Origin of the sequence: Uliginosibacterium sp. H1 (assembly GCF_036017065.1) — a bacterium.
Classification (GTDB): Bacteria; Pseudomonadota; Gammaproteobacteria; order Burkholderiales; family Rhodocyclaceae; genus Uliginosibacterium.
Genome location: NZ_JAYXHR010000002.1, coordinates 615,518 through 727,970 on the forward strand (window position 1 = coordinate 615,518; position 112,453 = coordinate 727,970).

Genomic DNA, 112,453 nt, shown 5'->3' on the forward strand with positions numbered 1-112,453 from the left:
TACAGCTCGCCGACGGTGCTGTAGTCGAAGGTGTTGGGCATGACACGGCCATGCACCGTGCCGCGGCTGTAGCTGTCGTGCGGGAACACGCTCCAGTCCGCGTCCGGCGTGTTCTCCGGCCGTTCCAGGAACACGAAGTGATCCATGGTGTATTCGCAGAACGGTGCCAGCACGGCCTGCACGCCGGCGGGAAAGTAGCCGACCGTCAGCGGCAGGTTGGCGCGCGCCAGTTGCGGGCCACCGCCCAGCGCGACCATCAGGTTGCCGACCAGGGTGAGGTGGCTCATCTCCTCGATGGCCACCGCGATCAGCACCTTGCGCCAGCGCTGCACGGCCTCGCGCTCGGTGTCGTCCAGGTCGGCGGCGTCCGCGCCTTTCAGCGAGAAGGCGGCGTAGAGGTAGGTGCACATCAGGCAGTGCTCCACCTCGGCCGCTTCGGCCAGCTGGAACAGCAACTGCTCGCGGTGTTCGATGACGACGTGGCTCATGCGTGGGGCCCGATCATGCAGACGAAGGAGGCAGCCACGATTCTTGCGCCCGTGGCGGGGTGCGCGCCTCTGCCATTCGGACGATGCGGGCTAGGCGCGGCTCCCTGATCAGCTTGGCCCAGCCACATGACGAAGCAAGTGCGGCGCCGATATGTGCGCCATGCGCCGCGCCCGCTTCGCCCGCGGTGCCACGCCGCTCACTTCGCCGGCGTCACCCGCCAGATGATGTTGCCGACGTCGTCGGCCATCAGCACCGCACCGGCCTTGTCCACCGCCACGCCGACCGGGCGGCCGAGCGCCTTGTCATCCACCACGAAGCCGCTGAGGATGTCCTGCGGCGGGCCGGAGGGCTTGCCGTCGGTGAAGGGCACGAAGACCAGCTTGTAGCCACTGCGTGGTTTGCGGTTCCAGGAGCCATGCTGGCCGACGAAGGCGCCGTTGCGGTACTGCGCCGGCAGCAGGCTGGCTTCGTAGAAGGCCAGGCCCAGCGATGCGGTGTGCGCGCCCAGCGCGTAGTCCGGCACGATGGCCTTCGCCACCAGGTCGGGCCGGGGCGGTTCGATGCGCTCGTCCACATGCTGGCCGAAGTAGCTGTAGGGCCAGCCGTAGAAGCCGCCGTCGCGCACCGAGGTCATGTAGTCCGGCACCAGGTCGTCGCCGATCTCGTCGCGCTCGTTCACCGTGGTCCACAGCGCACCGCTCTGCGGCTGCCAGGCCAGGCCGTTGGGGTTGCGCAGGCCGCTGGCGAAGAGGCGCATCTTGCCGCTGGCAAGGTCGATCTCGTGGATGGCGGCGCGGCCTTCCTCGATGTTCATGCCGTTCTCGCCCACGTTGCTGTTGGAGCCGACGGTGGCGTACAGCTTCTTGCCGTCGCGGCTGGCAATGATGTTCTTGGTCCAGTGGTGATTGAGCGGCTTCGCCGGCAGGTCCACCACCTTGGTGGGCGCGGCGGTGATGCTGGTCGCACCCTCGGTGTAGGGGAAGCGCACCACGGCGTCGGTGTTGGCGACATACAGCTGGTTGCCGACCAGCGCCATGCCGAAGGGCGAGTTGAGGTCCTTCAGGAACACCGTGCGCGTCTCCACCACTCCATCGCCATTCGCATCGCGCAGCAGGGTGATGCGGTTGGCGCTGGGCACGCCGGCACCGGCGGACTTCATGAAGAAGCCCATGATCTTGCGGCGCAGGCTGGGCTTCTCGTTCTCGTCGGGTGGCGGCTTGTTGCTCTCCGCCACCAGCACATCGCCGTTGGGCAGGACGTACACCCAGCGCGGATGATCCAGCTGGCTGGCGAAGGCCTGCACCTGCAGGCCGGGCGCCGCTACCGGCTTGCCACCCTGCGGCCAGCCGGTGGCCTCGGCGACGTTCACGGTGGGAATCCATTGCTTGTCGGGCCTGGGCAGGACCGGTGAAGCACCGAAGCCCGCGCTTTCCGGCAGGGCCTGGGCGGCGGCGTTGCCGGCTTCCAGCATGGCCAGCACGATGGCGGTGGAGGCCGTGACGCGGCAGGTCCACTTCAGTACGCCACCGACACCGGCGCGGCTGGCCGCCTTCGCCGTCGTGGCGCCGGACGCCCTGGGGGAGTGGTCGGCGGGGCGCTCCTGGTCGGGATACTCGTATTCGCTCTGCATGGGGTTCTCCTCTTTTCCTTGTGGGTAGTGGAACCCTCCCTGGCAGGCTGTCTTGGCAGCCCTTCGGACGTCCTGCCTGTACTGAGCGCCGGCGCGCTGAAGGGTTCCGTACATCGGCCCGCGACATGCCGCCCGGAGGGCCAGCCGGATGGCATGGGAGGCCCTGCTACCATGCGCCGACACAAGAAAACGGGGGAACGGCATGGAAGGTCTGGCGATGCTGGGCGTCTTGCTGGCTGTCGGTTACCTGATCGTATTGCCGGTGCTGACCATCCTCGCCTGGCGGCGTGGCGAGCGACTGGAAGAGGAGGTCCGCGCGCTGCGCGCCACCTTGAGCGGACTGGTGCAGCGACTCGGGCGTGTCGAATCGGGGCAGGGGGAAGCTGCCGCGCGTACGGCTCCTCCAGGTGCAACCACTGCAACCACTGCTGCCGCTCCTGCCCTCCCGGTGGTGACGGAGCCGGCGCCTGGCGCACCTGCCGCCATTCCACCAGCCAGCGCTGCGCGGCCCACTGTGACATCCCCGCCACCGCAGGACATCGCGGGCGTCGACGCGGCAAGCCTGCCCGTGCCCACCGGCGTGCCGGCACCCGCCATGTCATCCGCATCGCCGCAGGCGGCCGCACCGGTGGCCGTATCTGTGCCGGTGCCGCCTGCACGCCCTGCAGCGCATGCCGACGGCGTCGCGCAGGCCGGCAGGCAGGAAGACACGGGCGACAACCGGGACAGCCTGCCCAATCCCCTGTCCGGACTCATCCGCTGGTTCCTGCAGGGCAATCCGCTGGCCAAGCTGGGCGTGCTGCTGTTGTTCTTCGGCCTCGCCTACCTGATGAACTATGCGGCCGACCGCAACCTATTCCCCATCGAACTGCGCCTGGTCACCGCGGCCGGCATCGCCGGTGGCCTGCTGGCACTGGGCTGGCGTCTGCGCGCCAAGGCGCCGCTGTACGCGCTGATCCTGCAGGGTGGTGCCGTCGGTGCGCTGTACATCACCTGCTTCGCGGCGTTCAGGCTCTACACGCTGCTGCCGCACGGGCTGAGCTTCGCGCTGATGCTGGGCATCTGCGCGGCCAGCGTGGCGCTGGCGGTGTTGCAGCGTGCGCAGAGCCTCGCGGTGCTGGCCAGCATCGGCGGTTACCTTGCACCGGTGCTGCTGTCGACCGGCGGGGGTTCGCATGTCGCGCTGTTCTCGTACTACGCACTGCTGACGCTGGGCATCCTCGCGGTGAGCCTGTGGCAGAGCTGGCGGCCGCTCAACCTGGTCGGCTTCGTGTTCACCTTCGGCGTCGGCCTGTGGTGGGGCGCGGAAACGTATGACCCCGCGCTGCACTACGCCAGCAGCCAGTTCTTCCTGCTCTTCAACCTGGTGGTGTTCGGCCTGCTCGCGGTGCTGTTCGCGCTGCGCAGCGAGCGCGAGGGACGCGGGCTGGTCGACGCCACGCTGGTGTTCGGCGCCCCGCTGGTGGGCTTCGGCATGCAGGTGGGGCTGGTGCGTCACTGGGAGTACGGCCCGGCATTCTCCGCGCTGGGCTTCGCTGCCCTGTACCTGCCGCTGGCGCTGTTCCTGCTGCGTCGCTGGCCGCAGCAGACGCAGCGGCTCACCGTGAGCTTCCTCGCGCTGGGCGCCGGCTTCGCCACGCTGGCGATCCCGCTGGCGCTGTCGGCCCGCTACACCGCGATGGCCTGGGCGCTGGAAGGCCTCGGCCTGCTGTGGGCGGGACGCAGCCAGCGCGAGGCGCGCATGGCCTGGAGCGGCGTGCTGCTGCTGGTGCTGGCCGCCGTGGCTGCCGCGATGGCGCGCAAGGACGGCATGGACACGGCCAGCTTCCTGCTGGTCACCGCGACGCTGGCGCTCACCTGGCTGGCCGGTGCGGCGACGTGGCGTCGCCATCCGCCCGGCCATCTGCGCGGTGTGCTGTCGGATGTGGAAGACGTGCCGGGGTGGTTGCTGTGGGTCGGTGGCATCACCGCCTGGGTCCTGTGGCTGGGCGAAGGCGCGCAGCGCCTGTTCGATCGCGGTGACGCCTCCCTGTTCGCGCTGGCCGGCATGCTGGCGAGCGCGGTGGCCTGGCAGCAGGTCGGCACCCGCCTGCGCTGGCCGCAGCTGCGCCACGCCGCGTGGCTGCTCTGGCCCTTCGCCGCCGTCGTGCTGGTCTACCAGTGGCTGGCTTTCGGACGGCCCTTCGGCGCGGGCTGGCCAGCACTGGTGTGGCTGCCGGCGATCGCCACCGCGTTCTGGTTGTTGTGGCAGGAGGACAGCGATTCGCCGGTCGGTTTGTCGGCCCTGCTTCCGGTGCCGGCCGGTCCGGTGGTGCTCTCCGGCCTGCACGCCAGCCTCGGCTGGGGCATGCTGGCGGTGGGCGGCAGCGAGTTGCTGTGGCACCTGAGCAAGCTGGGCTGGGGCAGCGAGGAATGGCAGGCAGGCCTGTTGATGACGGCGCTGGCGGCAACGGTCCTCGCCTTGTGGCTGGCGGACAGGCGCGGCCTGTGGCCGCTGCAGGCCCAGGGCCGCGCATGGTGGCTGGGGGCGCTGGCACCCGCGGTCGCAGCGCTGGTGTTGCTGCTGCTTTCCACCAATGCGCTGGACGGCGCCATGCCGAAGCAGGCCTACCTGCCGCTGCTCAACCCGCTGGAGGAGGCGGCCGTCTTCGGCCTGCTGATGCTGTGGGTGTGGTGTGCGAACGTCGCGGCCTGGCTGCCTGCCGCCGCGGCGCGCGCCTGCGGCTACGCAGTCGTCGCGCTGGCGATGTGGTGGGCCAACGGCCTGCTGTTGCGCACGCTGGCGATGCTGGGCGGTATCGACTGGGACGCGGAGGCGCTGTGGGCGTCGCGCCTGGTGCAGACGAGTTTCGCGCTGGCATGGACGCTGGCCGCGCTCGCCTGCATGCTCGTCGGCACCCGGCGCGCCGAGCGGCGGGTGTGGATAGGCGGCGCCGCGGTGCTGGGCCTCGTCATCCTCAAGCTGTTCGCGGTGGACGCGGCACGCGGCGGCGGCCTCGCCCGCGCCGTGGCCTTCATCGGCGTGGCACTGCTGGTGCTGGCCATCGGCTACTTTGCGCCCCTGCCACCGAAACGCAGCACCGTCGAGGCCGATGCCGCGGCCGAACCCGCCTGAAAGCCCTCCCATGAGCTCAACATTCCGTCGTTTCCTGCTGCTGTGTGGCGCCCTGCTGTCGCCGCTGCCCGTGCTGGCCCAGGCCGGCGCGCTGCAACCGCAGGACTTCGCCAGCGGACGCGAGATCCGCCTCGGCACCGGCAACGCGCCTTTCTATCGCCTGGAACTGCCGGCCGATGTGTATGGCGGTACCGCCTGGCCGGACCTGCGCGACCTGCGCGTCTTCAACGCCGACGGCGAGGCCCTGCCGCACAGCCTGTTGGCCCCCTCCGCCAGCACCACGACGCCACCGCGGGTCAGCCTGCAGGTCTACCGGCTGGAAGTGCCGGCGGCGGGCGGTGCGCAGCAACTGGAGGTGCAGCACGAGGGCGAGCGCCTGTCCTTGCAGCTGAGCACCGCCGCCAGGGGCCACGCGCGAACCGAGTACCTGCTGGTGGCGCCGGCGCCGCAGGGCGAGCCACCGCGCCTGCGCAGCCTGCACCTGAGCTGGACGCCGCAGCCCGGCAACTGGCAGCAGCGGGTCAGCGTGTACGGCAGCACCGACCTGAAGAACTGGGTCGGCGTCGCCAGCGACATGCCCTTGCTGCAGCTCAACGATGGAGCCCAGTCCCTCGTGCAGGGCGACGTGCCGCTGGATGGCGAGCGGGGCCATGCCTTCCGCTACTGGCGCCTGCACTTCGGCGGCGAAACCGCGGTGCCGGCACTGAGCGCGGTGAACGCCAGTCCCCCGGCGAGCCGGGAAGAGAAGGCGCTGCTCGAAGTGTTCACCGCCGCCGGTACGCCGCAGGCCGACGGCAGCGCGGTATACCTGTTGCCGGCGACGCAACGGGCCAATGCCATCCGCATCGTTCCCGCCGTGCCCAACAGCGTGCTGCCTTTGCAGGTCGAGGCGCGCGGGACGGAGGGGCAGCCCTGGCAGACCCTGCATCGTGGCGTGGCCTACTGGCTGGCGGGGCCGGACAGCCGCCAGAGTTATTCGCCCGACCTGCGCCTGCCGCTGGCGACCGACGTCCAGGCGCTGCGCCTGCGCCCGCTGGGCCCGGGCTGGGGCGCCAATCCGCCGCAACTCACGGTGCTGCGCGAGACGCGCGAACTGGTCTTCAACGCACGCGGACGTGGCCCCTTCCTGCTGGCCTGGGGCACCCGCGCCGCCAGCGAAACGGCGCTGCCGCTGAAGACCCTGGTACCTGCCGCAAGCGCCGACAGCATCGCCGGATTGCCCACCGCCTGGGCGGGTGAAGCCGTGACCCTGGGCGGCCCCGAACGACTCACCGCCCTGGCGCCGGCCGAGCGCAGCGCGCTGCAGAAGAAGTGGCTGGTGTGGGCCGCGCTGATCGCCGGCGTGCTGGCGCTGGGCGCCCTCGCCTGGCGGGTGTGGAAGGAGAGCCGCGCCGCCTGAGCATCCACTCAGCGGTGTCTCCTCAGTGATGTCTCCTCAGTGGGGTCTCAATTGAGCCTCAGTTGAGTTCTTCCGCGCTCACGACGTGGATGCCCGGCCGCGGACGCAGCGCCGCGTCGATGAGTGCCTCGGCGATGCGCGCTGCCGGATTGATGCGCCAGCGACGCGGCAGCACCGGGCCGACGACGGTGAGCAGCTGTTTGGCCAGGAATTCCCCCGTACGCCATTCCTGGCGAGCACCGCCGATGAGGCCCGGGCGCACGTAGGTCAGCGACTCGAAACCGACCTGGGCGAGCGCCTGCTCCAGCTCGCCTTTCACGCGGCTGTAGAAGATGCGCGAGGAAGCGTCCGCACCGAGGGCGGAGTTCAGCGCGAAGGTCCGTACGCCGTGGCGATGTGCGAGGCGGGCGACGGCCAGCGGGTAGTCGTGGTCCACGCGGCGGAATGCCGCTTGCGAGCCCGCGCTGCGGATCGTCGTGCCCAGCGTGCAGATGACGGCATCGACCTTCCACCAGCCGGCGTCTTCGGGCAGGTGGTCGAAATCGATGGTGGGCGCGAGCAAGCCTGCCTGTGCGGGGAGCGGCCGCCGCACGGGGGCGACCACTTCATCGACGCGCGGGTCCTGCAGCGCTTGTTGCAACACATGGCTGCCGACAAGGCCGGTCGATCCGACGAGCAAGAGTTTCATGCCTTCACCTCCGGAGAAAAGCGACCGTCGCGGCTAACTAGCGGTTCGCGCGGATGCTTCCTTGAACGCTTCGATGGGCGCCGCCGGGTCCGCCTGCAGCGACCGGCCGCCAAGCCCCGGCGCGTACCTCCACCGTGGCGTGCACCACTTCCGGCAAGGCCAGCAATGCCGCACGCAGTGCGTCCGTGGACAACGAGGCCTTGCTCTCCACGCTGACGATGCAGGCATAGGCACCGCGGCCGATGCGCCACGCATGCAGGTCGACGATGGCGGCGTCACCGCTGTGTTGCTGCACGGTCTGGCGGATGCGCTCCACCACCGGGTCGTCCATCTCGGCGTCCAGCAGCACGCGGCCGGTGTCGCGCAGCAGGCCGACGGCCCAGATGGCGACCAGCACGCCGCCGGCGATGCCCATCACCGGGTCCAGCCAGTCCGCCCCCCAGAACTTGCCGGCCAGCAGGGCGACGATGGCCAGCACCGAGGTGGCCGCGTCGGTCACGACATGCACATAGGCGGCACGCAAGTTGAGATCCTCACCGTGGCTGTGGCCATGGTCATGTGAGTGGCTGTGACCGTGATGGTCGTGGTGGTCATGGCTGTCGCTGCCATGCAGCCACCAGGCGCACAGGAGATTCACGGCGAGGCCGACCAGCGCGATGGCGATGGCCTGGTCGTAGTGGATGGAAGTCGGCGCGATGAGCCGCGCCACCGATTCGACCACCATGGCCGCCGCCACCACCGCCAGCATCAGCGCGCTGGTGTAGCCGCCGAGGATCTCGATCTTCCAGGTGCCGAAGGCGAAGCGCGCGTCGCCGGCGAAGCGCCGCGCGAAGTGGTAGGCCAGCACGCTGATGCCCAGCGCCAGCGCGTGGGTGCCCATGTGCCAGCCGTCCGCCAGCAGGGCCATGGACCCGTAGTACCAGCCGCCGGCGATCTCGGCGACCATCATCACCGCGGTGAGCAGCACCGCGCGGCGCGTGTTGCGCTCGGCCAGCGGGTTGCCCTGGTCGAAGCCGGGGTTGCCGCAGTGGTGGTCGCCCCCCGTCATGGCCGCGGGTGGCACCGCATGCGCATGGCCGTGGCCGTGCGCATGACCGCAGGCGTCGTGGTGATGGTGATGTCCGTGCTCGCCCGCCATGTCCGCTGCTCTCTGTATATACTCCCCCCGAGTATAGAGACATTGCAGGGACGGAGCCATGCCACACACGGTGGGCAACAAGAAGCTGCTGACCCGGGTGCGGCGCATCCAGGGGCAGGTGCAGGCGCTGGAGAATGCGCTGAACGACGGCGCGGAATGCGGGGCGGTGCTGCAGCAGATCGCCGCCGTGCGCGGTGCCGTCACCGGCCTGATGAGCGAGGTGATCGACGGGCACGTGCGCGAGCACCTGGGCCGCGAGGACGTGCCGCAGGCGGAGCGCGAGGCGGACGTCGAGCAGCTGTTGTCGGTCCTGAAGTCCTACCTGCGATGAACACACCCACACCAGATATGCGCCCCCGCCGCTGGGTGCTGGACACCAACGTGGTGATGGCGCTCTGGCATTTCCGCGACCCCAAGCTCGCCGTCCTGAAAACCTGGCTGGACGAAGGCCGCGCGCTGGCACTGACGCGGGCGGATTGCCTGGACGAGTTCGGCCGGGTGCTGGCGTATTCCCAGTTCGGCATCGAGGCGACGGACCGCCAGTTGCTGCTGGCCGACTACACGGCACGCGCGCAATGCTGGCCGGATGCCACGCCGGAGGAACAGGCCTTCGCCGCCACCCTGCCACGCTGCCGCGACCGCGACGACCAGAAGTTCATCGCCCTGGCCTGGGACGCGGGGGCCGAGGTGCTGGTGACCCGCGACCGCCTGGTGCTGGGCATGGCGCGCAAGGCGCCGCTGCGCGACCGCTTCACCATCCTGACGCCGGAAAAGCTGGTCGCAGCCATCACGCCCGAAGATACATCGGCAAACTGACCCCGCCTGTCCGATAATGGAAATCGCCCATGCGTATCGCATGCGTTTTCCTGCAATCAGACAACCCCGGGGGAGATCCAGATGGACGCGTTCGACTTGAGTGCCGCCAGTATCAACACCATCATCGCCGCCACGGTGATTCCCTTCGCCTGGAGGATGGCCGGCGCCATCGTCCTGTGGATCGTCGGCGGCTGGGTCATCAAGTCCGTGAAGATGCTGTCGCGCCGGGGCATGGATGCCCGCGGCCTGGACTCGACCCTGATCGAGTACCTGGAGTCCGCCATCGGCATCATGCTGCGCGTGCTGCTGGTGATCGCCATCCTCAGCCTGTTCGGCGTGGAGACGGCCTCCTTCGCGGCGCTGATCGCGGCCGCTGGCGTGGCCATCGGCATGGCCTGGTCGGGCCTGCTGGCCAACTTCGCGGCCGGCATCTTCCTGATCCTGCTGCGGCCGATCAAGGTGGGCGACTTCATCACCGCTGCCGGCATCACCGGCACGGTGCGCGAGATCGGCATGTTCGCCAGCGTCATCGACCAGCCGGACAACGTGCGCACCGTGGTGGGCAACAACAAGCTGTTCGCCGACAACATCGTGAACTACAGCACCAACGCCTTCCGCCGCGTCGAGCTGACCGCGCAGTTGGCCCACAGCGTGGACCCGCTGGCCGCCATCGCCGCGCTGAAGGCACGCCTGGCGCAGATTCCCAACGTGATCGACAACCCGGCGCCGGATGTGGAAATCCTGGAGTTCAACGCTGCCGGCACCAAGCTGGCGGTGCGCCCCTACTGCCACAACGACGATTACTGGCAGGTGTTCTTCGACACCAACAAGGCGATTGCCGAGGTGGGCGGTGCCAACAGCTGGCCGATCCCGGCGCCGCACCAGGTGCTGCGCCAGCCGGCCTGAACGCGGGTGTTTACCAGCGCCGGTGCGCCGGGGCATTCAAGCCTTCGTCGCAACAGGCCGTAAACCGGCACTGAGCGGCGGCCAGCAGTTGGCGAAGGCGGCGATGCCCACGTGGCTGCCGGCGTAACGCCGCTCAACAATCACACCGGCAACGGGCCGCACGGAATTTCCGTACGGCCCGTTGCCGTTCACCGCCATGTTTTCCAGTCGGCCGTCACAAACCGGCGGTCCCGGTCGTCTTGCAGGTGTGAGCGCCACATTGGCACACACCCCTTCAACCGGACGACACGAGGACCACCATGAGCACGCACACCCACCAACCCCGCCTGCCCTTCTACAAGCTGGGCGGCAAACCCATCCAGGCACTGGTCGACTTCAGCGGCCGCATCAAGGAGAGCAGCATCGGCCCGGCGCTGGCCGAACTGATCTTCCTGCGCGTGTCGCAGCTCAACGGCTGCGCCTTCTGCCTGGACATGCACTGGAGCGCGCTGATCAAGAGCGGCGAGGACGCCCGCAAGCTGAACATGGTGGCCGCCTGGCAGGAGGCACCGTTCTTCTCGCCGCGCGAGCGCGCCGCCCTGGGCTGGGCCGAGGCGCTGACCCTGGCGCCGCACCCGCAACGCGAGGCCGACCAGGACGCCGCCTTCGCCACGCTGCGCGAGCACTTCTCCGATCAGGAAGCGGTGGAGGTGACGATGGCCATCGCCAACATGAACGCCTGGAACCGCATCAGCGTGGGCATGCGCAACCCGGTGCCGGCCTGACCTCCGCCGCGCTGAGGCGTGCAGGCCTCAGCCTTCGCCGCTGGCGATACGGTCGCGGCCGCCCTGCTTGGCGCGGTACAGCCACTGGTCGACGCGGGCCACGAAGTCCACCGCCCGCTCGGCCTGCTCCGGCACCACGGTGCCGACGCCCAGGCTGATGGTGAGGAAAGGGCCCACGGTCGACCTGGCGTGCACGATCTGCTGCTGCTGGACCAGCGTGCGACAGCGCTCGGCGATCATCCGCGCGCCGGTCTCGTCGGTCTCCGGCAGCACGAAGACGAACTCCTCGCCGCCGAAACGCGCCAGGAAGTCACGCGGCCGCACCGCTGCACCGGCCAGCGCCGTGGCGACCTGCTTGAGACATTCGTCGCCCTGCACATGGCCGTAGTGGTCGTTGTACTGCTTGAAGAAATCGATATCGAGCAGGATCAGCGACAGCGCCTGCTGGCTGCGCTGCGCCTGGCTCCATTCGCGCGCCAGCACGGTGTCGAACATGCGGCGGTTGGCCACGCCGGTGAGGCCATCCTTGAACGAGTATTCCTCCAGCCGGCGTTGCAGCGCGACCAGCGCTTCCTCGGTCTTCTTGCGTTCGCTGATGTCGAACATGAAGCCCACCAGCGCCTCGGTTTCGCCGGCCTCGTTGCGCAGCACATGCACCACGTCGCGGATCCACACGTAGCGGCCATCCGCCGTCAGCGCACGGTAATCGGCCTCGTGGTCCACGCCCTGCTTCGACTGGCCGATGCAGAAGTTCACCACCCGCTCGCGGTCTTCCTCGTGGATGCGCGCCGCCCAGTCCTGTGCGCTCACCCAGCTCTCGGCCGTCCAGCCCAGCAGCGGTTCGATCTGCGGGCCGATGTATGCGAACTGCATCGTCGCCCAGTCGATCTTCCAGGGGATGGCCTTGGTGGATTCGAGAAGCGTCTTGTAGTCGGGGTTCTGTTCGACGGACAGGGGAAGCGGGGAGGACGGTGAAACGGGCTGACGAGGCTGCGAAGTCATGCGGATACCGGCAAATGCGGCGGTTGAAGCGGACGTGCGGAAAACCTTTGAAGCAAACCGGTTTGCGGAATGTCTGGCAGGTGGCACACAGGCCACCGACTGTAACAGCCCCGACACGCGGGGCGTATGACGCCTGCCACCACAACGGTTAAAACCTGTGTAGCCGGATGTCATTACCGGGACGGGTGCAACGTGGCGTCGGGGTTCGACGACAGGCGCCCGAAGCAGCGCTAGGGCGCCAGCGGTGGTGCCGACAGGCGTGTGCAGCTGTCCGCGCGTTCCAGCAGCAGGTCACGCTCGCGCTGGTTGCGCGTCATCGCCGCGGCACGGCGGAACTCGGCTTCCGCTTCCACCAGGCGGCCGAGCTTGGCGAGGAAGTCGCCGCGCACGCTGGGCAGCAGGTGGTAGGCCTTCAGCGAGGGTTCGTCGAGCAGCGTGTCCACCACTTCGAGGCCCGCTGCCGGCCCGTAGGCCATGCTCACTGCCACTGCGCGATTGAGTTCGACCACCGGCGAGGGATTGAGCTGGGCCAGGGCGTCGTACAGCGCGGCGATGCGCACCCAATCCGTCTCCGGCGCCGTGGTGGCGCGCGCGTGGCAGGCAGCGATGGCGCCCTGCAGCCCGTAGGGACCGAGGGCGCCCAGCGCGGCCGCACGCTCCAGCGCAGCGAGACCGCGACGGATCAGCAACTGGTCCCAGCGCGCACGGTTCTGGTCCAGCAGCAGGATCGGCTCGCCGTGCGGGCCGACGCGGGCACGCGCTCGCGAGGCCTGGATTTCCATCAGCGCGACCAGGCCGTGCACCTCCGGCTCCTGCGGCGCCAGCTCGGCGAGGATGCGACCCAGGCGCAGGGCTTCCTCGCACAGCGCGGGACGCATCCAGTCGTCCCCCGCGGTGGCGGCGTAGCCTTCGTTGTAGATCAGGTACACCACCGCCAGCACCGAGGCCATGCGCTCGGCCAGTTCCGCACCGCGCGGCACCTCGAAGGGCACGCGGGCTTCGCTGAGGGTGCGCTTGGCGCGCACGATGCGTTGCGCAATCGTCGCCTCCGGTACCAGGAAGGCCCGCGCGATCTCGTCGGTAGACAGGCCGCCGAGCAGGCGCAGCGTCAACGCGACGCGCGCCTCGGACGACAGCACCGGGTGGCAGGCAGTGAAGATGAGGCGCAGCAGGTTGTCGGCCACTTCTTCCTCGCCACGCCGCGCCGCCCAGTCTGCGTCGATGGACGCATCCACCGCGTCGGACAGCTCCGCGCTCGCCACGTGGTGATGCAGATCGGTCTCGTGGCCCAGCGCTTCGTGGGTGCGGTCCAGCATCTCGCCACGGCGCAGCCAGTCCAGCGCGCGATGCTTCGCCGCCGTCATCAGCCAGGCCCCCGGATTGTCGGGCACGCCGGCTTCCGGCCACTTTTCCATGGCCGTCACCAGCGCGTCCTGCGCCATCTCTTCGGCCAGGCCGACGTCGCGCAGCATGCGCGCCAGCGCGCCGATGATCTTCGCCGACTCGATCCGCCACACCGCTTCGATGCTGCGGTGGATGGCGGCGGTGGCGGGGTTCATCGGCGTGTTCATCGCGGCGAGTTCATGGCGCGCAGCGCGTGCGGTCCATGGTGCTTACGAGCCGAGCGCCTGCTGCGCGCGCATGTTCGCTTCCTTCTCGCGCGCTTCCGGCGTGAAGGCGTCACCGAAGTCCTCGACGCTGTAGAACTCGCGCAGCTCCAGTTCCACCTCGCCGTCACCGTCCTCCACCGGCCAGCGCTTCAGCCAGGCCACCGCCTCGTCGCGCGAAGCGACGTCGATGATGGTGTAGCCGGCGATCAGCTCCTTGGTCTCGGCGAAGGGCCCGTCGATAACGGACGGCTTGCCCGCGTTGAACTTCACGCGCAGGCCTGTGGCGCTCGGCTTGAGGCCGTCGCCCCCGCGCAGCACGCCGGCATCGGTCATCGCCTGCATGTAGTCCATCATCGCCGTGGCGAGCGCCTGGGACGGCATCGCGCCGGCTTCGGTGTCCGCGTCGGCCTTGCGGATGATCATGAATTTCATGATGGGCTCCTCGGGCTCAGTGTTTCGTGGACGTGTGCTTCGCTTCCACGTGCTTCGCGAAGCTGGAGAGGATGGCCTGCCAGCCATCACGCTGCATCTCCACCGGGTTCTCGCTCTCCGGGTCGAAGCTGACCGTCACCTTCACGCTGCTGCCGACGGGCTCGAAGCGCACCTGTGCCTTGCGGTCGCCGAAGTCGTACTCGATCAGCTGGCCGGTGACGATCTTCGAGTACGTGCCTTCGAAGTCGAAGCCGAAGCTACCGTCCTTCGCTTCCATTCGCGAGCAGAAGCGACCGCCTTCGCGCAGGTCCACTTCGGCGCGGGTGGTGTGCCAGTCGTCCGACGCGGTGTTCCACTGCTTGATGTCGTCCGGGTTGGTGTAGGCCGCCCACACTTTTTCGATGGGCGCGGCGACGGTGGTCTCGACGATGATCTGTTCCATGGTGTGCTCCTTGCTCAGTGGGGGTAGTTTCAGCGGTGGCCGTTCTTCGACTGCATGTCGGCGAAACCTTCCGCCGCTTTCTGTACGTCGGGCGGAAAGTCCTCCATCTCCTGCACCTGGCGGACTTCGATCACTTCGTTGTCGCCGCCCGGGCAGCGCGAAGCCCACTCGATGGCTTCCTCGCGCGACTTCACCTGGATCATCCAGTAACCGCCCAGCACTTCCTTCGCTTCCGTGAAGGGCCCGTCGGTGACCTTCGGCTTGCCGCCCTGGAAGCTGACCCGCGCGCCCATGGAGGGCGGGTGCAGGCCGTCCAGCGCCAGCAGCACGCCGGCTTTCTGCAGGGATTCGTTGTACCGCATCATCGCTTCGACGGCCTTCTCGTCCGGCATCGTGCCCGGTGCGGCGGTCTCGTAGCCCTTGGGAATCATCAGCATCATGAAACGCATGGTGTAGCTCCTTGCAGTCTTTTCAGTCGGTGATGAACCGGTTGGATCCCGGCTCTACAGCTACGACGAACGGGGTTTGGGCAGATCGACAGGCCTGGACGAAAATTTTTCACCGGCCGCGGCGACTCTTCCCATCCGTTCAGGGCACGAAGACATCGCAGGGCCGCACATCCAGCCCCCAGCCCAGCGACTCGCCGATCTGCGCGGCCGGGTGCAGGGACGCGATGCGTACCGCCTCATCCATGCTGTCGGCGTCGATCAGGAAGAACGAGCCCACCAGCTCCTTGGCCTCGCTGAACGGGCCGTCGGACACCATCGACTTGCCGCCGCGCGGACGGATGGTCTTCCACTGGTCGGGCATGGACAGCGAAGCATGCGCGGACGCCTTGCCGCTGGCCCGCAGGGCCTCGTCGTGGGTCTTGCACTGCGCGCCCAGGGCTTCCATGTCGGCGGGGGTCAGGGCGTTGAACTTGTCGAGTTCGTAGTAAGCCAGGCACAGGTATTTCATGTCGCTTCTCCTTGATGGACGGAATCGAGCAGGAGGCCGGGGTCGCCATGGTGGCGCGCGTTTTCCAGTCTGCTCTGTCCTGACGACGATCGGACTGGTGGCGGATCGACATCCGCCCACATTTTTTTCACGCTCGGCAGAAGCGCTGCAACCCGACACCACGCCGCCAGCAAGGCTGAAACATCACTGTCACACAGTCCCGCCTTGAAGGGTGCATGCCTCTTCGGCCACCAGATTTCGACCGCGCGGCCTCCTATACCGCCAGTGCCCTCGCAGCATTTCGCCCGCATTGCAGCGCCTCCACGGCACCTCGCGGCCACCCGTCCCCGAAAGGAGCACAGCATGAACCTCAAGGAACTCAGCATCGCCACCTTCAACCTCTACAACCTGAACGAGGCTGGCCTGGCGCTGTACACCAACCCGGAAGGCTGGACGCCGCAGCAGTACGAACTGAAGATCAACTGGATCGCCCGCCAGTTGCACACGCTGAAGTCTACGGTCTTCGGCTTCCAGGAGTTGTGGCATGCCGAATCATTGAAGAAGGCCTTCGTGGCCGCCGGCCTGGACGACGAGTACGACCTGCTGACGCCGCCGGACGCCACCGGCAGGAAGATCGTCTGCGCTGCCGCCGTGCAGAAGGGTGTGCTGAGCGGTGCGCCGGAATGGATCGCCGCCTTTCCCGACAAGATGGTGCTGCGCTCCACCGGCGACGACCCGCAGACACCGGACATCTCGGTCAACATCCAGGGCTTCTCGCGGCCGGTGGTGCGCTTCCGCATCAAGCCGCGCGACACCAGCCCGGAGATCCACGTCTACGTGTGCCACTTCAAATCCAAGGGGCCCACCAAGGTGTTCACCGAGGCCTGGTTCAAGGCCGACAAGGCCACCTACACCAGGCAAGCCACCGCGCTGGGCGCCGCGCTGTCCACCATCCGCCGCACCGCGGAGGCCACCGCCCTGCGCTTCATCCTCACCGAGCAGATGAAGAACACCGACACGCCGGTGATCGTCATCGGCGACATCAACGACGGGCAGCACAGCAACACCGCCAACATCCTGACCGAGCAGCCGCGCTTCCTGGTCGGCGACTCGGTGGGCGGCGGCGACGTGGCGCTGTACACCGCGCAGACCCTGCAGGAATACCGCGACACCCGCGACGTCTACTACACCCACGTACACCAGGACGTACGCGAATCGCTGGACCACATCCTCGTCAGCCGCGAGCTCTACGACAACAGCGACAACCGCATCTGGCTGTTCGACGGCCTCGCCATCAACAACGACCACCTCAACTTCGAGGACCACAAGGTCGACGGCAGCACCGACCACGGCGTGGTGCGAGCACTGTTCAAGCACAAGCCGGCGAAGAAACCCGCCTGAACTTCCAGCCGTGCCTGTTTCAACGGTCGTCGCTTCGGGGCGCTTTCACTCCCCGAAGCGGCGTTGCCGCGACCACTTGGTCATGATCCACTTCTCGCCCGCCGTCACCGGCATGCCGGCGTGGCGCGACAGCAGGTCGACGTGGCCCGCGGCATTGCAGTACTGGAAGTACAGCGCGCCGCCCTTGCGCGGCGTGACGCGGATGCCCGCATCCGGAAAATCCGTCTCGCCGCCAGCCTCTACGTCGTTGAGATACAGGATCAGCGTCGAGAAACGCTGCCCGCCCAGCTCCATGCGCCAGTAGCTGCCGGGGTTCTGCAGCGGGAAGTAATCGAAGTGCGGCCGGTACTGGTCGCCCACGCCATAGCGCAGGATGGCGAAGCCCTCGCCGTTCTCCACCGGCCAGTTCATCAGCCGCGCGATGCGCGCCTCCAGCCGCGACACCAGCTCATCCTCACCGCGCTTGAACAGGCAACCCTCACTGACCCGGATCGGGTCCGCCACCGGCCGCCCCGTCACCGTGTCGATCACCGTCGACGGCGTCAGCCGCGGCCGCGCCCGCTCGATCACCGCCGCGCACTCCTCGTCCGACAGCACATTGGCGAAGCTGATCACGCAGGGTTTGTCGAAACGCTGCAACACCTCTGCCTCGCGGTCACCCACATCGATGCGATCCCCAGTTGGCACCGGGAAGATGTCGTTCACATAGTCCGCGCCATACCCATCGTGGAACGGCCATGCCGGCACCACCGGCCGGCTGGGCATCGGCACATCCGCCGCCCCACGCGACACCGCCTTCGCCACCAGGTAGCCCGCCGTCGCATCGTCGAAGCCCAAGCTGGTCATCGCCGTGTGCAGCAACTCCGGCGACGTGTTCTCGCGCACGTAGTGCTTCAGCCAGCCGATCCAGTGCTTGTCGATTTCGATCATGTGCGGGATGCCGGAAAAACTAGCCGTCGCTCCTGCGAAGGCAGGAGCCCAGTGAAGTTTTATTGCGGCTGCTCGCTACAGCGAGCAACGCGAACCGCGATTCTAGAAAACCCTCGCCAATCCGCCTCCCGCAGCGCACCACCCCTTGGCGCTTCAGGCCTGCCACACCGCATACCCCTCTTCGCGCAAACCGATGGCCAACTCCACTTCCATTTCGCACGCGGCGCCATACGGCATCGGGTTGAAGCACTCGTACAGCTCCGGCAACAACCGCAAGCCGTACTCCCGCACAAACCGATTCGCCTTCAACCCTGCCTTGTGCTTGTCGAAGCGCATATCCGGCGACTGCCCGGTCATGCCGACATACACGCAGGGCTTGTCACCCATGTACTGCGGATTGGCCTTCACGAACCGTGACTCCGCCAGCACCCGGCGCGAGAGTTCGACGACGTAAACGTGGTGGTGAGGGCGGGGCATTGCTCAGCGCGTCAGCAGTTCGATGTATGCCTTGTAGCTGTAGCTGCGGTTCGTCTTCTGACCCGTAGTCTCGACTACGATGCCCAACTCCTCCAGCGTCTTCACGGCGGCACTCGCTGTTGGGAAGGTCGTACCAAGAGCCTGCCTCACATGCTCGACCGTGAAACGCGGCATCACTGGCAGCATCTCGAACAGGCGGTAACTCAGCGCTCCGGCTTTGGCCGCGCCGAGCAAGCGTCGCCTGTCTTCAGAGACCAGACTGGCGATAGCGATGATGCCGCGCTCGGCTTCGGTTGCAGCGCTGACCACACCCTCCAGGAAGAATGACACCCATGACTCCCAGTTGCCCTCGGTCCGGATGATCGACAGCTGGCGGTAGTACTCCATCTGGTTCTGCTTGAGATAGCCGCTCAGATACACCAGGGGTTCGCTCAACAAGCCCCACTCTTCCAGCAAGGCCGCAATCAACAGGCGCCCGATGCGCCCATTGCCGTCTAAGAACGGATGGATCGTTTCAAACTGCGCGTGCACTAGCGCAATCCGCACCAGCGGCGGCAAGCTGGGGGAAGGCGCGTGGATGAACTTTTCCAGATCGGTCAGCAGATCGGCCACGCGATCTGGCGGCGGCGGCACAAACACTGCATTACCGGGACGCGTACCACCTACCCAGTTCTGCGAACGACGCAGTTCCCCCGGCTGCTTGCCAGTGCCGCGCGCGCCATTCAATAAGTGGCGGTGTGCGTCACAAAGCAAGCGCACGCTGATCGGCAAGCCATCCTGTGAACGCAGGTTGTGCTGTACCAGGTGAAAGGCATTCAGGTAGTTCGTTACCTCCTCAACGTCGTCCGTGTTGGTAACGCTGAAGCCCGCCTCTGCATCAAAGAGATCGGTGAGTGTTGCCTGCGTGCCTTCGATCTGCGAAGTGAGCAGCGCTTCTTTCCGTATCGCGCTGTACAGCAACCACTCTACGGACGGGACCAGTCCGGACACCCCTGCCAGCCGCGCCAGTGCCAGCTCGGCTTCCCGGTTCAGCACCTCGTAGCTGGCCAATGCCAGTTCGGGCGCAGCCGGTGGCAGTGGCGCGGGCACGAAAGCCCGAACCGGCTCACCCAATGTGGTGGTAACGACATACTCGCCCGCAGCGCGCGTCATTAAAGAATCCTTTAATAGCTCAGCGCTGATTAAAGCACTCTTTAATTGTTGTCGCCAGCATTCAAGCTGGCTTTAGTGGCTACAGATTTCTTGCAGCGCCGCCGCAGCTCTCCAGCCCGGCTTCGATGTTTCATCAGCCAGTCCGTCCGGCTCAGGCAAGTTATCGAGATCGGCCAGGCTAGGGCACCAAGGGCGCGCACCGGCAGGTAGTAAATCGTGCGGCGTGGCACGTCGACATAGCTGTGAAAGTTCTTTCACTGCACCGGATCCAACGCACGACTTGGGTCCGCGGCCATGAACTGTGCCCGAACAGTCTGTCGGTCATACATCTCTAACCCAGCATCCATGAAGCCCTGCTCATCGAGACGAAGCCAGAGGTCGATTGCAGATGAGATACCGAAGTTGTTCAGCTCCGGATCAATTCCTTCCAGAAACACGTTCGGCTTTAGCAACAGGTCCTCGGGATACCACTTCCTGCCACCGTATGTATCAATCCCCTCGCCATCTGAGCCAACCAGGCAGGTCCCTTGGGCAAGCTCCCGGATGGTCTTGCTATCGATATAGAGGCCACGGATGTAGACACCGTGCTTCCATGCGATGGCAACACATGCAGCGAGATAGCCACGAGCTTTCCAATAGCCAAAGGACCAGTTGTTGAGGAGGTGATAGCGATAGATCTCCTTTTCGCCAACAGCGCCGATCGTTTCCCTAAAAATGATCAGCGCCTCTCCCTCTTTCTGTTCAGGAGCAAACAGCACTCCATCCAGTTTGCCGTCTAGGGTTTTTGCTGTCAGGGACTGCAGAAAGCCTGCTGCCTCCCCCGGCTTCTTGTAGAAGTCCTGGCAGGAGTAGATCTGTGCCTCAGCGCCGTCCAACCATTCGCGACGCACTGCAAACAAATCGCATGCCGCTTGCAGAACAGTCTCATCCAGCTTGGGCAGAAGATCCGCATCGCTCTGCACATCTTTCAGCGCCAGGCCATGACCGAAGAAGCGCGGGATCTGGTTCCGGTGAACATCGTGGCTCTCGAACAACCGGACAAAGCGTGCTGCCACGGTTTCAGAAACTGGATTGCGCTTACCCTGTGCCCACTTCCAGAACCGAACGATCTTCTCGGCAATGTTGAGGGTTGAAAGAACCTCTCCCAGCATTTGAGCGCTCAGTTCTCTGCGTAGGCCCGTTCGATCAAGACACGCGCCTTGTCGAAGTCCGCGGTCGAACGCAACGTCAGTTCCAGATCGCCTGTGCCCCAATGCCCGATCTTGCTCACGTCACGCGAAAAGCCTTCTTCAAGTAGCACCGTTGCGGGGTCGAGCTTGAGAATCAAAAAGACATGCGGGTCGACTTTCGAGATCAGCGACATGCACACGAAGTTCTTCAGCCGGCGGAAGGCAACGTAGAGCTTCAGCGGCTTTTCGATGATGTCGTCGCCTTGCGCAAGGATGAAGCTGCGCGTCTGCTCGTAAAGTGACCGCAACTCGGGTGATGCAGTAGCGATCTGGTCACCATGCGTTTTCATTGCCAGTGTGGACGCTGCGGGCGCCTTGGTCGGCTTGTCGGCAGCGGGCTCATCTACGTCTGTAACGGATTGCGTGCTCGCCGCACTCGCGCCATTCACCAATTCCAGCAGCAGCAAGTCATCACCGAACAGCTTGTAGCGATCAGCTCGATGCTGCGGTTTATCTGCGCAATGGCGTGTTCGTCGTAGCGCGTGAAGTCCGCCGCAATACACAACAGGCGCGTGCCACTCCATTCGATCTTGCTGGCCTCGTCCTTACCAAGCTTGTCCATCACCAGCAAACGAAAGTCCGCTTTGTGATCCAGCAGCCAGTCCAGATAGAAAAGGCCCTGGTTGATCACGTTTTCGTTGCTATGGCGTTTGTACTCGATGATTACCGGGCAGCCGTTCTCGTCCAGTCCGAGCGAGTCAACACGCCCGCGGTGCTTGGCGCCCGTCTTGTACTCGGTGGCAAGAAAACGTACTCCGAGGAAGGTCTCCATCTGTGATTCGATCAGGCGCTGCAGGCCACGCTCCATGGCTGCCGATTTGCCGGCCAATTCGCTGGCGCTGTTATTCGCGTAGCGAAAGAGTCTGATGTCACTCATAGGTAAGAAGCCATCCTCGGTTGAACCACTCGGTAGTGTTCAGGGCAGCAGCGGCAAGCCCAGCTGCCTGAGAAAATCGTTGTGCGCTTTCTTTGCTTCGACAATGTTCTTCTCGATGTCGACCAGTTGGTCATGCACCGCCGCGAGGTCGACCTCTTCTTCCGCCACCGACGTGCTGACATAGCGCGAGATGTTCAAGTTGAAATCGTTCTTCTCGATTTCTTCCATGGTGACGCGCCGTGAATACCGGGGAACATCTTGCGGACGGTATTGGTAAGTGTCGACGATCTTGCTGATGTGCTCTTCCGTCAGCTGGTTCTGCCTCTTACCCTTAACGAAGTGCTCAGCAGCATTGATGAAAAGCACATCGTCTGGCTTCTTGCACTTCTTCAGTACGAGGATGCAGACCGGAATCCCCGTCGAGTAGAAAAGGTTCGCCGGCAGGCCGATCACCGTATCGATGTGGCCGTCCTTCAGCAGCTTGGTGCGGATGCGCTCTTCCGCGCCGCCGCGAAACAGCACGCCGTGCGGCAGGATGATGGCCATCACGCCATCGTCTTTCAGGTAGTGCAGCCCGTGCAGCAGGAAGGCGAAGTCCGCCGCGCTCTTTGGGGCGATGCCATGGTTCTTGAAGCGCATGTCCTCGCTGATGGCGTCGGTCGGTTCCCAGCGATAACTGAAAGGTGGGTTCGCCACGATTGCATCGAAAGCGGGTTTTTTCGCCGGGTTGGTCTCGCGCAGGTAGTCCCAGGCGTTGGTCAGCGTGTCGCCGTGGTAGATCTCGAACTCCGTGTCCTTCACCCCGTGCAGCAGCATGTTCATGCGCGCCAGGTTGTAGGTGGTGATGTTGTATTCCTGCCCGTAGATCTTGCCGATGCTACCGCCCGCGTCCTTCATGCGGTGACGGATGTTCAGCAGCAGCGAACCGGAGCCACAAGCGAAGTCGAACACGCTGTCCAGCTTCTTGCGTAGCCCTTCCTTTGGTTCCTGGCTGTCGAGTGTGACGATGGCGGACAGAATGTCGGAGACTCTTTGAGGTGTGTAGAACTCACCCGCCTTCTTGCCTGAGCCCGCCGCAAACTGACCGATCAGGTATTCATAGGCGTTGCCCAGCGTGTCGGTGTCGGTGGAGAACAGTGACATGCCGCGTGCCAATTCCGAGATGATCGAGCACAGTTTGTCATTGCGTTCCGAGTGCTTGCGGCCGAGTTTGTCAGAGGTAAGGTTGATCTCCGAAAACAGGCCCCGGAAACTGCTCTGGAAGGATTCTTCCTCGATGTACCTGAAACCCTTCTGCAGCGTACCAAGCAGCTTGTCGCTCTGAGTCTTCGCCAGATGAACGACGCTGCCCCAAAGAAAGTCTGGCTCGATCACGTAATGCACCTTGCGGCGCATCTGCTTTTCGAATTCGACGATATCGTCCGCGTTTGCCTCATACCACAGCGCCAAGGGCGGTCTCGTTTCGCCGTCCTGCGGTTTCGGGTAATCCAGCCCCAACTCCTTCTTCGCCGCCTGCTCGTAGTTGTCCGAGAGATAGCGCAGGAAGAGGAAGGACAGCATGTAATCGCGGAAGTCATCCGCGCCCATCGCACCACGCAGTTGATCTGCTATCGCCCAAAGCGTTTTGCCAAGTTGTTTTTGTTCGTTGTCAGTCATGGCTTGGGTCGTTTCTTGAGTGTGTTTTCCAGAGCCTTCAGTTCGGCTTCGTCCTGCGCATCGGCTTCGCGGGCCTCGTCCTGTTTGCGGCGCTGGTCGTAGTCGAGATAGAGCGCGGCGGTAGTCCGTTCCATCTGCGCATGGCTCACCTTGCCCGCATGCGTGAGCACCGGAAAGCCGTTGCTGCTGATGATCTGGTCCACGTTCTGGCGCCAGAAGCTCATACGGATCTCTTCCCGGCGCTTGGTGCGCAGCTCGGCGGTTTCCAGAAAGATCGTCACCAGGCGATTGAGCGTGTCGATCTCGTCGGCGTTCAGGTAATTCTTGGCGATCACGATGTCCTGCTTGCGCACCTTATCGCCTTGCCAGTGCAGCAGGCCGAAGTGGCGGTCGTCCGGGTTGGCGCAGGCCATGATCAGCTCGGCTGCCGTCTGCTGCGTCACGGCGTAGAGAAGCAGGTTCTGCACCGTGGCAAAGAAGGTCTGTGTCGTCTTGTCGGTCTTGTCGTAGTCGACGCTCAAGGCAAACAGGTCGCGCACTTTCTGGTAGAAGCGCTTCTCCGAGGCACGGATGTCGCGGATGCGCTCCAGCATCTCGTCGAAGTAGTCCGGGCGGCCATCCGGGTTCTTCAGGCGCTCATCGTCCAGCACGAAGCCCTTGAACAAGTACTCCTTGAGCACCGTGCTGGCCCAGCGGCGGAACTGCACGCCGCGCGGCGAGCGCACGCGGTAGCCCACGGCGAGGATGGCGTCGAGGTTGTAGAGCGTCAGCGGGCGCTGTACTTGTCGGGTGCCTTCGGTTTGAACTACCGAGGATTCCTCGGTAGTTGCCTCCCGGCTCAGCTCAGCGTCATCAAAAATGTTCTTCAGGTGCAGGCCGACATTGTCGGTGCTCACATCGAATAACTCGGCCATCTCGCGCTGCGTGAGCCAGACCGTCTGCTGCTCGGCCCGCAGCTTGATCTGGCTGCGCCCGTCTTCGGTGGTGTAGAGGATCAGCTCGCTCATGCGCCAGTCACCGGATCGGCCGCCTTCGGGAACAGCTCAGGATTGAAGGCGTAGCGCGTCAGGAAGTCGTTGAGGATCTGTTTGAAGTGGGCCTTGTTCTCGTCCAGCATCTGCTGTGGCTCGTACAGCGAATAGTTGCCGTGGCTCATGATGTTGATCAGCCGCGTGTGCAGGATGCCGTCGGGATCATCTTCAGCCTGCTTGATGCACGCTGAGAAACCATGGTGACCGTGGAAGCTCGCCGTCTTCTCCAGGATCGTGCGCAGCATGTTGAAGTGGTGGGTGAACAGCCGGTCTTCCTGGGCGGCATTGTGCAGCTCCACCAACACCGCAACGTGGTGGAAGAACGGCGTATCGGTCTTTTCCTCACGCAGCGTGTAGCCGACGCCGCCCACGCCTTTACTGAGAAAGAAGCACTTGGCCTTTTTCATCTCGTTGCTCAGCACGTTGAAGAACAGGGTGTGATGCGTCGAGATCACGGTCTTGAGCTTGTTGTCTTCCCGCTTGAGCAACTGCGCTAAGTGGTTGGCCATGGTGATCGCGTTGTGTTCGTCCAGCGATGAAATCGGGTCGTCGATATAGACGTACTTCACCCAGCGATAGGCCTCGATCTCCGGGTCCATCGCCAGCTCCACGATGGCGAGGAAGAAGCACCAGATGAAGATGTTCTCTTCGCCACGCGAGACCTTGATGTCTTCCACCACCGTCCGCACACCATCGACCTCCACTTCGCGCGAGAAACTCACCTCCCACTCGGTAGTGTCGATGCGGAAATCGAAATCGGCGTAGCGGCTCAGGAGCGGGCGGATGCGGTTATCCATTTCCAGCTCGCCCAGGCCCGCGAAGAAGCGTGAGTCGCGGTTGATCTTCAGCACCCGCTCGCGGTCGTTCGCTAGGTCGTTGTCCCAGTGGAACAGGTCTTCGGTGAAGGCGTTGAAGTAGAGCGTGTCGCTTTCCGTCTCGGTGATCGTCAGCGGATCATCGACCGTGTCGTCGACGGTCTTTGCACGATGCGTCGTCATCTTGCCCAGGTCCTTGAACGCCACCGATAGCCGCGTCTTGCCTGTGCCGTTGTAGGCGTAGAGCAGCACGAACTTCTTCTGCGCCAGCTCCGTGCGGAGTTGTTGCGCGAGTTCGGGCAGGCCGGGGAAGCTCATGGGCACCATGCGTTAGGCCTCCTCCAACGATGGGAAGAGCTGTTGCATCAAGCCCTGCTTGTGCGCTTTCAATGATTCAAGCCTGTCGGATTCGATAGTGATTTTGGTGTCAAGTGACGACAGGCAGTTGGCGATCCTCGTCTGCTCGTCGACCGAAACGGGCAAAGCAATTTCTAGGTTCTCAAATTCCTTCTGACCCAGGGTCTTGTTCCTACCCGCGCCACCTGGCGATGCCACCCCCAGCAAGCGCTTGCCTTCTTTGGTGAGGAAGAACCCCTTAACGTACTCAACATCGCACTTGCCGGGTTTCGCTACATACATTGGAAATCGGTGAGAGGCGATCATTCCGATTTCGTTTTCGGTGGTCGTCGCCACCGCTTGCTCCCAAGCAAACACAATATTTAGTACGAGAGCGTCTTGCACCACTTGAAACACTCGCTTTTCACCAATGACTTTGCCGAGAGTAGGTTCCTTGTGAAAGATGCCTTTTCCATGGGATCGAATACCGATCTCTCGATACGTTAGATCGGGTTCAACACTTACCGAGACGGAGGCTTTGCTCAGCAAACTTGCGATCTTCTGGGTGTGCCAAGAACCAGCGCTAGCGAACTCGGGGAAGCGGAGGCCGGGGAGGGTTTCGCCTTCGCGGGGGAAGAGTTGCTGCATCAGGCCGCGCTTGTAGGTCTTCAAGGCCTCGACTTTCCGCCCCTGCGCAGCAATCAGCTCGTCCAGCGAGCTCAGGCAGTCGGCGACTTTTTGCTGCTCGCGTTCATCGGGAAATGCAATCTCAAGTTGTGCAAGCTGACTGGGATATAGGTGCACAACGGTGTCACCTTGCGCAACTTTGGCAACGGCTCTTCGTTTTGGCCCATTCAGAAAGTAGCTGAGAAACACGCCGTTGTGCCTTGTCCGGATTACGTTCAGGTCACTTCCAAGCGCTACTTCGTCGAGTAGAACGCAAGAGGCTGTCGCTATGTCCTCTTTGGTCTCACCAGAGGCCGGAATGATCACGTCGTTTTTGCGACTCAGAAAGAGTTCCCATTCAGGCAAGTTGGTCCTAGACACAACTTCCAGAATGGTTTCGCCATATCGCGTGTACAGCTCACCGTAGCGAATACACAACCTGTTGCCATTCGGATCCACCTCGGCTTTTGAGATACCCCGACCTTTATGAAAAGTAGCTTCTGAGCCGAGAGTCATTTCCTTCCATTTAGCCGCCCCTTGAAACTCCGGAAACCGCAACTTCGGCACGAGCGCTTTCTTACTTTCCTTCTCCATCGCTCAATCCTCGTAAGCCTGAAGGCCCGAGATCTCGCGGCCTCCGGCGCGTTTCTTGAGCATCGGCACCAGCTCGCCCATCAAAGCCAGCTCCTTCTGCGTGCGGGCTTTCCAGCCCAACTCCAGCGGGGTGAGCAATTCGGTGAGTTGTTCGCCGTCGAAGATGCGGCGCTCCAGCACGCCATCCACAAAGCCTTGCAACGCAGCTGCGGGCAGGCCGTGGCGGGCGGCGAGTTCGTTCAGCTCGCGCGCGGCCTTCACGGCCTTGAATTGCTGATAGCCGGTGCGGATGGCGCGTTCGTCCAGCCCTTCTCCGGCCTTGAGGCCCATGACGTATTCGGTGATGAGGTCGCGCTCGTCGATGAATTTGGCGTCGCCTCCGATGAGGCTGATCAGTTGATCGCGGCTCATGCGGGCCGTGCCAGGCTTCTTGGTCGAGTAGTCGGCGATGAGGTGCATGATGTAGTCGTAATCAATCGTCGCGGAAGCGAAGAGCGAGAGTTCGAGATCAAGCTGGGCCAGTGCCTGGCGCGTGTCGTCCTCTGCCCGGTTGCCTGCGCTCGCGCGTTCGTCGCGCAGGCGCTTGGCGGTTTCGAGGTACTGGCCACGGAAGGCGTTCAGTTCATCCTTGGGCAAAATGGTCTGGATGGTGTCTGTCTGCTCCGGCGTGAGGTCGGTGTATTGATCGAGCTGGGTCTGCAGCTTTTGCACCTTCTTGAAAGCTTCGATAAAGCCGATGCGGGCTTCGTCGCCCTTTAGCTGCGCGATCTCTTCAGGTTTGCCGGACAGGCCATGGACCTGCAGGAAAGTCTGCAGGCCGATCTTGGCTTCCTGCAGTTTCTCGATCACGGCGGGGGCTTTTTCCACCAGCCAGATCTTGCGGGCGGCTTCGGCCTTGGCGCCGGAGAAAAGAACGATGGCGGTGTCGACCGCTTCTTGCTGGCCCCGGAAGTCGATGATCTGGCCGAAGGGTTTGGTGTCGTTCAGCACGCGGTTGGTGCGGCTAAAAGCCTGGATGAGGCTGTGGTATTTGAGGTTCTTGTCGACGTAAAGCGTATTGAGGTACTTGCTGTCGAAGCCGGTGAGCAGCATGTCGACAACGATGGTGACGTCGATCTTGTGCTGCGCGGCGCTCGGGTTGACCTTGCGCAGGTCGACATCGGGCCATTGCTGGTCTTTGATGCGTTGCTGCACGTCCTGGTAGTAAAGGTCGAACAGGTAGATGGAGTGATTGGTGCCGTAGCGGGCGTTGTAGTCCGCGATGATGGCTTCAAGCGCGGCTTTCTTGCCTTCGGGGTCTTGCTGGTTGTCCTGGTTTTCCTGCTGCAGGTCGTCCTGAAGCTGACGTACATCGGCCGCGCCATTGGGGTTGGGGTTTTGCGGATCGTCAGCCAGCGCTTTGGCCGGTGGTGAAAACACCGTCGCGATATTGAGCGGCAGGTATGCCGGATTGCTCGCAGCCTTCTCCGACTGAACGGTCTTGAACAGCTCAACGTACTCGATGGCGTCATTGATTGAGGCCGTGGCAAAGATGGCGTTGAACTTGCGCCCGCCCGTGGCGGCATCGTGCTTGGTGAGGATGGCCTCCACAATGGCCCGCTTGGTTGGTTTTATGAACTTCTTGGGCGGGCTGGGTGGATTGGTTTCCTCCGGCATTCCGTAGTAATCGACGTGAAAGCGCAGGACGTTGCGATCTTCAATCGCGTGGGTGATGGTGTATTCGTGCAGGCACTGCTGGAAGAGGTCTTCCGTGGTCTTCAGCGTCTGCTCTTCTCCGCTGATCTGCCTGACAGTGGCGTTGTCGTCGAAGATGGGCGTGCCGGTAAAGCCGAAGAGCTGGGCCTTGGGGAAGAACTCCTTGATGGTCCGGTGGTTCTCGCCGAACTGCGAGCGGTGGCATTCGTCGAAGATGAAGACGATGCGCTTGTCGCGCATGGCTTCGAGCTGGTCGGCATAGGTGGCGAGCCCGCGCTTTTCGCGGCTCCTGTTGCGTTTGCTGTTTTCGTTCAGCGCCAGGCCTAGCTTCTGGATGGTGCAGACGATGACCTTGTCGGCCGCGTCGTCCGAGAGCAGTCGACGGACCAGTTCACCGGTGTTGGTATTGCTCTCGACGCAGCCTTCCTGGAAGCGGTTGAATTCCTCGCGGGTCTGGCGGTCGAGGTCTTTGCGGTCGACGACGAACAGGCATTTCTCGATGTTCGGATTGGCCTTGAGCAGGGTGGAGGCCTTGAAGCTGGTGAGCGTTTTGCCGCTGCCGGTGGTGTGCCAGACGTAGCCGTTGCCGCTGTTATCTTCGATGCACTTGACGATATTCTTGACGGCGTAGATCTGGTAGGGCCGCATCATCAAAAGCTTCTGCTCGCTGGCGACCAGCACCATGTAGCGGCTGATCATCTGGCCAAGCGTGCACTTGGCGAGGAAGGCATCGGAAAACTCATCGAGACCGGTGATCTTGGTGTTGTCTGGCGCTGCGAATTGGTAGATGGGCAGAAAGCGCTCGTCGGCATTAAAGCTGAAATGCCGGGCATTGTTGTTGGCAAAGTAGTAAGTCGAGGTGCGATTACTGACCACGAACACCTGCATGAAACACATCAAGGTGCGCGTGAAGCCATTTCCCGGATCGTTCTTGTACTCGACGATCTGTTCGATAGCGCGGCGCGGGTTGATGCCCAACGTTTTCAGTTCGATCTGCACCGCCGGCACGCCGTTGATGAGCAGCACGACGTCGAAGCGGTGATGGCTGTAGTCCGAATTGATGCGCAGTTGGCTAGCAATTTCGAAGCTGTTCTTGCACCAGTCGTCGATGTTGACGAGGGTGTAGTTCAGTGGCGTGCCGTCCTCGCGGGTAAAGCTACTACGTGTGCGTAACGTTTGCGCGGCGGTGAAAACATCAGGAGTGACGATCTCTTCGAGCAGGCGCGCAAATTCTTCGTCGGTCAGCTTGACGCGGTTGAGCAGCTCGAATTTTTCACGGAAGTTGGCTTCGAGCGTAGCGCGGTCGCGAATATCGGGACGCGGCGTGTACTTGAGGTCGCCAAGCTTGGTGATGAGGGCTTGCTCGATCTGGGCTTCGTTTGTGCTCATGAGCGTTTCCGGTTCGACGCTGGATTGCTTCATATGGTGTCGATGCTGTACGTCTAGGTCTCGTCCCGCGTAAGGATGCAGTTCAGTGCGAGATTGATGTAGTAGTTCGAGCGGCCGATCTTGCGCTTTTCCAGGAAACTGCCAGCGCACAAGGCATCGAGGTACTTGGTGGCTGTGAGGCGCGAGACCTGGAGGTCGTGCTCGATGAATTCGATCTTGGTATAGGGATGCGCGAACAGACTGTTGATGAGGTCCTGGCTGTAGAACTTGTAGGTACTGCGGATGCGGTGCTTGATGTCCATCACCGCATCGCGGATCAGGACGACGGTGTCGATGGTGTGGGCAGCGGTGTCCTCGACGGCGTTGAGCATGTAAAGCGTCCATTCCTCCCAGTTGCCTTGATCGCGCACGCTCTGGAGCAGACGGTAATAGTCGGCCTTGTTGCGCACGATGTGGCGAGAGAGGTAAAGCAGGGGGATGTTGAGCAAGCCCTTCTGCATCAGGTACAGCACGTTAAGGATGCGTCCGGTACGGCCGTTGCCGTCGTAGAAAGGGTGAATGCTTTCGAACTGGTGATGGATGATGGCCATCTTGACCAGGGGATCAGCATCAAAACGCGCGTCGTCGTTGATGAAGCTTTCGAGATCGCGCATCAGGGTGGCGATGGTGTCGGGATCTTGCGGCGGGGTGTAGACCGTGGCGCCGAAACCGTCCTTGAGGGCGGTGCCGGGCAGCTTGCGAAAGCCAGCGTGGTTTTTCTCCAGCGCGGCCTGGATTTCGATGATGTGGTTGTTGGTGATGAGGCCCGTATCGATCACCCGCTCGTGGCCGATCCGCAGCGCCTGGATGTAGTGGCGTACTTCCTTCGCGGCAGGATTCACGAGGTCCGGGAAAGCATCGCCCTTGAAAAGCTCGTCGTGCGTGGTGACGATGTTTTCGATAGCCGAGCTGTCTTTCGCTTCCTGCATCGACAGGGTGTTGATGAGGATTCCGTCGTTCGGCATGGACGCCGCGAGACCTTTGAGCTCGGCAAGTTTGCGACTGGTGGTGGCTAGCTTCTTGAGGATTGCCGGGGTTTCGAAGCTGGCGGGTTTGAGCTGCTGGAGATCAGTCAGCGCTTCGCTATGGGTGCTTTCGGGAGGCATCCGGAAAGTCTCCGTTTTCTATACATGTTTTCTGGACGTGCATAGAAAATAGCCGATTTCTATACACTTGTCTGGTGACGTGTATAAAAATCGGCCAGATTCCTGATGTATTCTACGAGAGGTGAAAAATTCTCTTTCATCTCTAGCAGCTTGAAAATCAACCATTCAATGGCTGATTTTCAACCAGGCTCAGACATCAATATTCCGTGCATTCAAGGCGTTACGTTCGATGAATTCCCGACGCGGCTCAACTTGGTCGCCCATCAGCGTGGTGAAGATTTCATCCGCCGCGATGGCGTCGTCGATCTGTACCTTGAGCAGGCGGCGCACGGTGGGGTCCATGGTCGTTTCCCACAGCTGCTCGGGGTTCATTTCGCCGAGGCCTTTGTAGCGCTGCTTACCGAGGTTGCGTTCCACTTCGTTGAGCATCCAGCGGATGGCTTCGCTGAAGCTGGCTACCTTGGCGCTCTTCTCGCCGCGGCGCATTTCGGCGCCGTCGCCGATCAGGCCGGCGATGGTTTCGCTGCTCTTGCGGATCTGCTGATAGTCGCCGGAGACGAGGAAGTCCTGATCGATATGGGTGACGCGGGTGTTGCCGTGGAGCAGGCGGGCGATGCGGATGCGCCAGGTTTCCGACTGGGCGTCGTATTCCGGCGAGAGGCGCACGTCCTTGCCGAGCTTCGCCTGCAGGCGGTCGCTGGCGGACTGAGCGGCAGCTTCGTCGGTAAGTTCGACAGGGATGTCATTGGCAAGGAGGGCGTGCAGCACTTCGCTGTCCACCCAGCTTTCCAGGCGGTTGATGATGGCTTCGGACAGCAGGTAGCTGCGCGCCAGGTCGCCAAGGGCTTCGCCTTCGATGGGTGTAGCACCTTCACGCGGCAGGAAGCTGGAGCCGTCCAGCGCCATGCTGAGCAGGTGGGTGGCCAGCTCGTGGTCGTCCTTGATGTAGCGCTCGGTCTTGCCGTGCTTGATCTTGTACAGCGGCGGCTGGGCGATGTAGATGTTGCCGCCTTCCACCAGCTCGGGCATCTGGCGGTAGAAGAAGGTGAGCAGCAGGGTGCGGATGTGCGCGCCGTCCACGTCCGCGTCGGTCATGATGATGATGCGGTGGTAGCGCAGCTTCTCGGGCTTGTAGTCGTCCTTGCCGATGCTGGTGCCCAGCGCGGTGATCAGCGTGGCGATCTGCTCGGAGCTGATGAGCTTGTCGAAGCGCGCGCGTTCCACGTTGAGCACCTTGCCGCGCAGCGGGAGGATGGCCTGGAATTTACGGTCGCGGCCCTGCTTGGCGGAGCCGCCGGCGGAGTCACCCTCGACGAGGTAGAGCTCGCACTTGGAGGGGTCGCGTTCCTGGCAGTCGGCGAGCTTGCCGGGCAGGCCGACGCCGTCCAGCACGCTCTTGCGGCGGGTCATTTCGCGGGCCTTGCGGGCGGCCTCACGTGCTCTCGCAGCCTCGACGATTTTTCCACATATCGTCTTGGCGTCTATCGGTTTTTCCAGCAGGTATTCAGCAAGTTTTTCGGCGACGACTTCTTCCACCGCCGGGCGGGCTTCGCCGGACACCAGCTTCATCTTCGTCTGCGAGGCGAACTTGGGGTCGGGCATCTTCACCGACAACACGCAGGCCAGGCCTTCGCGCATGTCGTCACCGGTGATCTCCACCTTGGCCTTCTTGGCGATCTCGTTTTCTTCGATGTACTTGTTGATGACGCGGGTCATCGCGGCGCGCAGACCGGTCAAGTGGGTGCCGCCATCACTCTGCGGGATGTTGTTGGTGAAGCACAGCACCTGTTCCTGGTAGGAGTCGTTCCACTGCATGGCGACTTCGACCGACAGTTCCACGTCGTTGCCGCTGTTGTTCACGCGGGTGGTGCCGGACGAGTAGAAGACGTTGGGATGCAGGACGGTCTTGGCGCGATTGATGTAGTCGACGAAGCCCTTCACGCCACCGGAGAAGGCGAAATCCTCTTCCTTGCCGTTGCGCTGGTCGACCAGCTTGATGCGCACGCCGTTGTTCAGGAAGGACAGCTCGCGCAGGCGCTTGGCAAGGATGTCGTAGTGGTACTCGATGTTGCCGAAGATCTCTTCGTCGGCGAGGTAGTGCACCTCGGTACCGCGCTTCTCGGATTCACCCAGCACGCGCAGCGGCGAGACTTCCACACCGTTCTGTACTTCGATCAGGCGGTCCACCGGCTTGCCGCGCTGGAACTCCATGAAGTGCTTCTTGCCATCGCGACGAATGGTGAGGCGCAGGAACTTGGACAGCGCATTCACGCAGCTCACACCCACGCCGTGCAGGCCACCGGACACCTTGTAGCTGTTCTGGTTGAACTTGCCGCCGGCGTGCAGCACGCACATGACGATCTCGGCGGCGGAACGCCTGGGCTCGTGCTTGTCGTCGAACTTGATGCCGACCGGGATTCCGCGACCGTTGTCCGTCACCGAAATCGAGTTGTCGGTGTGGATGGTCACCACGATGTCGTCGCAATGGCCGGCCAGGGCTTCGTCGATGGCGTTGTCGACCACCTCGAACACCATGTGGTGCAGGCCGGTGCCGTCGGAGGTGTCGCCGATGTACATGCCGGGACGCTTGCGGACGGCTTCCAGACCTTCCAGTTGCTGGATGGAGGATTCGTCGTAATCGCTGGCGTTGCCGTTGGGCGGAGTGACTTGGTCGGACATGTGGGGATCAACCTCGGGGTGGACGGCCGCTGCCGACGTTGCGCGGAGCAACGTCGGCAGGGAGGCAGAAGGAGCGGATGGAAAGGCGCGCGGTGTTCAGAGCGTCGTTCTCAGATCCGCATCGGCATGACGACGGCCTTGAAGTTGGCGTCGCCAGGCAGCGTGAAGAGGGCGGAGGACATCGGCTCGTTGAGGTGGATTTCCACTTCGTCTTCGCTGACGTTGTTGAGCACGTCCAGCAGGTAGGACACGTTGAAGCCGATCTCCAGGCTGTCGCCGGAGTAGTCGACTTCCAGCTCTTCCTGGGCTTCTTCCTGCTCGGCGTTGGAGCTGATGATTTTCAGCAGGCCGGATTCGAGCTGGATGCGCAGGCCGCGGAATTTCTCGTTGGTCAGGATGGCGGCACGTTGCAGCGACAGCAGCAAGGCCTGGCGCGGTGCCTTGACCAGCTTCGGGTTGCCTTGCGGCACCACGCGGTCGTAGTCCGGGAACTTGCCGTCGATGAGCTTGGAGATCAGCTCGATGGGGCCGAAGCGGAAGGCAGCCTGGTTGCCCGTGATGACGATTTCCACCGGCTCGTCGGTGTCGGCCAGTTGGCGGGCGAGCTCCAGCACAGTTTTGCGCGGCAGGATGATCTCGGTGCGGGCGACGCCGGATTCCAGCTCGGTAGCAGCCAGGGCCAGGCGGTGGCCGTCGGTGGCGACCATGCGCAGGGTGGTGCCCTCGGCGACCAGCAACAGGCCGTTGAGGTAGTAGCGGATGTCCTGCGCCGCCATGGCGTAGGCCACCTGGGAAAGTTGATGGCGCAGGGCGCTCTGGGACAGCACCAGGCGCACGGAGTCGCCTTCGCCGCGCTGCATGCGGGGGTAGTCGGCCGCGGGCAGCGTCTGCAGCTGGAAACGGCTCTTGCCGGCGCGCAGGGTCAGCTTCTTGTCGTCCAGCACCAGTTGCACTTCGGCGTCGGCCGGCAGGGCACGCAGGATGTCCTGGAACTTGCGGGCGGCGACGGTGATCGAGGCGTTCTCGCCACCGGCAGCACCGGTGGTGCGCGTGGTGATCTGGATCTCGATGTCGGTAGCCAGCAGGGTCAGGTCAGTGCCCTGCTTCTCCAGCAGTACGTTGGAGAGGATGGGCAGGGTGTGACGCTTTTCGACAATGCCTGCGACGGACTGCAGCGGAGCGAGGAGGGCGTCGCGGGTAGCTGTTAACAGAAGCATTTATATAACTCTCCTAATACTTATATAGCGCGGCAGTTTGTGTGGATAAGTACTAAAAAACCAATGATTTCAGCGGGTTGACCCTGTTGAAGACCTTGTGGGAATGGGCAGGGACGGCGCTGTGGGCAAATGGGGACAAAAAACGGCTGTGGCTTCCACGTAAGGGATGTCCACATTAGGTCCCAAGACCTGAGGCCTGGTTGTCCACAGCTTGTTCATCTTGTTGTTTGTGTTCCGTTCAGCCTCTCAAAGTCTGGGACAACACGTGCAGATCGTGATTAAGCTGTTGATCTGCAAGGCGAAGATCAGCAATGGTGCGGCAGGCATGCAGCACCGTGGTGTGGTCACGCCCGCCGAAGGCGTCGCCAATGGCAGGCAGTGAATTCGGTGTCAGTTCCTTGGCCAGGTACATGGCGACCTGGCGCGGGCGGGCGATGTTACGGGTGCGTTTGGCGGACAGCATGTCGGCCAGCTTGATCTTGTAGTAGTCGGCCACCGTCTTCTGGATCAGCTCGAAGGTGATCTGGCGGTTGTGGGCGGCCAGCAGGTCGCGCAGGGCCTCGCGGGCGACTTCCACGCTGATGTCGCGGTCGTGGAAGCGGGCATAGGCCACCACGCGCTTCAGCGCGCCTTCCAGCTCGCGGACGTTGGAGCGCAGGTTCTTGGCGATCAGGAAGGCGACTTCGTCCGGTAGTTCGACACCGTCGAAGGCGGCTTTCTTCTGCAGGATGGCGACGCGCATTTCGAGTTCCGGTGGCTCGATCTGGACCGTGAGGCCCCAGTCGAAGCGGGAAATCAGGCGGTCTTCCAGGCCCTGGATGTCCTTGGGATAGGTATCGCAAGTGATGACGATCTGCTTCTTTGCCTCGGTCAAGGCATTGAATGCATGGAAGAATTCGTCGCGGGTGCGTTCCTTGTTGCCGACGCCGAGGAACTGGATGTCGTCGATCAGCAGCAGGTCCAGCGAGCGGTAGTAGCGCTGGAACTGGTCGAAACTCTTCTGTTGGTAAGCGCGCAGCACGTCGGCGAAGTAGTCCTCGACGTGTACATAGCGCACCACGGCTTTCGGGTTGGCCTGCAGGACGGCGTTGCCGATCGCGTGGATCAAGTGGGTCTTGCCGAGGCCGACGCCGCCATAGACGAAAAGCGGGTTGTACGAGATGCCGGGATTGTTGGCCACCTGCATGGCGGCAGCACGGGCCAGGTCGTTGGCGCGGCCCGTCACCAGGGTGTCGAAGGTGAAGGCCGGGTTCAGGCGCGTCTTGTCGTAGTGGCCGCTGGTGTTGGCGCCATGAGTGGCCATGATGGCCGGAGACGACGTGATTTCGGCTACCGGCGCTGTGTTGGCCTTGGTCGTCGTCGGCAACTTGACCGGGCCCTTCTGGGGGGCGGCAGCCGGTGCCGGGGCGGCATTGCCATCGCCACCGAGCGCCAGGGTGATCGGTACAGCGGAGCCGAAGAACTCCTCGCCAAGCTGTTCGATGCGGCGCAGGTAGCGCTCGCGCACCCACTGCAGCACGAAGCGGTTGGGCGCAGTCAGCACCAGCGCAGGCGAGTCCTCACCATCGCGCGCCTCCAGGGCGCGGATCCAGGTGTTGAACTGCTGGCTGGGCAGCTCCTGCTCCAGGCGAGCGAGACAGACGTTCCAGAAAGCGAGGCTCACGGTGTGGTGATGCAGTGTTTTGTATGGCCCGCCTTGAACTGCCGGCGGACTCGGGTTTGACCGGTCGCAACGCCGGGGGCCGGATGACATGCAGGCCCCTGACTCTCCTCCCTCGTCGAATTTTTCCTCGCGATACGGAAACCCGGCCAGATGCTGGCAAAGCGACCGTAAAAGCAGTGAAAAACCGGGAAATCCCGTGTTTCGGCAAGGGCTTGGACGATGCTCCGGCGACCTTGCGAGCGACATCGACAAGCGCTCGATTCTACTCCCCCGGAAGGTATTTATCCACAGGCTGCAAACCGTGACAGCAGGGCTGCAGGTTGACAGTCGGGCCTCACTCCGCTTTAATCGCGCGTTTCACGCGAATTGGAAGATCCATCATGAAGCGCACCTACCAACCCTCCGTCGTCCGTCGTAAGCGCACCCACGGTTTCCTGGTCCGCTCGCGCACCCGTGGCGGTCGTGCGGTGCTGGCTGCTCGCCGTGCCAAGGGCCGTCATCGCCTGGCAGTCTGAGTGTCCTGCGGGGCAAGGCGCTGCTGGCGGCGTGACGAGATTGCCGCCCAAGTTGTCGTATCGCTTTCGACCCCTGCACCGCTTACGCAAAACGGATGAGTATTCATCCGTTTTTGCTTTCCGGCGGGCACTCAGAGGGCGTTTCTTCATGCTTCACTACCGGCCGGCCGGCCTTTCCAGCGCTCGTCTGGGGGTGGTCGTGGCCAAGAAGCTGGCGCGTCGCGCTGTCTTGCGCAATCTCATCAAGCGCCTGGCGCGGGAGCATTTCCGCCATGTGCGTGACACCTTGCCTGCCTACGATCTGATCCTGCGCCTGTCCCAGCCAGCAGCGAAGGTGCCTCGCGCAGCGCTGAGGCTGGACTTTGCTGAACTGCTGCGAAAGCTGCCTGTCAGTGATGGCCGGAGCAGCCAATGAGTCACCTGCTGGTGTGGTTGCTGCGTGGCTATCGCTATTTCATCAGTCCCTGGCTGGGATCGGCCTGCCGTTTCCAGCCCAGTTGTTCCGCTTACGCCATCGAGGCCCTGCAGAAGCACGGCGGCGCAAAGGGTTCATGGCTGGCGGTGCGTCGCATCGCCCGTTGTCACCCCTGGTGCGACGGTGGCTATGATCCTGTTCCCTGATTTTCACCAATCCAACGGATAGACCCGAGAAATCATCATGCAGATGGATGCCCGACGAATGATCCTCGTGGTGGTGTTCACGTTCTCCCTGATCATGCTGTGGGAGAACTGGACCCGTCACAACCAGCCGAAGGAACCGGTGACCGCCGGTACCAGCGCCCAGGTTACGGCCGTGCCGACGCCGAGCGCCTCCGCGCCGGTCGCCCCGGGTGCTTCGGCGCCGGTGGCCAGTCCGACGGCAGCACCGAACACGGGCTATGCCAATCTGCCCAACGCAGTGGTGCGTACCGACATGCTGGTGGCGGAGGTGTCCGCCCTGGGCGGTGACATCAGCCGCCTGGAGTTGCTGAAACATCAGGCAACGGGTGATGCCAGCCAGAATTTCGTGCTGCTGGACGCAACGGGCGGTCATCGCTACGTCGCGAATGGCGGCTTGATCGGTGAAGGCCTGCCGAATCACAAGACGATCTTCGAACTGACGCCGGGCGAATTCTCGCTGGCGGATGGCCAGGACAAGCTGGAACTGCGCCTCAAGGCCCGTGCAGAGAACGGCGTCGAAGTCACCAAGGTGCTGAGCTTCCATCGTGGCAGCTACGAGATCGGTGTGGCCTACGAAGTGAACAACACCGGCACGGTGCCGCTGAACACCACGACCTATTTCCAGCTGGCGCGTGACGACAAACCTGCCGAGCAGGCGGGTGGTTTCTTCACCGGCGTGACCACCTACACCGGTCCGGCTTTCTACACGAACGAAACCAAGTTCCGTAAGGAGAGCTTCAGCGACATCGCCAAAGAGAAGACTTCGTTTCTTGAGCGTAAAGTCGATGGTAAGGGCAATGTTGTTTTGAACCGGCAGGCCAATGACGGATGGGTAGCGATGGTGCAGCACTACTTTGTTGGCGCTTATTTGCCGCAGGGTGATGTACCGCGCGAGTTCTATGGACGCAACGTTAATGGTGATTACAGCGTCGGCGTCATGCTGCCGATGACGGTGGTGCCGGGCCAGCAGGGCCGTATCGAAGTACCGCTGTATGTGGGTCCGCAGGAGCAGAAGAAGCTGGCCAACATCGCCCCGGGTTTCGATCTGGTGGTGGACTATGGTTGGCTGACCGTGATCGCCGCGCCGCTGTTCTGGCTGCTGGAGTTCATCCACCGCTTCGTCGGTAACTGGGGCTGGGCGATCATCATCGTGACCATCCTGCTCAAGGGCGCGTTCTTCCCGCTGTCCGCGGCCGGCTACAAGTCGATGGCGAAGATGAAGACGCTGATGCCGCGCATGAAGCAGCTGCAGGAGCGTTATGCCGGCGACCGGATGAAGCTCAATCAGGAAATGATGGAGCTGTACCGCAAGGAGAAGGTGAATCCGATGGGCGGCTGCCTGCCCATCCTCGTGCAGATTCCCGTCTTCATCGCGCTGTACTGGGTGTTGCTCGGCACCGTGGAAATGCGCCAGGCGCCTTGGATCGGCTGGATCCGCGACCTGTCGCAGATGGACCCGTACTACGTGCTGCCCGTCCTCAACGGCATCACGATGTTCATCCAGACCAAGCTGAACCCGACCCCGCCGGACCCCATCCAGGCCAAGGTCATGCTGTTCATGCCGCTGATGTTCACGGTGATGTTCCTGTGGTTCCCGTCCGGCCTGGTGCTGTACTGGGTCGTGAACAACCTGTTGTCGATTGCCCAGCAGTGGTACATCAACCGCATGATCGAGTCGGGCAGTGGCGCGGCCAAACCCGCGAAGTGATGTGATCGCAGCCATCGCGACCGCTCCCGGTCGCGGTGGCATCGGCGTCGTGCGGGTGTCCGGCCCGCATCTCGCCACGCTGGCGCAAACCCTCACCGGACGTCTTCCCAAACCTCGCCTGGCGACCCTGGCGGGTTTCTACGATGCAGACGGACAGGCCATCGACCAGGGCCTGTTGCTGTACTTCCAGGCACCACATTCCTATACCGGCGAGGATGTCCTCGAGTTGCAGGGACATGGCGGACCCGTCGTCATGCAGCTGCTGCTGGCGCGCTGCGTCGAGCTGGGTGCCCGCCTGGCCGAGCCCGGTGAGTTCACCCGCCGTGCCTTCCTGAACGACAAGCTGGATCTTGCGCAGGCGGAGGGGGTGGCCGATCTGATCGACGCGTCGACGAGCGCGGCCGCACGGTCCGCGATGCGATCGTTGTCGGGCCGCTTCTCGCAGGAGGTCCATGCCTGGCGTGATCGCCTGGTGGATCTGCGCATGCTGGTAGAGGCCACGCTGGACTTCCCCGAAGAGGAGGTGGACTTCCTTGAAGCCGCCCGCGCCGTCCCACGTCTGGACGCGCTGGTGTCGGACCTGCGGCATTTGCTGGCGAAGGCCCAGCAGGGCAGCTTGCTTCGTGCCGGTTTGCAGGTTGTGCTGGCCGGGCAGCCGAACGTCGGCAAGTCCAGCCTGCTGAACCAGCTCTCCGGCGAGGACCGGGCGATCGTCACCGAAGTGGCGGGTACCACGCGGGACGTGTTGCGCGAGCAGATCCAGATCGAAGGCATTCCGCTACACATCATCGACACCGCGGGTTTGCGCGAGACGGATGACCAGGTGGAGAAGATCGGCATCGCTCGTACCTGGGCGGAGATCGGGCGGGCGGATGTGATCCTCCGCCTGGTGGATGCAAGGCTCGGGATCACACCGGCGGATCACGACATCGATGCGCGCCTTCCGGCAGGCGTGCCGGTGGTGTGGATCTTCAACAAGATCGACTTGGCGGGCGAAGCCGCGCACGCGGGGATTGCAGAGCAGGACGACGCGCTTTGGCTGTCCGCCAGGGACGGGACGGGCATCGAGTTGCTTCGCGAACGGCTGCTGAAGGTTGCGGGTTGGCAGGCAGGCCAGGAGCAGGATGTATTCCTGGCACGCGAGCGGCACTTGCTGGCGCTGCGGGAGGCGTTGGCGCATGTCGCCACGGCGCGGGACTGCACGGCCCAGCTCGACCTGATGGCGGAGGAACTGCGTCTTGCGCAGGAATCGGTGAACACCATTACCGGCGAGTTCGGTGCGGATGACTTGCTCGGGGTCATCTTTTCGAGGTTCTGCATCGGCAAGTAGGGGCTATAGTGATCCGGTTGTGCACCGCAGGAGATGATGATGGCCGGATTCGAAGATTACGGCACTACAGCCAGCCAGATTGCAGCCGAGATCGAACGCAAGCTGATTGCGCTAGGAGTCGATTGGCGGGATGAAGGGAAGCTGAGGGAACTGGCGCGCGAGGCTTTCGCATACGACGCGAGCAAGGGGTTTCCCGGGGCAGGCTCACTCGATCCGCAGAGGCGTGCCAAGGTGGAGTTGTACGGCCTCGTCGTGTTGATGATGATGACGATGGAAGAGAGCGCGAATCACGGTTTGGAGGTGCGGGGCAATGATGCCTGGCGCGCGATAGGCAAGGCGCTGTGGACCGAGAAGGAAGGCAGCGCACGCAAGGGAGCGTAGTGTTTCACGTGGAACATCTGGATCTTTGGTGGTGGTTGTTACTCGGTGGCGGTGCATTCGTTGCCGGATTGGTTGATGCAGTGGTCGGTGGTGGCGGGCTCGTTCAGGTTCCGTTGCTGCTGGCGGTTTTCCCGACGGTTCCGGTCCCCATCCTCTTCGGAACCAACAAGCTGTCCTCGATAGCCGGTACGGCGTCGGCAGCCTGGCACTACGCCAAGGAAGTGCACATCCCGCGCTCCGTGGCCATTCCGGGCGCCATAGCGGCCCTGATCGGCGCATGGCTGGGCGCCGGCGCGGTAAGCCTGATCCCCACCGCGTGGCTGCGGCCGATGGTGTTGATCCTCCTTGTGGTGGTGGGGACCTATACCTGGCTGCGCCCGCAACTCGGGCAACAGAGAGGAGAAGCGCCGCCCCGTTATCGCGGGGCAATCATGGCTTCCGTGATCGGCGGCGGCATCGGTTTTTACGACGGTTTCTTCGGGCCAGGCACGGGGAGCTTCCTGATCCTCGCCTTCGTGAAGCTGTTCCGGATGGACATGCTGCAGGCGTCAGCCACGGCGAAGGTGCTGAACTTTGCGACCAACCTGGCGGCCATCGTTTTCTTTGCGCTCTTCCACGGGGTGCTATGGGCGGTGGGGCTGGTGATGGCGGTATGCAACGTCGCCGGTGCGCAGGTGGGTGCGCGACTGGCGGTCCGCCACGGCAATGCGTTTGTCCGTGTGCTGTTCCTGGTGGTGGTATCGGTCCTCGCCCTGAAGCTGGGTTACGACGTGATCAAGGCCTGATGTTCCACGTGGAACATCACCGGCTGCGTCGATCATCACCACAATCCATGGCAATCGTCGGCCGCTGATTGAATCCTTTCCGCCGTGAATGCAGTCTCACCGCATTATGGGCAGCGGAGTCCGGATCATGCGTCGATCATCGTGGGTGGGGCTGGGTGTCTCGGTGGCTGTGGTGTCCGCCTGCGGAGGGGGTGGCGGCGGCGGTGGGTCGTCCGGGAGCAGCAGTAGCTCCAGCAGCGGTGGCGCACTCAGTACGCGCTGCGATGTGGCGCCGGCCATCACGACGCCGGGGACGATCAGCGTCACCACCCTGGCGAGTGGCCTGCAAAACCCCTGGGGTCTGGCTTTTCTTCCGGATGGTAGCGGCCGGGCGCTGATCACCGAGCGCCCGGGGCGGATGCGCCTGATGCAGGCGAATGGCAGCCTCTCGTCACCGATCGCCAATCTGCCAGCCGTTCAGGCCCAGGGGCAGGGCGGCCTGCTGGATGTGGTGCTGGATCCCGCCTTCGCCAGCAACAACACTATCTACTGGAGCTACTCCGAAGCCGGAACCGGCGGAACCTCCGGGACGGCCGTCGCCCGTGGCGTCCTCAACCTCAATACGCTCAGCCTGTCCGCGGTCACCGTCATCTATCGGCAGCAGCCGAAGCTTGGCGGAAACAACCACTACGGTTCGCGTCTCGTATTCGCCAACGACGGCAGCCTGTTCGTCACCCTGGGGGACCGTCAGGTGGATCCCACCCAGGGCGCAGCCCATCCGGCCCAGAATCCCGACCAGCCGATGGGCAAGGTGGTGCGCATCACCAGCGCCGGCGGTGTGCCGCCGGACAACCCCTTCGCCGCGCAAAGCGGGGAGCGCCGCTATGTCTGGAGCCTCGGCCACCGCAACCCGCAAGGGGCGACCATCCACCCGCTTACCGGCCAGCTATGGATCGGCGACCACGGTGCCCAGGGCGGAGATGAGATCAACCTCGCACAGCCCGGCCGCAACTACGGCTGGCCCGTGATCAGCTACGGCCTGCACTACGGCGGCGCCGCGATCGGCGAGGGCGCCGCCAGGCAAGGCATGGAGCAACCGCTCTGCTACTGGGACCCATCGATTGCGCCCGCCAATATGGTCTTCTACACGGCCGGCAACGTTCCGGCCTGGCAGGGCAACCTGTTCGTGGCCGTCCTGAAGGATACGTCCCTGGTCCGCCTCAGCTTCAACGGCACACAGCCCAGCGGCTACCAGCGCATCGCCATGAACGCCCGCATACGGGATGTGCGTGTCGGGCCGGATGGCTGGCTGTACCTCCTCACCGACGAAAACCCCGGTGAGGTCCGCAAGCTGGTCGTGCAGTAGCCGATCCGGGAGAAGTCTCAGGAGCGCGTCTGGGCCTGCAGCCCGTCACGGCGACCCGCCGGCCGGACGAGGCCCAGCCGCTGCCAGACCAGTCCGTAAGCAACGAGGCCCACACCGCAGACGCTCATCGTACGGAAGGCGCCGAGCGCCAGCCATTCCTCGATGTCGCTTCCATGCGCCAGCAGACCCTGGACCAGCGGTCCGACCGACACCAGCAGCGTGCCCAGTGCGAACGCCAGCCATAACGAGCGGCGCTGGACATGCGTCAGCCGGCTCGCCGGCAGGAAGCCGCTCGCCTCGCGGCCCAATGCCTGCAGCCCGACATGCCCCACCCATACAAGGCCGGCGATGCCCAGTACATGCTGCAGCAGGTTGTACAGCGGCAGGTGGTAGCTGCCCGCCTGCAGTACTTCCATTTGCAGGAAGGGCATCAGTTGGACGAAGAACTGTTCCTGGTGCGTGAAGCCGTCCAGCAGCAGATGGCTGATCGACCCGACCAGCAGGCCGACCGACACGGCGCGCACCGATGCCGTCGGTAGCCCGGGCCGGGCAAAGCGCGCCAGCCTTGCCCGCAACGATGCCATCGGCATCAGGTCGCAGACGGCGGCCCGGATCACGTGGTGCCACAGCAGGTAACACAGCCAGCCCACCGGCAGGCAGAACCACAACAGGCCGTCCAGCGTGTGCGAGCTGCGCGGCAGGGCGGCTGGCAGCATGTAGGCGATGTCGGGCACCCAGCTGCCGATGACCAGCGTGGACACCGGCACGCGACGACCGCTGAGACGGCCCAGCGGACGCGCCAGCGGCACCGCGTAGGCGGCGTGTGAAAGCGTGAAAGGCATTCCGCGACTCTCCGGGAGGGTTCAGAAGCAGCGTTGCGGTGGAGCGCCAGACCGGGCGCCCCGCCGTGCTGCGAAGCAGCAAAATTATACGACTTCGTTTACAGGCTTTTGATTCCCTTCACCAATCGGACGTGCTGCATTGCCGCGATCGAGGAGCAAGCCATGCCAGTCCACCTTGCGGGTGGCGAGCATCACGGCGGCGAGCAGGCCGAACAACAACAGGCTGCCCATCAACAAGGCGTTCTGCTCGGACAGGAGGATTCCGTACAGCGCGCCGTACAACAGGGCCAGCCCGCCCGTGAAACCCGCCGCCAGCGCGCGGCTGCGCAGCAGGCTGGCCAAGTACACGCCGATCAGCGTCACGCAGGCGGTGGCCGCCACGCCGTACGCAGGGCCGAAGCCGATGTGCTCGGCCAGCGCCAGCAGCAGCACGAAGAACATCAGCAGGGCGGCCCCGGTCAGCAAATAGTGGAGGGCATGCAGCTGCAGGCGGCGCAGCAGCTCGAACAGCAGGCAGGCACCCAGCGTCAGCACCACGAACAGCACGGCGTACTTGCTGGCGCGGTCGGCCATGACATAGACATCCACAGGATCCACCAGCGCCACCGTGAAGGCGTCCAGCGACTTGCCGGCGTGAGCTTCCGCGGTGCCGCCGCTGGCCCGCTCCTGCCACAGGTTGCCGGCGTTGGTGGCCAGCGCGCTGACGCGCCACATGGCGTTGAAGCCGCGTTCGTTGGTCTCCCGCTGTACCGGCAGGAAACGCCCGCCGAAGGACGGGTGCGGCCAGGGCGAGTTGAGCGTGGCGGTGTTCTCGCGGGCCATCGGCACCATCGCGAAACTGTCGGTCCCCACCAGCTCCAGGTTCAGCTCGAAGGGCAGGCTGCGACCTGCCAGCGTGCCCAGCGCACCCGCCGCCGCCTGCGCGCCGCTGCGCAGCCCGTTCAGCCCGCTGCCGGCCTCGGCCACCAGCGTGCGGCCATCCACGCGCATGTCCAGCCGGCGCAGGCCACGTGGATCGCTGACCGCGAAGGCCAGCCGCGCGGTGCCTGGCTGCAGCGTCGATTCCTTGCGGCTGCGTGGCAATTGCTCCAGCGCCGGCACGGTGAAGGCGCCATGCAGGCGCCCGGCCAGCACATAGCCGTTCACGCGGAACAGGCCGCGATAGCGCGGCTCGGTGATCAGCTGCCCGCTCAGCGCCAGCGAGTCCGGCAGCACGACGTGGCGATGCTCGATGCGGCGCGTCTCGTGGCGCAGCACCCGGTCGGTGGCGTCGCGGACCGGCTCCTCGTACTGCTCGGTGTAGTCCAGCACCAGCCCGACGCCGTTCAGCGACTGCGCGCCGGCCAGGCTCTCGGCGACCGACTGCCGCGCCTGCTCGCGGAACACCAGCCGGTCTGTCACGACGCCGCGCACCATGGCCCCGGCGATGATCAATAGCAGCCCGACGAGGCTGACTGTCATCAGCTTGATGGCGAAACTCTTCATTCCTGACTCCCTGTGTGTTCGGAGCCAGCAGGATGGAGCGCGCGGGTGAGGCCGCGATGAGGCGCCACGGCGGCGTGGTGAGCGCCGTGTGAAGCCCGTGTGAAGTCAGCAGGGCAGGCGCAGTTCGGCGCTCACGCCGCCGTCCGGGCGATTGGCCAGGGACACGCCGCCGCCATGCAGGACGGCGATCTCCTGCACGATGGCCAGCCCCAGGCCGCTGCCCTTGCTGCCATCCGGCCGGGACAGCCCGTAGAAGCGCTCGAAAAGGCGTGGCAGGGCGTAGTCCGGGATCGCCGGACCGGTGTTGTGGATGCGCAGCACCGCCTGTCCGTCGCCCTGTTGCAGATCGATCTCGATGGCCGAGCCGGCGCTGGCGTGGTCCAGCGCGTTGTCGAGCAGGTTGCCGATGGCCAGCGCCAGACGGTCACGCTCGCCATGCAGCGCGATGGCCGGAAAGCCGCCGCGCTCGAAGCGCAACGAAGCGGCCTCGGCACGGCCGCGGCGGGTGGCGATCATCTCCGTGACCAGTGCGCCGAAATCCAGTGCCTGCGCGTGCTCCAGGCTACGCCGCGCCTCCAGTTGCGACAGCGCCAGCATGCGTTCGATGGTGGCCTGCATGCGCGCGCCCTGTTCCAGCACGTGGGCGGCGAAGCGGCTGCGCTCGGCTTCCGGCAAGCCCGGCTCGGCGAGGATCTCGCCGGCCCCGCGCAGGGCCGCCAGCGGGCTCTTCAGCTCGTGGGTCAGGGCCTGTACGTAGTGCTCGACGTACTGCTTGCCGTCCAGCTCGCTGCGCATGGTTTCCATGGCATTCGCCAGCTCGCTCAGCTCGCGGCCGCCGCCGGTGGGGGGCGTCACGCGCTTGCCGGCCGCCACGTCGCGCGCGTAGGCACGCAGGCGGCGGATCGAGGCGGTGAGCCACAGCGTCACGCCCAGGCCGATCAGCGCCGCGCCGCCCATCAACACGATGCCGTGGCGCAGGATGGTCTGCTCGCTGCGCTCGATGATCGGCTCCACCGTGGCGACCGGCTTGGCCACCGTCAGCACGCCGATGATGCGCGCGCCGTCGCGGATCGGCGCGGCGACGTGGAACACGTTGGACTTGTCGTCGGCCTCGTCCAGCCGCGTGGAGCGAGCGCCGTACTCGCCGAGCAGGGTCTTGTAGACGTCGTTCCAGCGTGAATGGTCCAGGCCTTCGGCCTGATGGTCCGAGTCCAGCAGCACGATGCCTTTGTCATCGGTGACCAGCACCCGGAAATCCAGCGACTGCTTGCGGAAGTGCCAGATCGGCGCGTCGATCTCGCGGCGGCGGTACTCGTCGAGCTGGCGCGCGAAAGCGCCATCCTTGATGCGCCCAGCCTTCAGCTCGTCCGTCGCCATCACCGCCAGCAGGTTGGCGGCGTCCACCATCGTCTCCTCGATGGTCTCGCGCACGCTGGGCCGCACCTCGTTCACGAAGATGCGCAGCACGAAGAAGGCGGCCAGCCCGACCACCAGGAAGTAGCCGAGCAGGATGCGCAGGGGCAGGTTCATGGACGTGCCGGCGGCCTACCCGAACCAGCTGGCAATCACGCTGCCCGCTTTCCAAAGTCCAAGTGCGGCGGCCAGCCCGGCCACGGCGATGACCAGAAACAGCAGGAAGCCGATCAGCCACTGCAGCACGAAGCGGGTGCCTGCCGACTGCTTCAGGCCGATGCGATCACTCAGCTTGTCCGAAGACCACTTGGCGCCGCCCAGCACGGCATCGAAGCAGGCTCCTGCGAGGACCTCCATCATGCTCATCATGCAGCTCCCGTCAGTGAGTAACCGAGCCCCCGGTGCGTCGCGATCAGGTCCGCCTCCGGGGCCGCCGCGCGCAGCTTGGCGCGCAGGGTCTTGATGTGGGTATCCACGGTACGGTCGCTGCTGTCCGACCCGCGGCCCCACACCGCGTCCAGCAACTGGTCGCGCGAGAACACGCGGCCGGGATGCTTCAGCAGGTGGGCCAGCAACAGGTATTCGTAGCGGGTCAGCGTCAGCGCACGGCCAGCGTGGCTGATGCGGGCTGCCGCTTCGTCCAGTTGCAGAGCCAACGCGGCACCACTGGCGGGTGACGCCACACTTGCCGGCACCGTCGAAGCCAGCCGTCGCAACATCACGCGGATGCGGGCCACCACTTCGCGCGGGCTGAAGGGCTTGGCGACGTAGTCGTCCGCACCGATCTCGAAGCCCAGCACGCGGTCGATCTCCTCGCTGCGCGCGGTGAGGAACATCACCTGCACGTCCTGCCAGCCCTGCGCCGCACGGATGCGCCGGCACACCTCGAAGCCGGACAGGTCCGGCAGGCCGACGTCCAGCACCACCACCGCGATGCCACCGTCCTGCAGGCGGGCCAGCGCCTCGTGGCCGGTGCCCACGCATTCCGGCGCGAAGCCCTCGGTGCGCAGCGCATAGACCAGGGTCTCGGCGATGGCCGGCTCGTCCTCGACGATGAGGATGCGCGCAGCGGTGTGCGCAGAAGCGTGTGCAGGCGCGGATGCGTGCGGGTTCATGGGCGGATGCTATCCCAGCCTCAGGCCTGCCGGGGAGCGCGGCCCCGGATGCGCCTGTGGTAAGTTCGCGCCCATCCGCCCGACCCGCTGCCCGCCGCGCGGCGCATCCCGAGGAGCCCCGCATGATCACGCCCGCCCTGATGGCCAGCCTGCATCACCTGCTGTTCTTCATCATCATCGCCAGCCTGGTGGCCGAGCTGATCCTGCTGGCGCGGCCGATCGACGCAGCGTTGGCGAAGCGCCTCGCGCGCATCGACATGCACTACGGCATCTCCGCCATGGCGGTGCTGGCGGTGGGTTTCATGCGCGTGTTCATGTACGAAAAGGGCGAAGCCTTCTACTTCGGCAACGCCTTCTTCCACCTCAAGATCGGCATCTTCGCGGTGGTCGGAATCGCCTCGATCTACCCCACGGTGCTGCTGATACGCTGGTACCGCGCCTTCCGCAGCGGCCAGACGCCGGACACCAGCCGCGCGCCGCTGCTGCGCAAGCTGGTCATCGTGGAGTTGGCGGGTGTCGGCCTGATGCTGGTGTGCGCGGCGCTGATGGCGCGCGGGGTCGGGATGTTCCGCTGAGGCCATGTCTCTCACCATTCGCGCTCGGCCTGGTTGAAGCGGCGCTGCGCCATGACTACGTCAATGGAACGGACAGTTCACCCGTCGTTTTTCTGGAAGGTCTTTACGTGACGCCTGAAGCGCGGCGTCAGGGTGTCGCGGTGGAACTGGTGGCGGCGGTTGAAGAATGGGCACGTAAACGCGGTTGCCATGAACTGGCTTCCGACGCGGCGCTCGACAATCTCACCAGTCATGCAACGCATCACGCGCTGGGCTTCGCGGAAACTGAGCGCGTGGTGGTGTTCTTCCGCAAGCGTCTGGCCAAGGGCGCTGACTAAGGCGTAGGTTGGGTTGAGCGTAGCGAAGCCCAACACCGCTACGGACCGTTGGCTGAGCTTGTCGAAGCCAACACAGCGAAGCCGTGCTTGATCCGACCGACACACGCATCATGCAGGCGGGCGCAATGGCCCTTCGACAGGCTCAGGGCACGAGTTTCGACAGGCGCGATGCTGATTCCCGTATCGACCAATCTCAATCCCCCATCACCACCCCTTCCCGTCGCGGGTCGGCGCCGCCGAACCACATCACCTTGCCTTCCGGCGCGCTGCGCTGGATCGCCTGCAATCCACTGGTCTGCACGATGACGCGCACGTCGTGGCCGCGTGCCTTCAGGCCGTCGACCAGTGCGGTGGATGCGCGGCCTTGCTCCAGCTCGGTGGGGCCGTTGCGTGAGCCGAAGTTGGGGAGGCTGATGGCCTGCTGGGCGTCCAGACCCCAGTCCAGCGTGCCCACCAGGGTCTTGCCGACGTAGTTGATGATCGCCGAGCCGCCGGGCGAGCCGACGCTCATCGACAACGCGCCGCTGTTGCGCATGAACACCAGGGTGGGCGCCATCGAGGAGCGCGGGCGCTTGTTCGGCTGCACGCGGTTGGCGATGGGCGTGCCGTTCTCGGCGGGCAGGAAGGAGAAGTCGGTGAGCTGGTTGTTGAGCAGGAAGCCGCGCACCATGATCTGTGCGCCGAAGCCGTTCTCGATGGTGGTGGTCATCGCCACCGCACGGCCTTGCGCGTCCACCACCGAGATATGCGAGGTGGATGGCAGCTCCGGGCTGCGGTCGTCGGCCAGTGCCAGGGTGGCGCCGGCCGGCGTGCCGGGCCGGGCGACGCCCATGCTGCGCTCGCCGATCAGCGACGCACGGCCCTTGATGTACGCCGGGTTCAGCAGGCTGGCGGGGGAAGCGCCGGGCAGGGGTACGAAGTCGGGGTCGGCAACGTAGCGGTTGCGGTCGGCGTAGGCCAGGCGGCCGGCTTCGCTGAACAGGTGCGCCGCCTGCGGTGACGGCTCCAGTCCGAAATCGGCCTGCACCGGCGGGTGCTTCACGATGTCGGTGTGTTCCAGGATCGCCAGCATCTGCGCGATGGCCAGCGCGCCGGAAGACGGCGGTGGCATGCCGCACAGGCGGTACACGCGGTACTCGGTGCACAGGGGCTCCCGCTGCTTTGGGGCATAGCCGGCAAGGTCGGCCTCGGACAGCAGGCCGGGGTTGGTCGGGTGCTTGCGCACTCTGGCGACGATGTCGCGGGCGATGTTGCCCTCGTAGAAGGCCGCGCTTCCCCTGGTCGCGATGTCACGCAGCACCTTCGCCAGCTCCGGGTTCTTCAGGCGCGTGCCGGCGGCTTTGGGGCTGCCGTCGGCGTTGAAGAAGTAGGCGGCCATGTCGGGGTCGTTGCGCAGGGTTTTCGCTTCCGGCGCGGCCAGCATGGTGGCCAGGCGGGGGCTGATCAGGAAACCTTCCTCGGCGAGCCGGATGGCTGGCGCGAACAGGTCCTTCCAGGGCAGCCTGCCGTGCTCGCGGTGGGCCATCTCCAGCATGCGCAGGGCACCCGGCGTGCCCACGGAGCGGCCGCCGATCACGGCCTCCAGGAAGGGCAGGGGCTTGCCGTCGCGCAGGAAGAGTTCCGGGGTCGCCGCGGCCGGCGCCGTCTCGCGGCCGTCGAAGGCCTGCACGCGCTTGCCGTCCCAGTGCATCAGGAAGGCGCCGCCGCCGATGCCGGAGGACTGCGGTTCGACTAGGCCCAGCACCATCTGCACGGCAATCGCCGCGTCCACCGCGCTGCCGCCTGCCTTCAGCACTTGGTAGCCGGCATCGGTGGCGAGCGGATTGGCGGCGGCCACCATGAAGTGCTGCGCCTCCCAGCCGGGCTTGGGCGTGAAGCCGCTGGCGCCTTCCGGCGCGGGTGCGGCGGGTGGTGCAGAAGGCGGGGTATAGCGGAAGCCGCCAGCGGGGTCCGGGCCGGGGCTGGCACAGGCGGCCAGGCCGCACAGCAGCAGGATGGCCAGTCGGTGGTGACGTCGCAGGGGGAGGTCAGCCTGTGGTGTGGCGCTGAGCCTGCCGGCTGGGGATTGAGGCTTTGCCGGAGTCGTCATGGTGGTCTCCTCCCGCGCCCCGCAGGGCGCGGATACCTGTTGCCATGCGCAGCGATGCCTGAGTGAAGACACCTGGAACGGCTGCGCAGGAGCGACTGCGGGATGCCCGTGACCATACAGGTGGTCACAGCATCGCCTTGCCCTAGACCGGGTACCCGGCCCGTGCGGCGCGAAGCCGCTGCACGGTGCGCCAGATCGACCAGCCACGCAGGGCCAGCCGCAGGACGCCGGCCAGGCCCAGGCCTGCACCCACGCCGGCGGTGGCGGCGACGGCCGTCTTGGCCCGGCGTCCGCGGCGCAGCTTCATCACCAGCGCGATGACACCGGCCGCACCGCCGATGGCGGCCGCATTGTTGCGGGCCCAGGCGGCCAGCCGCAGGCCACGCTCCACCTTGTCGACCACCGGCAGCATGTCCAGGGTGGCGGCGCCGACCTCTGCCCGCAGCAGCGCAGAGCGCGCCACCAGTGCATGACGTCGGCGTTGCAAGCGCTCTTCATGGCCGGCGACCTTCATGGCGCGGGCCCGTCCTGCAGTGCCGCGCGATCGCGTTCGATCTCCGCCACGCTGTCGGTGAACAGGCGCTTGCCGTGCTTCAGGCGACGCTGAGCATTGCTGGCCGTCCACCCGGCCATGCCGAGGAAGAACAGCGTGACGATGCCGATCGCCAGCAGGCGATGGCTGTCCCACAGTGCCACCGTCACGAAGATGGCCAGCGCCAGCACGCCGAACGCCGCGAACAACGCGGCGAGGATGATGTTGAACAGTGCGGCGCCAATGCGGATGCCTTCCTCTTCCACTTCCACGGCCAGCAGGGCCAGCCGTGTCTGGACGAGGCCCAGGCTGGAGTCGAGGATGCGACCCAGGCGCTGGGCCAGACCGGGTGTGTCCGGTGCACTCATGGCGCCGGCGCTCAGCGACGGCTACACAGCATGCCGATGAGGAAGGCCGCGCCCGCAGCGATACCGACGGATTGCCACGGGTGTTGGTGCACGTAGTTGTCGGTGGCCTTGGCGGCTTCCTTGGTGCGTGCGACGACAGCGCCTTCCAGTTCGCCGACGCGTCCCTTCACGGACTCCACGTGCGTGCCCAGACGGCTGCGCACGTCGGACAACTTGCCACTGGCATCATTGGCGGTCAGTCGCAGCAGTTCTTCAGCATCAGCCAGCACGGTCTTGAAGTCGGCGACCAGCTTGTCGCGGCTTGCCTGGGTCGATTCGCTCATGTTTCTTCTCCTTGTTCGGGGTTGCGGTTGAGTGAAGACGCTTCAGCATAGATGCTGACAATGCTAGGTGACATCGGCATTTCGCCCTAGGTTCCGTCGGCATCGTCCGACACGGACGCACCGCGGAAAAGAAAAAGGGTACGGAAATCCGTACCCTTCCTGGCGGATGCGACCCGCGCGCGAGCGTTCAGCCAGCGAGCTTCTTCTTCAGCAGTTCGTTCACCTGCGCCGGCGAGGCCTTGCCCTTGCTGGCCTTCATCACCTGGCCGACCAGCGCGTTGAAGGCCTTCTCCTTGCCGGCCTTGTACTCGGCGACATTGGCGGCGTTGTTGGCCAGCACCTCGTCGATGATCGGCTCGATGGCCGATACGTCGGTCACCTGCTTCAGGCCCTGCTTTTCGATGACCTCGTCGGCCGAGGCACCGTCACCGTTCCACAGGGCCTCGAAGACCTTCCTGGCGATGTTGTTGGAAATGGTGTTGTCGGCGATTCGCGCCACCAGGCCGGCGAGCTGGGCGGCGGATACCGGGCTGGTGGCGATGCCGCGTTCTTCCTTGTTGAGGCGCGCGGCGAGTTCGCCCATCACCCAGTTGGCGATGAGCTTGGGCAGCTGGGTCGCCTGCGCCGCGCCCGCGGCCTTCACCGCGTCGACATAGAACTGCGCGGTGTCGCGGCTGGCGGTCAGGGTCGCGGCATCGTAGGCGGACAGGCCGTATTCGCCCTGGAAGCGCTGTGCGAGTTCGTGCGGCAGTTCAGGCATCGCGGCGCGCACTTCCGACTTCCAGGCGTCGCTGATCTCCAGCGGCAGCAGGTCGGGGTCGGGGAAGTAGCGGTAATCGTGCGCGTCTTCCTTGGTACGCATCACGCGCGTCTCGCCGCTGTCCGGGTCGAACAGCACGGTGGCCTGCTGGATCTTGCCGCCGTCTTCCAGCGTCTCGATCTGCCAGTCGATCTCATAGTCGATGGCCTGCTGCAGGAAGCGGAAGCTGTTGAGGTTCTTGATCTCGCGGCGGGTGCCCAGCGGCTGGCCCGGCTTGCGCACCGACACGTTGGCGTCACAGCGGAAGCTGCCCTCCTGCATGTTGCCGTCGCAGATGTCGATCCACTGCACCAGTGCATGCAGGGCCTTGGCGTAGGCCACGGCCTCGGCGCTGCTGCTCATGTCCGGCTCGGTGACGATCTCCAGCAAGGGCGTGCCGGCGCGGTTGAGGTCGATGCCGGACTGGCCGTGGAAGTCTTCGTGCAGCGATTTGCCGGCGTCCTCCTCCAGGTGGGCGCGGGTCAGGTGCACCACCTTCTCGTAGGCTTTGTCCCCCTCGCCGACCTGGATGGTGATCTCGCCGCCCTGCACCACCGGCAGCTCGAACTGGCTGATCTGGTAGCCCTTGGGCAGGTCCGGGTAGAAGTAATTCTTGCGCGCGAACACCGAACGCGGCGCCACTTCCGCACCGATCGCCAGGCCGAAGCGGATGGCGCGTTCCACCGCGCCCTTGTTCAGCACCGGCAGCACGCCGGGCAGGGCGATGTCCACCGCGCTGGCCTGCACGTTCGGCTCGGCACCGAAGGCGGTGCTGGCGCCGGAGAAGATCTTCGAGGCGGTGTTCAGTTGGGCGTGGGTTTCCAGGCCGATGACGACTTCCCAATCGCTGCGCATGAGGTGTTCCGTTTCCGTTCGGTCCGTGCGGCAGGCCGCCGGACGATTTCGCGAGGGCGCAATTATCGCAGACGTGCCGGCGGAAGTCGCAGGGGCCGTCCGCCACGCAGTGCACCGGAAGGGCGTCGGACCGGCCGTTAGTGGGGCCGAGGAGGTCGAGGAGGGGCCGAGGAGGCGCGGAGAGGGCGCGGGGGTGTCGCTGGACGAGCTGCGCAGCCAGGTGGCTCGTGCCACTACATAACTATTGCAACTGAGTGGCGTATACGGGATGATGCGATGCAATCGCAACGCTGTTGCATCTAATCTCGCCGGCCATGCCCAACCCTGCCATCTCCGCCTCGCCATCCAGCGCCCAGGGCACCGATACGCGCCTGCCGGTCACCGTGCTGTCCGGCTTCCTCGGCGCCGGCAAGACGACCCTGCTGAACCATGTGCTGAACAACCGCGACGGCCTGCGGGTGGCGGTGATCGTCAACGACATGTCCGAGGTGAACATCGACGGCGAGCTGCTGCGCAACGGCGGCGCGGCGCTGTCGCGCACCGACGAGAAGATGGTCGAGATGAGCAACGGCTGCATCTGCTGCACCCTGCGCGAAGACCTGCTGCTGGAAGTGCGTCGCCTCGCCGCCGAGGGCCGCTTCGACTACCTGCTGATCGAGTCCACTGGTATCTCCGAGCCGCTGCCGATCGCCGAGACCTTCACCTTCGCCGACGAAGCCGGGCAGAGCCTGTCCGACATCGCGCGCCTGGACACCCTGGTGACGGTGGTGGACGGCCACAACTTCCTGCACGACTACGAGAGCCGCGACAGCCTGGGCGAGCGCGGGGAATCGCTGGGCGAGGACGACGAGCGCTCGGTGGTCGACCTGCTGGTGGAGCAAGGGGAGTTCTGCGACGTGCTGGTGCTGAACAAGACGGACCTGATCGACGCCGCCGAGCGCGCGCGCCTGCACGCCATCCTGCACCGGTTGAACCCGCGTGCCCGCATCGTCGCCGCCAGCTTCGGACAGGTGCCGCTGCACGAAGTGCTGGGCACCGGCCGTTTCGATTTCGCCCAGGCCGCGCAGGCGCCCGGCTGGCTGCAGGAGTTGCGCGGCACCCACAAGCCGGAGACCGAGGAATACGGCATCGCCAGCTTCGTGTACCGCGCGCGCCGCCCCTTCCATCCGCAACGCTTCTGGCAGGCGGCGCATGCCGGATGGCCCGGCGTGCTGCGCGCCAAGGGTTACTTCTGGCTGGCCTCGCGCATGGACCTCGCCGGCGAATGGGCGCAGGCCGGCGCGGTGCGTCGCCACGGCCCGGCCGGCCTGTGGTGGGCCGCGGTGGACAGGCGCGACTGGCCGCAGGACGAGGAGTCCCGCGCCCGCATCACCGCCCGCTGGGACGCCGCCTTCGGCGACCGCCGCCAGGAGCTGGTGGTGATCGGCATCGACATGGACGAAGCCGCGCTGCGTCGGCAACTCGACGACTGCCTGCTGAGCGACGCGGAACTCGTCGCCGGGCCGCTCGCGTGGCAGGCGCTGCCGGACCCCTTCCCGCTCTGGCAGGCCGTCACCGAAGACACAGAAGACACGGACGCAGCCAACGAAACCGAGGTGCGCGAACAGGACGCGGCCTGAGCCATCGCGCCGCCTGAGCCAGTCAGCCACTACACCCCCTTCGCCCCCTTCCCGCTTTCCCCTCCTTTCTCTCGCTCACATCAGGGACTCCACAATGAAAAGAATCCTCACCCCCTTGCTCACCGCACTGTGCCTGCTGCACGGCCTGTCCGCCCATGCGCATGGCATCTGGTTCGCCGAACGCTCGGGCGAGTTCGCGATGATCTACGGCCATGGCTCGGAAGACTCCAACATGGTGAAGCGCCAGCGCCTGGTGACCAGCATCGCGGCCTACGACTTCGACGGCAAGGCGATTCCCACCGCGCTGAAAGCCACCGACCTGCTGCTGCTGGTCGACCTGCAGAACCGCCCGCCCGTCATTGCCGCGACGCTGGACAACGGTTACTGGAGTCAGGGCCCGGACAACAAATGGGTGGGCAAGCCGAAGAACGAAGTCCCCGGCGCGAAGACCAGCGGCCAGTACGTGAAGTACGCGGTGGCCCTGCGTGAGCTGCCGAAGCAGGGCCTGCCGCTGATTCCCGGCCACGCCTTGCAGATCCAGCCGCTGGAAAAGCCCTTCCCGGAACGCATGGGCGATGCACTGCGCCTGCGCGTGCTGTTCGACGGCAAGCCGGCGCCGGGTGCCCTGGTGACGACCGACTACGTCAACGACCCGGACGCCAGGCCGTTGGTGGCGGACGCCGATGGCGTGGTGACGATCCGCATCCGCAACCAGGGCCTGAACGTGGTTGCCGCGGCTTTCCAGTCGCCCGCGGCCGACCCCGCCAAGGCCGACAAGGTGGGGCACTTCGCGACGCTCAGCTTCGTGCTGAAGCACTTGCCGGAGTGATCCACGACGGTTCATCCACCGCCGGGCGGTCTCGATAGCTGCGCGGCGTCGGCAAGGACGCCGCTGCCACGCGCGGAGGCGCCGATCCAACCTGAATATTCGATGCCGGACCCATTCCGGCGAACAGCCATGAGCAACCCTGCCAACCGCAAGCATCTCCGTCGTCCCACGCCACGCGTCCCGCACACCCTTCAGCCGCTGGCCGCCGCACTCGTGCTCGGCCTGTCCCTGCCTGCTGGCGTGAATGCCGCCGACGTCGACATCGATGCCGAGGCCACGAGCAGGATCGTCGCCGACAGCACGGCCGCGAAGAAACCCGGCGCCGTGCTGCTGGCACAGGCCGGCACCACGCCGTCCGCACCGGCAGGCAGCGTCGCCGCGCCGGCCGAACGGCAACTGCCTGCCGTGACCGTGTCGGCCAGCGCGCTGGATACCCGCAGCGACGAGATGACCACCCCGGCCACGGTGCTGGCCGATGAACAACTGGTGCAGCGCCGCGCCGCCACGCTGGGCGAGACGCTGTCCACCCAGCCCGGCATGTCGCAGACGCACTACGGCGCGGGTGCCAGCCGCCCGATCATCCGCGGCATGGACGCGGCGCGGGTGCGCATCATGTCCGACGGTGCCGAGGTGATGGACGCCTCCACCATCAGCCCGGACCACGCGGTGGCAGTGGAGCCGATGCTCGCGCGCCGCATCGAAGTGCTGCGTGGCCCCTCGGCGCTGGCCTACGGAGGCGGCGCAGCAGGGGGCGTGGTGAATGTGCTGGATGACCGCGTGCCCACCGCGGTGCCGGAGAAGGGCGTGGCGGGTGCCGTCGAGCTGCGCGGCGCATCGGCGGCGCGCGAAGGCGCGGCGGCAGCGGCGGTCACCGTGGGCAGCGGCAATTTCGCGCTGCACATGGAAGGCCTCAAGCGCTACGCCAGCGACTACAGGGTGGGCGACGGCTGGCCCGGTGGCGACGAGGTGGCGGGCAGCTACAACCGCACGGCCACCGGCAGCGTCGGCGCGTCCTGGATCGGCACCCGTGGCTACCTCGGCCTGTCCTACACCGCGCAGCGCAACGACTACGGCCTGCCCGGCCACAGCCATGATCTGCACGGCTGCCACACCCACGACGACCACCTGCACTGCGGCGAGCACGAGGGCGAGGAAGGCGGAGAGGGCGAGGCCCATGACGAGGCGCACGACGAAGCCCACGACGAAGCCCACGAACATGCACACGGCGCCGGCGTGCCGCGGGTGGACATGCGCAGCGACCGCTGGGACGTCCGCGGCGAGCTGAGCGAGCCCTTCGCCGGCTTCAGCAAGGCACGCCTGCGCGCCAGCCTCACCGACTATCGCCACGATGAGATCGAAGGTGACGAGGTCGCCACCACGTTCAAAAGCAAGGGCCACGACGTCCGCGTGGAACTGGAGCGCAAGCCGCGCGCCGGCTGGCGTGGCGTGCTGGGCTTGCAGACCACCGCGCGCGATTTCAGCGCGCTGGGGGAGGAGGCCTACGTCCAGCCCACCGACACGCGTCGCCAGGCGCTGTTCCTGCTGGAGGAATTCCGCAGCGGCAACTGGCGCTTCGAAGCCGCCGCCCGCCAGGAGTGGCAGCGCATCGATGTCGACAGCGCCCAGCCCGACGCCCGCCACACCGGCACCTCGCTGTCCGCCGGGACATACTGGCAGTTCATGCCGCAGTACAGCCTGGCGGCGACGGTGAGCAGTACCCAGCGCCTGCCCACCGCCGAAGAGCTATATGCCGATGGCCTGCACACCGCCACCCGCACCTACGAGCGCGGCGACGCCAACCTCGGCAAGGAAACCAGCAACAACATCGACCTGACGTTGCGCAAGCAGGGCGGCAACACCCGCTTCAGCCTCAGCGCCTACTACAACCACATCCAGGACTTCATCTACGGCCAGACGCTGGACGAAGTCGATGGCCTGCAGCTCATCCAGTACGCCCAGCGTGACGCCAGTTTCACCGGCGTGGAGGGCGAGATCCGCCAGGCCGTGCATCCGCGCGTGGGCATCAGCCTGATGGGCGACTACGTGCGCGCCCGCTTCGACGACGGCCCCGGCAGCCGCAACATCCCCCGCATTCCCGCCGCCCGCACCGGCCTGCGGGTGGATGGCAACTGGCAGGGCTGGGAGGGTCTCGTCGAAGTGTGGCGGGTGTTCGCGCAGGACGACACGGCGGACTTCGAGAGCCGCACCGCTGGCTACAACGTGGTGAACCTCGGCGCCAGCTATGCCATGCGGATGTCCGGATTCGACACGCAGTTCTACGCGCGCATCGACAACCTGACCAACCAGCTGGCCTACGCGCACACCTCCTTCATCAAGAACGACGCCCCGCTGCCGGGCCGCAACTTCGTGCTCGGCGCCCGCCTGGCTTTCTGACCATTCACCGCATTGCCCATCATGTACAAACCCCTCGCCCGCCGCGCCCTGCTCGGTATCGCCGTCGGCGGACTGACGCCGGTCCACGCCCAGAACACCACCACGCCCACCACTGCCGCCAGCGAACAGACCCTGCCCGCCGTGCAGGTGCGCGCCGGCGCCGCGCCGGCCTACACCGCGCCGGACGCCGGCGGTGCCACCCGCAGCGACGTGCCGCTGATCGAAACCCCGCAATCGGTGCGGGTGCTCACCGGCCCGCTGCTGCAGGACATCGGCGCCACCCGCGTCGATGACGCGCTGGACTACAGCAGCGGTATCTCGCGGCAGAACAGCTTCGGCGGCCTGTGGGACAACGTCGCCATCCGCGGCCTGGCCGGCAACGAGAACAGCGGCATGACGCTGTTGCGCAACGGCTTTGCCGGCAACCGTGGCTTCACCGCACCGCGCGACGCCGCCAACGTGGAGCGCATCGAGGTGCTGAAGGGCCCGGCGGCCGCGCTCTACGGCAGCAGCGAACCCGGCGGCACGCTCAACGTCGTCACCAAGAAGCCGCAGTTCCGCGCCGCGCACAGCCTCAGCGCACGCGCGGCCAGCCACGACCAGTACCGCGTGGCGGTGGACAGCACGGCGCCGATCACCACCGACCTGGCCTACCGCGTGAACGCCGCCTACGAGGACAACGGCAGCTTCCGCGACGAGGTGTACAGCAAGCGTGGCCTGCTGGCGCCGGCGCTGACGCTGCGCTTGGGCGGCAACACGCTGATCAACTACGAGAGCGAGTTCCTGCGTCACGAGACCTTGCTGGACCGCGGCATCGTGGCGCCGAATGGCCGCATCGACGCCCTGCCGCGCGAACGCTTCCTGGGCGAACCCAACGACGGGCCGGTGACGATCAGCAACCAGACCCACGAGCTGAATGTCGAGCATTACCTAGACGAGAGCTGGCGCACTCGCGCCGGCTTGTCCTACCGCGGCTCGGAGCTCGATGGCTACTCCACCGAGGCCAGCGCGCTGCAGACCGACGGCCGCATCCTGCGCCGCCAGCGTCGCTATCGCGATTACAGCTCGCGCGACATCGCCGTGCAGGCAGAGGTGCTCGGCAAGTTCGCCACCGGCAGCTTGCGCCACGAATTGCTCACCGGCATCGAAGGCAACAGCTTCGAGCAGGACCAGCGCATGCTGCGGATCAACCCGACCGCCGCGGCGCCGTATGCGATCGACATCTACAACCCGGTGTATGGCCGCCCGCAGCCGACGCCGCTGCCGAACACCGACAACCACGAGGAACAGACCGGCGCCGCCTGGTACCTGCAGGACCAGCTCGCCTTCGGCCCGCACTGGCGCGTGCTGGCCGGCGTGCGCATGGAGCAGTTCGACCAGCGCCTCGAGAACCGCCGCACCGGTGTCGTGCGGGAGCAGACGCAGTACGCCACCACGCCGCGCGCCGGTGTGTCCTGGCTGCCGGCGCCCTGGCTGTCGGTGTATGCCAACGCCGGCATGTCCTTCCGCCCGAACACCGGCGTGGATGTGAACAATGCCGCGTTCCAGCCGGAAGAAGGCGTCGCTTACGAAACCGGCGTGAAGGCCGAGCGCGACGGCCTGTCCGCCACGCTCGCGGCCTTCCGCATCACCAAGCAGAACGTGCTGACCGCCGACCCGTTCAACCCCGGCTACTCGGTAGCCGCGGGCGAGGTGCGCAGCCAGGGCGTGGAGCTGGACATCGCCGGCCAGCTCACCCGCCAGTTGCGCGTGTCGGCCAGCTACGCCTTCACGGACGCGAAGGTGACCGAAGACACCACGCTGGCCGGCAAGCCCCTGCTCAACGTGCCGCGCCACGGCGGCAGCCTGCTGGGCATCTACGAGATGCCGGCGCCATTCGGCGAGGGCCGGCCGCTGGGCCTGGGCGCTGGCATCACCTACGTGGGCACGCGCAGCGGGGACGCGCTGGATACCTTCAAGCTGCCGGACTACACCACCGCCAGGTTGCTGGCCTACTGGCAGGCCACGTCCCAGCTCCGCCTGGCCCTGGACGTGAACAACCTGTTCGACACCGAGTACTACAGCAGCTCCTACAACAACCTGTGGATCTCGCCCGGCGCCGGCCGCAGCCTGAGCCTTACGGCGACGTGGAAGATGTAGTCGGGGCAGTCGGCGGCGCTGACGCCGACTGCCCGGGCGCGCGCAAGGCACGGGCCGCGCGCCGTTCGGCAAGACGGATGCGCCGCAGGATGCGCTCGGCCAGCGCGTGATAGATCGGTGGCTGGCGCAGCAGACGGGAGGTCATCTGGCCGATCATGCCGGCCGCCATCAACGGGATCAGCAGCCCGTGGTGGCCGGTCATCTCCATGACGATGGTGAAGGCGGTGATCGGCGCATGCGTCAGCGCCGCCAGGTAGGCCACCATGCACAGCAGGGCCAGCACACCGGTGGGCGTGTCCGGCAACAGCAGCGCTGCGAAGGACGACGTCCCCGCGCCGATGGACAGCGAGGGTGCGAAGATGCCGGCCGGAATGCCGGACATGAAGCTCAGCAGGGTGGCCAGCACCTTCAGCGGCATGTACCACAGCGGCAGCGTGTCCACCCCGGTCACCGCGCGTCGCGCCTCATCGTAGCCGGAGCCCACCAGCATGCCGGCGGTGAACAAGGCCAGCAGCCCGGCCGCCAGCCCGCACAACGCGGCGAACTGCACCGGCTTCCTGCGATGCAGCGCGCGCAGGCGCCGCGGGATCAGCCGCTGCCAGTTCAGCGCCAGCCAGCAGAAGGCAGAACCACCGGCGCCGCCCAGCACCCCGCAGACGATCACCACGTGCAGGTTGCCCAGCACGTCCAGGGTGTCCTGGCTGCGGCCGAAATACAGGTAGTTGCCCATCAGCGCCAGCGAACACAGGCCCGCCATCACCACTGCCGACAAGGTCAGCGAATTGGCCTGGAAGCGCAGGCGGTGGCTCAGCTCCTCGATGGCGAACATGATGCCGCCCAACGGCGTGTTGAACGCCGCCGCGATGCCCACCGAGCCACCCGCCACCAGCAACTGGCGGTCGCTCGCCAGCCGGCGGATCACGCTCCAGCGCCGGCCCGCCTGCATCAGCGCCGCCGCCACGAAGACACTCGGCCCCTCGCGGCCCGACGAGGCGCCGAACAGCAGGGGCAGCGGCGTCAGGAACAGCTTGCCCAGCGCACGCCGGAAGCCCAGCAGTTCGTCACCCCTGTGATGCGCGCCGGTGAGGTGGATCTGCGCGATGGTCTGCGGAATGCCGCTGCTCTCGATGCCCGGGAACCAGCGCCGCGTGATCCACGCGCACAAGGCGAATCCCGCCGGCATCAACACCACTGGCAGCCACAGGCCGAAGCCCAGCAGGTAATGGAAACCCTCCGCCGCCAGGTCGGCCATCCACGCCAGCAACACCACCGCCAGGCTCGCACCGATGGCCAGCGACACGAACAGTGCCCGCCCCAGCCAGGTGCTCGGCAGGGCAATGCGGTACAGCACGCCATTGATGATCGCCGCACTGCGCCGCAAGCGCTGTGACCACGGCTGCAGGGACTGCAGCGCCCTGCGCAGGTCGGCGACCAGGCGTTTCAGCGTTTCGCGGGTCGGGATCGGCATTGCGGGGACGGTCGTAGCCGGCTGTGCATGGTGGCAACCTTAGCAAACTCTGCGCCGGGGCTTGTTGCGACGACGCAGATGACCCCTGGACCCGGTACGGATCATTCCCTCCGCGCAGGTGGATCAAAACCCGCTACATCCAGGGCTGACCAGCGCTACGTCCACCTTTGTTCCGCAGGGCTGCCGCAAGTGCCTCGTGGGCGTGTGTCTCGGCCACGTCCAGTGGCGTGCGGCCGCCATCGATCCATGCCTCGGCTGCGGCGTTCAGGTTGGCACCATGTTCGATGAGCAGCAGTGCGATCGGCATCGCATCCACGGCACAGGCCCGATGCAGGGCCGTGAAGTCGGGAAAGCCGCGGGCCTCGATGTCGGCGCCGCGCGATACCAGCAGCGCCGCCAGCTGCAGCGCAGCCTCGGGCGAGTCCTCAAACAGTTCGATCGCCGTGTGGAGCGCCAGCCGACCCTGGTCGTTCAACTGGTCAGGGTCTGCACCCAGGTCGAGCAATGCTGTGACCAGTTCGCGCTGCTCGTAGAACACGGCCTGCTCCAGCGCGTACTCGGACGAGGCGATGTCCGGCCGGTTCACCAGCTCGGGATGTTCGCGCAGGAAGGCGATCACCTCCTGCCCGGAACGGGCCTGCAGAAGATCACTCCAGGATTCGATATCGGTCATCAAGGCTTCACATCATCAGCTTGGCAGCCGGGCATTCCGGAATGCGTGTCGGGCGGTTGTCTGGATGGACTGCTCGATCGTCGATCTCACCATGCAGCCAGTGCTGCCCGCGGTAAGCGTCCATGCCGTCAGCGTAACCAGGAAACTCGATGAGCGAGCCTGTCTCTGTCATGCCATCAGGAAGCGCCAGCCGTCGCGGTCATGACAGGCGCGGCGAAGGCTGTCCGTCAGGAGTCTGACGTTGTAGTAGGCATTCCAGGAGCCTCGATGGAAGACCTGCCTGGACTCGGGTACATCACAGCTGTGCGAGCGGATTGGCTATGGACGGGCGATGCGGCTGGCGAACGCCGCCTGATCCCCGACGGATCGTCTGCAGGATCAACCGCCCGGGGCCTCGGGATGCGCAGTTCGACGACCGCTCGCTGTGTGAACTGCCTGCCGACCCACATCGTGGCGGCCCGCCGCGGCAGGCGCATGGTGTGGCGTACCGTGCGTACTCGTTCGTGGATCTCGCGCCCGTGTCGGCGCCGCGGTGATCCGCTGGGGGCTCAGCCAGCGGTCATGTCCGGATCAAGCGCCCATCGCAGCCTCAAGCAATGAGGCCGCGGTGGGCGCTAGTTTTCGTCCGGGCCGCAGGGGCGATTCACGCGCGGCTGCGACGGCTCCATCCCAGGCCCGCCAGGCCAAGGCCGACCAGGATCAGCGATGCTGGTTCCGGGACGTACTCGACGACGTAGCCGGCGAAGGCGCCGTAGCCGGTGTAGCCGGTCGGTGCGTTGTTCCAGGTGTCGCCGCCACCGAAGTATGCAAACGCCAGAGCGTGCTCGGTGCTGTTGTTGGGTTCGCCGGGCGCCCAGTTCGTGTAGCTCCAGGCCTCACCCGTCACCCATTGCCAGCCGACATTGGCGGCAGATCCGACGGGCTGGAAGCCCCCCAGCCAGTACGGGGACTCGCCGGTCGTGGCGTAGTCGGGCACAAGCGCCGCGATGAAGGCGTTCTCGGCCGCCGACGTGATGGTGGCGAGATAACCACCACTCGCCTGGGCTGCGGCCCTTGCGCTCGTCCAGTCGATGCTGTTCGCCGAAACTGCTTCGTACCAATGATCATTGCCACCACTGGCGACGGTCCATTGAACGGGTGCCGCCGTGGCGGCGCCTGCACACAGGACAGCACCCAGGCACAGACCCAAACGTGTCATCACTCGCATTTTCTTCTCCCCTGTAGAACATCAAACAACGGAATACCGCAACATGTGTGCCAGTTGGAAGGAACCCGCAAGGGTAAAGGCTCGCGTCTTCGATCAGCGATGCGTCGGATCGGGGGTTGTAAGCTTTTCCGACATGGCGGTGCATCGAGATTGCTGCCCAGGCCCGTCGCGGATTCGCTGGCGTTGTTTCTTGCCGCGGCCATCGTCCACCACGCTCTGCCTGACGCTCGCGTGCGAACCGTTATGCTGCCTGCCAGGAACGTCTTTCCCCGCAGCCCGTCCGATCATTCATGAACGCTTCTTCCGCCCCATCCACGCCTTCAGGCACCCGCCTCGCCGACCTGCAGATCGACGACCGCTTCCTGCGTGAGCTGCCCGCTGACCCGCAGCGCGGTGGCCCGCCGCGGCAGGTGCATGGCGCGGCGTATTCCTTCTTGGACCCCGGCCCGGTGTCCGCGCCGCGGGTGCTGGCCTGGTCGGCGGATGCGGCGGCGCTGCTGGGGCTGGCTGCACAGCCGGACGATGCGCAGCTGGCTGCCGCGGTGTTCGCCGGCAACCATCTGCTGCCGGGCATGCAACCGTACGCCACGGCTTACTCTGGCCATCAGTTCGGCAACTGGGCGGGGCAGCTGGGTGATGGTCGCGCGACCACCCTGGGCGAAGCCATCGGTGCCGGCGGCCAGCGCTGGGAAGTGCAATTGAAGGGCGCGGGCCGTACGCCGTATTCGCGTCACGCGGACGGCCGCGCGGTGCTGCGATCGTCGATCCGCGAGTACCTGTGCAGCGAGGCGATGCACCACCTGGGCGTGCCCACCACGCGCGCGCTGTGCCTGGTGGCGACCGGCGACGGCGTGGTGCGCGACATGTTCTACGACGGCCATCCGGAAACCGAGCCGGGGGCCATTGTCACGCGGCTGTCGCCGAGCTTCCTGCGCTTCGGTCACTTCGAGCACTTCGCGGCGCGTAATGACATCGACCTGCTGCGCCGGCTTGGTGAACACACGCTGCGCCATCACTTCCCCGAGCTGATGCCGGCGCAGGGCGTACCCGGCGAGGATGAGTACGTCGCCTTCTTCCACGAAGTGTGCCGCCGCACCGCGATGATGGTCGCGCACTGGATGCGCGTCGGCTTCGTGCACGGCGTGATGAACACCGACAACATGAGCGTGCTGGGCCTCACCATCGACTACGGTCCCTACGGCTGGCTGGACAACTTCGACCCGATGTTCACGCCCAACACCACCGACCAGGGCCGGCGCTACTGTTACTCCGCGCAGCCGCAGATCGCGGCCTGGAACCTCGCCTGCCTGGCGCAAGGGCTGATGCCGCTGATCGACGATGCCGACCCGCTGCACGCCGGGCTGGAGCTGTACCGCGACGAGTACGAGCGCCACTACCTCGCCATGCTGCGCAACAAGCTGGGCCTGCCCCAGGGCGGCGATGTCGTGGATGGCGCGGCGCGCCAGCAAGGAGCCGAGGCCGACTTTGCGCTGGTGTCCGCGCTGTACGCCTGCTTCAACGCGGTGGACACCGACCACACCATCTTCTTCCGCCGCCTGCCGCTGGCGGAAGCGGCGGCCGGTCCCGATGCCGCGTTCGATGCGGTCGCCGACGCTTTCTACGCCGCACCGTCCGACAGCGCGCGGCGCAGTCTCGGCGAATGGCTGGACCAGTGGCGCGCGCGCGTCGCGCAGTCACCGGAGGACGCCGCCTCACGCCGCGCCCGCATGGACGCCAGCAACCCCTGGATCATTCCGCGCAACTGGCTGGCGCAGCAGGCCATCGACGCCGCGAGCGCGGGTGACCTGCAGCCGCTGGAGCGGCTGATGGAGGCGGTGAAGAGACCCTACGAAGAACGCGCGGAGTTCGCCGACCTCGCCGCACGCCGGCCGGACTGGGCGCTGGACAAGGCCGGGTGCAGCGCGCTGTCTTGCAGTTCCTGACCCCGGGGCGGGCTTCGACTCAGGCCAGCGTCGCCAGCACCTTGTCGATCTCCAGCCCCAGCCGTTCCGCGCTCAGTTCGCCCTTCGATTTCTTCACCGCGTCCACCAGCGGCTGGCGCAGGTTGCGGAAGTCTTCCACCGTGCCGGCGCGTTCCACCTGTAGCTGCATGGTGAAGCCGCGCAGGCCGAGGTTGTCCTTGATGGCCTGGCTGTAGAGGGCGTGCAGGCTGCGCACCTGCGCCACGGCATCGGCGGGACCGGAGGCGGCCACGACGGTGCCGGCTTGAGCTTCGACTGCCGGCGCAATGGAAGCCGCTTCGCCGGGCGTCATGGCCTCAATCAGCCCGAGCATCGACAGCTCGGTGAACGCCTTCTCCTCGACGCCCAGGGTGGTCAGCGTGGCCAGCAGTTCCGTGACGCTCTGGCGGCCGTCGATCAGCACCAGCAGCGCACGCTGCTTGGGTGGCAGGCGGAGCTGGCGGTGCTGCAGTTCCAGCAGGCCGGCTTCGGTTTTCACATAGACGCGATCGGCAGCAGACGACATGGGAACTCCGGTTCAGGCGGGGTGGACGCCACGGTGCGGCAGGACAGTATCCTGCAATCCTTTTCTGACAGAACCATTGTGGATTTCCTGGCGACGACTGGTGGCCGCCGGCGTGCAGCCGTGCGGCATGGGTGGTGTGGAGGGTGTGCGGCGCTCAGTCTTCCCCCCGCTGCGGGGCGATGCGCGGCAGGGTCAGCGTGAAGCGGCAGCCTTCGCCAGGGGCGCTGCGCACCTCGATATGTCCGCCCAGCACGCGGCCCACCAGGTTGTAGACGATGTTCAGGCCGATGCCGGAACCGCCGCTGCCGCGCTTGGTGGTGAAGAAGGGGTCGAAGATGTGCGGCAGGCGGTCGGATGGAATGCCCACGCCGTTGTCGGCGAATTCCAGCACCACTTCGTCCTCACCCTCGGCGCGTGCGGAGATGTGGACCTCGCCGGCGGCGATGCCTTCGAAGCCGTGCACTTCCGCATTGACGATCAGGTTGGAGATGATCTGGCCCAGCGCGCCGGGGTAGCTGTCCATCTCCAGCTCGACCGGTGCTTCAAAGACGATGCGGTGCTGCGTCTTCTTGATGCGCGGGCCCAGGCTGGCCAGCACGTCTTCCAGCACGCTGCGCAGGCGGAACACGCGGCGCTGGTCGCTGGCCTGGTCCACCGCCATCTGCTTGAAATGCTGGATCAGCTCGCCGGCGCGGGCGAGGTTGCGCGCGAGCAGGTCGGTCGCTTCGTTCAGGGCGTCGAGGAAGTCCTCGAACTCGCTACGCCGCAGTGCGCGCTTGGAGGCCTTCTCGATCAACACGCGCGCATCGTCCTGCAGCGCACTGGCCGACAGCAGCGCATTGCCGATGGGGGTGTTCAACTCGTGCGCGACACCGGCCACCAGCATGCCCAGGCTGGCCAGCTTCTCGTTGCGGATCAGCTCCGCCTGCGCACGCTCCAACTCGCCCATGGCTTCGGTCAGCTCGCGGTTGGAAGCCTCCAGTTGCGCGGTGCGTTCGGCGACCAGCTGTTCCAGCTGGCCCTGGTAGCGCGCCAGCTCCACCTCGGCGCGCTGGCGCTCGCCCACCTCGTCGATCAGCGCGCGGTTGACGTCGGCCTGCGTACGGGTGGCGTCCAGCAGGGCCCGGCGCATGGTTTCCTTGGCGCTGGCGAGGGCGTGGATCTCGCGCCAGTTATGGCTCACCACCACCGGCTCGTCCAGTTGCAGCTGGCCGATGCGCTCGGCCTCGGCCACCAGTTGCTGCAGCGGGCGGGCGACGCGGCGCGCCAGGCGCGCGGCCAGCCACCAGGCGGCAAGCATTGCGGCTGCGCCCAGCAAGGCCACCAGCAGCGCTTCGCGCCAGCCCAGCGGAACGAAGTCGGCTTCCGGGGCGAAGGTGGCCACCTGCAGGCGTTGCTCACCCAGCTGCATGGGCCGGAAGGCCGCCAGCCAGGTGCTGCCCTCCGCCTCGAAGCGCAGCAGGCCGCTGTGGCCGGCGGGCTGCCCGCGCCAGTGTCGCAGGCCGGCATCCAGCACCGGCAGGCCCAGTTCCGCGGGTGTCTTCAGCACTGCGGCCTTGATGGCGAGCTCGTCGGCGAAACGTGTGGAGCGCGGCAGGCCAAGCAGGCGGTCGCCCTCGGCCAGCACTGCCACGAAGCCCTCCTTGCCCACCACGATGCGCTGGGTGAAGCGCGTCAGGTCGGTCAGCGTCACGTCATGGGTCATCGCCACGCGACGGCCATCCGCCGCGTGCCAGCGCACCACCACCGACAGGCCCGGCTCCTGGGTGGAGCGGAAGATGTACGGCGCCGTCCAGAACGCCTGTTGCCCGTCGGCCAGCGCCATGCCGCCCTGGAACCAGGGTCGCGTGCGGGCGTCGTAGTCGGCCTGTCGCTCGACCTCGGCGGTCTTCTCCCACTGGGCGTTCCAGGTGATGAAGGTGGCTTGCGGGCCGCGCCGCTGCGGGTCGGTCAGGCGGTTGATCCAGGTGCGGTCCGGCCCGCGCATCAGCAGGACTTCCCGGCCGCTGTCATCGGCCGCCACCATCGAACTGAGGCTGGGCCCGCCGTCGATGAGGGGACGCAGCAGGGTGTTGAAGTCCTCCACCCGCGTCACGTCGATCAGCCCGCGCCGGCCCCACTCGCGGGTCAGGCGGGTGATGGCCTCCAGCCTCTCGGTCTGCGTACCCAGTCGCGCCGCTACCTGACGGGCATGGTTGTCGAACTGGGCAACGGCCAGCGCGCGCGCTGCCGGCCGGTACACGAAGTACCAGGTACCCGCCAGGAACAGCCCCAGCACCATCAGCGCAACCAGCAGCGCGGCGCTGACCAGGCTGCGCTGCAGGCTGCCACGCGGCGGGGAACTCGTCTGGGGCATCGGGGCTCCGGCGGGTTGAACGTCGCGCACCGGGCAGGCGGCCCATCACGCGGCATCAGCTTAACTGCATTGCTAACGTCATTCCTGACGCCAGGCTGAAGGCCGGCGTGCCTCGCGGTGGACACCGCGGGCCTCAGTCCCCCACCGGCTCCGCCTGGTAGTCCCCGAACGCCGCGAAGGCCCGTTCCAGTGATTCGCGCGGCAGGTCCCGCACGATGAACACCAGCCGCGTGCTGCGGTCCGCGTCCGGCCAGGCGGGCAGGGCGCTCTCCGGGTAGCGCTCGTGCTGCACGGCATGGATCACCCGCGGTGTGTCCTCGCCCTCCACGTTCACCAGCCCCTTGATGCGCATGATGCGTTCGCCCACGCCGCGCTGCAGCAGCTCCAGCGCCGTGGTGAACTCCACCCAGCGGAAGGGCCGGTTGAAACGCAGCACATGGGTGCGCACCCGTTCGTCATGGCGCAGCGTCGGCGGCACCGCCTGGCCGAACACGTTGCGGCGGCGCTGCAGGCGCTCCTGCTCATCCGCCGCCGCTTCGTTCAGCCAGCGCGCCACGTCCGCCGTCTTGGTCGCCGGGTCGTACAGGCTCATGCCTTCCAGCAGGCCGGCCGGCCCGCCAGCCAACAGGTCGCCGAGCCGGCTCTTCAGCACGCGCGCGGCGGGGTTCAGCGCATGCACCTTCTCCTCGGCCGCTTCCACTTCGTCCTCGCTCGCCAGGTCGCATTTGGTCAGCACCACGCGATCCGCCATCGCCACCTGGCGCACCGCCTCCTCGTGCTGGCCGAGCTGCCAATGCACATGGCGTGCATCCACCGTGCTCACTACGCCGTCCAGGCGGTAACGCTCGGCCACGAAGAAATCGTGCATCAGCGTATAGATCACCGGCCCCGGATCAGCCAGCCCGGTGGTCTCGATCACCACCCGGTCCAGCTGTTTGATCTCACGCCGCAGCCGGCGCATGAACAGGTCCTTCAGGCTGCGCGACAGGTCACCGCGCACCGTGCAGCACAGGCAGCCGGATTCCAGCAGCACGATCTCCTCGCTCACCTTCTCCACCAGCAGATGGTCCAGCCCCACCTCGCCCACCTCGTTGATCAGCACTGCACACCCCGCCATCGCCGGATCACGCAGCAGGGCATTGAGCAGCGTCGTCTTGCCGCTGCCGAGGAAGCCGGTCAGCAGGGTGACGGGGATGGCGGTGGGGTTGGGGGGGGACATCGGGGGAGGGGTTCCTGCGGAAGGGGCGGACGGAAGGGATTGTCCGGGGTGTTGCTGCGTCGGGCAACGACCGTGCTTGCCGTCATTCCCGCGCGCGGACGCCGAGCTTCGTTCCCTGAGCTTGTCGAAGGGATCGAAGAGGTCGAAGGGCAGGAATCCAGTGTCGTTGCCTTTTCGTTCTGCCGGCTCTCGCCGTGAGTGCGGTGCTTACTCGTTACGCTTGGCCGGGAGTTCGCCCCGGCGGGCGACATACTCTCTGCTGCGCGGCAGAGAGAGTGCAGAGGACGCGCTCCGCTTTTCGCCGCCGTGCTTCGCACGGTTCCCTGCGCTGCGCGCCATGCCGCGCGGCTCCGCAACTCGCCCTCGCTACGCTCGGTGCTCAGACAGTCCTCGCCGTCGCGCTGCGCGCGATCCCTCGTCACGGTGTGCTCCTCAGCGGCTGCAGAGGGGGAGTGGGGCCGTGACTCATCGCCGCTTGCCTCTATGGATGGCGCCGTGTAAAGCATGCAGACGGTATGCTGCGGTCTTGTCTGCAAAGTGAGATTTTTGTCCATTCTGTTGATGGGGTATTGAACAGAAGACGGGCTAGATAGAAATCCTTGTGTGACAAGCCTTTCCGGATGCTGGCAGGCGCCATGTTTAGGAAGCACGCGCCGATGTTATGCAGCAAGCTACTCCCCAAAACAAATTGGGCCCTCATCATGAGTCTCGACGCTAGCATCATCCTCTCTCTCATTTCTCTCATTGTTGCCATTGCAACAGGATTAGCAGCCCATCACTACTTTCAACGGGCCGAGCGCCAACGGGGCGAAGATCTCATTCAAAGTGCTTTAGCAAAATTCGCTCGAAGTCGCGCAGACGCTACGACTCTCAAAAGAGAACGAAGCAAAACAGGACTGCCGCTTGACAGTCATGAGCACTCGTTGTTTGAACAACTTGACTCACTCACAGCTATGCAGGGGGAGGCTGAAAAAGAGTTGATCGAGTTTCTTTCAAGCGGCAAGAAAATCACTTCCGAAATCAAGAACTCTGCCTTGACGATGATCGCGACAACGGAAAGTCTCAATGTGCACGTACAGATGATTTCGGCAAAGCTTCAGAACTTCAACAACAACAGGGTTGGAAAACTCCTCGAGCTTCAAAAACTGCTTCCTCAACTGGAAGAGCAGATCAAAGTCCATCTGCGTAATCCATGACAAAGATGCCCAACAACTCCGTCGAGAGGGACCGCCCACAAGCTGCGCTTGTGGGTTCCCTTCGCGGCTTCGCCGTTACGGCTGCCCCTTACGTCAAATTTTGGGCGTCTTGAGCATGGCCGAGCCAATCAAACATGTGAGCTATGAAGCGGGGCAAGGTTGCTCGGTTCCCGAGTGCGCTCGTTTGGCAGAGTTCGAGGTGTACCTCTACGACTACTACCCGTCGCAAGACATGGAGTTCTTCGAACAAGACTACACCTGCCCATTTCTGTGCTCGGACCACATGGAGGAGAACGAGAGAGAAGCAATAGGCGAACGAAAGCCGCGTGGATCTGTTGACTACCTTTTCTCAAACAAGAGCCACGCTCAGGGCTATACAAAATACGCCCCGGTTACGGACGCTTATCCGCTTCTCTATTCGATTGGCAGCGCTGCGGTTGGCGCGAAACTTGTTCGAGCGGTCGCTGCGGTAAACGACGAGCTAGTTCGTCATCTTGCTTGTCACCCTGAGCTACTTTACGAACTCAACCCGCGGAGGTTCGAAGAACTCGTCGCCGAGCTTCTCAAAGCTCAAGGTTTTGAGCCTACGCTCACACCACGCTCCCGAGACGGAGGGCGTGACATTCTTGCGGCGCGTTCAGACGCTCTTGGAAACCTGCTTTACCTAGTCGAGTGCAAACGATATGCACCGACAAACAAAGTTGGTGTTGAATTGGTTCGTGCAATTCATGGCGTTACCCAAGCGGAGCGCGCCACGAAAGGCGTCATAGTCACCACTTCGTCATTTACAAAGGGTGCGATTGCGTTTGCCTCCCCGCTGCAGTACGCAATCGGACTTCACGACTTTGAGGCTCTGAAGTCATGGCTGAGTGATTTTCAGCACTAGATGAACCAGCCGCCCAACAACTCCCTCACGTCAAACGGTTAGGCGTCACTCATCTGGCGAATTCGCTGCAATAGGACGAAGGGTTACGGACCATGTCCAATGTCACGTTCATTCTTGTCCCTGGTGCCGGTGGGGATCCGTGGTACTGGCACCTCCTGGCGCCCAAGCTCGAAGCGCGAGGTCACGAGGTCGTGCCTGTCGCCCTTCCCGCGGCGGACGATAGTGCCGGACTTCCCGAGTACACAAATGCGGTGCTCAGGGTGCTTGGAAACCGAGACCCGAAATACGTAGTTCTGGTCGCCCAATCCATGGGTGGCTTTACGGCACCGCTCGTATGTGAAAGCGTGCCGGTCAGAGCGCTGGTCCTCGTCAATGCAATGATCCCCAAGCCGGGTGAGCGTCCCGGCGAGTGGTTTGTCAGCACTGGGCAGACCGAAGCAAAGCGGGAACAGAACGTTCGGGATGGTCGCTCGGCGGACGCGCCGTTTGATCCATTGGCGGGCTTCTTCCATGACGTGCCACGGTCCGTGACCGACGAAGCGTTGGCGCGTGGCGAATCGAAGCAATCTGAAAATGTCTTCGCCTCGCCCTGCACGTTCAGAGCCTGGCCTGCCATCCCGATTCACGTACTGGTCGCAAGAGATGACCGATTTTTCCCGGCTGCGTTTCAGCAACGTGTTGTCCGCGAGCGCCTCGGCATCGAGGCAGAGCAATTGCCAGGCGGGCATCTCGTCGCTCTCAGTCAGCCCGACGAGCTAGCAGCACGTTTGTTGTCGTACGTGGCGTGACGTCACGCAAACTTCTATCGCTGTGGCCTCTAAGCGCCTTTCATGTGAAGAGTTGAGCCCATGTAGCCCACGTAGGGAGCAGTAACCCCAGGGCATTGCTCCGGATGTTTTGCGCCCAAGCACCCCCCGTACCCCGGTTTCATGCAACGCCTCATCACCGGCTTTCATCAGGACGAAGAACACCATTGGGTGGCCGAGCTGGACTGTGGCCACAATCAGCATGTGCGCCACGATCCGCCCTGGGTCAGTCGTCCGTGGGTGACGACGGCAGCCGGGCGGGCAGGGAAGCTCGGTGCGCTGCTGGTGTGCCGCAAGTGCGACCGCGGCGAGCCGCGCGACTGGTTTCTTCCCGCCGCGTGAGCCTTCAGCGATAGAAGTAGTAGGTCGCGGTGTAGGGCACTTTCGCCACGGCCTTGAGGTTGCCGGCAGCGCAGGCGGTGGCGGGCGCGAGTCCGCCCACGGTGTCCACGCGCTGGATGCTGCGCGTGCCGGCGAACACGCCGCTGCCGGTATTGCTCTTGCTGGCCAGCAACAGCCAGGGGATGGCGGTGGATGACGGGCCGGGGTCGCGGGCGCGCACTTCACCGACCACCGTGCTGCCATCCGGCGCCCCCCAGGTCGGCCCCGCGTAGTGCTTGCCGAGCGAGGCGCCCGTGCGCGATTCCAGCACCGCCTCCGGCGCCTTGAACGTCCACTCGTAGCTGCCATCCGCCTTCTGCGCGCACTCGTAGATCTGCACGCCTCTGGACAGGGTTATCGAGATACAGCGTCTGGCCGGCGGGTGGGTTCAGCGCTGCGGATACCCCGGGTGCAGTGAGTAGCGGCGTGGTGGAGCAGGCAGCCAGCAGGGCGAGGACGGCGACAGGGTGTGAGGCGGGTGTGAGGCACGGAACGCTCCTTCGTGATGTGGGCAGGCGGCATCGCAGCTCACTGGCACCGGATGCGACGGGCGCACATCTTGGTGAAGGAGTGGAATCGAACTTGACCGGGACACCTGCTGCCTTGTCCGTGACGCTGGAGAACGGCAATTGCCCGAACGGACTACGGCCTCACCAAACCTGGTGTGACGTCAGCGAAGCGTCCTGACTTGGCGTGAGCGGAGTGGCCAGCCTTGCGCACCGATCGCAAAGAACCCTGGCACCTTGCCGACGATGGCGACCCAGCCGAAGACCACGAAAACGAAAGCACACAGCATGCTGGTTACGGCATCCGGCATGACCACAGGCATGACGCCGGCGCGATGCCAGTGGTGACCGATCCCGCACAAGACCACGCCAGCCGCGGAAAGGACCGCCCAGGCCAGCAAGCGGACCCACCATGAGACATGCAATCGGGATCGGGGACTGTTCATGAAGCCCTCATCGCAGCAAGGCCGGCAGCACGATGCACAGGGCGATGATGCCCCCGATCACCCAGGGCAGTCGCGTCGCCGGCAGGAAGCCGAACAGGCGCAATGCCTCTGCGGGGAAGATGTGCCAGCAGTTGGGGCAGCGCACCGCCGGGCCATTTGGCGAATACACGTTGTAGTGGCTGCGGAGGCCGCCGGCAAGCAGTGCCTTGCGGGAGGCGAACTCCGCGGAACACTTCGGGCAGGTTTCTTTCTCGCTCATATCGCTCGGCATTTGTCAGCGCGGGCCAGTTCGGGTTCGCTTCGATACGCAGCAGACCGTTGGCCTCGTCAGTGGTGGTGGAACAGCCCGGTCACCACCATCACGCCGATGCCGGCCAGCAGGCAGCCCACCTGCCAGGCGGCGACATGACGTTCGCGTTCCCGTCGCAGCATGGGGATGAGGTCGGCCACCGCGATGTACAGGAAGCTGGCGGCGGCTAGGCACAGGGCGTAGGGCAGCAGCGGCTGGGCGGAGGCGAGTGCGAAGTAGCCGACGATGCCGCCGGCCACCGAGGCGAGGCTGGAGGCGCCGTTGTACAGCAGGGCGCGGCCCATCGACAGGCCGGCGGCGCGCAGGATCATGAAGTCGCCGGCTTCCTGCGGAATCTCGTGCGCCACCACGGCAGCGGTGGTGGTCCAGCCGAGTATCGGGTCGGTGAGGAAGGCGGCAGCGATGACGACGCCATCGACGAAATTGTGGAAGCCGTCGCCGATCAGGATGGACATCACCGTGTCCTGGCCCACCGCGTGGCTGTGGCCGTGATGGTGGTGACCGTGTGCGTGCCCGTGGCCGTGGGACTGTGCGGTTTCGTGCTCGTGTTCATGCCCGCCGTGGCCGTGGTGTTCGCCATCGGCGTGGTGGTGGTGGCGCCACAGGGAGGCGCGCTCCATCAGGAACAGCGCGAGCAGACCGCCGAGCAGCACGGTGAACAGCATGCGCGGGTCTTCGCCGGTCTCGAAGGCTTCCGGCAGCACGGTGAGGGTGGCGGCGCCGAGCAGTGCGCCGGTGGCGAAGGCCACCATGCGCGGCAGCCAGCGTTGCGGCAGGCCGGCGACGAAGAGGCCGGCGACCAGCAGGCTGAGGAGGCCGCCGATGATGCCGGCGACGATGATGTTGAAGAGGATCATTTTCTTGTTGTGAGCGGTGTGGCGCGGAGGTGGTGTGCTTGCCGGCGCTTACTTGCCGGCGCGTACGTAGGGGGCGGTCTGCTGGGCCGTCAGGCGGTAGCCGGCCTTGCCGAAGGGGCTGTCGGTGGACACGGTTTCCATGCGGCCGGACACCCACAGCGTCGCCATCATCTGCACGTTCTTCAGCGGCTTGTCGAACACCACGTGGATGATCTGGTTGGAGGGTGGCGGCGGCGTGTGGATGCAGGCGCCGAAGTAAGGCACCAGCAGGAATTCCTTCAGGCCGTCCTTGCCGCTGTCCAGTGGCACCACGAAGCCGGCGATGCGCACCGACTGGCCGTTGAGCTTCGGCTCCACCGGCGCGCTGTCCCAGGCGGCGCGCACCTTGTCCATCAGCTGGTTGGCGCGCGGGTCGCCGTCCTGCAGCTTGCCGAGGTCGATGCCCTTGAACACCGCCATCGGGTCCCAGTCGGCCGGCATCAGCGCGTCGAAATTGATCTCGCGGAAGCCGCCGGGCTTGGCACTGGCCGCCGGGGCGGACTGCAGCGTCTCGCCCACCTTGTACTGGGCCTCGGCGAGCTTGCTGAAGCAGGGGGTGAGGGCGAGGATCAGCAGCGAGAACAGCGCCGGGCGCAGGCTGCTGGCGAAGGGGGCGTGGGGCGTGTTGCGCATGGTGTGACCCGTGATCAGAAGCGCTGGCTGAGGCCGTCGGCCAGCGAAAGACGGTAGGCGCGCCAGGCCGGCACCAGGCTGGCGAGCGTGCCCGCCATTATGATCGCCGCCAGCAGGCCGAGTTCGTCGGCGTTGAAGGCCACGCTGCGCAGCGCGACGCCATACTGAGCCTCCACCCAGGGGCCCAGCCCGGCGCTGACGGCGGCCAGCAGCGCGCCACCCAGCAGCACGCCGGCCACGGTGACGATGAGTCCTTCCAGCGCCAGCAGCAGCAGGATGTGCAGCGGCCGTGCGCCCACCGCGCGCAGCACGGCCAGCTCACGCCGGCGTGCGTCCAGCCCGGCGAGGATGGTCGCCACCAGGCCGACCAGGCCCACCGCGACGACCAGCGCGGACACCAGCAGCATGACCCGCTCGCCGACACTGACCACCTGCCACAGCTCGTCCAGCGCCACGCCGGGCATCACGCCCATCAGCGGTTCGTCGCGGTAGCCGGCCACCGCGCGCTGCATGGCGAACACCTGCGCACGGCTCTTCAGCCCCACCAGCACGGCGGTGACCCGCTTGGGCGTGAGGTCGAACTTGCGCACCAGCTCGGGCGGGATGCTCATGCCCGGCAGCGGCACGCCCGCCGCCCAGTCGAGGTGGATGGCCTGCATGCCCTGTAGGCTGATGTGCACCGTGCGGTCCACCGCGGTGCCGGTGCGTGCCAGCACGCCGACCACGGTGAAGGGCTTGTCGGCGTGTTCCGCGCCTTCCAGCCCGCCGCTGCCGTGGGTGAGGGTGATGCGGTCGCCGATGCGATGGCCGAGCCGCTCGGCGACCTCCGCCCCCAGCACCACGTCGAACAGCGTGTCGGTGGTGCCGCCGAAGGCCTTGCCCTCGCGCAGGCGCAGCGACTGTGCGTCGCCGTAACGGTAGCGGGTGAAGTAGTCCGTGGTGGTGCCCAGCACCGGGAAGCCGCGGTAGGAGTCGCCCATCGCCAGCGGCAGCGTCCATGCCACCGCAGGGTGCTGCGTTAGCCACTGCGCGCTCTGCCAGCCGATGTCCTGGGTAGCCTCGCCGAGGCGGAACACGGCGTACAGCATGAGCGGCACCGAGCCACCGCGCGCGCCCACCACCAGGTCGGTGCCGGACACGGACTGCACGAAATTCTCGCGCACGTCGTGGCGCAGGCGTTGCACGCCGAGCAGCAGGGCCGTGGCCAGTGCGATGGACAGCAGGGTCAGCGACAGCGCGAAGCGGCGGTTCCAGGCGCTGCGCAGGGCGGTGTGCAGGAGAGCGGTCATGAATGGGCCTCGATGCAACCGGTTCCTGCCACTTGATCGTCATTCCCGCGGAGGCGGGAATCCAGCGACTTTGCAACAGGGCTGCAACGACACTGGATTCCGGTACGGTCCATGAGCCTGTCGAGGGGCGCAGGAATGACGGAGCGGAGAGGGTGGGTGTTCATGCCGTCACGCCGCTCAGTTCGGTCAGCGACACCACCCGTGCGAAGCGCGCCGCCAGCCGCATGTCATGGCTGACGAACAGCACCGTGGCGCCGGCGGCATCCGCTTCCTGCAGCAGCAGGTCGATGAAGGCCTGCTGGCGTTCGGCGTCCAGCGCCGAGGTGGGCTCGTCGGCGATCAGCAGTTCCGGCCGGCCGATCAGTGCCCGGGCCGCGGCCACGCGTTGCTGCTCGCCGACCGACAGCGCCGTGGCGGCCTTCTGCCAGCGGTCTTGCGGCAGGCCGAGGCGGCCGAGCAGGCGGGCGGCTTCGTCGCGCAGGCTGCCGGCCTGCAGCACGCGCGCGCGCCGACGCGCCGAGAAGCGGCAGGGCAGCAGCACGTTGTCGATGACGGACAGGTAAGGCAGCAGGTTGAACTGCTGGAAGACGATGCCCATGTGCTCACCGCGCAGGCGGTCGCGTGCCGCGCCACCCAGCTGTTCCAGCGCCTGTCCCAGCACCTGCACCGAGCCCTGCTGTGCGCGCAGCACGCCGGCCACCAGGCCCAGCAGGGTGCTCTTGCCGCTGCCGCTGGGGCCGTGCAGGAAGAGGTGCTCGCCGGCGGCCAGCGTCAGCGCCGGCAGGCGCAGCCCGGCCCCGGCCTGGCCGGGCCAGCGGTAATGCAGGTCGCGCAGGGCGACGACCGGTGAAGGGGCAGCCATGTCAGTCGGCGCGGGGCTCACGGGTGGCGAAGGTCCTGGGGGAGATCCTGAGGTTAGCCGGACGAAGCCTAGCGGAACGGTGTGTATCCGTGCATGACGCCGGCTTCGGCCCGACCGCTCTTACCAGGACAGCTTGCGCGACTTGCTGTTCAGCCTGGCGGCGCTCTGGCGCTTCGGCGTCACCAGTACGGCGTCGAACTGGCGGAAGCGCTTGAAGGCGTCGAACAGCTTCACCTCCACGCTGTTCAGCGCAGCCGGGTTGGCGCAGCGGAAGGTCCACTGGGCATCCAGGTCCACGTGGTCTTCGTCGAAGGCGGCCGGCGGGGTGGCGGGCCTGGGTTCGCCCAGCAGCTCCGGCGCGACGGCTTCCGAGGCCAGCTTCACCGACACTGGCGCGCATTGCGCGGCGGCGGTGGGGACGAACAGGGTTTCGGTCTTGCGCAGAGTGGCGGCCATGTTCTTCACCGCCTCCATGTCCTTGGCGTACTTCGGCGCACGCTCGAAGCCGACGAAATTGTCGAGCGGGGATTCCAGCGCGATGGTCAGCGTGTCGCCTTCGACGCTGACCGCCAGTTCGCCGACGCCATGGACGTGCTTGTGGTCGCCATGCGCGCGCGCCAGCGGCGTGGCCAGCGCGGTGGACAACAGGGCGGACAGCAACAGCAGGGACGGCAGACGCATGGCAACTCCTCGGACGACGACATGAAAGCGGACGGGCATTTGAGCACAGGCCGGCCTGTTGTTGCAACCGTGTTGCAGGAGCAAGCGGCTTGCCGGATGGTGGTCCGCGCCCTCTCCCGGCCTGGTCGTCTCAACCGTCGCGCATCAGCCGTGGTTGCATCAGGCCGGTCAGCCAGGCCATGAACACCTGCACCCGTCGTGGCAGGTGGCGGCGGTTGGCGTAGAGCAGGGACACCGGCATCGGCGCCGCGCGCCAGCCGGGCAGGATCTCCACCAGCTGGCCACCCGCCAGCCAGGGCTGCAGGCCGGTTTCCGGCGCCTGGATGATGCCCAGCCCGGCCAGGCAGGCGCGGGTGTAGGCGTCGGAATTATTCACGCTCAGCGCGCCGGGCATGGGGAAGAACCGCGCGTGGCCGTCGCCGGCCGCGTCATCGACGTACTCGAAACCCGCCGCGCGGGCGCCCAGCGCCGGCAGGTAGTGCACCAGGCGGTGGCGGGCCAGGTCGTCCAGCGTCTGCGGCGTGCCATGTGCCGCCAGGTAGGCCGGGCTGGCGACGTTGAGCAGGCGGTAGTGGCCCAGCGGCCGGGCGATCAGGCTGGAGTCGCCCAGGGTGCCGACGCGCAGCACGCAGTCGAAACCCTCGCGCACCAGGTCCACCCGCCGGTCGGTGCTGGACAGCTCGATCTCCAGTCCCGGGTGTTCCGCCATGAAGGCGGGCAGGGCGGGCATCACCACGTCGCGTGCCACCGCCAGCGGCATGTCTACCCGCAGGCGGCCGCGCAGCGCGGCGGGGCTGTCCTGGAACAGGCCCTGCAGTTCCTCGATGTCGGCCACCAGGTCCTTGCTGCGCTCGTAGAAAACCTGGCCGTCCTGCGTCATCTGCACCTTGCGGGTGGTCCGGTGCAGCAGGCGGGTGCCGAGGCGGTTCTCCAGCTGCTGCACGGCGGCCGACACGCTGGCCTTGTGCATGCCCAGGCTGTCGGCGGCGGCGGTGAAGCTTGCCAGCTCGGCAACGCGCAGGAAGATCTGCATGGATTCGAACTGGTTCATGGCGGCTGGATTGTCTTGATATCGACGACAGTCTAGCAATCCGTCGCGCGTTTATCTGGCAGTTGATGCTCAATAGACTGCATTCCGTCGGGCAAGCCTGCCCACCTCACACGGAAAGGACGCGTCATGAACACCACTACCCAGACCCCCGTTGCCCCCATAGCTCTGGTCACCGGCGGCAGCCGCGGCCTCGGCCGCAACGCCGCGCTGAAGCTCGCCGCCCAGGGCGTGGATGTCATCCTGACCTACCGCAGTCGGCGCGCTGAGGCCGACGCCGTGGTGGCGGAGATCGTCGCGCTCGGCCGCCGCGCCGTTGCCCTGCAACTGGATGTGGCCGACAGCCGCAGCTTTGCCGGCTTCGCCGCCCAGGTGCGTGAAAGCCTGCAGGGCGTGTGGCAGCGCGGGCGTTTCGACTACCTGGTGAACAACGCCGGCACCGGCATCCACGTATCTTTCGCCGACACCAGCGAGGCGCAGTTCGACGAGATGGTGAACATCCACCTCAAGGGCGTGTTCTTCCTCACCCAGGCCCTGCTGCCGCTGATCGCCGACGGTGGCCGCATCCTCAACGTGTCCAGCGGCCTGGCCCGCTTCGCGATTCCCGGCTACGCCGCCTACGGCACCATGAAAGCCGCCGTGGAAATGCTGACCCGCTACCTCGCCAAGGAACTCGGTGCGCGCCGCATCGCGGTGAACGTGGTGGCGCCGGGACCGATAGAGACGGACTTCGGCGGCGGCGTGGTGCGCGACAACGCCAGCATGAACGCCCAGCTCGCCGCGCAGACCGCCCTGGGCCGCGTCGGTGTGCCGGACGACATCGGCGGCGTCATCGCCGCGCTGCTGTCGCCGGGCATGGGCTGGGTGAACGCGCAGCGCGTGGAGGCCTCGGGCGGGATCTTCCTTTGAGCATCTGATCGGCTGCCCGGCAAGGCGGGTAGCCGACCGTCACTGCCGCCGCTGCGCTGCCAGCGTGTTGTCCTGCTTCGTCTGCGTGCGGACCTCCGGCTTCACGCACACCGTGTCGCCCTCGAAGGCCTCGCGCCATACGTAGCCGCTGATGCAGGTCTGCGGGCCGTAGGGGCCGTTGGTCCAGCGCTGCGCGGCAGTGCGGTTCTGCGCCATCACCGCCCGGCGGGTTTCCGCCGGCACGCAGACCTTGTCACCAGCGCGTGCCTGCCGCCACACGAAACCATCCTTGCAGTCGTCCGCACTTTCCGCGAGGGCGGCCTTCAGGCGTTCCTCGACGTCGTCGGCACGGCCCCTGGCCCCCAGCGCGAAGCGGATGGCGTCACCGGCGGAGACCTTGGCGGCCCCCGCGAGCTGGGTGGCGGCGTCGAGCGCGACCTGCGCACTGGCGAGATCGCGCGACGCGGCGACGACCTGGCGTTGCGCGGGCACCTGCTCGCTGGCCCTGGCGGCGTCGGCGGCGGCGGTCTGCGCGGAATTCGCGGCACCGCTTGCAGCGCTGGCCACGCCGCGCGCGGCACGCAGGCCGCTGTGCTGGGGCCGCTGCGCAGTGAAACGTTCGGCCGCCGCCGCGGCGCGCTCCGCACTTGCCTGCGCGTCGCGGGCAGCCTTGCCGGCCTGACCGCTCCAGTCCTGCGCCTCCTTCACCATGGCGTCGGCGCGGGCGAGGCTCTCGTCGAACTGCGGGAAGGGTTTCGCCGGCTCGGCCTGAGGCGCCGGCCGCGGCGCGGGTGCCGGCGTGCTGGCGGGGGGAGGCGCGGGAACAGGCGTGCTGCCCGTCCCGGCCACCACTTCCGGGGCTGGATTGATGACGCTTTCGCCGTCGTCGCCCGCCAGCCACACGCCCACGCCGGCGGCGATGGCCGTGATCGCTACCGCCGCGCCGAGCAACAGGGGTTTGCGGCGATGCTTGCCGTCGCGCACCAGCGGCTCCAGCACCGCCAGCAGTTGGGTGACGTCGTAGTCCCAGCGCTTGTCCGACACTTCGCTGGCCTGCAGGCGCGCCAGCCCCTGTATGTCTTCCGGCAGGTCGGCGCGTGCCGGCATCGATGCACCACCCAGCAGCACCGGGATGACTACCCGCTGGCTGCGCAGGGCGGTGGCGATCTCCAGCCGGGTGAAGTCGTCGGGGTCGTCCAGCCGGCGGCGTCCCTGGCTGTCCTGCGCCTGCAGCCAGCCAGGCCCGATCAGGGCCAGCAGCACGTCGCTGCTGCTCACGGCGTGGTCGATGGCCTTGGCGAAGTCCACGCCGGGGCGGATGGTCTCGATGTCCATGAACACATGCGGCACGCCAAACCGCTCGCTCAGCGTATCCCGCAAGCGCCCGGCCCAGCCGGAGGCGTCGGCGCGGCGATAGCTGATGAAGATCCCGGACATGGTGTTCCCGCAGGCAATGATGGTGTGGGCAACATAGTCCGCAAGGCAGGGCGTTACCAGTTCCCATTCGGGAAAGCAGGCGGTGGCGGGACTGGACGTACCGTAGGCCGGCGACTACGCGTGCCGGCAGTGCTGCCCTACAAACCTTTCCGCGCGGAACTGTTCCAATGCCTCATCGATGAACCCGAGTGCGAAGGAGCTGCGCCATGCAGCGAAGACGCGAACTGGATGCCCTGCGCGGCCTGATGCTGGTGATGATGACCGTCACCCATCTGCCGGTGCAGCTGGCCGAGCGGCTGGGGCAACCGTTCGGGTTCGTGTCGGCGGCGGAAGGCTTCGTGTTCCTGTCCGCGTTCATGGCCGGAATGGTCTATACGCAGCGGGCGGCGAAGGATGGCATCCGCGCCATGCACCAGGCGTTCATGCGTCGGGCGCTGGTGATCTACGCCTGCCAGGCCGCGCTGCTGCTGTTCGTGTTCACGATCATCGCGGGCATCGGGGTGAAGATCCACCAGCCGGCCATCACCGATCTGCTGTCCTTCTTCCTGCATGAGCCGGTGCGGGCGCTGCTCGGCTCGCTGGCCCTGCTGTACAACCCGCCGCTGCTCGACATCCTGCCGCTCTACGTGATGCTGATGCTGGCCAGCCCCTTCCTGCTCGCCTGGGGCCTGCACCGTGGCTGGGCGGGCATCATGGCCGGCAGCGTGTTGCTGTGGCTGCTGGCGCAGTTCGGGCTGGGGGAGGCGCTCTACGAAGTGACCCTGGCGCGGACGGCATTGGGTATTCCGTACAGCGAGATGGGCGCCTTCGACAGTTTCGCGTGGCAGTTCCTGTGGGTGCTGGGTCTGTGGCTGGGGGCGGAATACACGCGGAGTGCGGCGCCGGGCGGGCGCCTGGAGGCCACGCACCATCCCGCGGACATGGCCGGCCTGCCGCGCTGGCTGCTGTGGACGGCGATCGGCATCGTGGTGACCGGCATGCTGTGGCGGCACATCGGCGGGCAGGCGCCCTTCGGGGCCAACGTGTCGCTCAACATGACCTTCGACAAGTGGCAGCTGGCGCCGCTGCGCCTGATCGGCTTCTTCGCGATGCTGGTGGTGGTGCTGCGTTTCGCCGAGCCGCTGGGCCGGCTGATCCGCATCCCCTTCCTGGAGACGCTGGGCGCGGCATCGCTACCGGTGTTCTGCGCCCACCTGGTGGCGGTGCTGCTGGCGCTGGCGCTCGCCGGCACCGCCGCGCAGCATTCGCGCTGGGTGGACGCCCTGCTGCTAACGGGCAGCTTCGCACTGCTCTACGTCGTGGCGCGCGCCTTCACCCACGTCGAGCACAAGGTGGTGCCCAGGCTGCGGCGACCGCCACGGCCGCCGGCCGAGCCACCCCTCAGCGCAGGTGTCCCGCAATGACCGTCTTCCACAGCGTGTAGCCGCTGTCGTTGAGGTGCAGGGCATCGGCGCGGAACAGGTCGCCACGCGGGTTGCCGTCGGCAGCCAGCATGGGGGTGAAGATGTCGATGAAATCCAGGTTGCTGCCGCTGGCCACGTACGCGCTGATCAGGGCATTGGTATGGCGGATCGATCCCAGCAGGCTGGCGCGCGACGGGCTGGGCTTGATCGACACGAAGGCGATGCGGGTGTCCGGCAACTGGGCGCGCACGCCTTCCACGAAGCCACGGAAACTCGCCAGCACTTCCTGCGGCGTATGGCCCTCGGCCAGATCGTTGTCGCCGGCATAGACGACCACCATGCGCGGGCGATAGGGCACCACGATGCGTGACAGGTACTGCTTGCAGTCTTCCAGCCGCGAGCCGCCGAAGCCGCGCTTGGTGATGACCACGCCTTCGCCGAACTGCTGTTCGAGGTCGTCCCACATGCGGATGGACGAGCTGCCCACGAACACCACGCCGCCTTGTGCCGGCGCCTTCAGGCGGTCGGCCTGCTCGAAGGCCGCGATGCTCGACTCCCAGCGACCCGGCGCGACCAGTGCAGCCGTCGCCACGCCCTGCGCATGCGCCCAGCTACCGGACAACAGGCCGAGCGCGGCGGCGAACAGGGTGTTGCGCAACAGGACGGAACGGGTGCGAGCAGCACGCAGCACAGCATTCATCGACGACTACCTCCACGACAGGAAAAAACCAACGCACGCAAAGACCGGCGGGCCTGGCAAATAGTTCGCAGATCCGGCGCGTTATGCACGCATAACGGCGCCGCGGTCCCGAAATGGCGACCGCCGGTCCGGATTACAGGGGAATTCGTCCGCAGGTCGACATCGACCCCGCTCGATGCGCGCGGACATGCAGCTAACTGCTGATCGGGCGATTGGTTGACGTCGATGTGGCGTGTTGCCGTAGCCCGACGTCGGACAGGTGCAACGGCGCTCGCAGAAAAGCAAAAGGCCCCGCCGAAGCGAGGCCTTTCTCATAGCCGTTGGAACAGGCACGGCTTTGAGCAAGCAGCGTGGCCGGGGACCAAGCCCCCGAAAACAAAACACCCCGCCGGAGCGGGGTGTTCGGAACGACCACGTACCGGTCGCGAAGCAATCGTCGCGAGCGGGTCGAGGTCAGGAGGAGCGGAAACGTACGGGAGTACGTTGAGCACCGGAGCCCTGAGATCGGCCCGCGCAGCAGATTGATTCGCGGGCCGGTTACATGCCCATGTCCATACCGCCCATGCCACCCATACCGCCCATGCCACCACCGCCAGCCGGCTTGTCTTCAGCCAGTTCGGCGACCAGTGCGTCGGTGGTCAGGATCAGCGAGGCCACGGAAGCGGCGTTCTGCAGGGCCGAGCGGGTCACCTTGGCCGGGTCCAGCACGCCCAGTTCCACCAGGTCGCCGTAGGTGCCGTTGGAGGCGTTGTAACCGAAGTTACCCTTGCCTTCGAGCACCTTGTTGATGACCACGGAGGGCTCGTCACCGGCGTTGGCGACGATCTGGCGCAGCGGCTCTTCGATCGCGCGCAGCACGATCTTGATGCCGGCGTCCTGGTCGGCGTTGTCGCCCTTCAGGTCGCCGATCGAAGCACGGGCGCGCAGCAGGGCCACGCCACCACCAGCGACCACGCCTTCTTCAACGGCGGCACGGGTGGCGTGCAGCGCGTCTTCCACGCGGGCCTTCTTTTCCTTCATTTCGACTTCGGTGGCAGCGCCAACCTTGATCACCGCAACACCGCCGGCCAGCTTGGCCTTGCGCTCCTGCAGCTTTTCCTTGTCGTAGTCGGAAGTCGAGGACTCGGTCAGCGACTCGATCTGGGCCACGCGGGCCTGGATCGCTTCGGCGGAACCGGCGCCGTCGATGATGATCGTGGTTTCCTTTTCCACTTCGATGCGCTTGGCCTGGCCCAGATCCTTCAGGGTGGCCTTTTCCAGCGACAGGCCGACTTCCTCGGCGATCACCTGGCCACCGGTCAGGATGGCGATGTCTTCCAGCATGGCCTTGCGACGGTCGCCGAAGCCAGGAGCCTTGACGGCCACGGTCTTCAGGATGCCGCGGATGTTGTTCACCACCAGGGTGGCCAGCGCTTCGCCGTCCACGTCTTCAGCGATGATCAGCAGCGGACGGCCGGCCTTCGCCACTTGCTCCAGCACCGGCAGCAGGTCGCGGATGTTGCTGATCTTCTTGTCGAACAGCAGCACGAAGGGGTTGTCCAGGGCAGCGATCTGCTTGTCCGGGTTGTTGATGAAGTACGGGCTCAGGTAGCCGCGGTCGAACTGCATGCCTTCGACGACGTCCAGCTCGTTTTCCAGGCTCTTGCCGTCTTCGACGGTGATCACGCCCGACTTGCCGACCTTGTCCATGGCTTCAGCGATGATGTCGCCGATGGAAGTGTCGCTGTTGGCGGAGATCGAACCCACCTGGGCGATTTCCTTGTTGGTGGTCGTCGGCTTGGCGTTCTTCTTCACCTCGGCGGTGATGGCAGCCACGGCCTTGTCGATGCCGCGCTTCAGGTCGGCCGGGTTGAAACCGGCGGCGACGTACTTGAAGCCTTCGCGCACGATGGCCTGGGCCAGCACGGTCGCGGTGGTGGTGCCGTCACCGGCGTTGTCGGAGGTCTTGGAAGCGACTTCCTTCACCAGCTGGGCGCCCATGTTCTCGAACTTGTCCTTCAGTTCGATTTCCTTGGCGACGGACACGCCGTCCTTGGTCACGGTCGGGGCGCCGAAGGAGCGCTCCAGCACCACGTTGCGGCCCTTCGGGCCCAGGGTCACCTTGACCGCGTTGGCCAGGATGTTGACGCCATTGACGATCTTCGCGCGAGCGTCGTCGCCGAACAGAACTTGTTTAGCTGCCATGTCTTGAAACTCCGGAAATTGGATTCGAATTCAGTGGAAGAACCGGAAGATGCGCGTCGCGAGCGGTTCGAGGCTGGTGCGAGAAGCGCAGCCGTACGGTTGTACGGCGAGCATCGCAGGGCCAGGATCGACCGCGCAGTAGCGCAGCGCCGGTTTTAGGCTTCGACGACGCCCATGATGTCTTCTTCGCGCATGACCAGCAGTTCCTCGCCGTCGACCTTCACGGTCTGGCCGGAGTACTTGCCGAACAGCACGCGGTCGCCAACCTTCACGTCCAGCTTGCGCACTTCGCCGCTCTCAAGGATCTTGCCGTTGCCGACGGCCAGGATCTGGCCCTGGTCCGGCTTCTCGCCGGCGCTGTCGGGGATGACGATGCCGCTGGCAGTCGTACGTTCGGCTTCAACACGCTTGACGATCACGCGATCGTGCAGGGGACGGATTTTCATAACCACTCCTAGGTTTGAAAACAATTGATAATCAATGGGATGTGAGCATCCCGCGGAAATCTGCGGAGGGTGCCGGCAGTGCGTTGGACGACACTTTGTTAGCACTCCCTCCGAGGGAGTGCTAATAATAGGTGCGGCAATGCGGCATTTCAAGAGCAGGAAACGTCTTGCCTGTTGATCAGGTAACCCGTCGGACGCCCTGACCGCGGCCGTAACACGGGCATCAGCAGGGGCCGGCCTTCTATCCGGCGGTAGCTGCCGGAACCGGCTTGCGGGCTCATATCCCGTTCTTTCCGTGATTCCTCCGCGCCATCCCTACATATGCTTCGTCGCAGTCTCCTTGCCGTGTTGGTCCTAGCCGCCACCGGCTGCCAGCGCCATGCGCCGACCCCGTCCGGCGGGCAGGCCGAGGTGGTGCCCCGTGCGGGCCCGGTCTTCAACGAGGCATTCACGGATGGCTTCGAAGCCAGGGTGGGCGACCAGATCTACCGCTTCCGCAGCCAGGTTGTCGGCGAGTTGTCCCTGCCCTCTGGCCGGCTGCTGGCCTGCGATCCGCTGGTGAGTTGCAGCGAGCCCTTCACGGGCCGGGTGCCGGTCGGGCGCTTCCCTTTGCATCTGGCCATCGCCCGCAACGGCGAGGACGAGCGCATCGCGCTGGCGAAGATCGTCTTCGCCGAGGGGCCGATCGTGTCCTGGGAGCTGGCGCTCACCGCGGGGCAGGATGTCTCGACGCTGAAGCCGGGGGAGTTCTTCGGTTACGGCGTCGACAGCGGGACGGGTGGCTTCATGGATGCGGACGCGCTGGCGTTGTTCGAAGCCGAACGCGCGCGGGGGGGGCAGGCCTTCGACCAGCAGCTTTTCGACGCGCTGGACAGGACTTATCGCCACACCCGCAGCTGGCACCTCTACCAGACCAGCGGCGGAACGGTGGCGATGTTCTCGAGCGGCTACGGCGATGGCGCGTATCCCACCTACCGGGCTTACGACAAGGCGGGCAGGCTGGTCGCGGTGATCACCGATTTCATGATCGTGCCATGGCGCTGAGCGCCCGTGCCCCCATGCTCAGGCAGGTAGCGGCCGGGCTGTTCATGCTGCTGGTGGTGTCCAGCGCGGCGGCGGCCTGTTACCTGTGGCAGCTCCGCTGCGAGAACTTCGGCTGCACCGGCCTGGGCATCGCCTGGGCGATGTGGGCTGGCGTCCTGTACGCACCGGGCTTGATACTCGGCCTGGTGCTGCGCTTCAGCTTTGCCGCCGGCCCCCGCTGTGCGTGCATGGTCCATTACGGACTGCTGCTGCACGTTCTTCTCGGCGTGTCGCTGGCGGCGTATCACGGCTTGATTGCGCCCTGAGCCTCGTTGTGTCGACGACTCATCCATCGACTCACATCTCCTGACCTTGCCCCTGTCGAAGAAAGCGCCCGCATGAGCCTGGACCCCGCCGACGAACCGCCCATCGACAACGCGCTGGCGCACTACATGGAAGCGCGAGCGCTGGACATCGCGCGGGAGAAGGCCGGCACGCCGGCCGAGCGTGCGAAGCTCGCCACACTGTGCGCGCTGCGCGAGCGGCTGATGACGCAACGCGGCGCCTTCGATCGCCAGGCGGTTGCCGCCCGCCATGCGCGCGGTGAAGTCTATTCAGCGGCCCGCGTGGCGGCGATCAATGCGATGGGTCCGACGCGCGACGACATGGATCGCGACGTGCGCACGCTGTACGCGGCGCAATCGAGCGTGGACGAGGTGCTGCGCACCCATGCCCGCACGCACTTCGTCTATGCGCTGATGTCTTCGCGCCTGCTGCTGGCGGAGCACACGCCCGACATCGCCGCCGCCGCGCGCGCCATGCAGCAGCAGGAAGAAGCGTTCGCCGCGGCATGGCTGGCGTGCATCGGCGACGACGCCTTCCTGGCCGAAGTACGCGCGCTCCAGCGGGAGGCGTTGGGGGTGCTGCGCACATCCACCCGGGCGATGTACTTCGTGGCGCAACCTGACACCGTGGCCAGCGTGGCGCTCGACGACACCGACGCGCAGGTGCTGGGCAAGGCCTGGAAGAAACTCGACGAACTGGCCGTATCGCTGGGGCAGGCGCCGCTGTCCGGCTTCATCGCGGTGCCCGGCGAGGACGATGCCGCAGGCGTCGATGCGGCGCAGTTGCTGCCAGTCGTCGATGCACTGCTCGCGGCCTTGTCGACGCCAGCGCACAAGCTGTCGGGCAAGCGCGCCACGCTGGCGGTGCTGGGGAAGCTGCGCGAGGCCCTGGTGCTGCTGGCGCAACAGGGCGGCCGCGGCTACTTCGACATCGATCTGTAGTAGCGGCGTCGACGCCTGCAGCGGATGCTCAGACGCTCATCCCGGCCGCATATCCGCTGGCCCAGGCCCACTGGAAGTTGTAGCCGCCCAGCCAGCCGGTGACGTCCATGACTTCGCCGACGAAATGCAGGCCGGGCACCTGTTTCGCCATCATCGTCTTCTGGTCCAGCGCGCGGGTGTCGACGCCGCCGCGTGTGACTTCGGCCTTGCGATAGCCTTCGGAGCCGGCAGGTGTGAGTTGCCAGGCTTGTACGCCGCGGGCGAGTTCGCGCAGGGCCTTGTCGGCGCAGTCGGCAATCGGCTTGCCGGCCAGCCCGGCGCGTTCCACCCAGGCGTCGGCCAGGCGACGCGGCAGCCACTGGGCCAGCACGCTGGCGACATGCTGGCGGTTGCCGTGCTTGGCGGCGATCAGGGATTCGTCGAGGCGCTGGTCGGGCACGAGGTCGATGCTCAGCGTGTCGCCCGGTTGCCAGAAGGACGAGATCTGCAGGATGGCCGGGCCGGACAGGCCGCGGTGGGTGAACAGCAGGTCCTCGCGGAAGTGCCCTTCGGCGCAGCTCACCTCCACCTCCAGCGATGCGCCGGCCAGTTGCGCGAAGGGCGCCCAGGCGGCGGGGTCGAACGTCAGCGGGACCAGTGCCGGACGCGGCGCGATCAGCGGAATGCCGAACTGCTTCGCGATGCGGAATCCGAAATCGGTGGCGCCGATCTTCGGGATGGACAGGCCGCCGGTGGCGATGACCACCGACGCGACCCGCAGCGCGCCCTGGCTGGTGTCCAGCAGCCAGGCATCGCCTTCGCGGCGCATGGCCTGCACCGCGCAGGGGCGGCGCCAGCTCACGCCTCCCGCGTCGCATTCGGCCACCAGCATGCTGATGATGTCCTGCGCGCTGTCGTCGCAGAACAACTGGCCGCGGTGCTTCTCGTGCCAGGCGATGCCGTGGCGTTCCACCAGCTTGAGGAAATCCTGCGGCGTGTAGCGCGACAGGGCGGCACGGCAGAAGTGCGGGTTGTCGGAGAGGAAGTTGGCCGGGCCGGCGCCGATGTTGGTGAAATTGCAGCGCCCACCGCCGGAGATGCGGATCTTCTCCGCCAGCTTCTCGGCGTGGTCGATCAGCACCAACTTGCGGCCACGCTGGCCGGCGACCGCTGCGGCCATCATGCCTGCCGCGCCAGCGCCGATGACCGCGACGTCGAACTGGGCGGCGGGATGTTGTGTCATGCGGCGATGATAGCGTGGCCGCGTGCGGGCTCCGGCACATGAACGAAAGCCGTGCAGCCCGGGCGGTGATGCCCGCACACCCGGTGATATGCCAGCATGGCAGCCCGCATTCCCGAGGATCATCGCCGTGCCCCGCCTGCTGCCGGACCTGCTCACCACCCGACGCCTGATCCTGCGCGCGCCGCGGATGGACGACGCCGCCACCCTCTTCCAGCGCTACACGCAGGACGCGGCGGTGGCGCGCTACATGGTGTGGCGGCCGCATACGGCCTTGTCGCAGGCCGAGGGATTCCTCGCCGGCTGCCTGCAGGACTGGGACACGGGCAAGCGGCAGGCCTACGTGCTGGCCCTGGCGGAGACGCCGCAGGAGGCCATCGGCATGGTCGACGCACGTCCGGCCGGCGGCACCGTGGACCTCGGCTACGTGCTTGCCCGCAGCCATTGGGGCGCCGGCCTGATGCCGGAGGCGGTGGAGGCCGTCGCCGCAGCGGCGCTGGTGCGCCCCGGTGGCTTCCGCGTGCAGGCCACCTGCGACGTGGACAACCGCGCCTCGGCGCGCACGCTGGAGAAGGCCGGCTTCAGCCGCGAAGGGCGGCTCGAACGCCTGACCGTGCATCCCGACCTCGGTAGCGAACCGCGCGCCTGCTTCATGTACGCACGCTGCAGGTGAAGCATTCGCGTGCGGTGCACCGGCATGCGCTGGCGTGCGAAGTGTTATCGTCCGCAACGATCCAACGTACCGCCCGGATCCTCAGGCGTCGCCAACGGCGCGCGCAGGGCTCCGGGCACCGCAGTCATGACCCAGACCACCACCACCGACACTACAGAAACCACTTCCGAAGCCGCGTCGCCCAACGCCCGCGAGCTGCTGAAATCCCTTCACGACGCTTACCCGGTGCTCGCCAACCACCAGCCGCTGGCCATCGGCATCGACAAGCAGTTGCTGGCGGCGCAGCCCGGCATCAACCGCAAGCAGTTGCGCCTGGCGCTGGGCATGCATACGCATACCGTGCGCTACCTCAAGACGCTGCAGGAAGCGACGCAGCGTTTCGACCTGGCAGGGAATGCTGCCGGCGAGGTGACGGCCGAGCAGCGCGAGGTGGCCGGCAAGGAACTGGTGGAGCGCTTCAGGAAGCGGGCCCAGGCCAACAAGGCGGCTGTTGCGGCCAAGCAGGCTGCCGAGAAGAAGGAGCGGGCGGAGAAAGAGCGGGTCCAGAAGCTGGACCAGCTGGTCAGCAAGTTCTCGCGGAAGTGACCGTGGTTGCTTGAGCGTCGGCCGCGGCCGCAGCCGGTGCGAGACTGAAGCGTTCGCCGGCTTCGCTCATCAGGCGGGCCAGCGTCAGGTGCAGGTGGTCGCGCCAGGACGGCATCCCGGCCAGTTCGCGGTGCACCCAGTCGGCCACCTTGTCGCGCCCTGCCACGATGTGGCCCAGCCACTGCTCCTCATTCGCCCAGGCAAAGGCCACCGGGCCGGCGATGTCGGTCGCGACCGGGCCGGCGCAGGTGCTGAAGTGCACCGTCAGGCCGGTGATGTGGCGCAGGGTGTTGCCGGAGGGCAGGTGCTCCCAACTGGTGAGCAGGTAGGTCTGGCGGTTCATGGTCAGGCATTCGCAGTGTGCTAAGCCTGTATAGCGGCGAAAGCCGCGGCGACCTCATCGGGACTCGCCGCCGGATGCCAAACCTTTCACGCCGCAAATTGCAAACAATCATGGCGCTAGGCATCGCATCGCCGTGACGGCGCGCCCGACGCAGTGCTGCCTACGCCCGCTGCGTGGTGGCGAAAGGCGAGCGGCCCAGCCGTGCCGCCATGTCGGCGAGGCTCAGCACTTCCGCCGCGGGGCTGCGGGCGAGGGCGGAAGCCGGCATGAGCGACGAGGATGCCTCCGCCGGGCGCTGCACCCAGCCGCGCCCCCCCGCCGCGAGGATGGCCGCCAGTCCGTCGGAGCCATCGTCATTGGCGCCGCTCAGCACGATGCCCAGCAGGCCCTCGGCGTACACGTCGGCCGCGGCCTCGAACAGCACGTCGATGGAAGGGCGGGCGAAACACACCGGCTCGTCGGACGACAGGGACAGCAGCGGCCCGGCGTCTCCCCGGTCGATCAGCAGGTGGTAGTCGGGCGGCGCGAAGTACACCGTGCCGCGCGCCACCGGCTCCTTGTCGGCGGCCTCGTACACCGGTCGCCGGCAGCGTGGCGTGAAGATGTCGGCGAGCAGGCTGGGCCGTTCGCGCGGCAGGTGCTGCACGATGAATACCGGCAGGTCGAAATCGGCGGGCAGGGCGGAGAGCAGCGTGGAAAGCGCCTCCACGCCGCCGGCCGATGCACCGATGGCAATCGCATCCACGGCCGGGCCGGATCGCGCCGGCCGCTTGCCGAGGCGGATCACGCCGGCCCCCGCTTCTGGTACAGCTTGTCCACCCGCGACAGCTCGTCGAAGCGCTCGGCGTAGGACGAGAAGCGCAGCGATTCCTTGGCGCCCAGGCCGAGGAAGCCCTTGTGGCACAGCGCCTCGTGGAACAGGCCGATGGCGCGGTCCTGCAGCTCGCGGTTGAAGTAGATCAGCACGTTGCGGCAGGACACGAACTGCACTTCCGCGAACACGCTGTCGGTCGCCAGGCTGTGATCGGAGAACACGATGTGCTTGCGGAAGGACTTGTCGAAGATCGCCCGCCCGTAGGCGGCGGTGTAGTACTCCGACAGCGAGCTGCGCGCGCCCGAGCGCTGGTGGTTGGCGGTGAAGCCGGCAATCCGCTCGATGTCGTACACCCCCGCCTCGGCCCGCTGCAGCGCGTGGGCGTTGATGTCGGTGGCGTAGATCAGCGAGCGCTCCAGCAAGCCCTCCTCGTGCAGCAGGATGGCCAGCGAGTACACCTCCTCGCCCGCGCTGCAGCCGGCCACCCAGAACTTCAGCGAGGGGTAGGTGCGCAGCAGCGGCACCACCTGCTCGCGGATGGACAGGAAGTAGGACGGGTCGCGGAACATCTCGCTGACCTGCACGGTGAGGAACTCCAGCAGCGCGGGGAACATCGCCGGCTCGTGCAGCACGCGGTCCTGCAGTTGCGACAGCGTCTTGCAGCCGAAGCGCTCCATCGCCGTGGTGAGACGGCGCTTGATCGACGCGCCCGCGTATTCGCGGAAGTCGTAGTGGTACTTCAGGTAGATCGCCTCGACGAGCAATTGCAGCTCGATCTCGGCGACCCGTCCGCTGGTCCTGGTGTCGCTCACAGTGCCTCGCTCGTCATGCCGCTCACTTCACCGTCCTATTTGCGCAGCCAGACGCGTACCAGCGACAGCAGCTTCTCCACATCCAGCGGCTTGGAGATGTAGTCGTTGGCGCCGGCGGCCAGGCACTTCTCGTGGTCGTCGCGCATGGCCTTGGCGGTCAGCGCGATGATCGGCAGCTTCTTCCACTGCGCACGCTTGCGGATCTCGCGCATCGCGGTCATGCCATCCATCTCCGGCATCATGATGTCCATCAGCACGAGGTCGAACTCGTCGCCGCTCTGCTCGGCCTGCTCCAGCGCGGTGATGCACTCGCGGCCATTGCGGGTGATGGTGACCGCCGCGCCACGCAGTTCCAGCAGGCTGTTGAGCGCGAACACATTGCGCACGTCGTCTTCCGCCACCAGGATGCGGCGGCCTTCCAGCGTGGCGTCGCGGTCGCGCGCCATCTGCAGCATGCGGCGGCGCTCGACGGGCAGGTTGGCCTCGACCTGGTGAAGGAACAGCGTCACCTCGTCGAGCAGGCGCTCCGGCGAACGGGCGTCCTTGATGATGATGGAGCGCGAATAGCGGCGCAGGCGCTGTTCCTCGTCGCGGCTCAGGCTGCGGCCGGTGTAGACGATGACCGGCGGGAAGGACACGTCCTCCTGGCTGGCCATCGTCTCCAGCAGCTCGTAGCCGCTGACGCCGGGCAGTGCCAGGTCCATCACCATGCAGTCGAAGGTGTTGGCCCTCAGCAAGGCAAGGCCTTCGGCGGCGCTCGCCACTGCCGTCACCCGCACGCCGTCGTTGGCGAGCAGATGGCACATGCTCTCGCGCTGGCGCTCGTCGTCCTCCACTACCAGCACGTGGCGCAGGCTCTGCGACAGCTTGGCTTCCAGGCGCTCGAAGGCGGACACCAGTTCCTCGCGCTTCACCGGCTTCAGCGCGTAGCCGACCGCGCCCAGGCCCATGGCCTCCTGCGCGTAGTCGGCCACCGACAGCATATGTACTGGAATGTGGCGGGTCTGCGGCGTGCGCTTCAACTGGTCCAGCATCCCCAGGCCGGAATAGTCCGGCAGGTTCACGTCCAGCAGGATGGCGCTGGGCAGGAACTGCAGGGCGGCCTTGAGGCCGTCGCCCGAGGTGTGGGTGACGATGCTCTGGAAGTGCAGCTCCTCTGCCAGGTCGCGCAGGATGGCGGCGAAGCGCACGTCATCCTCGACGATGAGGATCAGGCGCGACGTCGGTGACAACCGGTCGCGGTCGTCCTCGATCTGCGGGGGCGACAGCGCCTGGTTGGGGTCGGCGGGCACGTTCCATTGCGACGGTGCCGGCGGCGGGCTCACCGCCGCGATGCCGCGCGGCGCCTCGGCGACCGGGGCCGCCCGGCTGGCGGACACGCTCACCGGCGGCGGGGCGATGTCGGAAGGCACGTGCTGCAGCGGAATGGTCAGCGCGAAGACGCTGCCTTCGCCCGGCGTGCTGCGCACGGTGACGTCACCGCCCAGCAGGCGGGCGAGGTCGCGCGAGATCGACAGGCCCAGGCCGGTGCCGCCGTACTTGCGGTGGGTGCTGCCGTCGGCCTGGCGGAAGGCCTCGAAGATGATGTCCTGCTGGTGCGCGGGAATGCCGATGCCGGTGTCCTGCACGGCGAACACCACGTGGTCGCCCTGTTGCGCGATGTGCAGGCTGACGCTGCCCTTCTCGGTGAACTTCAGCGCATTGGACAGCAGGTTCTTGAGGATCTGCCCCAGGCGCTGCGGGTCGGTGTCCAGCGTGGCCGGCGTGCCCGGCTCGATGGATGCGGTGAGCGTCAGCTGCTTCTGCTCGGCGACCGGCTGCAGCGTCGCCACCAGGTTCTCCACCGTGGTGACCAGCGCGACCGGCTCCATGTTCAACTCGACCTGGCCGGCTTCGATCTTTGCCAGGTCCAGGATGTCGTTGATCAGCACCAGCAGGTCGGTGCCGGCCGACCAGATGGTGCGGGCGAACTTCACCTGCTGTTCGCTCAGGTTGCCGTCCTTGTTGTCCGCCAGCAGCGTGGCGAGGATGAGCGTGGAGTTCAGCGGCGTGCGCAGCTCGTGGCTCATGTTGGCGAGGAACTCGCTCTTGTACTGGCTGGCGCGCTCCAGCTCGGTGGCCTTGTCGGCCAGCACGTCCTGTGCACGGGTCAGCTCGTCCTTCTGGTTCTCCAGCAGCTGGGTCTGCTCCTCCAGCTGCGAGTTGGTCTGCTCCAGCTCGGCCTGCTGCGCTTCCATCTGCGCCTGCGAGGCGCGCAGGATGCGGCCGTGCTCCTCCAGCTCCTCGTTGCTGACGCGCAGCTCTTCCTGCTGGGCCTGCAGCTCCTCGGACTGGCGCTGGGTCTCCTCCAGCAGCTCGACCAGGCGACGACGATCGCGTGCCGAGCGCACCGCGACGCCGAGCTGCTCGGACACGCGTTCCAGCAGCTCGCGGTCGGCCGCTTCCAGCTTGCGGAAGAAGCCCAGCTCCAGCACGCCCTGCACCACGCCGTCGTCCAGCAGCGGCACCACCAGCAGTTCGCGCGGCTTGCCGCGGCCGGCGCCGGAGGCGACGTCGAGGTAACCATCGGGCACATCGCGTACGTGCAGGGCCACGCCATCCTTGGCGGCCTGGCCAGCCAGGCTGTCGCCCGGGCGCAGGGTCTGCGCCAGCGAATCGCCGCCGCTGGTGGTGGCATAGCGCCCGACGCGGCGCAGGATGCCTTCTTCCTGCGCATACATGGCACCGACCCGCGCATCCGCATAGCCGGCGAGGAAGGCCAGGGCCTTGTCGGCCAGCAGTTCCAGCCGCGCTTCGCCCTGGATCTGCGTCACCAGGCCGGTCTGGCCGTTGCGCACCCAGGCGGTCAGCTGGCGGGCGCGGTAGTCGCGCGAGGTCATGAAGGCCGAGGCGAAGATCACCAGCAGCACGATGCCGCCGCCGCCCCAGGTGATCATCGCCGACAGGTCGGCCGCGCTTTGCCAGGCCTGTTCCCGTTCCGCCATGCGCGCAATTTCCACGCGCTCCGCCTCCGCCAGCACGATACGGGCGCGATCCATGGAGGCCCGGCCGCGGTCGGACTGGACGATCGCCAGCGCCTCTTCGGTCCTGCCGGTGCGGCGCAGCGTGATGGTCTCTTCGAGTTCGGCCATCTTGTCGCTGGCCAGCTGGCTCAGCGCGTCCACCGATTCCCTGTCCAGCGTGCCGCGCTCGGCCAGTTGCCCCAACCCGCGCAACTGGCTGGCCAGGCGCGCCTTGGCGGCGTTGTACGGTTCGAGATAGGACTCCTTGCCGGTGAGCAGGAAGCCGCGCTGCCCGGTCTCTGCATCCTGCAGCGAGGAGAAGGTGGCCTGGCGCAGCGCGATGGCCTGGCGCAGCTGCTCGACGTAGTTGCGCGCCTCGGTGCGGACCTGCAGCGCCTGCCAGGACGCCACTGCCATGACGATGACCGCCACGATCTTGATGACGAAGGCTGCCATCGGTCCCGGTGGCAGCGGTGCACCGGAGCGGGCGGCGCGGCCGGAATCGCGGGCATGCGCTGTCTGCAGGGAATTCACGGTCTGCTCACCGTTTGACCATCGGAAGATCGTCACAGCAATTCCTCTTTGTCTCGATGTTGTTGTCGGATGTGTAGCCGGCTGGGTGGGTCATGCCATGCGGCAGGATGCTGCCGTTGCGGCCCGTTCGGGGCGGGGCGCGCTGCGCATCGTTCGTCGCTGGCTGCTGAAAACAAACCGGGAATCCTCTCGTGTCCGACGGGCCGCCCTTGTAGGAATGCTCCTATTCGGTGACCTGTCCGGCATCACCTGGCGGCCGTGGTGTCGAATCGGTCACGACCACGGGCGCACAGGGCGGGGGTGTGCGAAAAAGATGCGCACGGCCCTTGCCACGGCTACTGTTCATTCATACAGTTCGCGCGCCGACGGTGGTGCCCGCCATGCCCGCAGTTGCCACCGAACCTCCTGACGTTGCCCCATCCATCGCAAGGCCTTGCTTCCGTCCATGTCCGCTCCGCCGCCCGGTGATACGCCGGCCTACCTCAGCCGTCTCAACGACGACCAGCGCGCCGCCGTGCTGCATGGCGACGCGCCGCTGCTGGTGATCGCCGGCGCCGGTACCGGCAAGACCAACACGCTGGCCCACCGCGTGGCGCACCTGATCGCGCAGGGCGCGGACCCGCAGGCCATCCTGCTGCTCACCTTTTCGCGCCGCGCCGCCTTCGAGATGAGCCGCCGCGTGGAGCGCATCGTCGCCAGCCTCGACGGCCCGGCGTCGAACCTCGCCCGCGCGGCCCTGCAGTGGGCTGGCACGTTCCATGGCATCGGTGCGCGCCTGCTGCGCGAGTACGCCTCGCAGCTCGGCCTGAGTCCGTCGTTCACGATCCACGACCGCGAGGACTCGGCCGATCTCATGAACCTGGTGCGCCACGATCTCGGCCAGTCGAGCAAGGACAAGCGCTTTCCGACCAGGCAGACCTGCATGTCGATCTACTCGCAGGTCATCAACACCGGCGTGCCGCTGGGCGAGTTGCTGCCGGACGTGTGGCCCTGGTGCGCGGAATGGGAGGACGAGTTGCGCACCCTCTTCAGCCGCTACGTCGAGGCCAAGCAGCAACAGGCGGTGCTGGATTACGACGACCTGCTGCTGTACTGGGCGCAGATGCTCACCGAGCCCTCGCTCGCGGCCAGCGTCGGCGGGCGCTTCCGTTACGTGCTGGTGGACGAGTACCAGGACACCAACAGGCTGCAGGGCAGCATCCTGCAGGCGCTGAAACCGGACGGGCGTGGGCTCACCGTGGTGGGCGACGATGCGCAATCCATCTATTCCTTCCGCGGCGCGACGGTGCGCAACATCCTGGAGTTCCCGCAGCAGTTCGAGCCACCGGCGCGCGTCGTCACCCTGGCGCGCAACTACCGCTCCACGCCGGACATCCTCGCCGCATCGAACGCCGTCATCGGCCTTGCCGAAGAGCGTTTCGAAAAAGACCTGTGGACCGACAAGGCCGCCAAGGGCAAGCCGCTGCTGGTGACCGTGCGCGACGAGGCTGAGCAGGCGCGTTACGTCGTGGAGCAGGTGCTGGAGCAGCGCGAGGCCGGCACCATCCTCAAGAAGCAGGCGGTGCTGTTCCGCGCCGCCACGCACAGCGCGCAGCTGGAGGTCGAGCTCACCCGCCGCAATGTGCCCTTCGTGAAGTTCGGTGGCCTCAAGTTCCTCGAGGCTTCGCACATCAAGGACCTGCTGGCCGTGCTGCGCTGGATCGAAAACCCGCGCGACCGCGTCGCCGGCTTCCGCGTACTGCACCTGATTGCCGGCATCGGCCCGAAGACCGCGGGCAAGGTACTGGACGTCGCCGGCACGGCCGAACATCCCGCCGCAGCGCTGGCGGCCTTCGTGCCGCCGGCGCAGGCGCGCGCGGAGTGGGAGCTGTTCGTCGCCCTGGTGGCACAGCTGCGCACGCCGCAATCCGCTTGGCCCAGCGAGTTCGAACGCGTGCGCCAGTGGTACGAACCGCAGATGGCGCGCAAGCACGAGGACGCCGACATCCGTGCCGGCGACCTGCTGCAGATGGAACGCATTGCTGCCACCTACCCGACGCGCGAGCGCTTCCTGTCCGAGCTGACACTAGACCCGCCGGACGCCACCAGCGACGAATCCGGCGTGCCGCTGCGCGACGAGGACTACATGATCCTGTCCACCATCCACTCCGCGAAGGGCCAGGAGTGGGACGTGGTGTTCCTGCTCAACGCGGTGGACGGCTGCATCCCGTCCGACATGGCCACCGGCAGCAGCGCCGAGATCGAGGAAGAGCGCCGCCTGCTGTACGTCGCGATGACCCGCGCGCGCGACGCGCTGCACGTCATGACGCCGCAGCGCTTCTACGTCACCCAGCAATCGGCGCAGGGCGACCGGCATCTGTACGCTAACTGCACCCGCTTCATCCCCGCCAGCCTGCTGCCGCTGTTCCAGCCGCACGCCTGGCCGGTGGCGAAGCCGCCGGACCTCAACACGCCGGCCGTGCCGCCGCCGCAGGCGGTCATCGATCTGGCAGCGCGCATGCGGGCGATGTGGAAGTAGAAGATCTTGCGAAAGGGCAATCCGGTTTCACGCTTGATGTGTTGGGCTTCGCTGCGCTCAACCCAACCTACCGCCTTCTGCGCGGCGCCTCGCTGTGGACGTAGGTTGGGTTGAGCGAAGCGAAGCCCAACATCACACGCTCACAACCACGCTCTCCCTCCATGGCATGAACAACGCCGCACCCCCAACCCCATGCGCACCCTCGTCGGCACCGCCTCCTGGACCGACCCCACGCTGATCGCCTGCCAGCGTTTCTACCCGCGCGGCACCCACAGCGCGGAGGACCGTCTGCGCTACTACGCCAGCCAGTTCCCGCTGGTGGAGGTGGATGCCAGCTACTACAGCCTGCCCAGCCCGGCTAACGCGCAGCTGTGGGTGGCGCGCACGCCGGCGGATTTCACCTTCAACGTGAAAGCCTTCGGCCTGTTCACCGGCCATCCCGTCGAAGCGAAACGACTGCCGCGTGACCTGCTGTCGGCATGGCGGCCGGCGCAGGCGAAGGTGTTCTACCGCGACGTGCCGGGCGAGCTGCGCGACGAGCTGTGGCGGCGCTGGCATCTGGCGCTGCAGCCGCTGCGCGACGCCGGCAAGCTGGGGGCCGTGCTGTGCCAGTACCCGCCCTGGGTGACGGCGGATCGCAACGGCCACCTGTGGGTGCATCACGGCGCGGCGCACATGTGTGGCGACACAATGGCGGTGGAGTTCCGCCACCGCAGCTGGTTCGACGGCGCGCAGGCGGACAGCACGCTCGCCTTCCTGCGCGAACGCCAGCTCGTGCACGTGATCGCCGACGAGCCGCAGGGCTTCGACAACAGCGTGCCGCAGGTGTGGGAGGTGACGCATCCGCGCCTCGCCATGTTGCGCATGCATGGGCGCAACACGGCCACCTGGAATCACAGCGGCCCGGCTTCGTCGGGGCGTTTCGTCTACCAGTATTCGGCCGCCGAACTGGAAGACCTGGCGCGCAAGGTGCAGCGCCTGCGCGACCGCACCGGCCTGATGCACGTGGTGGTCAACACCAACCACGAGGACGACGGCCAGCGCAACGCGCGCCACCTCATCCCGCTGCTCGCTGGCGGTGCATGAAGAACGGGCATGACGAAAGTCACTGTCGTCACCCCTTACAGTCCGCGGGCCGGTTGCTGAAGCCGCGCGCGGCCGTGCCGGCTGTTACGTGGCCGGCGTAACGCTGGCGCGATTCCTGCACGCCCCCTTCCGTTCAATGATCAGGGCCCGGCACCCGCGCACGCTGCGCGGGCGGCCTGCGGCCCGCTAACGGAGAGTGCTTCATGTCGATCATCCGCAAGACTTCGCTGGCGGTCACCGCCGCCCTGTTCGCCACCGCCCTGCAGGCCGCGCCGGTGAGTTACGACTTCACGCTGCAGGTCGACCAGATCGGCGACCAGCTGCCGGTGTTCGGCATCAGCGCCCTGCCAGCCGGCCCCTTCACCGGCAGCTTCAGCTTCGACAACACCGGCCTTTCCGCTGGCGTGTTCACCAACCTCACGCTCTCTGCCTTCAGCGTGACGGTCGGCAACTTCAGCTGGGGGCTGGAGGACGTGACGGCGGCACAGGTGCGCGCGGATGCCGGCGGCGCGCTAGACCGCGTGGCCATCTACACGGAAGACGGCCTCAACATCTTCCGCATGAGTTTCGGCTACTACACGAACACCAGCTGGTTCGCGCTCGACAACACGAACCTCCAGGGCTGTGGCTGGCAGGGCGACCCCGCGCTGGACATGTACGGTGCCTGCGTCGGCGGTTCGGCCAACGCCTACACGCTTGCCCGCGCCGACGATCCCGTCCAGGTGCCGTTGCCGTCCAGCCTGTTGCTGGCGGGTCTTGGCCTGGGCGTCAGTGCGTTGGTGCGCGTGTGCCGCAAAACCTGAACGCCCGAAACGAATGCGGCCGCCCTTGGGCGGTCGCATTTTCACTTGCGTTGTTCTGGCGGATCAGGCGCTGGCAGCCTGATCTACGCGCCAAGGCCGTTACTTTCGAGCACTAGCCCCCGCGATAGCGTTACTCGGATCAGAGGTGTTCATTGCGGGGGCTTGCATTGCGGCAGTCAAACTCCAGCGGGGAGAATCGCGAGAATAGCCACAGACCCGCGTAGCCAAAGCTTGCCGAAAAGACGGTGATAGCCGTGGCAAAAATCATTGAAATGCCGACGCCGGCAAGCAGGCCAGCAATACCGATGATGGGCTCGCCTTCGAAATGCACGGTACTGGCACCGAACATTGCGAATACCCCCATCAGCAGTCCGAACGGAATCAATGAGCAGTAGGCGGAAATCGCGGTGAGTCTTACCCAGCTACGATGGGTCGGCAGTTTGTGCTGCAGCACGACGAAGCCCTCCTGATCTAAGCGCTGGCCGTCTGATCGATACGCCAGGCACCACCACCCTCCAGCACCAGCTCGCGCTCATGGAAGCCGCGCAGCGTGCTGCGGTGGCCCACGCTGACCAGCGTGGCCTGCGGCAGGGCCTCGCGCAGCAGCGCGTACATGGCGTGCTCCAGGCCTTCGTCCATGGCGCTGCTGGACTCATCGAGGAACAGCACGGCGGGGTTGGCCAGCAGCGCGCGGCCGATGGCCAGGCGTTGTTGCTCGCCCAGCGACAGGATGCGCGTCCAGTCGGCTTCCTCATCCAGCTTGGCCACCAGGTGGCCCAGTTGCACGCGGCGCAGCGCCTCGGCGGCGGCGTCTGCGCCGCCACTCACGGCTGGCGCGGTGGCCGGGTAGTAGAGCGCGGTACGCAGCGTGCCGAGTGGCAGGTAGGGCTTTTGCGGCAGGAACAGGGCGCGCTCGCCCTGCGGGCGCACCACCTCGCCGTCGGCGAAGGGCCACAGGCCGGCCATGGTGCGCAGCAGGGTGGTCTTGCCGCTGCCGGACGCGCCACGGATCAGCAGCGAGTCGCCGGGTTCCAGCGTCAGGTCCAGGCCGTTCAGCAGCACCTGCTGCGCCGGCGTGCGCACGGTGAGGCCGCGTACTGCCACGCGGTCGCCTTCGCCGTGCGCGGCGAGCGACGGTAGCGCCTCGGCGTGGTCCAGCACGTCCATAAAGCCGGACAGGCGGGTCAGCACCGCGCGGTAGTTGGCGAAGTCGTCGTAGGACGTGCGGAAGAAGGACAGCGCGTCCTGCACCTCGCCGAAGGCCTGCGAGGTCTGCATCAGGTCGCCCAGGGTGATCTCCTTGGAGAACAGGCGCGGCGCCTGGATGATCATCGGGAACACCACCGCCAGCTGGCTGACGCCGAGGTTGAAGCCCTGCAGCTTCAGTGACCGGAACAGCATGTCCCACATGTTGCGGATGACATTGGCGAAGCGGCCGGTGAGCGTCACGCGCTCCACCTTCTCGCCACGGAAGAAGGCGATGCTTTCGCCGTATTCGCGCAGGCGGATCAGCGCGTAGCGGAAGTCGGCGTTGAAGCGCTCGTTGAGGAAGTTCAGGCGGATCAGCGGGCGGCCCAGCCACACCGCGAACACCGTGGCGACGATGACGTAGATGTAGGCCACGAAGATCATCGCGCGCGGCACCTCGATGCCGAACAGCGCCAGCGCGCCGGACAGGCCCCACAGGATCAGCGTGAACTCCACCAGCGACACGACGGCGCCCAGCATGCCGAGCGACAGCGTCAGGGTGCTGTCGGCGAACTGCTGCACGTCCTGCTGGATACGCTGGTCCGGGTTGTCGATCTGCTCCGGCAGGTACTGGCTGCGGTGGTAGGTCTGGTGCGCCAGCCAGCGCTCCATCAGCGCGTGGGTCAGCGATTCGCGCCAGTGGATCAGCAGGCCTTCGCGCACGTAGGCGGTGAACAGCGCGCGCGCCACGTGCACCGTCGCCAGCACGCCGAACACCCCCATCATGAACCAGAAGGCATTCGCGTCCAGCTTCTGCATGGCCGCGTAGGCGCCGTTGTACCAGAACGAGAACAGCACGTTCATGCGTACCGAGAACAGGGTCAGCAGCACCAGCAAGGCCAGCACCGCCATCGGCCGCCAGTTGCGGCGCGGGTCGAAGTAGGGCCAGGCGATGCGCCTGACCTGTCGTCCCCACTGCGTGGCTCTCGCCAGCCACAGCACGATCACCGTCAGCCCGATGCAGCTGAGTACGAAAGCCTTGGCCAGCCAGATCGCGCTGGCCAGCAGTTCGTGATTCCAGTCCATGTGGATGTCCGCTTGTTGCCGGCCGGCGCCAGCACTGCCGGCAAGCCTAGCCGATAAGCTGCGGAGGCGGGCGCGGACACATGTAAGCGGATGTGGGTTCCGTGCCGGATGGCGTCAGCCGCTGCGACGCTTTCGGGCCCGGGTGGCGGGTGCCGGCGCTGCGCCGTCTGCGCCGGTCGCCAGCAACCGCTGCGGCCCCGGCCCGTGTGCGGCCAGCTGGTCGCCGGGGTTGCGCAGCCGGCACTGCTCGATGGACAGGCAGCCGCAGCCGATGCAGTCGTCCAGCGAGTCGCGCAACTGCACCAACTGGGCGATGCGGGCATCCAGGTCGTCACGCCAGGCGGCGGACAGGCGCGCCCAGTCCTCGCGCGTCGGGGTGCGCCGCTCCGGCAAGGTGTCCAGCGCAGCGGCGATCTCGGCCAGCGGCACGCCGACCCGTTGCGCCACGCGGATGAAGGACACCCGTCGCAGCACGTCGCGCGCGTAGCGGCGCTGGTTGCCGGCGCTGCGCGCGCTGCGGATCAGGCCTTTCGATTCGTAGAAGTGCAGGGCCGACACCGCCACGCCGGCACGCGCCGCCACCTCGCCGACGCTCAGCAGCACGCTGAAGCCCGGAGCCGTGGTCGCAGTCGTACTCGTACTCGTAGCCCGGGCCCTGCCGGAGCCGGGCGCCTTGCCAGCGATGCGGGTGGCTTCCGCTTTTGGTGAGGGGCGACGCGTGGCCATGGCAGAGCCTCCTGCACAAAGTGCTTGATCTCAACTTAACTTGAGCTTTTACGCTGCGCCACGGGAATCATCAACCGGGGAGTGGACATGGGTATCGCGGCAGAGATCAAGGATTCATCCGCAAGGGCAACGCGCGTCGCGTTGATCTACGGCAGCACGCGCGAGGGGCGCTTCTGCGACAAGGTCATGGCGTGGTTGCGCCAGCAACTGGTCGATCAGGTCGACCTGCAACTCGACCTGATCGACCCGGCCGGTCTTGTACAGGCCAGCGGCAAGGTGGCGGAGCACAAGGCGCTGGCGGCCATGAGCCGACGACTGGCCGCGGCGCAGGGTTTCATCGTCGTCGTGCCGGAATACAACCACGGCTACCCGGCACCGCTGAAGGCCTTCATCGACAGCTTCGGCACCGAGTGGCAGGGCAAGCCGGTGGGCTTCGTGTCCTATGGCGGTGCGTCCGGCGGGCTGCGTGCGGTGGAACAGTTGCGCCAGGTCTTCATCGAGCTGCATGCGGTGAACCTGCAGGCCAGCGTCAGCTTCGCGAATGCCGCCGAGCAGTTCGATATCGATGGCACGCCCTGGAGCAGCGAACGCGCCGGCCGTGCGCTGGGCGCGCTGCTGGCGCAGCTGCGCTGGTGGGCACAGGCGCTGCAGCAGGCCGGCGCACAACGGCCGTATCCGGGCCGGCGCGCGACGCGTCAGATCGTCGTACCGCCCGCACCGGCGCCTGCTGTCGAAGCGCAGCCGGTGGTGCTGGTGAACCACTTCAAGCCCAAGCCCGGCAAGCTCGACGAATTCGTTGCCCTGCAGGATGCCGCGGCTACCTTGGCGCGCGAGATTCCCGGCTGGCGCGGCAGCCGGTTGCTGCGCGACGAAGAGAGCGGCAGCGCGGTGCTGATCAGCAGCTTCGACGACGCGGACGCGCATCGCGAATGGATGGCCACCAGCGTCGCCTTCGCGCAACATCGCGACAAGGTGCGTGCGCTCATCGACAGCAGTGAGCCGCGCTTCTTCGAGCAGGTGTACGAGCGCACGCCGACGCTGCCCTGAAACGGCTGACAGAAGACGCTGGCCTCGTTGCGACCGCTTGCCGTGCTGCCTGTACTGTCTGCGCGGTTACGCCTGGCCAGCACCGTTCCGCGTCGCTCCACGGCATTCTGTCAGCCGGCCTGCGCCGCCCTGAATACGTCCAGCTGCGCCTGGAACGCACGCTGGTACGCGGGGCGGGCGGTGGCGCGGGCGACGTAGGCGAGGAGATCCGGATACTCGTCCAGCACCGGCGAGCCTTCGATCCGGCGCAGCACGGTGACCATCATCAGGTCGGCCGCACTGAATCCGCCCTCCAGCCATTCGGCCTCGCGCAGGCGTGGCAGGAGCACGTCGAGCTTCGACCGGATGCGCTCGGCGAGCACGACGAGGCGCTCCTCGTACCACGGCTTGTCGCGGTCAAGGTAGGGCGCCATCTCCAGCTCGACGATGGCCGGCTCGACGGTATTGAGCGCTGCGAACAACCATGCGATCGCCCTGGCTCGCGCATGTTCGCCTTCCGGCAGCAGGCCGGGGTGATGCCCGGCGATGTGCAGGATGATCGCGCCGGATTCGAACAGCACGAGGTCGCCCTCCTCGTAGGTCGGGATCTGGCCGAAGGGATGACGCGCCAGATGGGCCGGCTGCTTCATCTCGTCGAAGTCCACCAGCCGCACGTCATAGGCCACTCCGGCCTCTTCCAGCGCCCAGCGCACGCGCATGTCGCGGCCATGTCCGCCGCCACCGTCCGGAGAATTCCTGAAAGCCGTGATCGTGGGTCGCATGGGAAACCTGTCCGTAGTCAGTGGGAAATGGCGGAAGACGGGCCGGGCCGGACGCTCTCCGCCGGTTGTCGATCAAGCATGCCACCGCGGGTCGAACGACAGGGCATTCTTGTCTGCATGAAGCCGGGGAAGGCATTCACGCATTCACGATGTGCCTTCGCCGGAGCGGGTCAGACCGCGCCGAGTACTACGGCCATGGTCCGCTGGATGAGCGTGAGCGTCGCCTGCTGGGTTGGCGTCGCCGGCCGCAGCGCGCTGGTGGCGATGTGCAGCGGGATGGTCAGCAGCGTGCCGTCGGCCAGGGCAATGGGCCGCTGGCGATAGGCCGAGGGACGGATCGAGCGGGCGACGGCGTGGCGCGACAGCACCGCGTAGCCGGCGTCGTCGGCCACCAGGTCGAGGATGGCGGGGATGCCGTCGATCTCCAGCGCGATCTGCGGCTGGCAGCCGATGGCCGCCATCTCGGATTCCACCAGCATGCGGATGGCATTGGGGCGGCTGGGGATCACCAGCGGCATCGTCGCCACCTCGGCCAGCGTGACCGGCGGCGGCGGCGGGTCTTCCTGCAGGCCGGGCGGGCGAGGCTCCACCAGCATCAGCTGCTCGGCCGCCAGCGGGGCGATCTCCAGCCCGTCGACCGGCGCGGCCTTGTACAGCACCGCGATGTCCAGGTGGCCGTTGAGGAGGCTGCCCTGCATCGCCACCGACAGGCCTTCGCTGATCGCCAGCCGTGCCTCGGGCAACTGTTCGCGGAAGGCGCGGGTCAATGGCACGGTGAGCACCCGCGCCACGCTGGGCGGCAGGCCCAGCGCGACCCGGCCGGCGAGGCCGCCGCGCATGCGGGCGAGGTCGTCGCGGGCACGCGCCACCTGGTGCAGGATGCCGCGGCCATGCTCCAGCAGCAGCTTGCCGGCCTCGGTGGGGGTGGCGCCGCGGCCGTTGCGCACCAGCAGGGTCTGGCGCAGCTCCACCTCCAGCAGGCGCACCTGCCGGCTCAGCGCCGGCTGGGCGATGTCCAGCGCCTGGGCGGCGCGGGTGAAGCTGCCCAGCTCGGCGACGCGGACGAAGTACTCCAGTTGTTTCAGATCCATGCTCGAAGTCGCAATATGACCGCTCGATACGGACATTTGACTGCATTTTGCACGCCGCCCGGTCGGCGTGCTTCAAACGCTCGTATAAGGTGTTTCCCGTATAACGTAGCTTCAGTTATAGCATTTTGTTCTAGCAGCTAGTCGATCCGCCAGCTTTCTGTGGAGCGGGCAGGCTCGCACAATGCGGCCACATCGACGCCTGCCCGATGACCCGGAATCACCCGGATGTCATAACGCAGGCGTAGCCCGACGGAGCTGCCGACACGTGCGTCCCACCTCACAAACCGCGATTCCCTGCCTGTTCATGCGTGGCGGCACGTCGCGGGGGCCGTTCTTCGACGCGGCGGACCTGCCGGCCGACAGCGATGCACGCGACCTCGTGCTGCTGGCGGTGATGGGCTCGCCGGACAAGCGCCAGATCGACGGACTCGGCGGTGCGCATCCGCTGACCAGCAAGGTCGGCATCGTCAGCCGCGGCAGCCAGCCCGGCGTCGACCTCGACTTCCTGTTCGCGCAACTGCAGCCGGATTCCGACAAGGTCGACACCACGCCCAACTGCGGCAACATGCTGGCCGCCGTCGTGCCCTTCGCGCTGGAAACCGGCCTGGTCGATCCGCAGGGCAGGGGTGAAGACGCCGCAAGCACCTTCCGCGTGCTGACGCTGAACACCGGCATGCAGTGCGACATCACCGTGCAGACGCCGGGCGGGCTGGTGAGCTACGAAGGCGGCGCGCGCATCGACGGCGCCCCCGGCAGCTCGGCACCGATCACCATCAACTTCCTGGACACTGCAGGCTCGGTGGCCGGCAGCCTGTTGCCGACCGGCAAGCTGCGCGAGCACATCGACGGCGTGGAAGTGACCTGCATCGACAACGGCATGCCGCTGGTGATCTTCCAGGCCGCCGACGTGGGCCGCAGCGGTTACGAAAGCGTCGAGGCACTGAACGCCGATACCGAGCTGAAGGCGCGCATCGAGCGCCTGCGCATCGCCGCCGGCCACGCGATGGGGCTGGGCGACGTCACCACGAAGAACTACCCGAAGATGACGCTGATCGCGCCACCGCGCGCCGGCGGTGCGCTGAGCACCCGCAGCTTCATCCCGCACGTCTGCCACGACGCCATCGGCGTGCTGGCCGCCGTCACCGTCGCCACCGCCTGCAAGCTGCCCGGCACCGTTGCCGATGGCATTGCGCAGATGCCGGCCGGCAACCCGGTGACGGTGTCGGTGGAACACCCCACCGGCGAATTCAGCGTCGAGCTGGAGACCGATCCCGCCGACCCGCAACGCGTCACCCGCGCCGCCCTGCTGCGCACCGCCCGCCTGCTGATGCGCGGCGAGGCCATGGTGCCGCGTGGGGTGTGGGCAGGGAAGGAGGGGGCGTGATGCTGCTCTCCGCCCTCTCGCACCGTCGCTCCTGCGCAGGCAGGAGCCCAGCGTCGTTCCACGTCGGCAAAGCAAAGACGCTGGATTCCTGCACGGTCCCCGAGCTCGTCGAGGGGCGCAGGAATGACGGAGACGGCATTTGCCGTCTCAACTCCTCGTCCTTCGATCCTCGTCTCTTGGGCCTTCGACCATGATCATCGACTGCCACGGCCACTACACCACCGCGCCCAAGGCGCTGGAAGACTGGCGCAACCGCCAGATCGCCGGCATCAAGGACCCGGCGCAGATGCCCCGCGTGTCCGAGCTGAAGATCAGCGACGACGAACTGCGCGAGTCCATCGAGGCCAACCAGCTGCGCCTGATGCGCGAACGCGGCTCGGACCTGACCATCTTCTCGCCACGCGCATCGTTCATGGCGCATCACATCGGCGACCTGCAGGTGTCGACCACCTGGGCGGCGATCTGCAACGAGCTGTGCCACCGCGTCGCGCAACTCTTCCCGGACCACTTCATCGGTGCAGCGATGCTGCCGCAGTCGCCCGGCGTGGCGCCGGAGACCTGCATCCCGGAGCTGGAGCGCTGCGTGAAGGAATACGGCTTCGTCGCCATCAACCTCAACCCGGACCCCTCCGGCGGCCACTGGAATTCGCCGCCGCTGACGGACCGCCACTGGTACCCCATCTACGAAAAGATGGTCGAGCACGACATTCCGGCGATGGTGCATGTCAGCACCAGCTGCAACGCCTGCTTCCACACCACCGGCGCGCACTACATCAACGCCGACACCACGGCCTTCATGCAGTGCCTGACCGGCGACCTGTTCAAGGACTTCCCGACGCTGCGCTTCGTCATCCCGCACGGCGGCGGCGCGGTGCCCTACCACTGGGGCCGCTACCGTGGTTTGGCGCAGGAGCTGAAGAAGCCGCTGCTGCGTGACCACCTGCTGAACAACATCTTCTTCGACACCTGCGTGTACCACCAGCCGGGCATCGACCTGCTGACGAAGGTGATCCCAGTCGACAACATCCTGTTCGCCAGCGAGATGATCGGCGCGGTGCGCGGCATCGACCCGGAGACCGGCCACTACTACGACGATACGAAGCGCTACGTGGATGCCGCCAGCATCCAGCCGGAAGCGCGCTACAAGATCTATGAAGGCAACGCCCGCCGCGTGTATCCCCGCCTGGATGCCGCGCTGAAGGCGCGTGGCCGCTGAGGAGTCGTGCCCACCATGAACGCCACCTTTAACAACCTCGCCGTCGGACAGCTCGGCGTCGTCAAGCGCAACATCGTGCGCGCCGATGCGGCCGCGGTCGAGAAGCTGTCGCGCTTCGGCGTGTCCACCATCCACGAGGCGCTGGGTCGCACCGGCCTGATGAAGCCCTACATGCGGCCCATCTACAGCGGTGCGAAGTTCTGCGGCACGGCAGTCACCGTGCTGCTGCAGCCGGGTGACAACTGGATGCTGCACGTCGCCGCCGAGCAGTTGCAGCCCGGCGACGTGGCAGTGGCGGCCTGCACCACCGACAACGCCGACGGCTTCTTCGGCGATCTGCTCGCCACCTCCTTCCAGGCGCGCGGTGCGCGTGGCCTCGTCATCGATGGCGGCGTACGCGATGTCGACACGCTGCAGGAGATGGGCTTCCCGGTGTTCAGCAAGGCCATCCATGCCAAGGGCTGCATCAAGGCGACCCTGGGCTCGGTGAATGTCCCCATCGTCTGCGCCGGTGCGCTGGTCCATCCTGGAGACGTGGTGATCGCGGATACCGACGGTGTCGTCGTCGTGCCCGCCGCGCAGGCGCAGCAGGTGGCGGATGCCGCTGAAGCCCGCGAGAACCTCGAAGGCGAGAAGCGCGCCAAGTTCGCCGCCGGTGTGCTGGGGCTGGACCTCTACAAGATGCGTGAAGGGCTGGAAAAAGCCGGCCTCAGGTACGTGGACTGAGACCTCGACCGAGAACGACGCAAAGCGCGACCGAACTGCATGACTGACGCCATGAGCACCGAGACCTTCACCAAGACCCCCGGCTGGCTGGACTGGTACGCCGGCCCGAGCAAGCCCGCCTTCGTGCCCCCGCCCGGCGCGGTGGACGCCCACTGCCACGTGTTCGGCCCGGGCGACGCTTTCCCCTTCGCGCCGGAGCGAAAGTACACGCCCTGCGACGCATCGAAGGACCAGCTCTTCGCGCTGCGTGACCACCTGGGCTTCGCCCGCAACGTCATCGTGCAGGCGACCTGCCACGGCGCCGACAACCGCGCGATGGTGGATGCCTGTCTCGCCTCGGGCGGCAAGGCACGCGGCGTCGCCACCGTCCGCCGCAGCATCACCGACGAGGAACTGCAGCAACTGCACGCGGCCGGTGTGCGCGGCGTGCGCTTCAATTTCGTCAAGCGGCTGGTGGACTTCACGCCGCGCGACGAGCTGATGGAAATCGCCGGCCGCATCGGCAAGCTGGGCTGGCACGTCGTCATCTACTTCGAAGCGGTGGACCTGCCCGAGCTGTGGGACTTCTTCACCGCGCTGCCGACGACGGTGGTGGTCGATCACATGGGTCGGCCGGACGTGAGCAAGCCCATCGATGGTCCGGAGTTCGCGCTGTTCCAGCGCTTCATGCGCGAACACGCCAACGTGTGGAGCAAGGTGAGCTGCCCCGAGCGCCTGTCGGTGTCCGGCCCGCGCGCGCTGGACGGCGAGCGCCATCCCTATCGCGATGTCATCCCCTTCGCCCGCGCCATCGTCGAGGAGTTTCCCGACCGCGTGCTGTGGGGCACCGACTGGCCGCACCCCAACCTCAAGGACCACATGCCGGACGACGGCCTGCTGGTGGATTTCATTCCGCATATCGCGGTGACGGCCGAGCTGCAGCGCAAGCTGCTGGTGGACAACCCGATGCGGCTGTACTGGCCGGAGGAGGTGAAGTGATGGGCGTTGCAGCATCAAGCCGTACTGATGTTGGGCTTCGCGTTGCTCAACCCAACCTACCCCTTCCTGTCGAGCCTCACGGTCCGTCGGTAGGTTGGGTTGAGCGCAGCGAAGCCCAACAGCGCACCACGGCAAACAGCATGGAGGCTCACTGATGCCCCTCGACAAACCCTACAAGGACATTCCCGGCACGACCATCTTCGATGCGGAGCAGTCGCGCCTGGGCTACTGGCTCAACCAGTTCTGCATGTCGCTGATGAGTGCGGAGAACCGCGCGCGCTTCAAGGCCGACGAGCGCGCCTACCTCGACGAGTGGGCGATGACGGAAGAGCAGAAGCAGGCGGTGCTGGCGCGCGACCTCAATCGCTGCATCGCCGCCGGCGGCA

105 protein-coding genes and 1 pseudogene (2 of these 106 cut by a window edge) are annotated in these 112,453 nt (G+C 66.1%); 42 read left to right on the plus strand and 64 right to left on the minus strand.

Annotation, left to right across the window (positions count from 1 at the left end):
- Both VVD47_RS12460 and VVD47_RS12465 read right to left on the minus strand, forming a co-directional pair.
- Window positions 1-488 carry the beginning of a ferritin-like domain-containing protein gene (locus VVD47_RS12460; protein WP_327603792.1) on the minus strand. 1,465 nt of this gene lie to the left of the window's left edge, so 488 of the gene's 1,953 nt are visible here — the first part of the coding sequence; the start codon lies at window positions 486-488; its stop codon lies off the left edge, out of view.
- A 197-nt stretch (window positions 489-685) separates the two neighbouring features.
- Window positions 686-2,119 carry a PQQ-dependent sugar dehydrogenase gene (locus tag VVD47_RS12465; RefSeq protein WP_327603793.1) on the minus strand — a complete coding sequence of 478 codons (1,434 nt, stop codon included), beginning with the start codon at window positions 2,117-2,119 and terminating at the stop codon, window positions 686-688.
- A gap of 202 nt (window positions 2,120-2,321) precedes the next feature.
- Here VVD47_RS12465 and VVD47_RS12470 point away from each other — a divergent pair, with 202 nt between their 5' ends.
- Entirely contained in the window at window positions 2,322-5,234 is a 2,913-nt protein-coding gene (locus VVD47_RS12470; protein WP_327603794.1) for a DUF2339 domain-containing protein, read from the plus strand.
- Between the two features lie 10 nt (window positions 5,235-5,244).
- Window positions 5,245-6,633: a DUF3999 domain-containing protein gene (locus VVD47_RS12475; RefSeq protein ID WP_327603795.1), complete on the plus strand. Its 1,389-nt coding sequence runs from the start codon at window positions 5,245-5,247 to the stop codon at window positions 6,631-6,633.
- Between the two features lie 58 nt (window positions 6,634-6,691).
- Here the strand turns inward: VVD47_RS12475 and VVD47_RS12480 are convergent, their stop codons facing one another.
- Entirely contained in the window at window positions 6,692-7,321 is a 630-nt protein-coding gene (locus VVD47_RS12480; RefSeq protein WP_327603796.1) for an NAD-dependent epimerase/dehydratase family protein, read from the minus strand.
- Between the two features lie 37 nt (window positions 7,322-7,358).
- Window positions 7,359-8,459, minus strand: a complete 1,101-nt coding sequence (gene dmeF, locus VVD47_RS12485) for a CDF family Co(II)/Ni(II) efflux transporter DmeF (RefSeq protein ID WP_327603797.1) — start codon at window positions 8,457-8,459, stop codon at window positions 7,359-7,361.
- Window positions 8,460-8,517: 58 nt separating this feature from the next.
- On the opposite strand from dmeF, the gene VVD47_RS12490 reads away from it, so the two are divergent.
- From VVD47_RS12490 to VVD47_RS12505, 4 genes are all read left to right on the plus strand, one after another.
- Window positions 8,518-8,790: a metal/formaldehyde-sensitive transcriptional repressor gene (locus tag VVD47_RS12490; RefSeq protein WP_327603798.1), complete on the plus strand. Its 273-nt coding sequence runs from the start codon at window positions 8,518-8,520 to the stop codon at window positions 8,788-8,790.
- A 17-nt stretch (window positions 8,791-8,807) separates the two neighbouring features.
- The gene (locus tag VVD47_RS12495; RefSeq protein ID WP_327603799.1) at window positions 8,808-9,275 is read left to right on the plus strand and encodes a PIN domain-containing protein; all 468 of its coding nucleotides are present in this window, start codon (window positions 8,808-8,810) and stop codon (window positions 9,273-9,275) included.
- Window positions 9,276-9,356: 81 nt separating this feature from the next.
- On the plus strand, window positions 9,357-10,181 hold the full coding sequence (locus tag VVD47_RS12500) for a mechanosensitive ion channel family protein (RefSeq protein WP_327603800.1): 825 nt from the start codon (window positions 9,357-9,359) through the stop codon (window positions 10,179-10,181).
- 299 nt (window positions 10,182-10,480) lie between these two features.
- Window positions 10,481-10,945 (plus strand): carboxymuconolactone decarboxylase family protein, encoded by a 465-nt coding sequence (locus tag VVD47_RS12505; protein ID WP_327603801.1) that lies wholly within the window; start codon window positions 10,481-10,483, stop codon window positions 10,943-10,945.
- Window positions 10,946-10,972: 27 nt separating this feature from the next.
- On the opposite strand, the gene VVD47_RS12510 is transcribed toward VVD47_RS12505, so the two are convergent.
- The 6 genes from VVD47_RS12510 to VVD47_RS12535 form a co-directional block, all read right to left on the minus strand.
- Complete coding sequence (locus tag VVD47_RS12510; protein ID WP_327603802.1) at window positions 10,973-11,947, minus strand: sensor domain-containing diguanylate cyclase; 975 nt, start codon at window positions 11,945-11,947, stop codon at window positions 10,973-10,975.
- Window positions 11,948-12,177: 230 nt separating this feature from the next.
- The gene (locus tag VVD47_RS12515) at window positions 12,178-13,518 is read right to left on the minus strand and encodes an RNA polymerase sigma factor (RefSeq protein WP_327603803.1); all 1,341 of its coding nucleotides are present in this window, start codon (window positions 13,516-13,518) and stop codon (window positions 12,178-12,180) included.
- Window positions 13,519-13,560: 42 nt separating this feature from the next.
- The gene (locus VVD47_RS12520) at window positions 13,561-13,989 is read right to left on the minus strand and encodes a YciI family protein (protein WP_327603804.1); all 429 of its coding nucleotides are present in this window, start codon (window positions 13,987-13,989) and stop codon (window positions 13,561-13,563) included.
- Window positions 13,990-14,005: 16 nt separating this feature from the next.
- The gene (locus tag VVD47_RS12525; protein WP_327603805.1) at window positions 14,006-14,431 is read right to left on the minus strand and encodes an SRPBCC family protein; all 426 of its coding nucleotides are present in this window, start codon (window positions 14,429-14,431) and stop codon (window positions 14,006-14,008) included.
- A 29-nt stretch (window positions 14,432-14,460) separates the two neighbouring features.
- The gene (locus VVD47_RS12530) at window positions 14,461-14,880 is read right to left on the minus strand and encodes a YciI family protein (RefSeq protein ID WP_327603806.1); all 420 of its coding nucleotides are present in this window, start codon (window positions 14,878-14,880) and stop codon (window positions 14,461-14,463) included.
- Window positions 14,881-15,019: 139 nt separating this feature from the next.
- Window positions 15,020-15,388, minus strand: coding sequence for a YciI family protein (locus VVD47_RS12535; RefSeq protein ID WP_327603807.1), 369 nt, complete (start codon window positions 15,386-15,388; stop codon window positions 15,020-15,022).
- A gap of 342 nt (window positions 15,389-15,730) precedes the next feature.
- On the opposite strand from VVD47_RS12535, the gene VVD47_RS12540 reads away from it, so the two are divergent.
- Window positions 15,731-16,768, plus strand: coding sequence for an endonuclease/exonuclease/phosphatase family protein (locus tag VVD47_RS12540; RefSeq protein WP_327603808.1), 1,038 nt, complete (start codon window positions 15,731-15,733; stop codon window positions 16,766-16,768).
- A 45-nt stretch (window positions 16,769-16,813) separates the two neighbouring features.
- Here VVD47_RS12540 and VVD47_RS12545 read toward each other — a convergent pair whose 3' ends face one another.
- From VVD47_RS12545 to dnaA, 15 genes are all read right to left on the minus strand, one after another.
- Window positions 16,814-17,698: a 2OG-Fe(II) oxygenase gene (locus VVD47_RS12545; protein ID WP_327603809.1), complete on the minus strand. Its 885-nt coding sequence runs from the start codon at window positions 17,696-17,698 to the stop codon at window positions 16,814-16,816.
- A gap of 153 nt (window positions 17,699-17,851) precedes the next feature.
- Complete coding sequence (locus tag VVD47_RS12550; protein WP_327603810.1) at window positions 17,852-18,106, minus strand: hypothetical protein; 255 nt, start codon at window positions 18,104-18,106, stop codon at window positions 17,852-17,854.
- Window positions 18,107-18,178: 72 nt separating this feature from the next.
- The gene (locus VVD47_RS12555) at window positions 18,179-19,327 is read right to left on the minus strand and encodes a Fic family protein (protein ID WP_327603811.1); all 1,149 of its coding nucleotides are present in this window, start codon (window positions 19,325-19,327) and stop codon (window positions 18,179-18,181) included.
- 254 nt (window positions 19,328-19,581) lie between these two features.
- A complete protein-coding gene (locus VVD47_RS12560) occupies window positions 19,582-20,478 on the minus strand; it encodes a hypothetical protein (protein WP_327603812.1) in 897 nt (298 codons plus the stop codon).
- A gap of 8 nt (window positions 20,479-20,486) precedes the next feature.
- Window positions 20,487-20,963 carry a DUF5655 domain-containing protein gene (locus VVD47_RS12565; RefSeq protein ID WP_327603813.1) on the minus strand — a complete coding sequence of 159 codons (477 nt, stop codon included), beginning with the start codon at window positions 20,961-20,963 and terminating at the stop codon, window positions 20,487-20,489.
- Entirely contained in the window at window positions 20,942-21,433 is a 492-nt protein-coding gene (locus VVD47_RS12570; protein ID WP_327603814.1) for a hypothetical protein, read from the minus strand. Before VVD47_RS12570 ends, VVD47_RS12565 begins: the two co-directional genes overlap by 22 nt.
- Before the next feature lie 39 nt (window positions 21,434-21,472).
- Entirely contained in the window at window positions 21,473-23,089 is a 1,617-nt protein-coding gene (locus tag VVD47_RS12575; RefSeq protein ID WP_327603815.1) for a type I restriction-modification system subunit M, read from the minus strand.
- Window positions 23,086-24,096 carry a virulence RhuM family protein gene (locus tag VVD47_RS12580; protein WP_327603816.1) on the minus strand — a complete coding sequence of 337 codons (1,011 nt, stop codon included), beginning with the start codon at window positions 24,094-24,096 and terminating at the stop codon, window positions 23,086-23,088. Before VVD47_RS12580 ends, VVD47_RS12575 begins: the two co-directional genes overlap by 4 nt.
- The gene (locus VVD47_RS12585; protein WP_327603817.1) at window positions 24,093-25,262 is read right to left on the minus strand and encodes an AAA family ATPase; all 1,170 of its coding nucleotides are present in this window, start codon (window positions 25,260-25,262) and stop codon (window positions 24,093-24,095) included. Before VVD47_RS12585 ends, VVD47_RS12580 begins: the two co-directional genes overlap by 4 nt.
- Window positions 25,263-25,265: 3 nt before the next feature.
- Entirely contained in the window at window positions 25,266-26,531 is a 1,266-nt protein-coding gene (locus tag VVD47_RS12590) for a restriction endonuclease subunit S (RefSeq protein WP_327603818.1), read from the minus strand.
- Window positions 26,532-26,534: 3 nt separating this feature from the next.
- The gene (locus VVD47_RS12595) at window positions 26,535-29,615 is read right to left on the minus strand and encodes a type I restriction endonuclease subunit R (protein WP_327603819.1); all 3,081 of its coding nucleotides are present in this window, start codon (window positions 29,613-29,615) and stop codon (window positions 26,535-26,537) included.
- Window positions 29,616-29,668: 53 nt separating this feature from the next.
- Window positions 29,669-30,760, minus strand: a complete 1,092-nt coding sequence (locus tag VVD47_RS12600; protein ID WP_327603820.1) for a Fic family protein — start codon at window positions 30,758-30,760, stop codon at window positions 29,669-29,671.
- A gap of 189 nt (window positions 30,761-30,949) precedes the next feature.
- Window positions 30,950-33,439 carry a DNA topoisomerase (ATP-hydrolyzing) subunit B gene (gyrB, locus tag VVD47_RS12605; RefSeq protein WP_327603821.1) on the minus strand — a complete coding sequence of 830 codons (2,490 nt, stop codon included), beginning with the start codon at window positions 33,437-33,439 and terminating at the stop codon, window positions 30,950-30,952.
- A 110-nt stretch (window positions 33,440-33,549) separates the two neighbouring features.
- A complete protein-coding gene (gene dnaN / locus VVD47_RS12610) occupies window positions 33,550-34,656 on the minus strand; it encodes a DNA polymerase III subunit beta (protein ID WP_327603822.1) in 1,107 nt (368 codons plus the stop codon).
- 238 nt (window positions 34,657-34,894) lie between these two features.
- On the minus strand, window positions 34,895-36,319 hold the full coding sequence (dnaA, locus tag VVD47_RS12615; RefSeq protein ID WP_327603823.1) for a chromosomal replication initiator protein DnaA: 1,425 nt from the start codon (window positions 36,317-36,319) through the stop codon (window positions 34,895-34,897).
- 380 nt (window positions 36,320-36,699) lie between these two features.
- Between dnaA and rpmH the strand changes: the two genes are divergently transcribed.
- From rpmH to VVD47_RS12655, 8 genes are all read left to right on the plus strand, one after another.
- Entirely contained in the window at window positions 36,700-36,834 is a 135-nt protein-coding gene (gene rpmH / locus VVD47_RS12620; RefSeq protein ID WP_114403167.1) for a 50S ribosomal protein L34, read from the plus strand.
- A 31-nt stretch (window positions 36,835-36,865) separates the two neighbouring features.
- Entirely contained in the window at window positions 36,866-37,249 is a 384-nt protein-coding gene (rnpA, locus tag VVD47_RS12625) for a ribonuclease P protein component (protein WP_327603824.1), read from the plus strand.
- On the plus strand, window positions 37,246-37,455 hold the full coding sequence (gene yidD, locus VVD47_RS12630; protein WP_327603825.1) for a membrane protein insertion efficiency factor YidD: 210 nt from the start codon (window positions 37,246-37,248) through the stop codon (window positions 37,453-37,455). The genes rnpA and yidD overlap by 4 nt, the downstream gene beginning before the upstream one ends.
- 43 nt (window positions 37,456-37,498) lie before the next feature.
- Window positions 37,499-39,202, plus strand: coding sequence for a membrane protein insertase YidC (gene yidC / locus VVD47_RS12635; protein WP_327604648.1), 1,704 nt, complete (start codon window positions 37,499-37,501; stop codon window positions 39,200-39,202).
- A complete protein-coding gene (mnmE, locus tag VVD47_RS12640; RefSeq protein WP_327603826.1) occupies window positions 39,177-40,532 on the plus strand; it encodes a tRNA uridine-5-carboxymethylaminomethyl(34) synthesis GTPase MnmE in 1,356 nt (451 codons plus the stop codon). The genes yidC and mnmE overlap by 26 nt, the downstream gene beginning before the upstream one ends.
- 39 nt (window positions 40,533-40,571) lie before the next feature.
- On the plus strand, window positions 40,572-40,913 hold the full coding sequence (locus VVD47_RS12645; protein WP_327603827.1) for a hypothetical protein: 342 nt from the start codon (window positions 40,572-40,574) through the stop codon (window positions 40,911-40,913).
- Between the two features lie 8 nt (window positions 40,914-40,921).
- Window positions 40,922-41,698, plus strand: a complete 777-nt coding sequence (locus VVD47_RS12650; RefSeq protein WP_327603828.1) for a sulfite exporter TauE/SafE family protein — start codon at window positions 40,922-40,924, stop codon at window positions 41,696-41,698.
- 127 nt (window positions 41,699-41,825) lie between these two features.
- Window positions 41,826-43,043 carry a PQQ-dependent sugar dehydrogenase gene (locus tag VVD47_RS12655; protein WP_327603829.1) on the plus strand — a complete coding sequence of 406 codons (1,218 nt, stop codon included), beginning with the start codon at window positions 41,826-41,828 and terminating at the stop codon, window positions 43,041-43,043.
- Between the two features lie 17 nt (window positions 43,044-43,060).
- On the opposite strand, the gene VVD47_RS12660 is transcribed toward VVD47_RS12655, so the two are convergent.
- The 5 genes from VVD47_RS12660 to creB form a co-directional block, all read right to left on the minus strand.
- Complete coding sequence (locus VVD47_RS12660; protein ID WP_327603830.1) at window positions 43,061-43,885, minus strand: DUF4184 family protein; 825 nt, start codon at window positions 43,883-43,885, stop codon at window positions 43,061-43,063.
- An 84-nt stretch (window positions 43,886-43,969) separates the two neighbouring features.
- Complete coding sequence (gene creD / locus VVD47_RS12665) at window positions 43,970-45,370, minus strand: cell envelope integrity protein CreD (protein WP_327603831.1); 1,401 nt, start codon at window positions 45,368-45,370, stop codon at window positions 43,970-43,972.
- Between the two features lie 105 nt (window positions 45,371-45,475).
- Window positions 45,476-46,900 (minus strand): two-component system sensor histidine kinase CreC, encoded by a 1,425-nt coding sequence (gene creC, locus VVD47_RS12670; RefSeq protein WP_327603832.1) that lies wholly within the window; start codon window positions 46,898-46,900, stop codon window positions 45,476-45,478.
- A gap of 15 nt (window positions 46,901-46,915) precedes the next feature.
- Window positions 46,916-47,149, minus strand: coding sequence for a hypothetical protein (locus VVD47_RS12675; RefSeq protein ID WP_327603833.1), 234 nt, complete (start codon window positions 47,147-47,149; stop codon window positions 46,916-46,918).
- Window positions 47,149-47,898, minus strand: a complete 750-nt coding sequence (gene creB / locus VVD47_RS12680; protein ID WP_327603834.1) for a two-component system response regulator CreB — start codon at window positions 47,896-47,898, stop codon at window positions 47,149-47,151. Before creB ends, VVD47_RS12675 begins: the two co-directional genes overlap by 1 nt.
- A gap of 122 nt (window positions 47,899-48,020) precedes the next feature.
- Here creB and VVD47_RS12685 point away from each other — a divergent pair, with 122 nt between their 5' ends.
- Together VVD47_RS12685 and aac(6') are read left to right on the plus strand one after the other, a co-directional pair.
- The gene (locus VVD47_RS12685) at window positions 48,021-48,473 is read left to right on the plus strand and encodes a DUF2214 family protein (RefSeq protein ID WP_327603835.1); all 453 of its coding nucleotides are present in this window, start codon (window positions 48,021-48,023) and stop codon (window positions 48,471-48,473) included.
- A 23-nt stretch (window positions 48,474-48,496) separates the two neighbouring features.
- Window positions 48,497-48,790 (plus strand): annotated as a pseudogene (aac(6'), locus tag VVD47_RS12690) (aminoglycoside 6'-N-acetyltransferase); the annotation flags it as partial.
- A gap of 193 nt (window positions 48,791-48,983) precedes the next feature.
- Here aac(6') and ggt read toward each other — a convergent pair.
- The 5 genes from ggt to gatB form a co-directional block, all read right to left on the minus strand.
- Window positions 48,984-50,879, minus strand: coding sequence for a gamma-glutamyltransferase (gene ggt, locus VVD47_RS12695; protein ID WP_327603837.1), 1,896 nt, complete (start codon window positions 50,877-50,879; stop codon window positions 48,984-48,986).
- 142 nt (window positions 50,880-51,021) lie between these two features.
- Window positions 51,022-51,393 carry a hypothetical protein gene (locus VVD47_RS12700; protein ID WP_327603838.1) on the minus strand — a complete coding sequence of 124 codons (372 nt, stop codon included), beginning with the start codon at window positions 51,391-51,393 and terminating at the stop codon, window positions 51,022-51,024.
- A complete protein-coding gene (locus tag VVD47_RS12705; RefSeq protein WP_327603839.1) occupies window positions 51,390-51,779 on the minus strand; it encodes a phage holin family protein in 390 nt (129 codons plus the stop codon). Before VVD47_RS12705 ends, VVD47_RS12700 begins: the two co-directional genes overlap by 4 nt.
- Before the next feature lie 11 nt (window positions 51,780-51,790).
- Entirely contained in the window at window positions 51,791-52,102 is a 312-nt protein-coding gene (locus tag VVD47_RS12710; protein ID WP_327603840.1) for a DUF883 family protein, read from the minus strand.
- Window positions 52,103-52,289: 187 nt separating this feature from the next.
- Window positions 52,290-53,756 carry an Asp-tRNA(Asn)/Glu-tRNA(Gln) amidotransferase subunit GatB gene (gene gatB / locus VVD47_RS12715; protein ID WP_327603841.1) on the minus strand — a complete coding sequence of 489 codons (1,467 nt, stop codon included), beginning with the start codon at window positions 53,754-53,756 and terminating at the stop codon, window positions 52,290-52,292.
- A 314-nt stretch (window positions 53,757-54,070) separates the two neighbouring features.
- Here gatB and zigA point away from each other — a divergent pair, with 314 nt between their 5' ends.
- The 4 genes from zigA to VVD47_RS12735 all read left to right on the plus strand — a co-directional run bounded on the left by zigA (window position 54,071) and on the right by VVD47_RS12735 (window position 60,737).
- The gene (gene zigA, locus VVD47_RS12720) at window positions 54,071-55,375 is read left to right on the plus strand and encodes a zinc metallochaperone GTPase ZigA (protein WP_327603842.1); all 1,305 of its coding nucleotides are present in this window, start codon (window positions 54,071-54,073) and stop codon (window positions 55,373-55,375) included.
- Window positions 55,376-55,469: 94 nt separating this feature from the next.
- The gene (locus VVD47_RS12725; RefSeq protein WP_327603843.1) at window positions 55,470-56,204 is read left to right on the plus strand and encodes a DUF4198 domain-containing protein; all 735 of its coding nucleotides are present in this window, start codon (window positions 55,470-55,472) and stop codon (window positions 56,202-56,204) included.
- A gap of 129 nt (window positions 56,205-56,333) precedes the next feature.
- Window positions 56,334-58,598, plus strand: coding sequence for a TonB-dependent receptor domain-containing protein (locus tag VVD47_RS12730; protein ID WP_327603844.1), 2,265 nt, complete (start codon window positions 56,334-56,336; stop codon window positions 58,596-58,598).
- A gap of 21 nt (window positions 58,599-58,619) precedes the next feature.
- On the plus strand, window positions 58,620-60,737 hold the full coding sequence (locus VVD47_RS12735) for a TonB-dependent siderophore receptor (RefSeq protein WP_327603845.1): 2,118 nt from the start codon (window positions 58,620-58,622) through the stop codon (window positions 60,735-60,737).
- Here the strand turns inward: VVD47_RS12735 and VVD47_RS12740 are convergent.
- From VVD47_RS12740 to VVD47_RS12750, 3 genes are all read right to left on the minus strand, one after another.
- On the minus strand, window positions 60,715-62,205 hold the full coding sequence (locus VVD47_RS12740) for a chloride channel protein (RefSeq protein WP_327603846.1): 1,491 nt from the start codon (window positions 62,203-62,205) through the stop codon (window positions 60,715-60,717). The two genes, VVD47_RS12735 and VVD47_RS12740, sit on opposite strands and share 23 nt — an antisense overlap.
- Before the next feature lie 133 nt (window positions 62,206-62,338).
- Window positions 62,339-62,878: an ankyrin repeat domain-containing protein gene (locus VVD47_RS12745; RefSeq protein ID WP_327603847.1), complete on the minus strand. Its 540-nt coding sequence runs from the start codon at window positions 62,876-62,878 to the stop codon at window positions 62,339-62,341.
- A gap of 643 nt (window positions 62,879-63,521) precedes the next feature.
- Window positions 63,522-64,076: a lectin-like protein gene (locus tag VVD47_RS12750; RefSeq protein WP_327603848.1), complete on the minus strand. Its 555-nt coding sequence runs from the start codon at window positions 64,074-64,076 to the stop codon at window positions 63,522-63,524.
- 299 nt (window positions 64,077-64,375) lie between these two features.
- Here VVD47_RS12750 and VVD47_RS12755 point away from each other — a divergent pair, with 299 nt between their 5' ends.
- Entirely contained in the window at window positions 64,376-66,028 is a 1,653-nt protein-coding gene (locus VVD47_RS12755; RefSeq protein ID WP_327603849.1) for a protein adenylyltransferase SelO, read from the plus strand.
- 19 nt (window positions 66,029-66,047) lie between these two features.
- Here VVD47_RS12755 and VVD47_RS12760 read toward each other — a convergent pair whose 3' ends face one another.
- The 3 genes from VVD47_RS12760 to VVD47_RS12770 form a co-directional block, all read right to left on the minus strand.
- The gene (locus VVD47_RS12760; RefSeq protein ID WP_327603850.1) at window positions 66,048-66,572 is read right to left on the minus strand and encodes a hypothetical protein; all 525 of its coding nucleotides are present in this window, start codon (window positions 66,570-66,572) and stop codon (window positions 66,048-66,050) included.
- A gap of 154 nt (window positions 66,573-66,726) precedes the next feature.
- Window positions 66,727-68,928, minus strand: a complete 2,202-nt coding sequence (locus tag VVD47_RS12765; protein ID WP_327603851.1) for an ATP-binding protein — start codon at window positions 68,926-68,928, stop codon at window positions 66,727-66,729.
- A gap of 133 nt (window positions 68,929-69,061) precedes the next feature.
- Window positions 69,062-70,147, minus strand: a complete 1,086-nt coding sequence (locus VVD47_RS12770) for a CobW family GTP-binding protein (protein WP_327603852.1) — start codon at window positions 70,145-70,147, stop codon at window positions 69,062-69,064.
- 701 nt (window positions 70,148-70,848) lie between these two features.
- Here VVD47_RS12770 and VVD47_RS12775 point away from each other — a divergent pair.
- From VVD47_RS12775 to VVD47_RS12790, 4 genes are all read left to right on the plus strand, one after another.
- Window positions 70,849-71,343, plus strand: a complete 495-nt coding sequence (locus tag VVD47_RS12775) for a hypothetical protein (protein WP_327603853.1) — start codon at window positions 70,849-70,851, stop codon at window positions 71,341-71,343.
- A gap of 115 nt (window positions 71,344-71,458) precedes the next feature.
- Window positions 71,459-72,229 carry a restriction endonuclease gene (locus VVD47_RS12780; RefSeq protein ID WP_327603854.1) on the plus strand — a complete coding sequence of 257 codons (771 nt, stop codon included), beginning with the start codon at window positions 71,459-71,461 and terminating at the stop codon, window positions 72,227-72,229.
- Between the two features lie 92 nt (window positions 72,230-72,321).
- Window positions 72,322-73,017 carry an alpha/beta fold hydrolase gene (locus VVD47_RS12785; RefSeq protein WP_327603855.1) on the plus strand — a complete coding sequence of 232 codons (696 nt, stop codon included), beginning with the start codon at window positions 72,322-72,324 and terminating at the stop codon, window positions 73,015-73,017.
- Window positions 73,018-73,158: 141 nt separating this feature from the next.
- Entirely contained in the window at window positions 73,159-73,377 is a 219-nt protein-coding gene (locus VVD47_RS12790) for a DUF3565 domain-containing protein (protein ID WP_327603856.1), read from the plus strand.
- A 4-nt stretch (window positions 73,378-73,381) separates the two neighbouring features.
- On the opposite strand, the gene VVD47_RS12795 is transcribed toward VVD47_RS12790, so the two are convergent.
- The 9 genes from VVD47_RS12795 to VVD47_RS12835 form a co-directional block, all read right to left on the minus strand.
- Window positions 73,382-73,756 carry a DUF3455 domain-containing protein gene (locus VVD47_RS12795; RefSeq protein ID WP_327603857.1) on the minus strand — a complete coding sequence of 125 codons (375 nt, stop codon included), beginning with the start codon at window positions 73,754-73,756 and terminating at the stop codon, window positions 73,382-73,384.
- Between the two features lie 330 nt (window positions 73,757-74,086).
- Window positions 74,087-74,368: a hypothetical protein gene (locus VVD47_RS12800; protein WP_327603858.1), complete on the minus strand. Its 282-nt coding sequence runs from the start codon at window positions 74,366-74,368 to the stop codon at window positions 74,087-74,089.
- Window positions 74,369-74,375: 7 nt separating this feature from the next.
- Window positions 74,376-74,627: a hypothetical protein gene (locus tag VVD47_RS12805; protein WP_327603859.1), complete on the minus strand. Its 252-nt coding sequence runs from the start codon at window positions 74,625-74,627 to the stop codon at window positions 74,376-74,378.
- Between the two features lie 68 nt (window positions 74,628-74,695).
- Window positions 74,696-75,535: a ZIP family metal transporter gene (locus VVD47_RS12810; protein ID WP_327603860.1), complete on the minus strand. Its 840-nt coding sequence runs from the start codon at window positions 75,533-75,535 to the stop codon at window positions 74,696-74,698.
- A 48-nt stretch (window positions 75,536-75,583) separates the two neighbouring features.
- Window positions 75,584-76,207 (minus strand): DUF3299 domain-containing protein, encoded by a 624-nt coding sequence (locus VVD47_RS12815; protein ID WP_327603861.1) that lies wholly within the window; start codon window positions 76,205-76,207, stop codon window positions 75,584-75,586.
- 14 nt (window positions 76,208-76,221) lie between these two features.
- Complete coding sequence (locus tag VVD47_RS12820; RefSeq protein ID WP_327603862.1) at window positions 76,222-77,496, minus strand: ABC transporter permease; 1,275 nt, start codon at window positions 77,494-77,496, stop codon at window positions 76,222-76,224.
- 160 nt (window positions 77,497-77,656) lie between these two features.
- Entirely contained in the window at window positions 77,657-78,358 is a 702-nt protein-coding gene (locus VVD47_RS12825) for an ABC transporter ATP-binding protein (protein ID WP_327603863.1), read from the minus strand.
- Between the two features lie 120 nt (window positions 78,359-78,478).
- Window positions 78,479-79,039, minus strand: a complete 561-nt coding sequence (locus VVD47_RS12830; RefSeq protein ID WP_327603864.1) for a DUF2796 domain-containing protein — start codon at window positions 79,037-79,039, stop codon at window positions 78,479-78,481.
- 130 nt (window positions 79,040-79,169) lie between these two features.
- On the minus strand, window positions 79,170-80,090 hold the full coding sequence (locus VVD47_RS12835; protein ID WP_327603865.1) for a LysR family transcriptional regulator: 921 nt from the start codon (window positions 80,088-80,090) through the stop codon (window positions 79,170-79,172).
- A gap of 126 nt (window positions 80,091-80,216) precedes the next feature.
- On the opposite strand from VVD47_RS12835, the gene VVD47_RS12840 reads away from it, so the two are divergent.
- On the plus strand, window positions 80,217-80,996 hold the full coding sequence (locus VVD47_RS12840) for an SDR family NAD(P)-dependent oxidoreductase (protein WP_327603866.1): 780 nt from the start codon (window positions 80,217-80,219) through the stop codon (window positions 80,994-80,996).
- 39 nt (window positions 80,997-81,035) lie between these two features.
- On the opposite strand, the gene VVD47_RS12845 is transcribed toward VVD47_RS12840, so the two are convergent.
- The gene (locus tag VVD47_RS12845; protein ID WP_327603867.1) at window positions 81,036-82,433 is read right to left on the minus strand and encodes a toll/interleukin-1 receptor domain-containing protein; all 1,398 of its coding nucleotides are present in this window, start codon (window positions 82,431-82,433) and stop codon (window positions 81,036-81,038) included.
- A gap of 206 nt (window positions 82,434-82,639) precedes the next feature.
- Here VVD47_RS12845 and opgC point away from each other — a divergent pair, with 206 nt between their 5' ends.
- A complete protein-coding gene (gene opgC / locus VVD47_RS12850) occupies window positions 82,640-83,836 on the plus strand; it encodes an OpgC domain-containing protein (protein ID WP_327603868.1) in 1,197 nt (398 codons plus the stop codon).
- Here the strand turns inward: opgC and VVD47_RS12855 are convergent.
- The 3 genes from VVD47_RS12855 to VVD47_RS12865 all read right to left on the minus strand — a co-directional run bounded on the left by VVD47_RS12855 (window position 83,814) and on the right by VVD47_RS12865 (window position 87,166).
- Window positions 83,814-84,536 carry an SGNH/GDSL hydrolase family protein gene (locus VVD47_RS12855; RefSeq protein ID WP_327603869.1) on the minus strand — a complete coding sequence of 241 codons (723 nt, stop codon included), beginning with the start codon at window positions 84,534-84,536 and terminating at the stop codon, window positions 83,814-83,816. The two genes, opgC and VVD47_RS12855, sit on opposite strands and share 23 nt — an antisense overlap.
- Before the next feature lie 537 nt (window positions 84,537-85,073).
- Window positions 85,074-86,720 carry a chaperonin GroEL gene (groL, locus tag VVD47_RS12860; RefSeq protein ID WP_327603870.1) on the minus strand — a complete coding sequence of 549 codons (1,647 nt, stop codon included), beginning with the start codon at window positions 86,718-86,720 and terminating at the stop codon, window positions 85,074-85,076.
- Between the two features lie 155 nt (window positions 86,721-86,875).
- The gene (locus VVD47_RS12865; RefSeq protein ID WP_327603871.1) at window positions 86,876-87,166 is read right to left on the minus strand and encodes a co-chaperone GroES; all 291 of its coding nucleotides are present in this window, start codon (window positions 87,164-87,166) and stop codon (window positions 86,876-86,878) included.
- Between the two features lie 345 nt (window positions 87,167-87,511).
- On the opposite strand from VVD47_RS12865, the gene VVD47_RS12870 reads away from it, so the two are divergent.
- The 3 genes from VVD47_RS12870 (at window position 87,512) to VVD47_RS12880 (ending at window position 89,475) form a co-directional block, all read left to right on the plus strand.
- Window positions 87,512-88,210 (plus strand): DUF4241 domain-containing protein, encoded by a 699-nt coding sequence (locus VVD47_RS12870; protein WP_327603872.1) that lies wholly within the window; start codon window positions 87,512-87,514, stop codon window positions 88,208-88,210.
- Entirely contained in the window at window positions 88,201-88,515 is a 315-nt protein-coding gene (locus tag VVD47_RS12875; protein WP_327603873.1) for a hypothetical protein, read from the plus strand. The genes VVD47_RS12870 and VVD47_RS12875 overlap by 10 nt, the downstream gene beginning before the upstream one ends.
- A gap of 72 nt (window positions 88,516-88,587) precedes the next feature.
- Window positions 88,588-89,475: a hypothetical protein gene (locus VVD47_RS12880; RefSeq protein ID WP_327603874.1), complete on the plus strand. Its 888-nt coding sequence runs from the start codon at window positions 88,588-88,590 to the stop codon at window positions 89,473-89,475.
- Window positions 89,476-89,503: 28 nt separating this feature from the next.
- On the opposite strand, the gene VVD47_RS12885 is transcribed toward VVD47_RS12880, so the two are convergent.
- Entirely contained in the window at window positions 89,504-90,697 is a 1,194-nt protein-coding gene (locus VVD47_RS12885; protein ID WP_327603875.1) for an NAD(P)/FAD-dependent oxidoreductase, read from the minus strand.
- A gap of 127 nt (window positions 90,698-90,824) precedes the next feature.
- On the opposite strand from VVD47_RS12885, the gene VVD47_RS12890 reads away from it, so the two are divergent.
- Window positions 90,825-91,367 carry a GNAT family N-acetyltransferase gene (locus tag VVD47_RS12890; RefSeq protein WP_327603876.1) on the plus strand — a complete coding sequence of 181 codons (543 nt, stop codon included), beginning with the start codon at window positions 90,825-90,827 and terminating at the stop codon, window positions 91,365-91,367.
- Between the two features lie 126 nt (window positions 91,368-91,493).
- Window positions 91,494-91,952 (plus strand): ProQ/FinO family protein, encoded by a 459-nt coding sequence (locus tag VVD47_RS12895; RefSeq protein WP_327603877.1) that lies wholly within the window; start codon window positions 91,494-91,496, stop codon window positions 91,950-91,952.
- Here the strand turns inward: VVD47_RS12895 and VVD47_RS12900 are convergent.
- From VVD47_RS12900 to VVD47_RS12915, 4 genes are all read right to left on the minus strand, one after another.
- Window positions 91,930-92,295: a hypothetical protein gene (locus VVD47_RS12900; RefSeq protein WP_327603878.1), complete on the minus strand. Its 366-nt coding sequence runs from the start codon at window positions 92,293-92,295 to the stop codon at window positions 91,930-91,932. The genes VVD47_RS12895 and VVD47_RS12900 overlap by 23 nt on opposite strands.
- 160 nt (window positions 92,296-92,455) lie before the next feature.
- Window positions 92,456-93,082 carry a chemotaxis protein CheB gene (locus VVD47_RS12905; RefSeq protein ID WP_327603879.1) on the minus strand — a complete coding sequence of 209 codons (627 nt, stop codon included), beginning with the start codon at window positions 93,080-93,082 and terminating at the stop codon, window positions 92,456-92,458.
- Complete coding sequence (locus tag VVD47_RS12910) at window positions 93,079-93,921, minus strand: CheR family methyltransferase (RefSeq protein ID WP_327603880.1); 843 nt, start codon at window positions 93,919-93,921, stop codon at window positions 93,079-93,081. The genes VVD47_RS12905 and VVD47_RS12910 overlap by 4 nt, the downstream gene beginning before the upstream one ends.
- 35 nt (window positions 93,922-93,956) lie before the next feature.
- Entirely contained in the window at window positions 93,957-97,457 is a 3,501-nt protein-coding gene (locus VVD47_RS12915; protein WP_327603881.1) for a response regulator, read from the minus strand.
- A gap of 445 nt (window positions 97,458-97,902) precedes the next feature.
- Between VVD47_RS12915 and VVD47_RS12920 the strand changes: the two genes are divergently transcribed.
- From VVD47_RS12920 to VVD47_RS12930, 3 genes are all read left to right on the plus strand, one after another.
- Window positions 97,903-99,975, plus strand: coding sequence for an ATP-dependent helicase (locus VVD47_RS12920; RefSeq protein ID WP_327603882.1), 2,073 nt, complete (start codon window positions 97,903-97,905; stop codon window positions 99,973-99,975).
- Between the two features lie 192 nt (window positions 99,976-100,167).
- The gene (locus VVD47_RS12925; protein ID WP_327603883.1) at window positions 100,168-101,061 is read left to right on the plus strand and encodes a DUF72 domain-containing protein; all 894 of its coding nucleotides are present in this window, start codon (window positions 100,168-100,170) and stop codon (window positions 101,059-101,061) included.
- Between the two features lie 203 nt (window positions 101,062-101,264).
- Window positions 101,265-101,864, plus strand: a complete 600-nt coding sequence (locus VVD47_RS12930) for a PEP-CTERM sorting domain-containing protein (protein WP_327603884.1) — start codon at window positions 101,265-101,267, stop codon at window positions 101,862-101,864.
- A gap of 139 nt (window positions 101,865-102,003) precedes the next feature.
- Here VVD47_RS12930 and VVD47_RS12935 read toward each other — a convergent pair whose 3' ends face one another.
- The 3 genes from VVD47_RS12935 to soxR form a co-directional block, all read right to left on the minus strand.
- A complete protein-coding gene (locus VVD47_RS12935; protein ID WP_327603885.1) occupies window positions 102,004-102,318 on the minus strand; it encodes a hypothetical protein in 315 nt (104 codons plus the stop codon).
- Between the two features lie 17 nt (window positions 102,319-102,335).
- On the minus strand, window positions 102,336-104,138 hold the full coding sequence (locus VVD47_RS12940) for an ABC transporter ATP-binding protein/permease (RefSeq protein ID WP_327603886.1): 1,803 nt from the start codon (window positions 104,136-104,138) through the stop codon (window positions 102,336-102,338).
- Between the two features lie 114 nt (window positions 104,139-104,252).
- A complete protein-coding gene (gene soxR, locus VVD47_RS12945) occupies window positions 104,253-104,864 on the minus strand; it encodes a redox-sensitive transcriptional activator SoxR (protein WP_327603887.1) in 612 nt (203 codons plus the stop codon).
- A gap of 87 nt (window positions 104,865-104,951) precedes the next feature.
- Between soxR and VVD47_RS12950 the strand changes: the two genes are divergently transcribed.
- A complete protein-coding gene (locus VVD47_RS12950; protein WP_327603888.1) occupies window positions 104,952-105,911 on the plus strand; it encodes an NAD(P)H-dependent oxidoreductase in 960 nt (319 codons plus the stop codon).
- Window positions 105,912-106,021: 110 nt separating this feature from the next.
- Here the strand turns inward: VVD47_RS12950 and VVD47_RS12955 are convergent, their stop codons facing one another.
- Window positions 106,022-106,672 carry a glutathione S-transferase family protein gene (locus VVD47_RS12955; protein ID WP_327603889.1) on the minus strand — a complete coding sequence of 217 codons (651 nt, stop codon included), beginning with the start codon at window positions 106,670-106,672 and terminating at the stop codon, window positions 106,022-106,024.
- A 170-nt stretch (window positions 106,673-106,842) separates the two neighbouring features.
- Window positions 106,843-107,763: a LysR substrate-binding domain-containing protein gene (locus tag VVD47_RS12960; RefSeq protein WP_327603890.1), complete on the minus strand. Its 921-nt coding sequence runs from the start codon at window positions 107,761-107,763 to the stop codon at window positions 106,843-106,845.
- A 265-nt stretch (window positions 107,764-108,028) separates the two neighbouring features.
- Here VVD47_RS12960 and VVD47_RS12965 point away from each other — a divergent pair, with 265 nt between their 5' ends.
- The 5 genes from VVD47_RS12965 to ligA all read left to right on the plus strand — a co-directional run.
- The gene (locus tag VVD47_RS12965; RefSeq protein WP_327603891.1) at window positions 108,029-109,147 is read left to right on the plus strand and encodes a 4-oxalomesaconate tautomerase; all 1,119 of its coding nucleotides are present in this window, start codon (window positions 108,029-108,031) and stop codon (window positions 109,145-109,147) included.
- 190 nt (window positions 109,148-109,337) lie between these two features.
- Window positions 109,338-110,363, plus strand: a complete 1,026-nt coding sequence (locus VVD47_RS12970; RefSeq protein ID WP_327603892.1) for an amidohydrolase family protein — start codon at window positions 109,338-109,340, stop codon at window positions 110,361-110,363.
- 15 nt (window positions 110,364-110,378) lie between these two features.
- Complete coding sequence (gene ligK, locus VVD47_RS12975) at window positions 110,379-111,089, plus strand: 4-carboxy-4-hydroxy-2-oxoadipate aldolase/oxaloacetate decarboxylase (RefSeq protein ID WP_327603893.1); 711 nt, start codon at window positions 110,379-110,381, stop codon at window positions 111,087-111,089.
- Between the two features lie 51 nt (window positions 111,090-111,140).
- Window positions 111,141-112,067 (plus strand): amidohydrolase family protein, encoded by a 927-nt coding sequence (locus VVD47_RS12980; RefSeq protein ID WP_327603894.1) that lies wholly within the window; start codon window positions 111,141-111,143, stop codon window positions 112,065-112,067.
- Between the two features lie 154 nt (window positions 112,068-112,221).
- Window positions 112,222-112,453, plus strand: partial view of a protocatechuate 4,5-dioxygenase subunit alpha gene (gene ligA, locus VVD47_RS12985; protein ID WP_327603895.1) — the 5' portion only. The gene runs 206 nt beyond the window's last position; only the first 232 of its 438 coding nucleotides appear in the window; its start codon is at window positions 112,222-112,224; its stop codon lies off the right edge, out of view.

Coding starts and splice junctions, on each gene's coding strand:
- VVD47_RS12465 (WP_327603793.1), bottom strand. CDS start 2,119: ATGCAGAGCGAATACGAGTATCCCGACCAGGAGCGCCCCGCCGACCAC.
- VVD47_RS12470 (WP_327603794.1), top strand. CDS start 2,322: ATGGAAGGTCTGGCGATGCTGGGCGTCTTGCTGGCTGTCGGTTACCTG.
- VVD47_RS12475 (WP_327603795.1), top strand. CDS start 5,245: ATGAGCTCAACATTCCGTCGTTTCCTGCTGCTGTGTGGCGCCCTGCTG.
- VVD47_RS12480 (WP_327603796.1), bottom strand. CDS start 7,321: ATGAAACTCTTGCTCGTCGGATCGACCGGCCTTGTCGGCAGCCATGTG.
- dmeF (WP_327603797.1), bottom strand. CDS start 8,459: ATGGCGGGCGAGCACGGACATCACCATCACCACGACGCCTGCGGTCAT.
- VVD47_RS12490 (WP_327603798.1), top strand. CDS start 8,518: ATGCCACACACGGTGGGCAACAAGAAGCTGCTGACCCGGGTGCGGCGC.
- VVD47_RS12495 (WP_327603799.1), top strand. CDS start 8,808: ATGCGCCCCCGCCGCTGGGTGCTGGACACCAACGTGGTGATGGCGCTC.
- VVD47_RS12500 (WP_327603800.1), top strand. CDS start 9,357: ATGGACGCGTTCGACTTGAGTGCCGCCAGTATCAACACCATCATCGCC.
- VVD47_RS12505 (WP_327603801.1), top strand. CDS start 10,481: ATGAGCACGCACACCCACCAACCCCGCCTGCCCTTCTACAAGCTGGGC.
- VVD47_RS12510 (WP_327603802.1), bottom strand. CDS start 11,947: ATGACTTCGCAGCCTCGTCAGCCCGTTTCACCGTCCTCCCCGCTTCCC.
- VVD47_RS12515 (WP_327603803.1), bottom strand. CDS start 13,518: ATGAACACGCCGATGAACCCCGCCACCGCCGCCATCCACCGCAGCATC.
- VVD47_RS12520 (WP_327603804.1), bottom strand. CDS start 13,989: ATGAAATTCATGATCATCCGCAAGGCCGACGCGGACACCGAAGCCGGC.
- VVD47_RS12525 (WP_327603805.1), bottom strand. CDS start 14,431: ATGGAACAGATCATCGTCGAGACCACCGTCGCCGCGCCCATCGAAAAA.
- VVD47_RS12530 (WP_327603806.1), bottom strand. CDS start 14,880: ATGCGTTTCATGATGCTGATGATTCCCAAGGGCTACGAGACCGCCGCA.
- VVD47_RS12535 (WP_327603807.1), bottom strand. CDS start 15,388: ATGAAATACCTGTGCCTGGCTTACTACGAACTCGACAAGTTCAACGCC.
- VVD47_RS12540 (WP_327603808.1), top strand. CDS start 15,731: ATGAACCTCAAGGAACTCAGCATCGCCACCTTCAACCTCTACAACCTG.
- VVD47_RS12545 (WP_327603809.1), bottom strand. CDS start 17,698: ATGATCGAAATCGACAAGCACTGGATCGGCTGGCTGAAGCACTACGTG.
- VVD47_RS12555 (WP_327603811.1), bottom strand. CDS start 19,327: ATGACGCGCGCTGCGGGCGAGTATGTCGTTACCACCACATTGGGTGAG.
- VVD47_RS12560 (WP_327603812.1), bottom strand. CDS start 20,478: ATGCTGGGAGAGGTTCTTTCAACCCTCAACATTGCCGAGAAGATCGTT.
- VVD47_RS12570 (WP_327603814.1), bottom strand. CDS start 21,433: ATGAGTGACATCAGACTCTTTCGCTACGCGAATAACAGCGCCAGCGAA.
- VVD47_RS12575 (WP_327603815.1), bottom strand. CDS start 23,089: ATGACTGACAACGAACAAAAACAACTTGGCAAAACGCTTTGGGCGATA.
- VVD47_RS12580 (WP_327603816.1), bottom strand. CDS start 24,096: ATGAGCGAGCTGATCCTCTACACCACCGAAGACGGGCGCAGCCAGATC.
- VVD47_RS12585 (WP_327603817.1), bottom strand. CDS start 25,262: ATGGTGCCCATGAGCTTCCCCGGCCTGCCCGAACTCGCGCAACAACTC.
- VVD47_RS12590 (WP_327603818.1), bottom strand. CDS start 26,531: ATGGAGAAGGAAAGTAAGAAAGCGCTCGTGCCGAAGTTGCGGTTTCCG.
- VVD47_RS12595 (WP_327603819.1), bottom strand. CDS start 29,615: ATGAGCACAAACGAAGCCCAGATCGAGCAAGCCCTCATCACCAAGCTT.
- VVD47_RS12600 (WP_327603820.1), bottom strand. CDS start 30,760: ATGCCTCCCGAAAGCACCCATAGCGAAGCGCTGACTGATCTCCAGCAG.
- gyrB (WP_327603821.1), bottom strand. CDS start 33,439: ATGTCCGACCAAGTCACTCCGCCCAACGGCAACGCCAGCGATTACGAC.
- dnaN (WP_327603822.1), bottom strand. CDS start 34,656: ATGCTTCTGTTAACAGCTACCCGCGACGCCCTCCTCGCTCCGCTGCAG.
- rpmH (WP_114403167.1), top strand. CDS start 36,700: ATGAAGCGCACCTACCAACCCTCCGTCGTCCGTCGTAAGCGCACCCAC.
- yidD (WP_327603825.1), top strand. CDS start 37,246: ATGAGTCACCTGCTGGTGTGGTTGCTGCGTGGCTATCGCTATTTCATC.
- yidC (WP_327604648.1), top strand. CDS start 37,499: ATGGATGCCCGACGAATGATCCTCGTGGTGGTGTTCACGTTCTCCCTG.
- VVD47_RS12645 (WP_327603827.1), top strand. CDS start 40,572: ATGGCCGGATTCGAAGATTACGGCACTACAGCCAGCCAGATTGCAGCC.
- VVD47_RS12655 (WP_327603829.1), top strand. CDS start 41,826: ATGCGTCGATCATCGTGGGTGGGGCTGGGTGTCTCGGTGGCTGTGGTG.
- VVD47_RS12660 (WP_327603830.1), bottom strand. CDS start 43,885: ATGCCTTTCACGCTTTCACACGCCGCCTACGCGGTGCCGCTGGCGCGT.
- creD (WP_327603831.1), bottom strand. CDS start 45,370: ATGAAGAGTTTCGCCATCAAGCTGATGACAGTCAGCCTCGTCGGGCTG.
- creC (WP_327603832.1), bottom strand. CDS start 46,900: ATGAACCTGCCCCTGCGCATCCTGCTCGGCTACTTCCTGGTGGTCGGG.
- VVD47_RS12675 (WP_327603833.1), bottom strand. CDS start 47,149: ATGAGCATGATGGAGGTCCTCGCAGGAGCCTGCTTCGATGCCGTGCTG.
- creB (WP_327603834.1), bottom strand. CDS start 47,898: ATGAACCCGCACGCATCCGCGCCTGCACACGCTTCTGCGCACACCGCT.
- VVD47_RS12685 (WP_327603835.1), top strand. CDS start 48,021: ATGATCACGCCCGCCCTGATGGCCAGCCTGCATCACCTGCTGTTCTTC.
- ggt (WP_327603837.1), bottom strand. CDS start 50,879: ATGACGACTCCGGCAAAGCCTCAATCCCCAGCCGGCAGGCTCAGCGCC.
- VVD47_RS12700 (WP_327603838.1), bottom strand. CDS start 51,393: ATGAAGGTCGCCGGCCATGAAGAGCGCTTGCAACGCCGACGTCATGCA.
- VVD47_RS12705 (WP_327603839.1), bottom strand. CDS start 51,779: ATGAGTGCACCGGACACACCCGGTCTGGCCCAGCGCCTGGGTCGCATC.
- VVD47_RS12710 (WP_327603840.1), bottom strand. CDS start 52,102: ATGAGCGAATCGACCCAGGCAAGCCGCGACAAGCTGGTCGCCGACTTC.
- gatB (WP_327603841.1), bottom strand. CDS start 53,756: ATGCGCAGCGATTGGGAAGTCGTCATCGGCCTGGAAACCCACGCCCAA.
- zigA (WP_327603842.1), top strand. CDS start 54,071: ATGCCCAACCCTGCCATCTCCGCCTCGCCATCCAGCGCCCAGGGCACC.
- VVD47_RS12725 (WP_327603843.1), top strand. CDS start 55,470: ATGAAAAGAATCCTCACCCCCTTGCTCACCGCACTGTGCCTGCTGCAC.
- VVD47_RS12730 (WP_327603844.1), top strand. CDS start 56,334: ATGAGCAACCCTGCCAACCGCAAGCATCTCCGTCGTCCCACGCCACGC.
- VVD47_RS12735 (WP_327603845.1), top strand. CDS start 58,620: ATGTACAAACCCCTCGCCCGCCGCGCCCTGCTCGGTATCGCCGTCGGC.
- VVD47_RS12740 (WP_327603846.1), bottom strand. CDS start 62,205: ATGCCGATCCCGACCCGCGAAACGCTGAAACGCCTGGTCGCCGACCTG.
- VVD47_RS12745 (WP_327603847.1), bottom strand. CDS start 62,878: ATGACCGATATCGAATCCTGGAGTGATCTTCTGCAGGCCCGTTCCGGG.
- VVD47_RS12750 (WP_327603848.1), bottom strand. CDS start 64,076: ATGACACGTTTGGGTCTGTGCCTGGGTGCTGTCCTGTGTGCAGGCGCC.
- VVD47_RS12755 (WP_327603849.1), top strand. CDS start 64,376: ATGAACGCTTCTTCCGCCCCATCCACGCCTTCAGGCACCCGCCTCGCC.
- VVD47_RS12760 (WP_327603850.1), bottom strand. CDS start 66,572: ATGTCGTCTGCTGCCGATCGCGTCTATGTGAAAACCGAAGCCGGCCTG.
- VVD47_RS12765 (WP_327603851.1), bottom strand. CDS start 68,928: ATGCCCCAGACGAGTTCCCCGCCGCGTGGCAGCCTGCAGCGCAGCCTG.
- VVD47_RS12770 (WP_327603852.1), bottom strand. CDS start 70,147: ATGTCCCCCCCCAACCCCACCGCCATCCCCGTCACCCTGCTGACCGGC.
- VVD47_RS12775 (WP_327603853.1), top strand. CDS start 70,849: ATGAGTCTCGACGCTAGCATCATCCTCTCTCTCATTTCTCTCATTGTT.
- VVD47_RS12780 (WP_327603854.1), top strand. CDS start 71,459: ATGGCCGAGCCAATCAAACATGTGAGCTATGAAGCGGGGCAAGGTTGC.
- VVD47_RS12785 (WP_327603855.1), top strand. CDS start 72,322: ATGTCCAATGTCACGTTCATTCTTGTCCCTGGTGCCGGTGGGGATCCG.
- VVD47_RS12790 (WP_327603856.1), top strand. CDS start 73,159: ATGCAACGCCTCATCACCGGCTTTCATCAGGACGAAGAACACCATTGG.
- VVD47_RS12800 (WP_327603858.1), bottom strand. CDS start 74,368: ATGAACAGTCCCCGATCCCGATTGCATGTCTCATGGTGGGTCCGCTTG.
- VVD47_RS12805 (WP_327603859.1), bottom strand. CDS start 74,627: ATGAGCGAGAAAGAAACCTGCCCGAAGTGTTCCGCGGAGTTCGCCTCC.
- VVD47_RS12810 (WP_327603860.1), bottom strand. CDS start 75,535: ATGATCCTCTTCAACATCATCGTCGCCGGCATCATCGGCGGCCTCCTC.
- VVD47_RS12815 (WP_327603861.1), bottom strand. CDS start 76,207: ATGCGCAACACGCCCCACGCCCCCTTCGCCAGCAGCCTGCGCCCGGCG.
- VVD47_RS12820 (WP_327603862.1), bottom strand. CDS start 77,496: ATGACCGCTCTCCTGCACACCGCCCTGCGCAGCGCCTGGAACCGCCGC.
- VVD47_RS12825 (WP_327603863.1), bottom strand. CDS start 78,358: ATGGCTGCCCCTTCACCGGTCGTCGCCCTGCGCGACCTGCATTACCGC.
- VVD47_RS12830 (WP_327603864.1), bottom strand. CDS start 79,039: ATGCGTCTGCCGTCCCTGCTGTTGCTGTCCGCCCTGTTGTCCACCGCG.
- VVD47_RS12835 (WP_327603865.1), bottom strand. CDS start 80,090: ATGAACCAGTTCGAATCCATGCAGATCTTCCTGCGCGTTGCCGAGCTG.
- VVD47_RS12840 (WP_327603866.1), top strand. CDS start 80,217: ATGAACACCACTACCCAGACCCCCGTTGCCCCCATAGCTCTGGTCACC.
- VVD47_RS12845 (WP_327603867.1), bottom strand. CDS start 82,433: ATGTCCGGGATCTTCATCAGCTATCGCCGCGCCGACGCCTCCGGCTGG.
- opgC (WP_327603868.1), top strand. CDS start 82,640: ATGCAGCGAAGACGCGAACTGGATGCCCTGCGCGGCCTGATGCTGGTG.
- VVD47_RS12855 (WP_327603869.1), bottom strand. CDS start 84,536: ATGAATGCTGTGCTGCGTGCTGCTCGCACCCGTTCCGTCCTGTTGCGC.
- groL (WP_327603870.1), bottom strand. CDS start 86,720: ATGGCAGCTAAACAAGTTCTGTTCGGCGACGACGCTCGCGCGAAGATC.
- VVD47_RS12865 (WP_327603871.1), bottom strand. CDS start 87,166: ATGAAAATCCGTCCCCTGCACGATCGCGTGATCGTCAAGCGTGTTGAA.
- VVD47_RS12875 (WP_327603873.1), top strand. CDS start 88,201: ATGGCGCTGAGCGCCCGTGCCCCCATGCTCAGGCAGGTAGCGGCCGGG.
- VVD47_RS12880 (WP_327603874.1), top strand. CDS start 88,588: ATGAGCCTGGACCCCGCCGACGAACCGCCCATCGACAACGCGCTGGCG.
- VVD47_RS12885 (WP_327603875.1), bottom strand. CDS start 90,697: ATGACACAACATCCCGCCGCCCAGTTCGACGTCGCGGTCATCGGCGCT.
- VVD47_RS12895 (WP_327603877.1), top strand. CDS start 91,494: ATGACCCAGACCACCACCACCGACACTACAGAAACCACTTCCGAAGCC.
- VVD47_RS12900 (WP_327603878.1), bottom strand. CDS start 92,295: ATGAACCGCCAGACCTACCTGCTCACCAGTTGGGAGCACCTGCCCTCC.
- VVD47_RS12920 (WP_327603882.1), top strand. CDS start 97,903: ATGTCCGCTCCGCCGCCCGGTGATACGCCGGCCTACCTCAGCCGTCTC.
- VVD47_RS12925 (WP_327603883.1), top strand. CDS start 100,168: ATGCGCACCCTCGTCGGCACCGCCTCCTGGACCGACCCCACGCTGATC.
- VVD47_RS12930 (WP_327603884.1), top strand. CDS start 101,265: ATGTCGATCATCCGCAAGACTTCGCTGGCGGTCACCGCCGCCCTGTTC.
- VVD47_RS12940 (WP_327603886.1), bottom strand. CDS start 104,138: ATGGACTGGAATCACGAACTGCTGGCCAGCGCGATCTGGCTGGCCAAG.
- soxR (WP_327603887.1), bottom strand. CDS start 104,864: ATGGCCACGCGTCGCCCCTCACCAAAAGCGGAAGCCACCCGCATCGCT.
- VVD47_RS12950 (WP_327603888.1), top strand. CDS start 104,952: ATGGGTATCGCGGCAGAGATCAAGGATTCATCCGCAAGGGCAACGCGC.
- VVD47_RS12955 (WP_327603889.1), bottom strand. CDS start 106,672: ATGCGACCCACGATCACGGCTTTCAGGAATTCTCCGGACGGTGGCGGC.
- VVD47_RS12960 (WP_327603890.1), bottom strand. CDS start 107,763: ATGGATCTGAAACAACTGGAGTACTTCGTCCGCGTCGCCGAGCTGGGC.
- VVD47_RS12970 (WP_327603892.1), top strand. CDS start 109,338: ATGATCATCGACTGCCACGGCCACTACACCACCGCGCCCAAGGCGCTG.
- ligK (WP_327603893.1), top strand. CDS start 110,379: ATGAACGCCACCTTTAACAACCTCGCCGTCGGACAGCTCGGCGTCGTC.
- VVD47_RS12980 (WP_327603894.1), top strand. CDS start 111,141: ATGAGCACCGAGACCTTCACCAAGACCCCCGGCTGGCTGGACTGGTAC.